The organism is Acutalibacter caecimuris (assembly GCF_034335085.1).
Taxonomy (GTDB): Bacteria; Bacillota; Clostridia; order Oscillospirales; family Acutalibacteraceae; genus Acutalibacter; species Acutalibacter caecimuris.
Genome location: NZ_JAWXXJ010000004.1, coordinates 57672 through 173014 on the forward strand (window position 1 = coordinate 57672; position 115343 = coordinate 173014).

A 115343-nucleotide genomic window follows, 5' to 3' on the forward strand; every position below is an offset into this window, starting at 1 on the left:
TGCCCTTCTGGGCGACGTAGTGGGCCTTCTGGCCCTCCTGCGTTTCGACGCTTTGGCTTTGCTTACGGCCGGCGATTGAGGCTGGCTGGTACCTCCGGCGGCACAAGGGGCGCTGCCCCTTGCGGATCCCTGCCAAAGGGGCATAGCCCCTTTGGAAACCCCACTACCGCACCGGCGGCGATCGCTAGCGGCGTTTTGGGCACGGGAGGGGACTTTAGCGCTGGACTACTGACTATTTGTTTTGCGGAATCCCCTCTAAGGGGCACAGCCCCTTTGGGAACCCCATCGTCGCACTGGCAGCGATCGCTAGCGGCGTCTTGGGCACGGGAGGGGACTTTAGCGCTGGACTACTGACTATTTGTTTTGCGGGGCAGGCAACACCCGGCCGGTTGGGTGTCCACAGGTTTCCGGCAACCGGCCCATATGTTCAACAGACGCGAACCGCCCGGGCGCCCCCCGGCCCAGGGCACAAAAAAGTTACAGGAGGCATTCACCATGAAAAACAGTTTAAAGCAGCTATTCAGGCGGCCGGGCAGGGCCCTGCTGTTCTTCCTGCTGATGACCGCAGCTACCATGCTGATGGTATTCGGCGCGGCCATGTACATACAAAATGAGTTGCGGGTCCAGGCGCTGGAGGGCATCTACACCACAGTAGGTACCGTCAACCAGGAGAGGGAGGACTTTGAGAGTATGTACCCCACCGAAGAGGACTACGGCGAAGGGGGCATCATCCGTCCGGAGGAGCTGTTGTTTGAGGGGGCGGACTATATCCTCCCCCCGGAGAGCCGCCCCTATATGCTGGCCTACCTGGAGGACGCCTGGGTGAGTACCGGCACCAACTGGAACGCAGGTATAAACGAGAACAGCCACCTGCTGGAGATCAAGATACTGGGCCCCGGCGACCAGGCACAGACGATGGACCCCTATACCGGCCAGGTCGCCTACAAGACCGACACCACGCGGGCCCAGATCACAAAGGTAATTGTCAGCAGCGGCGTAACAGAGCAGGAGGAGTTCGCAGGCACGGCCGATTCCTGGGGCTCAACCATTTTCTCCAACCGGGAGCTGGAGGAGGGCCAGGAAATTTACGTTACCAATGAGTGGCCGGAGGCCGACCCGCTGGAAACCGGCAAGACCTATGTGGGGTGCCTTCAGTATGTCAATTCCTTTTATACCGTTGAGGTGACAGCGGAAGGGGAGGAAACCGCCCACCCCATTCCCCTCTTCATCCCCTCCCGCAGCCCCGGCTGCACCCTGGTAGACCGTCAGGGCAAGCCGCTTAGCACCAGCCTGAATAACGTCCACAACGCTTACCAGGAGGTCACGCCGGGCTTTTACGATGAGGACGGCCCCATTACCGGCTGGATGGAGCTGACCAAGGAGCAGGAAATGTATCAAAAGATGTTCCCCGTGCTGCCGGTCAGCGACCCGGACCTGCTCACCTTCCACCGGCTGAACATCGCCAAGATCCGGGGGCGGATGATCACCGACGAGGAATTTGAGAGCGGGGCGCGGGTATGCCTGGTGTCCAAGGATTTTGCCCAAAAGAACCTGTTGTACGAAGGCGACAAGATCACCCTGCCCTTGGTGGCCTCTATGTACGGCTACGAGCCCAATTCCGGGTGGGGGGAGAAGAATTACACCTTCCCTGCTGAAATCTGCCGGTTGATGGACAGGGACGGCCGGGCCCTCACCCCCTTCTGGGAGGCCGAATATGAAATCGTGGGCATCTTCGAGCCCCGCTACCGCACCCAGGATCTGCCCTTTGGCAATATGTTTATCATCCCCCAGAAGTCTATTGAGGGCAGCGACGAGAACGCCATTATCTACAACGGGGCCATGCACAGCCAAAGCACCTCGTTTATGATCCCCAACGGCTCCATAGAAACGTTCGACGCGGCCCTGCGCGCCGCTGTCCCCCAGGTAGAGCGGCTGGATATCCAGTATAACGACATGGGCTACGCCCGGGCCGTGGAGAGCCTCAACGACGCCAAGCAGACCGCTATGCTGCTGTTCGCGGTGGGGATGCTGGCAGCAGTAGCCATTATCGCCCTGCTGCTGTACTTCTTCATAGTGGTGGAGAAAAAGCGCACCGCCGTAGAGCGCAGCCTGGGCATGACCCGGAGCCAGTGCCGTGTTTCACTGATGGCCGGCGTTATGGTGTTGACTTTGGCGGCTACCCTGCTGGGCGGCGTAGGGGCCGGTGTCCTGCTGGAAAAGGTGGACGCCTACACCCAGGCCCAGGCCATTGCCGAAACCGCCGCTATTGAGGAAAGTTCTGTGGTCAACTGGAGCCTGGGGGGCATCTATAACTTCAGCGCCAAGTACAGCCCCTGGGCCATGTGGGACGTGCAGGGCAACCAAACCGCCCTGAACAGCATCGTCCCGCCCAACTGGATCTACGCTGCCGCCCCTTTGGCCCTCAGCGTTTTTGTCCTCCTGCTGGGCCTTATCCTTATCAACCGCAGCCTGAAAATTGAGCCCCTGTTGCTGCTGAACGCCAAGTGACGTTCCTGTAAAGCGCCCGCCCCGGGGCAACGGCCCCCAAAGCCGCGGCCGTGGGCCCAGTACAAAAACTCCTGTAACGAATACCTGCCCGACATACCCAAGCCCCACCCCCATACAGAGAAAGCCTCCGGCCAAACCCATGGTGTTAGCGGGGCGCTGGGAAACTTCCCCGGCCCCCTTGCCCGCCGGAGGCAGCCTTAACCCAAGAGAGGAGCCTTCCCCATGCATCCCATCAGTGAGAAGATTGCCCAGACAGGCATTGTGCCGGTGATCCGGCTGGACAACCCCAGGCGGGACGCCCCGCCGCTGGCCCGGGCACTGTGCGACGGCGGCGTGCCTGTCGCCGAAGTCACTTTCCGGGCGGAAGGGGCCGGCGAGGCCATCCGGCTAATGAAAGAAACCTGTCCGGCGCTGCTGGCCGGTGCCGGCACCGTCACCAACACCCGGCAGATCGACCTGGCCCTGGCTGCCGGGGCAGCGTTTATTGTGTCCCCCGGCCTGGACCCGGAGTTGGTGCAATACTGCCAGCAAAAAGGTGTGCCCATTTACCCCGGCTGCACCACCGCCAGCGAGTACCACACCGCCCTTAAGCTGGGGCTGGAGGTCATCAAGTTCTTCCCCGCCCAGCAGTCCGGGGGGTTGGAAAAAATCAAGGCCCTAGCCGCCCCCTTCCCCCAGTTCAAGGTGATGCCCACCGGGGGTATCTCCCTGCAAAACCTGGCCGAATACCTGGCCTGCCCGGTGATTGCCGCCTGCGGGGGCAGCTATATGGTCACCCCCGCCCTGCTGGACGGCGGGCGCTGGGAGGAGATCACCGCCCTCTGCCGGCAGTCCAGGGAGATCGCCACCACCGCACGCCAGGGGCGCCAGGCCCCGGAAAGGACCCCCTTATGAAACCCTTCATGAACCGCGACTTCCTGCTCTCCACCCCCACGGCCAGGGAGCTATATCACCAGACGGCAGAGCCCCTGCCTATCGTAGACTACCACTGCCACATCGACCCGCGGGAGATCGCCGAGGACAGGCCCTTCCGCAGCATCACCCAGGTATGGCTGGGGGGCGACCACTACAAGTGGCGGGTGATGCGCGCCGCCGGCGTGCCGGAACCCTATGTAACCGGCAATGCACCGGACCGGGAGAAATTCCGGGCCTTTGCCTACACCATGCCCCAGCTTATAGGCAACCCCATCTACCACTGGAGCCACCTGGAACTCCAGCGGGCCTTTGGCATCACCGAGGTACTGGGCCCCGACACCGCCGACCGGATCTACACCCAAGCCAACCAGGCCCTTCGGAAGATGTCCCCCCGCACCATGCTGGAGAAGTTCAAGGTAACAGCCCTGTGCACCACCGACGGCCCTGCCGATGACCTGCGCTGGCACCGGCAGATCGCCCGTGAGGCAACCATGGCCACCCGGGTGCTGCCCGCTTTCCGCCCTGACCAGGCCATCAACCTGGAAAAGCCCGGCTTTGCCGGGTACATCACCCAGCGGCTGGCCAAGGCGGTGGGCCGGCCCCTTTCCTCTGCCGGGGATGTGGCGGCGGCCCTTAGCGAGCGCATAGATTACTTTGCCGCCAACGGCTGCGTGTGCGCCGACCACGGCTTGGACCGCTGTATGTACGCCCCGCCGGACAGCGCTGCGGCCAACGCCGCTTTTTTAGCCGCGATGGAGGGCCGCCGGCCAGAACCCGCCCAGGCCGACGCCTACCGCACCCTGCTCACCCTGGCCTGCGCCAAGCACTATGTGGAGTTGGGCTGGGCCATGCAGATCCACTTTGGCTGCCAGCGCAACGTGAACAAGCCGCTGTTGGCCGCCCAAGGCCCGGATATGGGCGGCGACGCCATCGCTAGCCCTTCGGGGGTGGAGTACCTGGCCCCGCTGCTAAACGCCATGCTGGAACACGCCGGCCTGCCCAAGCTGATCCTTTACTCCCTGAACCCCAACGACAACGCCACCGTGGCCTCTACCATCGGCTGTTTCCAGGACGGCACCCCCGGCAAGCTGCAAATGGGCAGCGCCTGGTGGTTTAACGACAGCCGCCCCGGTATGCGCGCCCATCTTACCGACCTGGCCGCCGGAGGCGTGCTGGGGCAGTTTGTGGGTATGCTTACCGACTCCCGCTCCTTCCTCAGCTACCCCCGCCACGAGTACTTCCGCCGGGTCCTCTGCGAACTGCTGGGCGAATGGGTGGAGTCCGGCCAGTACCCCTACAATGCCCCCCAACTCCACCGCCTTACCGCCGGCCTCAGCTACTGGAACACCGTGCGCTTTTTTGGGCTGGAACCGTAAGGCAGGCTGTTTCCCAGGGGGCCCCTTTCCCCCGGACCAATCGGACGGGCAAAAAGAAAAAGGCAGCATTCCCGGCTTTCGGGGGCTGCCTTTTTTGTTTGAACCGCCGGAGGGGCGGCACATGGCCGGCCTTGGCAAAGCGGGCTTTCACCTTACGGTGCCGCCTCCACGCAGCGTTCGGCGCAGCGGATGCCGTCTACTGCGGCGGACACAATGCCGCCGGCGTAGCCCGCGCCCTCGCCACAGGGGTAGAGGCCCCGGATGCCAAGGGCCTGTAGGCTGTCCTGGTTCCGGAGGACGCGGACAGGGGAGGAACTGCGGGTTTCCGGGGCGGTCAGCACCCCGTCCGGCAGGTCAAACCCCTTCAGGCGGCGGCCCAGTTGGGGCAGGGCCTGCCGGAGGGCCTCTACCACAAAGGCGGGCAGGCAGGGGGCCAGGTCCCCTGCCGTTACCCCCGGCCGGTAAGTGGGGGTTACACCCCCAAACCCCCGGCTGGGCCGGCCCTCCAAAAGGTCGGCAATGCGTTGGGCCGGGGCCCGGTAATCCCCGCCCCCCAGGGCAAAGGCGGCGCGCTCTATCCGCCGCTGGAACGCCACCCCGGCCAGTGGGCCGCTGCCGCCAAAGTCCTCTGGCCCTACCCCTACCAGCAGGGCCGCGTTGCTGTTCTGCCCGTCCCTGGCAAAGGGGCTCATGCCGTTGGTGACAATGCCCCCCAACTCCGAGGCCGCGCCTGTAACGGTGCCGCCCGGGCACATACAGAAGGTGTACACACCCCGGCCCGCCGGGGTACGGCAATTCAGCTTGTAATCAGCCGCGCCCAAGGCCGGGTGCCCGGCAAAGCTGCCGTACTGGGCCTGGTCAATAAGCAAAGCCGGATGCTCCACCCGCACCCCCACCGAAAAAGGCTTAGGCTCCATCGCTGCGCCCAGCCCCTCCAGCAGGGCAAACACGTCCCGGGCACTGTGGCCCACGGCCAGAATCAACCGGTTGCAGGGGATATGCTCCACACCGGCCGGGGTGGCCACCTCTGCCTCTTCCAATGCGCCGTCACGCACTTGCAGCCCTGCCAACCGGGCGGAAAACCGCACCTCCCCGCCCATGGCAAGAATGCTTTCCCGGATGTTCCGCACCACGCCGGGCAGGCGGTCGGTGCCAATATGAGGCTTGGCGTCGGTGAGGATTTCCGGGGGAGCGCCGGCAGCGGCCAGTTCCTCCAGCACCTTGCGGATGCGCCCGTCCCCAGTGCCGGTGGTCAGCTTGCCGTCGGAGAAAGCCCCGGCCCCGCCCTCGCCAAACTGCACATTGCTCTCAGGATCCAGGGCCCCGCCGGCCCAAAAGGCCTCCACCGAGCGCTGGCGGGCCTCCACTGGCAAGCCACGCTCCAGAATAATGGGGCGCTGGCCGCACTGGGCCAAAATCAGCCCCGCAAACATACCCGCCGGGCCAAATCCCACCACCACCGGCCGCCGGCCGGGCGCCGGCCCCTGGGGCAGCCGGTAGCGGTAGGGCCGGGCGGGCTGCACATCGCCCCCACGCAGGCGGGCCAGCAGGCGGTTCTCCCCTGCCACCTGGGCCTCTACCGAGCAGACAACGTGCACATCCGCCTTTTTCCGGGCATCCACCGATTTTTTGACCAGGCATAGGCCCTGCAATTCTTGGGGGCGCACCCGCAGCTTTTGAGCCGCTGCCCGCCGCAAGTCCTCCCCGGTAAAGCCCAAAGGCAGGTGCAGGTTATTGACACGTAGCACCGCAAGCCCTCCCTTCCCGTTTATGGTTTTTGCCGGCGCTGGCCTGCCCGGCCACAAGCCCTGTGGCCCAGGCCCAATGCAGGTTGTAACCGCCGCAATCCCCGTCCAGATCCAGCAGTTCGCCGGTCAAAAACAGCCCCCGCTGCCGGCGGGAAGCCATGGTAGACAGGTCTACCTCCCCCAGGGGCACGCCCCCGGCGGTGCACTGGGCCTGCTGCCAGCCCAAAGGGCCCTCCACCGGCAGGGAAAATGCCTTTACCCTGCCGGCCGCCCGGCCAAAAACCTCCAACGAAAGGCTTTGCAGGGGCTGGCCGGGGCCTAAGCCTAAGGATTTGGCCAGTTCCTGCCCTACCCGCAGGTTCAACAGGCCGGCAAACAGCTCATTGGCCGGGCGATGGGGGAACTGGGCCCGCAAATCTACCAGATATGCGGCCAATTCCTCTTCCGCAAAGGCCTCGGCCAAGTCCAGGCGCAGGCGCAGCCGGCCGGGGGGCAGGCCCCGCAGCCGGGCCGAAAGGTTCATGACGCAGATGCCCGACACCGAGCCGTCGCCGAAGATGACCTCGCCGCTTTCCGCGTACAGCAGGCGGGGGCCCTGGCACAGGGCGGCCCGCGCCTTGCAGCGCATACCCTTCATGGGCCGGGTGAGGCCGGCAGGGACCCGCAGCCCTACCAGCGACGGGGAAAGCTTGGTTACGCTGTGGCCCAACTGCCGGGCCAGCCGGTACCCGCCCCCGGCCCCCGGCGGTACGCTTCCCCCGCAGGCCAGCACCACCCGGCGGGCCTCTACCTGCCCGGCACCGGCTATGGAAAGGGCAAAGCCCCGGCCGGTTTTTTCTACCGCCTCTACCGGGGTGGCGCAGCGGAGGGTTACGCCGACCTGTTCACAGGCGGCCAAAAGAGCCTTGACAACAGCCGCAGCCTGTAGGCTGTGGGGGTATACGCGCCCATCCCCATCCGCCCGAATAAGCAAGCCCAGAGAGGCAAAAACGGCCTGTATCCGCCGGGCAGGCCACTCCGCCAAAAAAGGGGCGGCCAGAGCCGTATCGCCATGGTATTTTTCCGGGGAAATGTGCAGGTTGCTTAGGTTGCAGCGGCCGTTGCCCGTGGCCAGCAGCTTACGGCCGGGCTTGTCCCCGGCCTCGGCCAGGAGGACGTGGGCTCCGGCTCCGGCGGCGGCCAGCGCGGCCATAAGGCCCGACGCCCCGGCCCCTACCACGGCCACATCGTAGGGGGCCATTAGAGCACCAACCCCAGCAACCCGTAGGAAACCAGGCACATGATGACATCTGCCACCAGGGTGCCCAGGGCTACGGAGAGCATGGCCGCCTTGAAGTCCATCTTCATGAGGGCGGCGGCCAGGGAGCCGGTCCAGGCGCCGGTGCCAGGTAGTGGTATTGCCACAAAAATTAGCAGGCCAATCGTTTTGTATTGGTTGATTTTGCCAAATTTGCTGCGGCCTTTTTCCTCCATGCGGTCTACCAGCTTTACGAAACGGGTGTTGCGCATCCAGTCAAAGATTTTGTTGATGAACAGCAGGATGAACGGCGTGGGCAGCAGCGTGCCCACCAGGCAGATAAAAAACGCCGGTAACATCTCCAGCCCCAGCAATTTGGCGGCCAAAATGCCCCCACGCAACTCAATTACCGGCATAAGTGACAATAAAAACACCGTTAACTCTCCCGGAATTGTCTGACTGAACAATTCTACCAGCATTTCAACGACCCGCTCCATATCGTTCCTCCCTGTGGTTTTTTCCCTATTATACCCCCCTCCCGCACTTTTTGTCAACCTTTGGGGGTGGCGGCTCGCTTTTGTGGGCTCTGCCCACACCCGCCAGGGCTTTGCCCCGGACCTTCCCTAAACTTTTTCTGCCCTGCGGGCTGCTTGCATAAACCTTGCTTTTTCCTGTATGTTTTTGCTTTTTTCCTCTTTTTCTTTTGTTTTTGGGGCGGTTATAGAGGGGTAATCGGGGGATATCAGCCGGTTCTTAAGGGGATTTGAGGGGGATATCGGGCGGTTCTTTGAGAAAAGTGTATTTTTATGCATTTTGGCAGAGATTTTGCATTATGATTTAATTTATTTCATTATTTTTCTTATTATTCTATTACTATTTTCTTGCTACTTCTTATTGATTTATTTTTGTGTTTTACTCTACTGATTATTATTATGATTTATTTGAGAAGATTTTCATAGCCTTCTATTTTTTTGTCCAGGCGGGAGAGGGCTTCTTGGATTTGGCGGCTTTGGGCCAGCAGGGAGGCGCGCTGGCTGCGCAGGAGTTCCAGGCGGGCGGCAACCGTGTCATCGCCCGCCTGGAAAAGGCGCACGTAGTCCACGATGGCATCTACCGTAAGGCCGGCGTTGCGCATACATTTGGCCAGCTCAACCCAGGCGATGTCTTCGGGCTGGTAGTCCCGGTGGCCGGAGGGGGCGCGGGTGACGTGGGGGATCATGCCCACCCGCTCGTAATAGCGAAGGGTATCTTGGGTGATGCCGTATTTTTCACTGACTTCCTTGATGGTCATGGGGTTCACTCCTGCCTATTGAATTGGCCCCTTGGGCGGGGCCGGAGGCTATGCTTTCATTATACTATTTTGAGTGGGCTCCAGGTCAAGCATTATTTCAGCAGAGTTTTTAGGGACGCCCTATGGAGGGCGAGGGATCCAGCGGCTTTCCGGTTGACAAGAAATCTTCAAAATCACAAAACAAAAACAAAAATAAAATAATAAAAAATCATTTACCTGCCGGTCTTAGCCAGCGCCCGCCGTAAGCGCGCATAAAAGTTTTGTCCACTTTTTCAAAAGTGGTGGGGATTCCCAAGGGGCAACGCCCCTTGGGCCGCCGGAGGCAAACCGCCGGAGGCAAGCCGGGGGAGGCAAAAAGGAAGTTGCATTTAGAGGGGGGATGTGGTATACTAAATTTATCTATTTTTAGCGAAAGGTCGTGTAGAAATGGCAGCTTTGACCCACGAGGCAGTGGTGGTGCTGGACTTTGGGGGGCAGTACGCCCAACTGATCGCCCGGCGGGTACGGGACCTGAAGGTATACTGTGAGATAAAGCCCTACTGGACGGACCCGCAGGCGCTGCGGGGGTACAAGGGGATCATCTTTACGGGGGGGCCGGGGTCGGTTTACGCCCCGGACGCGCCCCTATGCGGGCCGGAGATTTTTGCGCTGGGGGTGCCGGTGCTGGGCATTTGCTACGGGGCGCAGGTGATGGCCCATGTGCTGGGGGGGCAAGTGGCCCCTACCGGCGCGCCGGAGTTCGGCAAGACCGCCACGGAGTTTGCGGCGGGTTCCCGGCTGTTTGCGGGGGTGCCGGCCAGCGTGACCTGGATGAGCCACAACGACGCGGTGAGCCGGCTGCCCCAGGGGTTTGCGCCCAGCGCCCACAGCGCCCACTGCCCCATTGCGGCCATGGAGGACGGGGACCGGGGGCTGTACGCGGTGCAGTTCCACCCGGAGGTGGCCCACACGGAGCAGGGCAACCAGATGCTGCACAACTTCCTGTACCCCATATGCGGGTGTAAGGGGGACTGGGAGATGGGGTCTTTTGCCCAGGACGAGGTGGCCAGGCTGCGGGAGAGCATCGGCGGCAAAAAGGTGCTTTGCGGGCTTTCCGGCGGGGTGGATTCCTCGGTGGCGGCCATGCTGGTACATAAGGCCGTTGGGAAGAATTTGACCTGCATTTTTGTGGACCACGGGCTGTTGCGCAAGGACGAGGGCGATTTGGTTGAGCGGGTGTTCAAGCAGGAATTTGACATGAACATTATACGGGTGAACGCCGGGCCGCGGTTTTTCGGCAAGTTGCAGGGCGTTACCGACCCGGAGCGCAAGCGGAAGATCATCGGCGAGGAATTTATACGGGTGTTTGAGGAAGAGGCCAGGAAGATCGGCCAATGCGACCTGCTGTGCCAGGGGACCATTTACCCGGATGTGGTGGAGAGCGGCAGCGGCCAGGCGGCGGTGATTAAATCGCACCACAATGTAGGCGGGCTGCCAGCGGACATGGGCTTTACGGGCCTGGTGGAGCCCCTGCGGGACCTGTTTAAGGACGAGGTGCGCCGGGTGGGGATGGAACTGGGCATACCCGAAGCGCTGGTGTGGCGGCAGCCTTTCCCGGGGCCGGGGCTGGCGGTACGGTTGATTGGCGAGGTGACGCCGGAGCGGGCGGCGCTGTTGCAGGAGGCGGACGCGATCTTCCGGGAGGAAGTGGCCCGGGCCGGGCTGGAGCGGGAGATTGGCCAATACTTTGCCGTGCTGACCGGCACCCGCAGCGTAGGCGTGATGGGCGACGGCCGCAGCTATGGGGAAACCGTGGCCCTGCGGGCGGTGAACACCACGGACTTTATGACCGCCGACTGGGCCCAGCTACCCTATGAACTGCTGGGGCGGGTTTCCAACCGGATTGTTAATGAGGTGCCGGGGGTGACGCGGGTGGTGTATGATATTACCAGTAAGCCGCCGGCGACGATTGAGTGGGAGTGATTTCATTAGACTAAAATCTCCCGGAAATGCTAGGGTTTTAGCCTACTGATAGCCCTTGTGGCAACGATTTGGCAACATTTTTCATTATCCAAAGAGTAAAGAGCTAACTGATTTGTGGTCAGTTAGCTCTTTTGCTTTTACCGTTTCGGGTGTTTCTTTCTGAACTCCTTTACGAATTCATCGGAAATACTTTTGGGAATCGTCTTTATCCAGTGCCGTGTGGTATCAAACTCAGGGTATCTATAGCGCCACCTGTCATATTCATCTTTTGTAATTTCCCCGGCCTTCAGCTTTGTGGCCTGCTCTGCCCAGGCTTTGAGCATACTGTGGATATTTTTAGCAAAAATTCCTTGCGTCGGGTCAATATGGAAAGAAAAATCCCCCTCCTGCTCCTCGATTGTCAGTCCATAGCGGTCCTCCAACGTAAACAGCGTGTGCATTAGGCCGATGTAGCTGTCAATATCGGGCACAGATATAGCCTGCGGGGATACGTCCAAAATATATGCAAGGGACTCGGTCATGTCCTCCTTTGGAACTCTTGTTTCTGATTCGTACTGGGATATCCGCACATCGGCTGAATTTTCCGGAAAGCCTACGGCCTGCCCCAGGTATTTCATCGTCATTCCACGTCTGTTTCGGAAGAAACGGATTCTTTCACCGGTTGCCATATTTTTCGCTCCAATCTTTATCGTTGGGATAATGCAAGTATAGCATACTAGTTTAAGCTAGTCAAGACAAAAAAGTTTAGAATTTTTCAATTATCCTCTTGACATCCGCTAAACTTAAAAGTATAATATAGGCTATATAAGCCAATTTGCTTAGACAAGTGAATGACCGTCTGGATGCGCGAAACCGTCACGACCTCCCATCTGGGAGCGAGCGCCCCACAAAGGACAGCACAGCGCCCACAGAAATGTGAGGAGTGCCTGCTGGAACGTGTCCAGGTCAAACGGCGGCAATAACACTATAAAGGAGAAGTGATATTTTGGAGAATAGCTTTATGCGTGTGGACGATGTGGCAAAAGAACTGGGTGTGTCCAAGTCTTATGCCTATAAGATTGTACAACGGCTCAACGCCGAACTGCGAGAGCAAGGTTACCTGACAATTTCTGGTCGGGTCAACCGCAAGTATTTCATGGAAAAGCTCTGCTATGGCGGGGCGGAAAGGAGCGGCGATGGCGGTCTATAAAGAGAACAAAACCAATACCTGGCGGGTGATCTACCGCTACACTGACTGGAACGGTGAGCGCAAGCAGACTCAAAAGCGTGGCTTTAAGACAAAGCGGGAGGCTCAGGCTTGGGAACGGGAGCAACTTAACAAGACCTCTTCTGACCTCGACATGACGTTCAAGAGCTTTGTAGAAAATTACACTGCTGATATGCAGACCCGGCTAAAGGCAAACACCTGGGCCACTAAGGAGCATATTATCCGTACCAAGCTGATTCCCTACTTTGGCAAGCTGAAGATGTGTAATATCACCGCCCAGCAGATTATCACTTGGCAAAATGAAATGCTAAATCACAAGGATGAAGATGGTAAGTCCTACTCGCCAGTATATCTCAAGACGGTACACAATCAGCTTAGCGCCATCTTTAACCATGCTGTGCGGTACTATAATCTGCGAGAGAACCCTTGTCAAAAGGCTGGCAGCATGGGAAAGAAGAAAAACCGGGAGATGCTGTTCTGGACGAAAGAGGAGTATTTGAAATTTGCAGAGGCCATGATGGATAAGCCTATGTCCTTCTATGCCTTTGAAATGCTCTACTGGTGTGGTATTCGAGAGGGTGAACTGCTGGTGCTAACTCCTCCTGACTTTGATTTTGAAAAGCATACCGTTACCATCAGTAAATCCTATCAACGGCTGAATGGACACGACCTTATTACCACGCCTAAGACCGAAAAAAGCAATCGGATGATTGTTATGCCGGACTTCTTGGTTGATGAAATCAAGGAGTATCTTAGCTTGCTGTACGATGTCGGTGAGGATGATAGGATGTTCCCGGTCACTAAAAGCTATCTGTACCGGGAAATGGAGCGTGGCTGCAAAGAAACCGGCGTAAAACGGATTAGGGTGCATGATATCCGTCACCCGTATGTCAAGCCCACGACAAAAAAATTACAACTTTTTTTGAGGATTTCCGGGCAGCCGCATAGCTGCCCGTAGTTGCTTAATACGGTATTCATGGCTCACGCCTCCTTTCCTGGTTCGCTTATTCCTAAGAAATCCTGTGTCACATATTCAATCTCGATCCGGTCTCCCGGAAAGATATAGACCTTACTGATAAGCCTGTCAATCAGGGCTTGCGTCAGTGTGTCGGCGCTGCCTACTTCCTGAACGATCTCACGCTGTTTCAGCTTTGCTTCATAATCGCTCTGTATCTGCCTGGTCTGTGCGGTAATGGCGGCATGGACATTCCTTGCTTGCACCAGTTCCGCATCATATACCGCCTTGCGCTCCTGATAGGTTTCCAGGTCAATCTCTCCAAGTGCATACTGTTCATAAAGCTGCCGTTTGCTGTCCTGAATAGAGCGCAGCTTTTCTTCGTGCTCGGCCTGCTGGACCGTCTGCAAATTCAGCTTATCCTTGCTGCTGTCAATCCCCAGCGCCGGACACATCTGTGCCCGGATTGTTTCAAGGACCGCCTGCTCCAGATCAGCCATTTTCACTCGCACCCCATGGCAGGGGAGGGTTTCTGCCACTTCGGAGTGACGGCAGTAAAACCACGTTCCATTTCTAAGTGACATAGCATGGTCGCAGCATCCGCAGAATACTTTCCCGCGGAGAAGGTAGTCGCGCCGTTTTTTATTCGGAAGGGAGAAACGCCTGATCGAAGCGTTGGCTTTCTCAAACAGCTCCATGCTTACGATTGCCGGGTGGTGGTCCGGTATTTTGAACCATTCGCTTTCATCCTTTAGCTTCATGCGGCGGCTGCCGATTTCCTGTACCTTACGCTTGCCGATCACATAGGTGCCGATATACCGCTGGTCCTCCAGCATCCGCAGGACCGCCCCGCTGCTCCAGACGCCGTGTGTCCTGGACACATTATAATGGTCTTTCCCTTTATCCCTCCGGTATTCCCCAGGTGTAGGGATATTCATGGCATACAGTTTCCGCGTGATCTCGGCAGCCGTATTGCCGTCAGCCGCCCATTCAAATATCTGCCGTACAATCCCTGCAACGTCCTCGTCCGGCTCCATGCGCCCGTCCGCGCTCTTGCGGTAGCCATAGGGACAGATAACGCTCTGGTACTCGCCCCGGCGCATCTTTGCATATTTGGCGCTTTTCGTTTTCATGGACATATCCCGGCTGTAACATTCGCTGATAAGATACTTAAAGGCAACGTCAATCCCTCCGGTATCTCCTTTGAAATTGGCGGTGTCAAAATCGTCACTGACGGAGATAAACCGGGTATGGTAGAGCGGAAATACCCGCTCTATGAAATAGCCGGTCTCAATGCTGTTGCGCCCAAACCGGGAGAGGTCTTTTACGATGATACAGTCGATCTTCCCGGCCTGGACCATCGTCAAAAGCTCCTGTACCGCAGGGCGCTCAAAATTCGTACCCGTATGGCCGTTATCAACAAATTCCAGGACCTCGCCGTCATCCCATTCCGGCAGCGACATAGCCTTTTCCCGGAGGATCAGCTTTTGGTTGGGAATACTCAAACTCTCGGTCTTAAAGTCCTCCACGGACAGGCGGATATAAAGGGCGATTACATATTTTTTGTGCATGGTTCCACCGCCTTTCCCTGGAATTCACTCTTGAAACGGAAAGTTACATGGATATTCCGCTCATGGTCGATTTCGATCCGCTCAATCAGCCGGTCAATCAGTTCTGCCGTAAGCGCGTGGTCCTGCGCCAGTGACTTTGCATCCTTTTCCATTGACCGGTAGCGCACAAGCCGGCTGTCCAGGGCGTCCATATCCTTTTCCAGCGCCTCAATCTCGCCGGACAGTGTGCCGATGGATTCCTCATAAGCTGTTTTCAGTTCAAAGTATTCCTCATTTGTTAAGATACCCTGGACGAAGTTCTCATACAGGCCGCGGATTAGCCGGCGTTTCTTTTCGGTTTCCTGCCGCCTGGCCGACATCTGGGTTTTCAGCCTGTCTTTGTCCTTTTTCTGTTTTGCCTCCAGCTGAAAGAGGGGGAGGGACATTCCCAGGGCAACAGACAGCTCTTTTTCCAGAATAGCTGTGACCGTGGCGATAAGCTCCGTTCCCCGGTAAATTCCTCGGTATCAGGCTTAAATAGTCCCATGACCGCACCGGCCAGCTCCACATCTTCGCCGCCCTCCGGGTTTTCGCCGACTTTCACGCCGTCCACACGCCCGCGCAGCAGGTCATTGGGAACCGCCCCGCCCTCATTTACAAGAATCTGCACCAGCGCCGCCTCCTGGCCGGCATACTCAAAGATAACCGGGTATTCGGTATCAGGGAGGATATAAGCGCTGTTTGTGGTGCGTTCCTTTACATAGTAGCTGCCAAAAGGCAGGTCGGAGGCAAAGGAAGCGCCATAGCCGCCCGCCTCATTTGCGGAAACGGAAACCACCTCCAAAAGCCCGCCTGCCGGGATCACGCTGCCGTCAAGGGCCGTCAGGTCTGCGGAAGCATACAGCCCGAAAGAAATATCTTTGTATTCCTCATTCATGCCGAGTCCGAACAGCCCGTCCGTTTCCAGCGCTTTGAGCAGGCTTACATCCACCTTCTGGCGCTCGTCATAGAGGCCGGCCGCGGCCTGCGTCACTTCCACGGTTTCCCCCGCATAAGTAAGCTCCGCGTATTCCGGCTGGGTGTTTAAGACCATCCCCTCCGGCGCCTGGCGTTCCTCCAGACGGTAGCGGCCCAGGTACAAAAGCCCGCTCTGTGCCGTTCCATCTTCCCCGGTGGTAAGGGTCTCCACGACGGCATCCTTTGCCGCCCTGAGCGTACCATCGCCGGTATAAATATCTTCATCCGCGATCACGTCATAGACTGCGCCCGGAAGCCCCATGACCTCATGGTACGGTTAGGGGAATCCTGTGCTGCCGTATTGCTGTCTCCGTGGCCGGCAGATATACTCAATATTTTCTTTAATGATCTCGCGGTAGGCGTCTGTCAGCTCTATCCGATCCATCCTATCCGGGCGGCCTGCCGCCTCCGGCTCTGCCGGATAGATTGATTGATGGGTCCTTGATATATCCGTTTTTGATTTTTTAGTCCTTAGTGGATTAGTATTTAATTGTGCGGGATTTTCCTGTCCAGGTTCGGCCTGTTCAGGTTTTGCCTGTCCTGGATTTACCTGTCTTGGATTTTCCCGTTTAGGTGAGTACTCCTGTTTTTCAGCATTTACAGGCTTTTCATGGATCGTATACTCAATGTCTCCGAGCTGTCCGTTCCCATAGCGGAGGCGCTGCCTGGTGAGATACCCGTGCCGCTCCAGCTCTTTCAGGGCGGTAGTGATCGAATCCACGCCGTCCTTACAGATATGGGCGAGCCCCTTTGTGGTATAATCCCAATCTTCCGGCAGCGACAGCATGAGCGAGAGGAGCCCCTTTGCCTTTAAGGACAGTTCCGTATTGCGCAGATGGTGGTTGCACATGATTGTGAAGTCCTTTGTTTTTTCTACCCGGAATACAGCCATTTCAAAGCCTCCTTTCTCCGGTTATCCTGTTACAAGACGCGGTCCCTGCGGTCATAATGGAGATGCCCGTCTGAGACCTTCGCATGGTTTTTCAGTTTGACTTCGCCCCGCTCCTGGCTGTCTAAAAATTTCTGATAGCCGGCATCCGTAAGGAACAGGCGAATCCTATCGCCCTTATCGCCGACAGGAGAATTATAAGACAGCACGTTGAAGATGATCATGTGCCGTACATCTGGGGCAAAGCGTTCCAGGGCCATGATGTCATGCCCTTTCAATTTTTCCGCGCCGGATCGCTGCCTGGCCTCCGCAATCTTTTCCCCAATCGTCCGGGGCGGGTAGGGCAGGAGGTAATTCTTCTGAATATCCCGCACGATGTCCATGCACTCGTCATCCGTCAGGACGCGCAGCTTTGCCATCAGACTTTCCGCTGCCTTCCGCTGTTCAGGGTCCTTTGTGTACCGGGCAGCCATGTGGAGCTCGTTCAGGACTTTGTATTGATAGTCGCCCTCAACCTGAAACAGTAGCCGTTTTTCCATTTCGTTTAATTCCATGTGGATCTCCTTTCTCTTGAAAATGGGTATAAAAAAAGGGCGCCCACCTATAAAAGTGAAACGCCCACGGCAACCAGCGGTCAGGCAATACACCGGACCGCTGGCACTATTAAATTTTGTCGTTAATGAAACAGCCTCCTTTTTTCGATATTTTTCTCGCCATGTTTCAACTTGGAAAAGGAATTGAATAAATGACGGCAAACGCTCAAACCCCTTGAAAATAAAGGCTTTTTCCGTTTGTCGTTATTATACCGTAACGGCATTCCCACGCCAGTATTTTTCATTCATTTTAAAGGTGTTTTTCGTTACTTTCGCTACTTATTAGACCCAAATTTGAAATATTTTTATGATTTTTCTTTCAAATTAAGTTAAAATATTGCCAAATACTCTTTTGTCGTCAGCTTTATGTAAGCGAGTAAGCTTTTGCTAAAATCATGAAATCGTTTTTCTCCAAGTTTAGCATTTTGTAACATACAAAAGAGGGTTATACAATCGTTAATTTGTACAACCCTCCGTCCTTTACCTTTTGTTGTTGCCGATATTGCCAGACATTTCAACCTCAATTTCATTATTCTCAATAGCCAATTCAATCTCTGTTCTTATTGGTTCGTAAATAGGAATATCTTGATTAATTGCCTCAAAACTAACCGCAAGAGTATATTTTGCTTTAAATAGACCACCCCAACCCTTGTGCCCTATAACCGCAATACAAAAAGCATCACTCAATTGATTGGATTTTATTATACACCAATCCTTTTGCAAGGTACTATTTTTACGGGAATATTTATCAGCCATCCCACGATTCGTAGCTTCTCCAATTACCCAATTGAAATCTCCATCATCTTCAATGACCGAACCAGTTTCAAAAATGCGCCGTGCAAATACTTCTGCTTTCTCTCCAATTCTGCTGCACTGCCAATTTAACCATGTCGATAAATAACCCTTTATATATCGGCGTGTACGTCTAGGATTTGCCGCATAAGAAAGTGTTACTTCAACTAAAATATCATAATCCTCACCGACTCTGGATAGTTCTTCTGGTATCGGAATACGAAAAATATGTGCATCATCGTCCCCTAACTCTAAAAGGGATGGCGTTATCAAAGTTACTCGATAATCATCATTATGAGTGGCTCGATCAACATCTGGAATACCATATCCTATTTGGCGTAAGGTAGAAATGCATTCCTCTTTGCTAAGTTCACTGATTTGCTTAGGCCATCGTGCTGATTGTGCGATAAGAGCCCTATATAGCAATGCAGGAGAGTCGGGCAAAATTTTTTCAATTTGTGATGCAATATAAGTAACCTTTGGCACTGCAAAGGACGTACCAATATCATCAGATGAAAAAGCCGGACCTTCTGGTGATTTCCGAATTAATTCAGGACACACCTCTGGTGGTGTTGTAAGTTGTGGTGGAATGCTCCCTTTATTATACACATGTGTACCACCATATTCTACCACTTCTGGTTTTAAAACGTCCCAAATACCTGGCCCAGAACGAGAAAAGGAGGACGCTTCCATCTTCTTTCCTAATGCAATAAGATCATCAGTTTCAAAATCAGTTGCTGACACGGAACCAACCGTAAGTGCTTGTAAACTTTGGGCAGGATTAGATATTCTACATAATTCTCTATCCAAGTACATTGGATAAGGATAACCTGCTTGCCAATAAGCGGATATTATATCCGGTGAAATATTTCCTGCTGCTTGAATAAACAAAACATCATTTTCATAAGATTCGCTATCAATTGTAGCGGCCCAAGAAGTCATATGTTTCATTTCACAAGATTTATTGCTACCTATAGAATGATTAAATATTTTTGATGGAACAGTATTTTCATTATGATATTTTTGAACTGCCATTGATATTGTCTTAGGCGGATATACACTTTCAGGCATACTATTATTTTCATCTAAGACTCGCATATTGCGAATCCAACAAGGTAAATAGTAAGTGCCTTCTGTTGGAATTGCTTGAGGATATAAAACTGCACCAGCTACTCTTGTTCCATGTCCGCCTCCGCTGACTTCATCATTCGTACTTACATTTTCAGGAATAACACATATTGATTCATTATTAACAATGGCAGGAGCTAAGTATTTATGTGCTTCTTGTATTCCACTATCCAATACACATATAACAGGCGCGGATGTAGCAGGAGATTCAATATGCAGATTTTCTGTAAAATCCTCATAGTCAGCACAACTTTCTCCCATATTTATTTCTTCGCTTTCTGAAACTTCAAAAATGTATGCAAAATTCAAGACTAAATCATATAAGCATTTACCAGAGATTTTTAAACGTGCTGAAAAACTATCTGGCAAATTCGACACACCCTGAGAACCATCAGCAAGTTCTATAATTTCTCCATAATAATCAGTGATAAAATTTTCTAAAACTTCTTCGCGCTCCATTTTAAGTTCATCCCATGCCATATAAGCATCATTAAACTTTTTTATCCAGCGTTGTTCACGAATTGCATAGTGTTCATCAGTTTCATCTTCCTCACGGGCAGGACGTTTAGGAAGCTCAGTATTGCCACAACAACTAATGCCAACATCAATTGTATAAATATTATCTGGCAAAATGGTAGACCACTTTTCAAAAAGTTCTGGTGATAATACTCTTTTTAATCTATCGTTATCTTCGCAAAGAGCATAAATTTTAGCTGGTGAATTACATTTTGCCGTTATATTTGCAATAAAAGCATCAACTTTTTTATTTAGAATAGAGAAATCTACATCGTCGCTCGCAACAATAATAAAACCATCTTCTATTTCACATACAATTTCAAAACCTAAACCACGTAAAAAATCTATATTTGTAGATGGGTCAATTTCTAATAAGATAGGAACTCCCATTTCTATTTCGGGTAGTTCTCTGTCTATACGGTCTAAGCGACGTTCTTTCCAAAAACGAGATAATTCGGTTGAACGACGTTTCATGTAACCACCATGTACAATACGATTTTCCTTATTCTGCAATGTTTTATCCGAAGTAGGAGCTCTACCGCGTAATTTGGGTTTCCCAGAAAATAAAAGTGGTAGCGGAAGATGATCAAACATATTATTTTCAGCCATTCATAACCCTCCCTAGTATGCTCTAAAATTTAGAGCTTTCTTCAATTGCTTTAGTAAAATGATCTTTATCCACTTTTTTACATCCAGCTAAAACACCAATTTTAGCAGCTCGCTGTGCTGTTAAAACGATATTAGCAGCAGAATATCCTTCTAGTTGCTCTGAAATGCTCGTCAAATCTACTTTTGGAGAAACTGGTATGGCAGATAGTGTCATTTCCAATAATCGTTTTCGTTCTTCGCTACCCGGAATAGGCATTTCAATAACGTCGTCAAAACGCCGAAAAAGCGCTTCATCAAGCGATACTTTTAGATTTGTTGTAGCTAAAACCAAACCTGGGGCATCATATTCGTCAAGCAAAGTCAAAAGCATATTAACAATTCGTGGTACTTCTCCAACATCTTGTGTTGTGACGCGAGACTTTGCTATAAAATCACATTCATCAAGCAGCAAAACAACGGGTTCATTTTTGCAATACTCAAATATCACTCTTAAGTTTGAAGCCGATTCTCCAAAATATGATGAAAGCAATGAATCAAAACGAACTTTCAACAATGGCAATCCCAAATTCCAAGCAATTCTCTCTGCGCTTAATGTTTTTCCACATCCTGGCGGTCCATAAAGAAGAATTTTTTTCTTTGGTACAAGATTATATTTTTTTAGCCTTTCACGGGCAACATACTCTTGCTCAATTGATAATAACCTATCTTCAACATTTTCAGGTAAAACCATATGGTGTTTCAAGTGCTCTCTTGATATATAGGAAACCAATTGCGAATTTGTTCGTTTACTTTTGGGTAAAGAAGATAAACCGCTTTCTGTTTTCTTACTATCGAATAATGTGTATTTGGGTTTTTCAGTAACAGAGATTTTCTCTAAAGCATCTGCAAGTACATTATGTCCTAGTTTTCGTTCTTCTTGTATGATTGTATTGGCAATTTTCTTTAAAGATATTATGTCCTCTGTAAAGATAGCCTTAAATAATCTTTTAAATAACTCTGCTTTCATTATAAATACCTTCCTCCCAGCGGGTTTTCACTGATTTTCTATTTGGCAACTTATAAAAATCACTGATTATTACATACTCTATACTTTTGCTGCTTAGAAGAAGTTTTCTCAATGGGATGTAAATAGGTTCTTGATGAATTTACGTAATTTAGAAACAATGTACCTAATAGCAATCTGTCGCCGCGTGATATTCTGTTCCATTCATACCCCTTAAAAAGATCTTTTAGCAAAAAAACCTCATTATTATTTAAATTCAGTGTTTCACTTATGGCTTGTTCCAAAAGGTCATTTACAGTTTTCATTTTATCCTCCTTGTTGTCAACAACAGAATAAACAACATTGTTTATAGTATAGCAGATTTTCATCAATATTCAAGAGGCTAAATACATAAATCATCTGTATGTCCGTAAAAAGGGCACCCACCTGTAAAAGTGAAACCCTCAAGGCAACCAGCGGTCAGGCAATACACCGGACCGCTGGCGTTATTAAATTTTGTCGTTAATGAAACAGCCTCCTTTTTTCGATATTTTTCTCGTCAGATTTCAACTTGGAAAAGGAATTGAATAAATGACGGCAAACGCTCAAACCCCTTGAAAATCAAGGCTTTTTCCGTTTGTCGTTATTATACCGTAACGGCATAGTGCCGTATCTCTGCTGATTGACATGGGTTTCTCTGCAACCGCTATTGCCGATAGAGTTGGGCATGAAAGCATTGATATTACCTATAGTTATGCTCATCTGTTCCCCTCAAAGCAAACGGAGATGGCCGAGACACTGAATATGGAAAGAGGTGTTTGATTATATCCGCTAAGAACATGGACAGCCAGGGCCGCTGGCGTAATAAGACAGTCGCTTTCCGGGTATCGCCGGAGGAAGATGCACAGCTAGAGCGCTTTGTACGGCTCTCTGGCCTCACTAAGCAGGATTATATCACTAGGCGGCTCTTATGCCAGGACGTGGTCGTACAAGGCAATCCAAGGGTCTACAAGGCCCTGCGCGACCAGCTTGCCGCTGTATTGAACGAACTAGGGCGCATTGCCAATAGCAGCACCGTGGACACTGATCTGCTGGACACCATCAACATGATAGCCGCCATTATGGGCGGCATGAAGGAGGAATCGAATGAGCAATGAAAAAGAAAAGACTGTCTGTAATCCGCTTGTTGGCGCAAGTGGTAGACAGTCAATCCAATCAACTGAGGTTAGTATACCTCATTCCCGGCAAAATTGCAATAGCAAAATTCTTGAAACTAAGTCCATGGCTGAGATTTACGATACCGTGTACCTTAGCAAGCCTCCGCTGATTGATGGACTGCTCTCCCCCGGCACCTATCTATTTGCCGGAGCGCCCAAACTTGGTAAAAGCTTTCTCATGGCTCAGATGGCTTATCATATCAGCATGGGGTTGGATATGTGGGGCTTTTCAGTACGGCAGGCACAGTGCTGTATCTGGCCCTAGAGGGCGATTACCACCGCCTGCAGGAACGGTTATATCGAATGTTCAGGACAGACAGTACGGATAATCTGCACTTTGCAATAAAGGCCGCTGACATCGAAAACGGGCTGGACGAGCAGCTAGAGAGCTTTATGCGTCAGCACCCGGACACTAGCTTAATCATCATTGATACGCTCCAAAAGATTCGGGAAGTCGGCGGCGAGAAATATAGCTACGCCAACGACTATGAAATCATTGCTCGGATGAAAGAATTTGCTGACAAACATTCTATCTGCCTCCTGCTGGTACATCACACCCGCAAACAAACTGCTGATGATAAGTTTGATATGATTTCTGGCACTACCGGTTTACTAGGTGCTGCTGATGGAGCGTTCCTCTTGCAAAAGAAAAAACGCACCAGTAATGCGGCTACTCTAGAGGTATCAGGCCGCGATCAGCCTGACCAAAAGCTGTATATCAGCCGCACCCCGGAAACGCTGCAATGGGAGTTAGAAGATATTGAAACTGATATGTGGCAGGAGCCACCTGACCCGCTGCTTAATTTGGTACAAAGGCTTGTTACTACCGGCAATCCTATATGGAGCGGAACCGCCACGGAGCTTGCCGTAGCGCTCCAGCTTGATATCACCCCAATTGCGCTGGCTATGAGGCTCAACGTCCGGGCCGGAAAACTGATGAACGATTACCACATTCACTACCAGAACACTCGCACTCATGCAGGCAGGGTTATCACACTCACACTAATTTAGCAGCTTGCGTGACGACTGTGACAACCGTGACGACCTTATTATGACCGGGGTGGTCTTATACAGGTCGTCACGCAGACCGGAAAGGAGAATGCTATGAAGATTAAAATTGACGAGGTTAGAATCAACTCGGGGCGGCGTGAAGCCAGGGTTGACAATGTGCAGGAACTGGCTAAAAGCATTGCGGAGATCGGCTTGCTCAACCCCGTTACAGTTACTGCTGACAACATTTTGATTGCTGGCCGCCACCGGCTAGAGGCGGCTAGATTACTGGGCTGGACAGAGATTGAATGTACCGTATGCGAAGTTGATGGCCTGTTGGCAGAGTTGGCAGAAATCGACGAGAACATGGTGCGGACTAACCTGTCCCCCATCGAATTTGGGGACTTACTGCTAAAGCGCAAGCAGATTTACGAAACGCTTCACCCGGAAACCCGCCAGGGTATGCGCAACGGTCAGACTTCTAAAAACGACAATTTGTCGGTTTTAGAAACCAGGTCATTTACCCAAGACACCGCGGACAAGTTAGGCGTTAGTCCGCGAACCGTTGAGCGGCAAGTCCAGATAGCAAAAAATCTCACGCCAGAGACTAAGGAAATTCTCCAGTCCTCCGGTAAGAAAATCACAAAAAGAGATGCGCTCAATCTTTCCCGCTTAGAGCCGGAGCAACAGGAGAAAGCAGCTCAGGAAATGAGCGATATGGAGAAATGCCTGAACAAGTATCGTAAGCCTCCCGCGCCATACTCCATTGGCGGCAAGCACTTTGACAGCATGGAGGAATCCATCGCTGACCTCAAGAATCCTAACAAGGACGCAAGCTACACGGCAGGGACACTGCTTGCCGCTATGGACGGATTTATAGACCATTTCCACTGGAACTTTTCTTGGTACTCGAGCCCAGAGTGCACCGTGGCTTTTCCATTGATCAATCAGGAACAGTTTGACTACATCAGCGAAAGGTTCGAAGATGTCTGTGGAGAGATTCATGAGATGCTGCAAGTGCTGGAAACGGCTATATCAGAGAAGTAGGTTAGCCCTTGCCCTTCAGCAGGGTTGTAGGGGGATGCAATCCCCCTGCCCCTCGGAGGAGCCTGTGGGCTCTGACGAGCCCACGGCACTTTGCAGCCCAGCACATGAATGTGCGGGATGAAAGTGTCATAGTGGGTTATTACACTTCCGCAGGAAGTGCCAGCGCCCGCCGTAAGCCTGCGGGAAACATTTGGAAGGAGGTATGCCTATGGCAAGAGGGGACGGGATTGACCGTACCAATGTTAGGAATATGCGGCTGACCGCCGCCAAAATTATGAACACGCAAAGGCACAATGAACGTGAAAAGGATTCGTATGTGAATCAGGATATTGTACCTGAAATGAGCCAGTACAACGTGCATTTCAAGCGTCCATCTGGCAGTTATGCAGAGATGTTTGAACAGCTTGAAAGGGACAAAATCATCTCCACCAGAGGGCTGAAAGAGGATGCTTTCACCTTCGGAGAGTTGATTTTTGATGTGAACTCAGCTTACTTTTACAATCATGGCGGCTATGAATTTGCAAAACAATTTTATCACGATGCGTATAAAAGTGCAATAGAAATTGTGGGCGGAGAGCAATATATTTTGTCTGCGGTTATGCACGCTGACGAACGGAATCGGGCTATGTCAGAAAGTCTGGGCGAGGATATATACCACTATCACCTGCACGTTGTATACGTCCCCGTGGTAGAAAAGCAGGTACTTTGGACTAAGCGGTGCAAGGATAAATCGCTGGTGGGGACGGTCAAGGAAACTATTATGCAGGTCAGTATGAGTAAAAAATGGGTATCTAAGCCAGCGGTTGACGAAATGTCCGGCAAGCCGATAGTGGGCAAAAATGGTAAGCCTGTGCTAAAGAAATCGTATAGCATTTTGCAGGATGATTTCTTCCAGACTATGCAGAGAGCAGGGTATACAGACTTGCAAAGAGGTGAGCGGGGCAGTTCTGAGGAGCATTTGACAGTCACACAATTCAAAGTCAAGCAGGAAAATGAACGGCTGCGGCAGGCCCAGGAATTGTCCTCTGCCCATCTAGCTGCGGCAGAGGAGTATCGTAGGCGCAAGGCTGACATGGAACAAAAGGCGCAGTCGGCACAGCGAAAATTGGATGAAATCGCGCCACAGGTTGACGATTTTGAGTTGTGGGCGCAGCAGTTTTCCGGCGAGTTGGACACAGTTTTGCCGGAGGTTAAAGGGCTGGAACCGGCAAAATCATACCGGGAAAAGAAGGCTAAACCGCTTTTGGCAAAGGTGATTGACGTGCTGAAGGCGCTATATCGAGAATTCCTGGCATTGAAGAACCGGTATTTCGCTTTGGAGAAACAGTATCATCGGGTTGTGGATGAGAAAAATCATTTGAGTAATGCTCTGACAAGAGCCAAAGCAGAAACCCACGTTTTTCATTAAAGATGCTGATGATTTTCAGCGGATAAAGCGGGCTTTGGGGCCAGAAAATGTTGAAGAGGCATTACAAATTGATAGACAAAATCAAACCCAAATCTATAATCAGGAAAGGTGATCGCGACATGGAACAATCTATCTTTGAAAAATTCGGTGGTACATATTTGCACCTTGGTAACTGCCTTCTACCAAATCTAATGCCTGATGAAAGCGAAAACCCATCAATAGGATTGTGGGCTCGGAGGCATTTGCAGTACCTAAAGGAGTACCGCCCTGTCCTTTACAACAGTTCGGTGCTAAGTGGTAGGTTGAACAGTTACTTAGCAGATATTGAACAGCAGGCTAAGGAGCGGCTGGAAGTTATCGTCCAGCCGGCAGTAATCACTCAAGGTATTACGGAAGAATTAAAAGCTGCTGACCCTTTATCTTGGGTGGGAAAGATGAACAATATCAGATGTGCGGCAGAGGAAATTGTAACCGCTGAAATCATATGTGGATAAGAAATACCCGGGTACTCTGGTCTTTGTTGGCCATGTATCCGGGGGATTTTACATTTTTACTTGACATAGTAGAGTATTGCGTGATATCATATAGTCAAATAGTAGACTTTCCAATATCAGATTATTAAAGAAAAGGAGGCGTTATATGAACCGTGAAGAAGCTCGGGCGTATGTCAATCAATACTGTCATTTGCGGGATGTGCAATATGCAGCTTATGAACTATACGCAAGAAAGCACTGTTTGACATCAAAGGAATTATTTGTACTGGATATTATTTGGTTTGCCCCGGACGGATGTTTGCAGTCTGAAATTTGCGAACGGCTATCTGCCACAAAACAGACCGTCAGCGCCATTATCAAAAAATTCTGGAAAATGGGTTATCTGTCCCTGACCGAGTCGGAAACTGACCGGCGCAATAAAATCGTCCGCTTTACCGAGGCTGGCATGAAGTACACCAGGAAAATCATTCCCCCTGCCGCCAGCGCGGAGGTAGATGCTATGGCGGAATTGAGCGGCGAGGATATTGCTGAGCTGGTACGGATCACCACGCTTTTTTCCAACCAAATGCTAAAAAAATTCAACGAAATCAAGGAGGCTGATGATGGAATTTTACCAAGTAATTGATAGCAGGCGCAGTATTCGCCAATTTGAGGATAAGGAAATCCCAAAAGAGGTATTGGAGCGGATTTTGGATGCCGGACTGAAAGCGCCATCCTCCAACCATCAGCGGCGGTGGGAGCTGGTGACGCTGACGGACAAAACCATCATTCACGACCTTGCTCAAATCGTCCGCCCCTATCCCTGCCGCATCACGGAACCCAAAACGCCCCAGCAGGAGATGTTTAAGATTGCCTATCCCCGCCAGCGCACCATGATTGAGGAATGTGCGTGTGTCATCCTGCCATTTTTCAAGCAGAAATATCCAATGACCGAGGACAAGAACGGTTATGGCCTGATGGACTACGGCGCAACGTGGGCACTGGTGGAAAATATGCTCCTTGCCGCAACTGCGGAGGGGCTGGGGTCTGTGGTGCATATCCCCGTCAAGAAAGAACCGGAGCAAATCAAGGAATTTATGAAAATCCCGGATGGCTGGTATCTTCCCACGCTGGTCATTCTCGGATACGCAAGCCCCAACGCCGAAGTGCCGTCCCAAGTAAAAGCAACTGTGGAGAACAAAGTCCACTGGAATAAGTGGTAAGCGTAAAAAGGGAAAAGACATGGATTTTAACGAAGTTACCAACAAGAGAAGAACCAGCCGGGAGTGGACGGACAGAGAAGTTGATTTTGAATTCATCAAGCGTATTATCGAGGCCGGTATGAAAGCACCCTCCTGGGACCACTATCGCAACTGGCAGTTTATTGTTCTCCACACAAAAGAAGAAAAAGAGAACGCCTTCCGCTATGCAAAGTTTATCGCTGACAGGTTCGATTTGAGCAGATACGAGGGCAAGAAACTGAATTTGGCGCAGGAGATGTACGCCTACGCCATGCCCCGGCAGTATACCATGCTGGTGGATTGTCCCTATGTGATTGTTCCTCTGTTCAAATGCTCCAAACTCAACGCTGAATGGGTCAGCAAGCTGAACCCTCTCACTACCGCGTGGTGTGTGGCCGAAAATATCATGCTAGCCGTTGTCAACGAGGGCCTGGGCTACTCTCTGCGTATTCCGCTCAACAAGGAACACAACATTGTGTTGGAAAAGCTGGGTGTTCCGGCTGGCTGGATGACCCCTTGCTTTATCGGCATTGGCTACCCGAAAGAGGACGAACGGATTTTGGAGCAGTACGACACCAAACCTGACAAGCATATTCACCTGGGAGCGTGGTAAGCATGGACACCCCAATCATCCAAGAAATCGAGGTCAAAAGTGTTCTTTCCAAGTCCAATCTCCCCGTGTGCGAGTATTCGGTCAATCCCTATGTGGGATGCTCCCACGCCTGCCAATACTGCTATGCCAGCTTTATGAAACGCTTTACCAACCACCCGGAACCCTGGGGGGATTTTCTGGATGTAAAATACTGGCCGATAATTAAGAACCCCCAAAAGTATACTGGCAAGGAATTGTTCATCGGCTCTGTGACTGACCCGTACAATTCCCAGGAGGAAATCTATGGGCGGACACGGGCCTTGTTGACCCAACTGCAAGGGAGCGGCGCAAAAATCAGTATCGCCACCAAGTCCGATTTGATTTTGCGTGACCTGGAATTGATAAAAAGTTTTCCTAACGCCCGTGTGTCCTGGTCTATTAACACGCTGGATGAAACTTTCCGTGAGGATATGGACAAGGCCGTTTCCATCCAGCGGCAGCTGGCGGCGATGGAGGCATTTCACAAGGCGGGTGTGCGGACTACCTGTTTCATTTCTCCGATTTTTCCCGGAATTACGGATGCAAAGGCAATCATCCAACGGGCGAGGACACAGCGCAATTTGATTTGGCTGGAAAATCTCAACCTCCGGGGTGGGTATAAAACCGTTATCATGGACTATATTCAAAGAAAGCACCCTGACCTGTTGCCGTTGTATCAGGAAATCTATACAAAAAACGACCGTCGCTATTGGGAACTGCTGGATGGAGAATTGAAAGCCTGGGCCGCCGAAATTGGCCTGGATTATGTGACCAATGACGACAGCATGAGCCGCCCCTTTGAGGCCCCGCCCATCATTGTGAATTTCTTTTATCATAGCGAGATCAAAAAGTCTGCCAGAAAGGACGGTGAACGCCATGCCAGAACTACCGGAGGTTGAAACAATCAGGCGGGTGCTGAAACCGCAAATAAAAGGCTTGACAATTACAGAGGTGACTGTGAACCGCCTGGAAGTGATCGGGCATCCCGCAGAGGAGGAATTTTGCCAAGTCCTCATGGGGCAGACGATCTGCGCCATGACCCGCAGAGGGAAATTTTTAAGTGTACTGCTGGACAGCGGCGACTATTTTACGCTGCATCTGCGAATGACCGGCTGCCTCCTGCTCACCCCCGCCGACTGCCCGGCGGAAAAGCATACTCACATCGTTTTCCATTTGAGCAGCGGCGATGAACTGCGGTTTTCCGATACCCGCCGTTTTGGGCGGTTTTGGCTATTTCGCAAGGGAGAGTGCGATACATACAGCGGCATGGATAAGCTGGGGCTGGAACCCTTTGACGCTGGCCTGACCGCCGACTATCTGCAACAGCATTTTGGAAAGAGGAAAAAAGCGGTCAAGGAATGTCTGTTAGACCAAAGCGTGATTGCTGGCATCGGCAATATCTATTCCGATGAAATTCTATTTGCCGAAAAAATCCATCCGGCCCGTCCTGCCAATAGTCTTTCCAAAACGGAGTGGGAACGTCTTGCCGCCGTTGTCTCGGAACGGCTGGCCTACTTCATCGAAAAGAACGCTCTCACCCCGGAGGAATATCTGGAAAGCAAGGGACAGGACTACCGCAATACGCCGTTCCTCCAGGTCTACGGACGTGGCGGGGAACCTTGCCCTAACTGCGGAGCCGCACTTTGCCGCATGACCATTGGAGGCAGGAGTAGCGTGTTTTGTGCTACTTGTCAACAATAAAAATAGGACCTTGCAAAACAAGGACATGAGGCGTATAATATAATCAAATGGTTATCGTTGATGTGCTAGCACTCACTGCTAGCCAAATGATAGCAAAAAGTCAAATACCATATAGGATATGGATAATTGGCAACAAACAGAATCAAATAGAGTTAAATCTTCAATAACAAAAGAGTTTAGAATTAACTTCTGTTTGGCGAGTGGGAATAGGTAGGAAAATCCCGGAAAGCCGCGAGAGTGCTGGCTTTTTGGATTTGATTTATAGGGATGGCGTGTGGTCGTCAACGGTAGGGGCTTGGCAATTACCATTGATTTTGCCTTTCCCCTTGGCAAAATTGCTTTCACAAGGAGGTGTTGCGAGATGATGTACCTATTGCCTTTTTCCGCAGATGTTTTTGCTCCGTGCAAGGCCTAATTAGGACGATATTTGCGCGGAGCGTTTTCCCCATTTTAACGGGCGTTTATCGTCCACATGAGGCTTTGCATTCCATGTAACTACAACCATGATTGTATAAGGAGCAAAGCCATGAAAAATTTAATCGTTTTAAAAGAATTACGCAGCTTTTTACTTTTATGGGGTTCGCAGACTGTTTCCGAATTGGGCACCGCTATGAGCAGCTACGCGCTCATCATCTAGATTTATGGGCAGAAGGGGACGGCGTCCAGCATAACGCTTTTAACAATCTGCGCTTTTTTGCCGACTATTTTCTTCCGCTTTATAGCAGGGGCTTTGGCAGACCGCTGGAATAAAAAGCGCATCATGCTGTGCACTGATTTGATAGCGGCTTTCGGGACGGCCGCTGTCCTTGTGCTGTTTTCCTTTTCAGCCCTTATGGTATGGCATTTATATGTTATCAATATTTTGCTTAGTTTTATGAATGCCTTTCAAAATCCGGTTTCTTTTGTTGCCACCAGTTTGTTAGTGCCGAAAAAATATTATACCAGGGTTGGCGGGCTACAGAGTTTTTCCGGTTCGGCTATTTCCATTCTGGCTCCCGCATTGGGTAGCTGCCTGTTAGCCTTTGGCGGCATGACGGTGGTTCTGGTGTGTGACCTGGTAAGTTTTTCCGTCGCGTTTTTTATCCTGCTGTTCTTTATAAAGATTCCGGAAATAGAACAGCCGGAGGGGAAAACCCATGAGCCGTTTTTAAAAAGCTGCTTGGAAGGCATACATTTCTTGTGGGCGCACCCGGCCCTGGTACGGATTACGCTTTTCATTGCCTGTATCAATTTTCTTGCCAAACTGGGCAATGACGGGATGCTTGCCCCCTTTGTTTTGGGTAGGACCCGGAACAATCAGCAAGCGCTGGGTATGGTGCAAAGCGCCGTGTCATTGGGCTTGCTTGCGGGAAGTGTCATGGTTACGATGCTGAAACCCGCGAAGGACAAGCCAAAGGTCGTTTTTGTAACCACCGCTTTCGTTTTTCTAGGCAACATCGTACAAAGCCTATCCTTTTTGCCATGGGTTTGGTGTATGGCCGCCTTTGCATCTTATATACCGGCGGTCATCATGAACGCCAATTTAACAGCCATTTTGCGCGAACACATCCCCCTTGAGATGCAGGGGCGTGTCTTTTCCGCAAAGGATTCTTTGCAAAGCTGCACCATCCCATTGGGATTATTGGTAGGCGGCCTATTGGCAGACCATGTTTTGGAACCGTTTATGGCGGCGGATTCGCCTATGCAAACGATACTTTCCCATTTTTTTGGTTCGGGAAACGGGGCGGGAATAGCCGTTATGTTCTTTAGCGTAGGAATCCTTGGAATTGCCATAAGCCTTTCCCGTTTGAGAAAGCCGGTTTACAAAAGCCTCAATCGAAAAGATCCAAATCCATAAGTGGGTGGGGGGCTTTTATCCCTTTGACGAAACGGTGCCGGCGTATGGTGGCAGGCTAGCCGTCGAATGGCAAACGGCAACGCGTGGGCGTACATGGCAAAGGCCCGAAATGGGCACAAAAAGGGCCGGCAGGTTGCCATCAGGCTCTCCCGGCAACTATCATGAGACATACACCCATACGTATAAGGGGGCTGGGCAACGTGAAATTTGACAACGTATTTTTTATCAACGGGACCGCATACGCCGGGAAATCCACCATGGTAAAGCGGCTGGCCCAAAAGTACAACGGGATCGCCTGCGAAGAAAACTACCACGACGCCTTGGTACCCGGATTAGACAGCGGCCGGTTCCCTTGCCTGACCTACACAAGGGACCTCCCGGATTGGCACGATTTTGTCAGGCGCACGCCGGACGAATACGAGGCCTGGGTCAAGGGCGTGTCCAAAGAGTGCGAAGTTTTGGAACTCCAAATCCTGGAGAATATGGACACAGCAGGCAAGCCGGTTTTTGTGGACACCAATATTTCCCTTGAAACCCTCCACGAAATATCCGATTACAACCATGTGCTCATCATGCTGGCCGACCCGGACGTATCGGTGCGCCGCTTTTTTGAAAGGCCGGACAGGGAAAAGCAGTTTTTGTACCGGCTGCTTATGGAGGAACCCGACCCGGAACGCGCGCTGGAAAACTTCCGCCAGTGCCTGAAACGGGTCAACGCCCCTGCCGTGTACCACCGCTTTCTGCACGCCGGTTTCCGCGTTATTCTCAGAGATGAGCGCAGAAGCGTGGAGGACACCCTGGCTTTAGCCGGGCAGGCATTCGGGCTGTAAGCGTACAGAAATCTGGCAAGGGTGTTACAAAAGCAGGCCGCTTACCCCACAGCGGGGCAAGCGGCCTGCTTTTCTACCGGATCACAAAAAAGGGGGCAGGGCCGGGGTTGGGGCCCTGCCTCTCTTTTTTATATGGCCCCACTCAGTCCAGGGGTTTCATGGTGGGGAACAGCAGGACGTCCCGGATGGACGGGGCGCCGGTGAGCAGCATCACCAGCCGGTCCACGCCCATGCCCATGCCGCCGGTGGGGGGCAGGCCGTAGGACAGGGCGGTGAGGAAATCCTCGTCCACGTCGCAGGCTTCGTCATCCCCCGCCGCTTTCTGGGCGGCTTGGGCCTCAAAGCGCTGGCGCTGGTCAATGGGGTCGTTGAGCTCGCTGAAGGCATTGGCATACTCGCCGCCACAGATGAACAGCTCGAACCGCTGGGTGTACGCCGGGTTCTCCGGATCCTTCTTGGCCAGGGGGGAGATATCCACCGGGTGGCCGGTGAGGAAGGTGGGCTGCACCAGCTTGGCCTCGCAGAATTCCTCAAAGAACAGGTTCAGTATCTCCCCCTTCTTGTGGCGCTGCTCGTACTGGATGTGGTGCTCGTCCGCCAAAGCCCTGGCCTGCTCCAGGGTTTCCACCTGGCTGAAGTCTACCCCGGCGTACTGTTTCACCGCCTCCAGCATACTGATGCGGGCAAAGGGCTTATCCAGGTCGATCTGCACCCCGTCCCGCTCTACCTGGCCGGTGCCCAGCACCTTGTGGGCCACAAAGCGGATCAGCCCCTCGGTCTGATCCATCATGCCGTGGATGTCCGTGTAAGCCTGGTAGAACTCCAGCATGGTAAACTCCGGGTTGTGGCGGGTGTCCATGCCCTCGTTGCGGAAGTTGCGGCCGATCTCATACACCCGCTCAAAGCCGCCTACAATCAGCCGCTTAAGGTGCAGCTCCAGGGCGATGCGCAGGTACATATCCATATCCAGGGTATTGTGGTGGGTGATAAAGGGCCTTGCCGCCGCGCCCCCGGCCTGGGTGTGCAGCACCGGGGTTTCCACCTCCAAAAAGCCCTGGCCGTCCAAAAACTCCCGGATGGCGCTGATGATCCTGGTGCGCTTGACAAACACCTCCCTCACTTCCGGGTTCATGATCAGGTCCAGGTACCGCTGGCGGTAGCGGGCGTCGGTATTGGTCAGGCCGTGGTACTTCTCCGGCAAGGGCAGCAGGGCCTTAGAGAGGATGGTAAGGGCCGTTACCTTTATGGAGATCTCCCCCCGCTGGGTACGGAACACCTCCCCCTCTACCCCCACAATGTCGCCGATGTCCAGGGCGGCCTGCATGGCCTTGTAGGGGCCCTCCCCCATTACGTCGATCTTGGCGTACAACTGGATGCGCCCTGAGGCGTCCCGCAAATCCATAAAGGACACCTTGCCCATGCCCCGGCGGCTCATAATGCGCCCGGCCACGGTTACGGCCTTGCCCTCCAGTTCCTCAAAATGGTCAATGATATGCTGGGCGTGGGCCTCCACGTCAAAGCGGGTGTGCCGGTAGGGGTCCGCCCCCTCCTGTTGCAGCTTATAAAGCTTTTCCCGGCGGATGCGCAAAATCTCGCTCAGGTCCATTTCCTCCTGCGGGGCCTGCCCGCGCTGTTTCTCCTGCATAGTAACTTCCTCCCTTTGATTGGCCTGCCCGCCTGAAAGCCGGACGGCGTTGTTTCCCCGGGCCCTTCCTGCCTGGCGGCTGCCGGGCTATCTGGAAATGGTGACAACGGTGTAGCGGGCCAGCCCGGCGGGGGTATCCACCTCTACGGCCTGCCCTACCTTGGCGCCGATGAGCGCCTTGCCCACCGCCGACTCGTCGGAGATCTTGCCCCCCCTGGGGTCCGCCTCGTTAGAGCCCACAATGCGGAAGGCCCGCTCGGACGCTACGCCGGTGGGGGAAACCACGGATACCTCTACCTTAGAGCCGATGTGCACCGTTTCGTTATTCAGGCGGCTCTCGTCAATAACCACCGCGCCCTTTAGCATCACTTCCACGTCCGCGATGCGGGCCTCTACCATAGCCTGGTCGTTTTTCGCCTCGTCGTATTCGCTGTTCTCCGACAGGTCGCCGAAGGACAGCGCCACTTTTATTTTCTCCGCAACCTCCCGGCGGCGGACGGTTTTCAAATAGTCCAGTTCTTTTTCCAGGGCAGCCAGGCCCTCCTGGGTTACAAAATACTGTTTCTCTGCCATAACATATCTTTCCTTTCCCGCGGCATACCGCGCAGGCCCGCGGAGAACCCTCCGGGCCAATACTCTTAATTATACTTTCCCTGGGGGAAAATGTCAAGGAATACCCGCAAAAAGGAGGCCGGGCGCGTTGCCCGGCCTCCTTGGCCTACTTATTCCTTCTCAAAGGCGTCTTTGCCCAGCCCGCACAGGGGGCATACCCAATCTTCGGGCACGTCCTCCCAGGGGGTGCCGGGGGCAATGCCGTTGTCCGGGTCGCCGGCGGCGGGGTCGTACACATAGCCGCAGGGGCATACATACTTGTCCATCTCTTGCACCTCGTTTCCCTTTATTTTTTGCCAAACAGCCCGCCGACCAGGTCCCCGGCCTTATCCAGGTTGATCTTGGCCTTTATCCCGTCGGCAATCTGTTTTAGCTGCTCTTCCGGCAGGTCCACGCCCAAAAGCTTTTCCAGGGTGGGGATGGGCTCCTTCAAAAAGCCCTCCCGCAGGGCCTGGTCGTCTTTCAGTTTCCCTACCAGTTCTTCAATCTTTGCTTTGATGTCCATAGCTGCCACGCACCTTACCGGAAGTACCTCTCCAGCAGGCCCTTGAAAGCCTTGCCGTGGCGGGCCTCGTCCCGGGCCATCTCATGCACGGTATCATGGATGGCGTCGTGGCCCTGCTCCTTGGCCAGCTTGGCCAGTTGCACCTTGCCGTCGGTGGCGCCGTTCTCGGCGTCTACCCGCATTTGCAGGTTCTTCTTGGTGCTGTCCGTCACCACCTCGCCCAGCAGCTCGGCGAACTTGGCAGCGTGCTCGGCCTCTTCCCAGGCGGCCTTCTCCCAGTACAGGCCGATCTCCGGGTAGCCCTCGCGATGGGCCACCCTGGCCATGGCCAGGTACATACCCACCTCGGTGCACTCGCCCTGGAAGTTGGCGCGCAGGCCGTCCAGGATCTCCTGGCTAACGCCCTGGGCCACGCCAACCACGTGCTCGGCAGCCCAGTTCATGCCGGCGCCCTGCTCGGTGAACTTGGAGCCGGGCACGCCGCACTGGGGGCATTTTTCGGGGGGCGTGTCGCCCTCGTGGACATAACCGCAAACAGGACAAACAAACTTCTTCATAGTAATCATTCCTCCATCTAAGAGAGATTTATTCAAAGCGCGCAACAGCACCGCGGCATTTGACCGTTCCTTTACCCCGGCGGGCCTGCCGCCGGTAGTAGTATACCCATTTTTTCCAAAGATTCCGGCGGCCGGGTTTACAGGGGCCTGGCCGCCACGATCTCCTCCCCGCACATCTGGCCGTTCTCCACAAACCCAAACCGGTGGTACAGGGTCCGGGCCGCGGTGTTTTCCGGCTCGTAGCTCAGCCATACCTGTTCCGCGGGGCCGCAGGGCAGGGTACGCAGGTAGGCAAGGCTGGCCTGCAAAGCCGCCTTCCCCAGCCCTTTGCCCTGGTGTTCCCGGTCGATCATAAACCGCCACAGGCAGTAGTTGCCCTGCGCGGCGGGCGGGTCGTCCGCGTCCCCCAGGGCGCCATAGCCGAACATCACAAAGCCCACGGGCTCCTCCCCTTCATACAGGGCAAAGGGCAGGGCCGTATGCCCGCCGCTTACCGCCACATAGGCCTCGGCCAGGCTGGCCACATTGGGGGCCACAAAGCCCCGCTGGTCCTCCCGGACGGCCATGGCCGTCACCGCGTCCACATTGTCAAAGTTGATCTTCCGCAGTTCCATCCTGCTCCTCCTTTGGGATGCAATCCGGGCACAGGCCTGTATACAGTACGCTGACCCCCTGCACCCGGCAGCCCGTTTCGCCGGACACCGCGTCCAACTGGGCTTGCCCTGGCAGGCCCCGGAACACATCCACCACCCGCCCGCACCCGGCGCAGACCAGGTGGGCGTGGGGGGTAAGCTCCCCGTCAAACCGCTCGTACCCGCCGATAACCCCCAAACTGGCCGCCTGCCCGGTTTCGCACAGGCGGTTTAGGTTGCGGTACACCGTGGCCAGGCTCAGGTCGGGGTACTGGGGCTTTAGGCTGTTAAATACCCCCTCGGCGGTGGGGTGCTGGGTGGTCCCCCGCAGGGCTGCCAAAATGGCGGCCCGCTTGCGGCTGAAATTTTCCCTTTTCCCTTGCAACTGCCTCGCCCCTTTCCCTGTGCTGCCTATTCTACCACATTTTTCCTGTTTTGTAAAGTAGGAATCGTTATTCTTTTTTATCCCCTTCCCTGCCGGCAAACACGCAGCGGTACTGGTCCGGGGTCTGGCGCAGTTCCCGGCGGAACACCCGGCCAAAGTAGCTATAGTCGTTAAAGCCCACCATCCCGGCAATTTCCTTGATGCTCCTGTCCGTTTCCCGCAGCAGGCGGCAGGCAATGGCCAGCCGCAGCTTTTTCAGGAAGTTCAAAATGGTGTCCCCGGTGTTCTTTTTGAACAGGTCGCAAAGGTAGTTCTCCGAAAGGTAGAACCGGGAGGCCAGGTGGGACAGGGACAAAGCCTGCCCGTAGTGCTCGCCCAAGTAGAACTGTATCTTTGCCACCACCGGGTGGCCGGCGTACCGGAACCCGCCCCGGAACGAGGCAACGGCCTCCCGCACCATCTCCCCCAGGTCCGTGCCGTCGGGCCGGGGCAGGCTGCACCCGGCGGGGTTGGGCAGCCCCGGCCCCCTGGCGGGCGCAATGCAGAACCAGGCCGGGTAGCGCTGGCCGGCAATGTCCAGCGAAAGGCCCTGCCAGTCCCTGGGCAGCCCGGCCCCTGCCTCGGCCATCAGCACAAAGCAGCTATGTTCGGGCCCCGGGCAGCCCGGCAGGCAAGAGGCCGCCTCCCGCATCACCGCCGGGTCCCCCAGGTCCACCGCCAAAGCCGTACGGCCCCGCTTGCCGTCCAGCCGCCCTTTCAGCCGCAGCACGGTTTCCACCACCTCGTCCACGGCCAGGGGTTTTAGGATGTACCCCACCGCCCCGTAGGCAATGGCCTTGCGGGCCACCTCAAAGTCGCTGAAAGCGCTGATGATCACAAACTCCACGTCCAGCCCCTTCTGCCCCCGCACCTGGGAGATCAGGTCCATGCCGCTCAGGTTGGGCATACGTATGTCCGTGCACACCGCGTCCGGGCGCTTTTCCTGTATTTCCCGCAAAGCCTGGCGGGCAGAGGAGCAGCGCCCGCAGATATGGAACCCGTAGTCCTCCCAGTTGATGATCTGCTCCAGCCCCTCCAGCACCCAGGGCTCGTCGTCCACTAAAATCATCTCGTACATACCGGTCCTCCTTTCCCTCCGTCAGCCGTCGTAATCCTGCGGGCCCTTCTCAAAGGGCAGTACCATGGGTTCTTGGGGGATCACCAGCTCCACCACGGTAAAAAAGCCTTTTTTCGAGCGGAACCGGATGTGGAAGTGGCTGCCAAAAGTCAGCTTCATCCGGTGGTAGATGTTGTGCAGCCCAATGCTGCTGCGCCCTCCCTGGGGCTCGCCCACGCCCCGGCACATCCGCTCCTTCAGGGCTGCCAATTCCCCTTCGTCCAGGCCGGCGCCGTTGTCCGCTATCCGCACCACCAGCCGGCCCTGCTCCCCCCTATAGGCCTGTATAGACACCCGGCAGTCCGTTTCTTTTTCCACAAAGGCATGGTTCACCGAGTTCTCCACAATGGGTTGCAGCACCATAGAGAGCATCTGGTGCTCCCGTATCTCCGGCTGGGCCGAAACCTGTAGCCGGTACCTGCCCCGGAACCGGATGCGGATCACCTCAAAGTAGCTTTTTATATGGGACAGTTCCTGGGCCAGCGTCACCATGGTGCCCGCGTACAGCGAGTACCGGAAGGTCAGCGCCAGGGAGGACACCAGGGCCTCCAGGCTGCTTTCCCCCCGGCTATGGGCCATGGAGCGCATACATTCCAGGGTGTTAAAAAGGAAGTGGGGGTTGATCTGGCTGCGGTAGCCCATCATCTCCGCCTGGTTCTGGGCGTGTATGGCCTGGTACATCCGCTTTTGGGCCTGCTGCTCCTGCATAAAGGCCTCCTGTAGCCGGGCCAGCATATGGTTTACCGAGCGGGCTATGGTCCTAAGCTCCTCAAGCCGGGGCTCCCGGATGTGCACATACTCCGTCATGGCGGCGCTGCTGTTGATGTTGATGTCGCTGGTGATTTGCTGCACGCTTTTGTTGATGGACCGCACCAGCAGCATCAGCAGCAGGGAGAGCAGGCAGATGACCCCCACCATCAGCAGCATCACCGGGTTCATGGAGCGGAACGCCCGGGAGAATATCTCCTTTTCCGGGATAAAATAGATGAAGGCCCAGTCCCGCTCCGGCAGGGAGATCCGGGTGGTCAGGTAGGTGTCCGCCCCCCGCCGTAGCGAGTTCTCGTTTTCCGGCACCTGGGCCAGCATCTCTTCCTCCGCCTCCCCCAGGGGGCGGGTAGAGGACACCACCTTGCCCTGGTACAGCAGCGCGGCGGCGTCCGGGCTCTCCCGGCTGGCGGCCGTCACCCGGCCGGCCACCTGGTCCATATCGCACAGCAGCGCGGCCAGCATCTGGCTGGAGCGGCCAAAGGCCCCGGCCCGCCGGGCGTCGTACACCGGCAGCACATAGAACACCTGCCGCTCCCCCGCCCCGTCCTCCAGCAAAAAGAAGGTGGCGCTGCCCAAGGGCGCCCCTTCCATCAGCCCCTGTTCCTCCACCATGGTGTGGATGTCCTTGACCTGGTTGGTGTTGGCGTACAGGTACCGGCCGTTGCGGGCGTAAAGAAAGATGTTGGTGCAACTGTGGGAAAGGGGGTAGATGTTCTCCAGGTAGTTTAGCGCCGCCGGGAAACTCTTAATCACCTCCACCGGCTCCTCCGAGAGCATATACGCCTGCACCGAGGTGGCGTACCCCACCAGCCGGGCCACGTTCTCGTACTCGTCAAAGGTCTGGGACAAGGTGTCCTGCATCCGGCCGCCCATGTCAGAAAACTCTTCCAGCACCTGGGTGCGGGCGTTCTCCCAGGCGTTGTAAAAGGCCTGGCTTACCGTAAAGCCCATGCCCAAAAGCGCCACTGTCACACACAAAATCAGCCGCCCGCGCAGGGAGTACCAGCTTCTCCTGGCCCATTTTTGCATACCGCCCACACCTTTCGTGTTTTTTACCGGCCCCCATCCCCCGGCCCGCCTGTTATGGGAGTAATCTTACTATAAAATGCGCAAAAAAGATAGCCAAAACATGGCAAATATGGTCACATTCTGAACATCGTCCGATAGAATCCGAAGATTATTTCTGTATTGTGAACAAAATACGTGCTATCATAATTCCACAAACCGGGGATCCCTTGCAAAAAATCCACAAAGGAAGGTGACGCAACAATGGATATTCCCAATCGGGCCCAAAAGCCCGGCGGCGGTTTCCAGCAAGCAATGAAGCGGCTGGGGGCCGAGATCTGGAAAAACCGTGCCTTTTATACCCTGCTGCTACCGGGGGTGGTGTGGTACTTCCTGTTTGCCTATATGCCTATGGGCGGCCTCTCCCTGGCGTTTAAAAACTACAAGGCCAACCTGGGCATCTGGGGCAGCCCCTGGGTAGGGTTTACCAACTACGAGTATGTGTTCCGGGACGCGGCTTTCTGGCGGGCCCTGTGGCGCACGGTGTACATAAACCTGGGGCGTATGGTGTTCCAGTTCCCGGCGCCCATCATCCTGGCGCTGCTGCTCAACGAGTTCCGGCTTAAACGCTACAAGAAGGTGCTGCAAACCGTTTATACCTTCCCCCATTTCCTCTCCTGGGTCATTGTGGCCAGCATTGCCACCAATGTGCTGTCCCTAGACGGTATGCTCAACCAGGTGATCATGCTCTTCGGCGGCGAGCCCGTCAGTTTCCTGGGCAGCCCCAGCAGCTTTATCCCCATCCTGTATATCTCTGATATCTGGAAGTACGCCGGCTACGGCTCCATCATCTACCTGGCGGCCATCTCCGGCATAGACATGGACCAGTACGAGGCGGCGGACATTGACGGCGCCACCCGGCTGCAAAAGCTGTTCCACATCACCATACCCAACATCCTGCCCACCATCATTGTCATGTTCATTATGAGCACCGGGCAGATCATGTCCCTGGGCTTTGACCAGATCTTCAACCTGAGCAACGCCGCGGTCAAGCAGTCGGTAGAGGTGCTGGATATGTACATCTACCGCATCACCTTCCAGTCCTCAGCGGACTTCTCGTTCTCCACGGCGGTCAGCCTGTTCCGGTCCATCCTGAATATGCTGTTCCTGGTGCTGGCAGACCGGGGCTCCAAGCTGATGGGCGGCAACGGCCTGTTCGGTTAAAGGAGGGAGGATAACTATGGAAAACCCGCAGAAACTGCATAAAATAAAAAAGTTCGACGTTGTGGACGTGGTTTTGTTCCTGCTGCTTACGGTGTGGGGCTTGGCCATCCTGATCCCCTTCATCAATGTCATCGCGGTTTCCCTTTCCGGCTATAAAGAGTACCTGGAAACCCCGCTGATGCTCTTCCCCAAGCACCCAGAGTTCAAATCCTACGCCGACCTGATCGAGGACGGGCGTATCTGGATCGGCTACCGCACCACGCTTATCATCATTGCCATCGGCGTGCCCCTTAGCCTGTTCCTCACCACCTCCATGGGCTATGCCCTCAGCCGCCACCATTACCCTGGCAAAAAGGCCATCCTCATGCTGGTGCTGTTCACCATGATCTTCCACGGCGGCATTGTGCCCCTGTACCTGGTGATGAAGGACCTGCACCTGACCAACACCATCTGGTCGGTGATCCTGGCCTCTGGCATGAACACCTTTTACATGATCCTGATGTACAACTACTTCCAAAGCCTGCCCGACTCCCTGATGGAATCCGCCCGGCTGGACGGCGCGGGGGAGTGGACCATCCTGTTCCGCATTGTGCTGCCCCTGTCCCTGCCCATTATTGCCACGGTGGTGCTGTTCTATTCGGTGGACAAGTGGAACGAGTGGTTCAACCCCATGGTCTTTATCCGCAAGGGCAGCATACAGCCCCTGCAACTGGTGCTGCGCTCCATGATCCTGGACTCCCAGTTGCAAGACGAGCTCAGCGCCCAGGTGGCCATTGAGGAGCGCCCCTTCACCAACGGCATCAAGATGGCGGCGGTCATTGTTTCCATGCTGCCCATCATGTGCGTCTACCCCTTCCTGCAAAAGCACTTTGCCAAGGGCGTCATGGTCGGCGCCATCAAAACCTGATGCGCCCCCGCCAAAAAAGTTTAAAGTAATAACAACCAAGAGCAAGAAAACAAAAGAAGAAAACAAAAAATAAGAACACCCCCTGCCGGTCGAGCCGCCGGCCCCGCCCCACCACGGCGCCCAATAACGGCATAAAAGTCTTTGAAGATTCTTCGCCTTCATCTCCGATGAAGGCGGCCGCCGGAGGCGCACCGCAAGCAGGGTATTTGCCCAGCCGGCCACTTCGCCGGGGTTTCCCGGCGTGGCAGATACATCACAAGAATGAAAGGAAGGAAAACGAATGAAAACCAGCAAGAAAGTTTTAGCCCTGTTGCTGTGCCTGGCCCTGGTGCTGTCCCTGGCAGCCTGCGGCGGTGGCAACGAGAGCAGCACCGGCTCCTCCCAGGCCAGCAGTTCTTCCGCTGCCTCCTCCAGTTCCGACGCCGGGGACAGCGAGGCGTCTACCCCCGACGAAACCGCCGCCGGCGGCGAAGAGGGCGACTGGTTCGCCGGCCGTGACTTCAGCGAAAAGATGACCATCAACCTGGCCACCGTGCAGTTGGACGACGCCAAAAACTACAACGACTGCGACGAGTTCGTCAAGTGGTGGTCCGAAAAGTTCAACATCGAATGGGACCTGACCTCCCTGACTTTTGAAAACTGGGCCGAGCGCCTGCGCATCTGGATCAACTCCGACGATATGCCGGAGATGGCCGTCTGGAACTACGTCCACGGCGAGGCCGTGAACTACGCCGACCAGGGCCTGGTGAAGATGCTGCCCGACGACTGGAAAGAGAAATACCCCAGCCTGGCCAAAGCCCAGATGGACAGCGGCATGGCCGAGTTTACCGAGGAGCAGTTCGGCGGCACCGCCTACCTGTTCCGGCCCATCTACTCCAACAACCGCCCTGCCGATAAGGTAGCCACCCACACCTCCGCCTATGTGCGCAAGGACTGGGCCAAGGCTGCCGGCGTAGAGGTCAGCGAAACCATGAAGGTTTCCGAGCTGCTGGACGCCGCCGCCAAAATCAAAGAGGCCAACCCCGGCAATGTGGACAACTTCTACCCCATCCGCGTACGTACCGGCGGCCTGATGGCCCTGATGGACTTCCAGTACACCTACGCCGGCACCTCCGACAACCTGCCCTTCTATAAGGGCGAGGACGGCCAGTACCACTGGGGCGCCGCCGACCAGGAAACCCTGGAGGCCCTGAAGGTCATGCAGAAGGCCTACAAAGACGGCCTCATCGACCCCGAATTCTACACCATCCAGTCCCCGGACGACTACGGTATGTTCATGAGCTCCGGCACCTCCGCCATCTGCATCGGCGAGGGCATGGTCGGCACCATGACCGACTTTGACTCCCACCTGCAAACCGACCAGCAGACCAACTTCATGGACGCTGTCCAGGTGGTGGTACCCCTGGGCGAGGACGGCAATTACCACGCCAAAAACCGCACCAACTACTGGGGCGCCAACATCTTCTCCCCCCATATCGACGACGCCAAGCTGGACCGCATTTTGCAAATGATGGACTACTCTTGCACCGACTACGGCCAGTTGCAGGTTCGCTGCGGCCTGGAGGGCACCGACTGGCAATATGAGGGCGAAGAGATCGTTTCCCTGCTGGGCGAGGAAGAGGTGCTCAACGACAAGTACGCCATCCACCCCGTTTACGGCAATCTGATGGTGCTCAGCGACGACTTCCAGTTCCTGAACCCCTCCTTCAAGGCTGAGTTGCGGGAGATCGGCAAAAACGTCCATGTGCTCCACGAGAAGGTTTCCTCTGAGGAGAGTTTCCCCAGCGAGATCGACTGGACCGTGCAGCTCCACGACTCCCAGGCCCTGAACCTGGCCTCCATGACCTACGCCGACGAGTACGCCGCCATCCTGGTGAAGGACGGCGACCTGGAGGCCAACTGGCAGGCTTGGGTCAATGAAAAAATGCCCCTTATCCAGCCCGTGCTTGACGAACTGAACGCCAAGGCGTAAAATAAAAGCCATACACGGCAGGCTCTGCGGCAAAAGCCGGACCCACGGGGGTTCGGCTTTTGTCAAAATATACACCCTATACACCCATCTTACACCCTTAGGAAAGGAAGGTACCCCTATGTGCACATTGGAGATCCGCCCCGTTAAAGAAGGCATCTGGAACTTTGTGGAGGTGCAGGCCATGGGCAACAACCCCCAGCAGCGCCACGAGATCGACGCCTACCTGATCTGCGGCCAAAACCGCGCCATCATGTTCGACACCCTGCAAAGCGTGCGGGGCCTGTATGAAAAAGTCCGGGAGCTCACCAGCCTGCCCATTGACGTTGTCATCTCCCACGGCCACGGCGACCACTACGGCGCCGCCACCGGGGAGTTCCTCTCCGCCGGCTGCCCGGTGTACCTAAACCACGGGGACTGGCCCCTGCTCACCCAGCCCGACGGCCAGCCCTTCCCCGCCGGGCATTTTCAAGAGCTGGAGGACGGCCAGGTGTTTGACCTGGGCGGCCGGGTGCTCACCGCCATGCTGATGCCCGGCCACACCCCCGCCGGGGACGTGCTGCTGGACCAGGCGGAGGGCCTGGTCTTTACCGGCGACGCCATCGGCTCCGGCCACTTCTGGATGCAGCTTCCCACCAGCGTCACCATCGAAGAGCTGCTGCCCGCTGTGGAAAAACTGGCGGCCCAGATCAAGGCATGGGGCAAGGACGTGCTGATCCTGGCCGGCCACCGCTACCAGTCCCCGGTACCCCTGACCTTTGGCTATGTGGAGGACGTGCTCCACCTGCTGCGGGGCCTGCTGGACGGCACGCTGCAAGGGGAAACCATGTCCATGGACCTCCATGGCCGGCATATCGACTGTTGCACCATTGCCCACGGCGGTATGCTGGGGATGCTCTATGACCCCCAGAAAATCCACCGCGCCTAAGCCCCCACCCACCACCATAAAAAGGAGGACCCCCCTATGAAGATCGCGGAAATCATCGCAAAGCTGGAAGCCTTCCACGCCCCCCTGCCCCAGCGGGAGCACCCCACCGTAGACCGGGTGCTTTTCGGCGACCCGGACAAGGCCTGCACCGGCGTCGCCGTCACCTGCTGGGCCTCCGCCGCCGTTATCCGGCAGGCCGCCCAGCAGGGCTGCAATTTCATCATCGCCCACGAGCCCCTTTTCTTCGACCACCTGGACAACCCGGATTGGCTGGCGGAGAACCGGGTCTACCAGAAGAAAAAAGCCCTGCTGGAGGAAACCGGCATGGTCGTCTACCGGGACCACGACCATGTGCACAACGACGACCCCGACCGGATCTTCACCGGCGTGGTCAAGGCCCTTGGCTGGGCCGGTTACCAGGAGGGCCATGACTTTATGGCCGGGGTGCGGTTCGTGCTGCCTGCGGCCATGCCCGCCCGGGAGGTCGCCCGCCACGTTTCCCGCACCATGGGCGTCCACGGTATGCGTATGTGGGGCGACCCGGATACCCCTGTCCAGACCGTGGGCTTTTCCGCCCACTTCCTGGCCGGCCCCGGGGACAAGGCCGCCATCAACCAGATCGACCAAAGCGGGGTAGACATGGTCATCCCCGGCGAGGTCATCGACTGGACCATCGGCGAGTACATCATGGACGCGGAAACCCTGGGCTTTGGCAAGGTGCTCTTAAACCTGGGCCACTTTAACTGGGAGGAGCCCGGCATGGAGGACATGGCCCGCTGGCTACCCGATGTAATCGGCCCCGGCGTGCCCGTGCAGTTCATCAAGTCCGGCGACCGCTTTACCTTCTTGGAATTCTAACCCCTGCCCCATACAGCCCCCTGCCGGGAGGCGGCCGCACCCCTGCGGCCGCCTCCCGGTTTTTTGCCCTTTCCTGCAAGCACAGCCCTGCCTTTTTGCAAAAAACCGTGCTTTTTCCCGCTAAAAGGTTGACCCTCCCCCCACTTTTATGGTATAATATGGCTGCCGGATGGCCCGCGCTGCGGGTTATCTTTTTTACAGGCAAATCCTACTCTGGGAGGCATGGTTATGAACAGAGCGCTTTGGCAGTTAGCCGCCGCCGGCTTGCGGCGCAGGAGGAAAAGCACCCTGCTGTTGTTCGCGGTGCTGATGCTCTCCTTTGCCTTCTCGGCGCTCTCCCTGTCCGTCACCGAGAGCATGGCCCGCACCAGCGAAGACGCCTGCCTGGACACCTACGGCCGGTGGCAGGCGGCCATTGCCAACGCCAGCAGCCTGGATGAGGAGTTTTTGCACAGCCAGCCCTGGCTGGGGGAACTGGGCGTCACCAAATGCCTGGGCCTTGTGGACGGCGACGCGGGCATCGGCACGGCAGACGATGCCTTCACCGCCCTGGGCCGCATCCGGCTACAGGCCGGCCGTATGCCCCAGGCCGAGGACGAGGTGGCCATCGAGGCCGGCCTGCTCCACCGGCTGGGCTATGACTTCACCCTGCTGGACCAGGTGGTCACCCTGCCGGTCACGGTCTATACCCGCAACAAACAGCCCCTGCGGGTGGATATCGACTTTAAGCTGGTAGGCGTCATCCACGGCTATACCCAGGTGTGGACGGTGAACCACCGCTCCTATTCCAACGATATGCCCCTGCTGAACCGGGCCCTCCTCTCCCCCGAAGGCGGCGCCCGCCTGCGCGCCCAGGCCGCCGGCCTTACAGAGGGCGCCGACCCCTCCACCCGGCTGGCCGCCCACAAGCCCCGGCTCACCTACACGGTGCGGCACCTGTTCTTTACCTTCAACGCCCCCCTCGAGGAGGTCATGCAGGCCGTCACCGGGCATTTCCGCGGCGTCCACGGCCTTATGCGCAACTCCATGCAACTGAACACCGGCGCTTACGGCGAGAGCATGGACAACCAGTTCACCTCCAATGAGGACGGCCAGGACAGCGCCACGGCCCTGCTCTACACCGGCCTCATCTTCGCCTCGGTGCTGCTGGCCGTGCTGTGCATCTACGCGGTACAAATGCAAAAGCAGGTGCGCCAGTTCGCCCTGTTCCGCAGCATCGGCATCACCCGCGGCCAGTTGCGCCGCATGATGCTCTTCGAAACCCTGCTGCTCTGCGTGCCCGCCGCCCTGCTGGGGGCAGGGGCCGGGGCGCTGGGTACCTGGGCCACCTTCAGCCTGCTGGCCCGTTTCGGCTCCACGCCGGTCACCACCGTCATCCCCTGGGCGCTGCTGGGGCCGCTGGCCCTGGTGTGGCTGCTGGGGGTGCTCCTCACCCGGCTGGCCATCCTGCAAATCGCCCTGCGGGAGCCCCTCACCGGCCGGGTGGCCTCCGGGGGCAAAAAGGCCCGCCGCTACCGCCGCTTGCGCACCCTGATGGCCGGCGGCCTGTCCGGGCTGCTGTGCGGCACGCTGGTCTTTGCCACGGTAGAGAGCCTCCCCCCCTGGCAGCAGTTGGGGGTGGCGGGGGCCTCCCCCTCCTACCTGGTCTATGCGGAAACCGCCCCCATCACCCAAAGCCGCCTGGACGCCTGGCTTTCCCTGCCCGGCCTTACCGGCGTCCGGGCCCTTACCCAGTTGGAGGGCCTCCTCACCTACCCCGGCGCCCCGGATTCCCCCGCCTTCCAGTCCGCCCTTGCCTGTATCCGCAAGGGTGATGCTGTCACCGGCTCCCCCAACCGGGGCCAGGTGGACGGCCAGGACGCCCTGGGCGTGCGGATTTTCGTCCTGCCCGACGGCCATTGGGACGATTTCCTCCCCCTCACCGGCTCCGGCCTGGACCTGGAGGCTTTCCGGCGGGGGGAGCAGGTGGCCCTCTCCTTCCCCCAGGAGCCTGACGGCAGCTACTACATGGACTGCATCGTCCACAAAAAAACCGTAGAGCGCAACCGCCGGGGGGAGTCGATCATGCAATCCTACTACGCCCACCGGGACGTTTCCGACCTCCGCCTAACCCCCGGCGGCCGGCTCACGCTCCAGTTCGCGGAGGAGATCTACCGGCCGGAACTGGGGGCCATTGTGCCCGTGCCCACCGGCACGGACGCCACCGCCCTGTACCTGGACCGGTCCATTTACGTCCTCTGGTGCTCCGAGGCCTTTGCCCACACCCTGCTGGGCAGCTCCCCCGGCCTTACCTATGCCGAGGTATTCGCCGGCCACACCGCGGAAACCCTCTCCACCGGCCAGGTGCTCAAAGAGATGGTCCAGCGGCAGGGTTTCGGTTTTGTCGACCGGCGGGAGGCCTTCTCCGCCGGGGTCCAGGCCCCCCTGCAAAGCCTGATCCTCCAGCTCTCCAGCGGCGGCTGCATTGCCCTTTTGCTCCTGCTGGTGCTCAACAACGCCCTGGCCATGGAGGCCCAGCGGCAAAAGCGCGACTACGGCGTCCTCCAGGCGCTGGGGATGTCCCGGCGGCAGCTATGGCGCCGGCTGCTGGGCAAAGCCCTGGGCCGGGGCCTGCTGGGGGCCGCGCTGGGCTGGCTGGTCTGGGCAGGCTATGCCGCCGCCCGGGCAGCCCGGCTGTACTACGGCCAGCTTACCGCCCCGCTGGCCCTGCGGCACACCCCCGCCTCCGCCCTGCAAGAGGTCCTTTGGCGGTACCTGGGGGCCGGGGCGGGGGCCGGCACGGCCCTGCTGCTCACCCTGCTGGTGGCGGCCCTGGTCACCGGGGCCTCCCTCTACGCCAGCCGGGCCCTGTTCCAGGGGGACCTGATGAAAAAACTGCGGGGCGGGGAATAACCCCTCCCCCTGCCCACAAACCGCCCCCGCCCGCCTCCGGGAGGGGCCGCGGCCAGGAAAGGAGCCTGTCTATGGAAGAGAAAAAGATCATCCTGCGCGCCGAGGAGATTACCAAAACCTACCACACCTCCTCCGGCGAGGTGCACGCCCTCAACGGCGTCAGCCTGGCACTGGAGGAGGGCCGGTTCTACGCCATTATCGGGCGCAGCGGCTCAGGCAAATCCACCCTGCTGCACATCCTCAGCGGCCTGGACCGCCCCACCACCGGCCGGGTCCTGATAGACGGCACGGACATTTCCAGCTACTCCGACGAACAGATGGCCATCTTCCGCCGCCGGCACATGGGGTTCGTGTTCCAGCAGTTCAACCTGCTGGACGACTACACGGTGCTCCAAAACATCGCCATGCCCATGAAACTGGACGGCCGCAAGCCAGACCCCGGTTTCCTCAGCCAGGTCACCGGCCTGCTGGGCATCACCGCCAAGCTGGACAAATACCCCTCCGAGCTCTCCGGCGGCGAGCAGCAGCGGGCGGCCATAGCCCGGTCCGTGCTGGCCAAGCCCCACCTGATCTTCGCCGACGAGCCCACCGGCAACCTGGATAAGCGCTCCGGCGAGGACACCCTCGCCCTGCTCAAAGACTGCGCCCGCCAGTTCGGCCAGACCCTGGTGGTGGTCACCCATGACCTGGAAATCGCCCGCAAAGCCGGCTGCACCATCCAAATCGACGACGGCCGCATCGCCTCCCCCGCCTGACCCCTCCCCCAAAAAGCGCCCCTGTCCCCCCCCCGGACAGGGGCTTTTGCAAAAAAGCCTTTCTTTTGCGGCCAGTTTGTACTATAATAGGTACCAGCAACCGGTCAAGGGACAAGAAAGGAAGTTTATCATGAATCAGCAGCCTAATCTATTGGACAGCGTCCAGCGCCTGCACTTTGTAGGCATTGGCGGATCGGGGATGTGCCCCATGGCCGAGATCCTCCTGCGCCGCGGCTACCAGATCACCGGCTCCGACCAGAACGAGTCCGACACGCTGGAGCGGGTAAAAAGCTGGGGGATCCCTGTCTATCTGGGCCACCGGGCCGAAAACATACAGGGCGCCCAGGCCGTGGTGTACACCGCCGCCTGCAAGCCCGACAACCCCGAACTGGCCGCGGCACGGGCAGCCGGCGTCCCCACGCTGGAGCGCTCCGTCATGCTGGGGATGCTCACCCGCCGCTACCCCCAACTGGTGGCGGTTTCCGGCACCCACGGCAAAACCACCACCACCGCCATGCTGGCCCAAATCCTTTACCAGGCCGGCCAAGACCCCAGCGCCATCATCGGCGGCAAGCTGCCCCTGGTGGACAGCAACTGCCTGGTAGGCCAAAGCGGCACCATGGTCTGCGAGGCCTGCGAGTACGTGGACACCTTCCTCCAGCTCGCCCCCGCCATCTCCCTGATCCTCAATATCGAGCCGGACCATCTGGACTACTTCGGCACCCTGGAGAACATCGTCCGGTCTTTCCGCCAGTTCGCCACCCAAACCACCCGGCGGCTCATTGTCAACGGCGCCGACCCCCAGGCCATGGAGGCCGCGGCCGGCCAGGCCGGCAAAGAGCTCCTCACCTTCGGCCCGGACAGCCGTTTCGACTACTACCCCACCGGCCTCAGCGAAGAGCCCACCGCCTGCGAGGCCTTCACCCTCATGTTCCGGGGCCAGCCCCTGGGCCGGGTGCAACTGGCCGTGCCCGGCCGGCACAATATGCTCAACGCCCTGGCCGCCGCCGCCGCGGCCCACTCCTTGGGGGTAGCCCCCGGGGATATCTGCGCCGCTTTGGGGCAGTTCACCGGGGTGCACCGCCGTTTCGAGGTCCTGGGCAAGTTCCGGGGCGTCACCGTGGCCGATGACTTCGCCCACCACCCCACCGAGCTCACCGCGGTGCTCAGTTCCGCCATGCGTATGGGGTACCGGGAAGTCTGGGCGGTGTTCCAGCCCCACACCTTCTCCCGCACCTACACGTTTTTAGAGGACTTCGCCCGGGCCCTGTCCATCCCCCAGCATCTGGTGATGACCGAGATCCTGGCCGTGCGGGAGGAAAACACCTGGAATATCCACACCAGCGACCTGGCCGCTAAAGTGCCCGGTAGCCGGTGGTTCGGCAGTTTCCAGGAGATCGCCGCTTATGTCATGGCCCACGCCCAGCCCGGCGACCTGATCCTCACCCTGGGCGGCGGCGACATCTACCAGTGCGCCAACCTGATCGTAAAACAGTATCAGGCCGAATAACCCCCCACCCAAAAAGCGCCGGGTACCCCCCGGCGCTTTTTTCCTTGCCTTTTGGCCCCTGTTTGGCCTCTGGCAGCTTAGGGGCGTTGCCCCTAAGAACCCCACCACCTTTGAAAAGGTGGACGAAACTTTTACCATTTGTTCGCCGGAACCTCGCTCTTAAACTCTTTGCTTTGGACACTTCCCCGCCCTACTGCTCCTCCGGCCCCACGCTTATGTCATGGCCCACGCCCAGCCCGGCGGCCTGCCCTTCACCCTGGGCGGCGGCGATATCTACCAGTGCGCCAACCTGATCGTAGAACAGTATCAGGCCGAATAGCCCCACACCCAAAAAGCGCCGGGGGGTACCCGGCGCTTTTTTACCTGCCTATCGCATTGGCCTATCCTATAGGAGGGCAACCCTACTCCACCCCCCTACTGCTCCTCCGGCCCCAGGCTGACGATCACCGTCACCGTGGTGCCGTAGTCCAAGGCGTCGCCGGGCTGCCGGTCCTTGTAGCCGATCACATAGCCCATCTCCACCTCGCTGTTGGCCACTTCCTCCTTGGCGGGCACAAAGCCCAGTTCCGTCAGCTTGGCCTGCAACTCCGCAAAGCTGACCCCGGCGTAGTCCGGCAGGGTGCGGGTCACGCTGCCCTTGCTCACCGTCACGCTTACCGTGCCGCCGGGGCGTATCTTCTCCCCCGCCTCCGGCACCTGGCTGATGATGATCCCCTCCGCCGCCGTGTCGTCATACACCTGGCTGGAAACCTTCAGCACAAAGTCCAATTCACCGCTTTCCACCCGTTTTTGCCAGTGGTCATAGCCCTGCCCCACCATGGGGGGCACCTCCACCGGCTCCTCGGCGCTGTTGTCGAATATCTGCCCCAAATCCCCAAAGGACATCCCCTGGTCCCCCAGCCAGCGGGAGGCCAGTATCCCCAGCACCACCAGCGCAATGGCGCAAGAGGCAATCAGCCACACAAAGGGGGGCGGCGTGTACCTGCGCCGGGGCAGGTCGCGGGAAACCGGCGGCAGCCGCCGGATCGCGTCGGTTTCCTCCACCACTTCCTCCACCACCGGCGTCGAGGTCAGCTCCGCCCGGAAGATCTCAAAACTTCCCGTGCGCAGCGATTGCTTGATCTGCAACGCGTTGGCAATGGCCGTCACGGCAAAGGGCGGCACCGCCTTTAATATGTCTTTCGAGATCATCAGCCGCTGGTCGTGCAGCCGTTCCGTGGCCGCATCCGGCAGCCGCCCCGTCAGCGAGAACAGCATACACGCCGCCAGGGCGTACACATCGCAGCCCTCGCCGCACACAGCCTTGGCGCTGTACTGCTCCACCGCCGCGCAGCCTGGGTGCAGGTCCAACTCCAGCAGCCCCCCCGCCCGGTGCACCGCGTTAATGTGGAACCCCGTAATCAGCAGGTTGCCGTCCCGGTTCACCCGCAGCGTCTCCGGCGATATGGCCAGATGGGACACCCCCAGCGAGTTGATCAGGCTCAGCGCCGTAATGGCCGGCGAAAACAGCCGGCTGGTTTCGTTCCAGGTCAGGCGCCCCCCGGCGTCCTCCACGTACCGCCGCAAAGAGATGGCGTCGCCCTCCTCATACACCGTGTAGGCCGTGCCGTTCTCCTCCACAATGTCCAGCACCGACTCAACCACCGTCACCTCCCGCAGGCGGCTCACGTTCTTGGAAAGCTCCAAAAAATCCTCCATGTACTGCTGATAGGTGCGGCTGTGCTCCCGCAGCGGGACAACCAGCCCGTTGTCCTCCCGCCGGGCAATGGCCCTGGGGAAAAACTCCCGCAACTCCACGGGTTTCTGGGTGGCCGTGTCCAGCGCGCAGTAGGTAACGCCCTCCCCGTTGGCAGCCTTCACCCGGCCTACCAGGTAGCGGGAGGCAAGCTCTGTCTGGTATTTCAGCAGCCCACTGGGCTGGGCACGGGTGTTGTCCCATCCGCACATCGGGCACCGGCCCCCGTTCTCCTCCGGGTGGCAGGCAGAAAAGCAGTTCATACAGAGTTTGCTAGCCATTTTGTTACCTCTCAGCATCCCAGACCCTCCGGCCCAGGTTTCTCCTTCTATTCTAGCATATCCGGCTAAAAAAAACAAGTTCCCCTTTTAAGTTCTTGGGGTTTCGCTCCAAAACCCACCTACGCTCCCTTTCTTGGGGTTTCACCCCAAACCCCGCCTGCGCTCCCTTTCTTGGGGTTTCACCCCAAACCCCACCAGGGACTAAGGCCGTCCCTGGACCCGGCCAAACGGCCCCCCTCCCCGCCTCCTCTCCTCCCCCCTCTCTAACCCCCCAACAAAACCATAAAAATCACAAATTATTTTGCAGATTAAAAAAACAAATCAAAAAAATGAAATAAATAAAAATTGAATAAAAAAGTAATTAAAGAAAAAATATTTTCCCTGATTGTCCCAACCTCCCCAGTCCATATCCCTCTCCCAGCCGGGCCGCATAAAGTTTAGGGCCGCCCTTTTTAAAGGGCGGTGGGTCCAGGGCAAAGCCCTGGCGGGTCTGGGCAGAGCCCAGCGGGTCTGGGCGGAGCCCAGCGGGTCTGGGCGGAGCCCAGCGGGTCTGGGCAGAGCCCAGCGGGTCTGGGCGGAGCCCAGCGGGTCTGGGCAGAGCCCAGCGGGTCTGGGCGGAGCCCAGCGGGTCTGGGCAGAGCCCAGCGGGTGTGGGCAGCGCCCACAAAGGTTTCGTCAGCGGGCGAGCAGGTCCAGGGTTACAGCGGGGAAGAGGCCCTCCAAGGCGAGCAAGATGTCCTGGCGTTTTTCCAGCACCAGGGGCATCTGGCTGGCGGGCACCTGCAAGCGGGCCACCCCCTGGGGCACGCGCACCCGGAAGTCCGAAAAGCCCAGGGCAAACAGGCACTCTTCGGCCCGCTCTATCTTCTTCAGCAGCGCCTGGCTCAGCGGCTCTCCGGCGGGCACCCTGGTAGCCAGGCAGGCGTAGGCGGGCTTATCCCAGGTAAACAGCCCCGCTTTCCGAGAGCGCTCCCGCACCTGGCTTTTTGTAATCCCGCACTCCCGCAGGGGCGAGCGGACCGCCAGTTCCCCCAAAGCCCGCATACCGGGCCTGTCCCCGGCGTCGTCCGAGGCATTGGTGCCGTCCACCAGCACCTCAAACCCGTCCCGCCGGGCCTGCTCCCCCAGCGCGCCGAACAGCGCCTTTTTACAGTGATAACACCGGTCCGGCGGGTTCTCTCCCACCGGGCGGCAGGCCAGAATATCCACCTCCACTACCCGCAGGGGCGCCCCCAGTTCCCGGCAAAGCCTCTGGGCGTCCCGCAGTTCAAACGCCGGCTGAAAGGCTGTTTTCACATAATACGCCCCCACCCTGGCACCGCAGCCCACCGCCGCGTGCAGCAGGTATGCCGAGTCCACCCCGCCCGAAAACCCCAGCGCCACCGCCGGGTTCTCCCTAAAAAAATCCTGTAATGTCATTCAACCGCCCCTCTCCGCTTTTCCTCCCATTATAGGCCCTCCCGCCCCCATAGTCAAGGCCGCCTGCCCGTCCGGGCGTGTCCTTCTGGCCTCTGGCAGTTTAGGGGCTTTGATTCCCGGCTGCCGCCTCGGTCGGCGACGGGCAATCGCCACCAGCGATTGTCACCCCCTAAGAACCCTAGCACCTTGCCTTCGGCGATTTAGGGGCGTTGCCCCTAAAAACCCCACCACCTTTGAAAAGGTGGACGAAACTTCTACTATTTGTTCGCCGGAGCCTCGCTTTTAGTCGTTTCATTTTGGCCACATCCTGTCCGCTCCCCTTTTGCAACGAGGTTTTGGCCTCCGGCGGTTAAGAGTTGGCGTAGCCAACTCTGGGGCGTTGATTTCCGGCTGCCTCCTCGGTCGGCGACGGGCAATCGCCACCAGCGATTGCCGCCCCCTAAAAACCCCACCACCTTTGAAAAGGTGGACGAAACTTTTACCATCTGTCCGCCGAATCCTCTCTTTTAATCGTTTCATTTTGGACGCCCCCTGCCCACCCCACCAACCAGCTCCCCTTTTCTCTGCTTATGCCCAACCCCCTACCCTTCCAACCACTCCCCCTAAGCCCCCCTCCTTTTCTCCGCCGATGTCCAACCTTCATCCCCACCCCGCTACTCCCCTAAGCTACTCTGCCCTACCCGCCTTCCCCAGTCTGCCATACCCGGCTCTCCTCCCCATCGCTGCCTGGGCCGTCCGCCCCCACTCCCAAACAGCACCTCAATTTAGTCCTGTTCCCCAACCAGCCCTCCTTTTCTCCGCCGGTGTCCAACCTTCATCCCCTTCCCCAGGTACCACCCTCACCCTTCTTTCCCACCGCGCCACCCACCCCAAAAACACCCAATCCCCCTCCGCCCCCGCTAACCCCCTCTTAAGACCGCCGGAACATCCCCCCAAGACCCGCCCAACAACCGCCCGATACCCTGCCAACAACCCGCCAATAGTTGCCGCTAACCGCCCCCTAAAAACCCGTTTTTTTCCGGCCAATACCCATCTTTCTCCTGCCGCCACCCCTTGCGGATTCCTCCGTTCCATGGTATAATAAGTTTTTAAAGGACACTTTCCTACTTTATAGCAAGGTGGCATACACAGTGAACATGAAACGTTGGCAGATCAACACATTTGACCGGGCCCACGCCCTAAAAATGGCGGCCCAATGCGGGATTTCGCCGCTTTTGTCCGCCGTCCTCTGCGGCCGCGGCCATGACACCCCCGAAAAGATCCGGGCATTTTTGCAGGCCCCCCCTTTAGACAGCCCCTTTCGCATGAAAGGCATGGCCCAAGCCGTGGCCCGGCTCCAGCAGGCGCTGGAAAACCACGAGAAAATCGCTATTTACGGCGATTATGACGCGGATGGCATCACCGCCACCGCCATCCTGTACAGCTATCTGCGGGACAAAGGCGCCCGGGTTTCCTTCTACATCCCCCAGCGGGACAGCGAGGGTTACGGCCTGAACACCGCCGCCATCGACACCCTCTACCGGGAGGGCACGGACCTGATCATCACCGTAGACAACGGCATTGCCGCGGTTGAGGAGATCGCCTACGCCAAAAGCCTGAAGATGGATGTGGTCGTCACGGACCACCACCAGCCCCAGCAGCGGCTGCCCCAGGCCACTGCCCTGGTAGACCCCCACCAGCCCGGCGACGAAAGCCCCTTTAAGGCCCTTTGCGGCGCAGGGGTGGCCCTCAAGCTGGTCTACGCCGCAGAGGGCCTGGATCCCGCCTCGATCGGCCCCTATCTGGACCTGGCCGCCGTAGGCACCGTGGGCGATTCCGTAGACCTTACCGGCGAAAACCGGTTTATCGTCCAAGCCGGCCTGGCGTCCATCAACCAGGGCCAGCGCCCCGGCCTGGACGCCATTGTGGCCGCCAAACCCAATGAACAGGCCGATGCTGTCAAGCTGGCCTTTACAGTGGTACCCTGCATCAACGCCACCGGGCGCATGGGCTCGCCGGAGCGGGCCGTGCGGCTGCTGACCTATCAGGAGAAGGACAGCGCCGAAACCCTGGCCCAGGAGTTGAAGGATGACAACACCCGCCGCAAGCAGGTAGAGGCGGACATCTACCACAGCGCCGCGGCTAAGGTGGAGGCAGACCCGGCCCTGCGCTATGCCCGGGTCATTTTGGTGGAGGGGCAGGGCTGGCATCTGGGGGTGGTGGGCATTGTAGCCTCCAAGCTTACCGAGCGGTTCGGCAAGCCCTGCCTGGTGCTTTCCGCCCAGGAGGATGGGTGCTACCGGGGCAGCGGCCGCAGTGTTGAGGGTTTTGACCTGTTCCAGGCCGTCGATGCCTGTGGGGACCTGCTGGTCCGGTACGGCGGGCACCCCATGGCCGCCGGCCTCACGGTAGCCGCCGGGAACTTGCCGGAACTGCGCCGGCGGATCAACGCCTACGCCCAAAAGGCCTGCCCGGATATGCCGGTGTTCACCCTGCGGCTGGACTGCCAGCTAAAGCCCGCCGCGGTCACCGCCCAAACCGTAGAGGAACTGGCCCCCCTGGAGCCCTGTGGCACCGGCAACCCCCAGCCCCAGTTCGGGATTATGGGGGCCACCCTACAGCGGGTACAGGGTATGGGCAGCGGGGCCCACTGCCGTCTGCACTGCCAGAAAGAGGGTTTTGCCTTTTCCTGCACCTACTTCCGTATGCGGCCCATCGACTTCCCCTTTGAGCCCGGCACCGTCATTGACCTGGCGGTAAACCTGCAACTTAACGACTACCCCCGGGGAAACGGGTTCGACTTTCTGGTGCGGGATGTAAAGCGCAGCGATATGGATACGGAGCGCTGCATTGCCGCCCAATGGCTGTACGAAAAACACCGCCGGCGCGAGCCCCTGACCCCCGGCGAGGCCCAGGCCCTCACCCCGGACCGGGCCCAGTTTTTGGCGCTGTACCGGCTGCTGGCCCGGCCTGGGCTGTCCGGGGATCCCCAAGCGCTGCTGGCCCGGCTGGAGGGCACGGGCCTGGATCTGGGGAAACTGCTGACCGCCCTGGACGTACTGGAAGAGCGGGGCCTTATCGTCCGGGAGCGGGGATGTTGGCAGCTCATCCCCCAAAAGGAAAAAGCGGACCTTTACGCCTCGCCCTGCCTGCCCAAAGCAGCCGGGCCAGACACGGCCGGCTGACTGCCGGCCTGGCCGTTCCATTTTCACCCATCACAAGGAGGGTCATCCTATGCCAAAAGTCAGGCAAATCAGCACCTACGAGGAGCTGCAGAAAATCATCGCCGAAAGCGAGAAGGAATTTGACCGCACCCTCATCGGCCAGGCCTTTCTGCTGGCAGACCGGATGCACCGGGACCAGTTCCGCCGTTCCGGCGAGCCCTATATCATCCATCCCCTGTCCGTGGCGGCCATCCTGGTGGATCTGGGCATGGACAGCCAGTCTGTGGCGGCAGGGCTGCTGCATGACGTGGTGGAGGATACCTCCTGCACCCTGGACGAGATCGTACAGGCCTTTGGCCAGGATGTGGCCCTGCTCATTGACGGCGTGACCAAACTGGACAAGATCCCCTTCTCCTCTCGGGAGGAGGAACAGGCCGAGAACCTGCGTAAAATGCTGATGGCAATGGCCCAGGATATCCGGGTCATCATCATCAAGTTTGCCGACCGGATGCACAACCTCTCTACCCTTGAGTTCATGTCCCCCCAAAGCCAGCGGGATAAGGCCAGGGAATGCCTGGAGGTATACGCGCCCATTGCCCACCGCTTAGGTATGCGCACCGTAAAGGAAACCATGGAGGACGTGTCCCTGAAGTACCTGGATCCGGCAGCCTATGAGGAGATCAACGACTACCTGACCACCCGCAGCACCACCCGCATCCAGTTTATACAGGATTTGAAAGCCCTGCTAAACAGCCGCGTCGCCACCGCTGTTTCCGACGTATACATTGAGGGCCGGGTGAAGAGCATTTACAGCATCTACCGCAAGATGTTTATACAGGGCAAGGATTTTGAGGAGATCTATGACGTGTTTGCCATGCGGGTGATTGTGGACACCATTGAGGACTGCTACAATGTGCTGGGCATTGTCCACGATATGTTCACCCCCCTGCCCAACCGGTTCAAAGACTACATCTCCACCCCCAAGCCCAATATGTACCAGTCCCTGCACACCACCGTGATCACCAAAGCCGGGGTCCCCTTTGAGGTACAGATACGCACCTGGGAGATGCACCAGACCGCCGAATACGGCATTGCCGCCCACTGGAAGTATAAGATCGGCATGAGCGCCAAGCAGGCCGATAACCGCTCTTTGGACGAGCGGCTGTCCTGGATCAGGCAGATGCTGGAAAACCAGGCGGATACCGAGGACATCACCGACCTGGTGCACTCCATTAAATCCGACCTGATCCCGGAGGAAGTGTTTGTGTTCACCCCCAAAGGCGATGTGGTAAACCTGCCCCAGGGCTCCAGCGTCATTGACTTTGCCTATGCCATCCACAGCGCGGTGGGCAACCGGATGGTCGGGGCCAAGGTGGACAAAAAGATCGTACCCCTGGACTACAAGGTCAAGACCGGGGAGATTATTGAGGTGCTCACCAGCAAGGAAACCAGGGGCCCCAACCGGGACTGGCTGACGCTGGTGCGCACCAGCGAAGCCCGTAGCAAAATACGGGCCTGGTTTAAAAAGGAGCGCCGGGAAGAGAACATTGCCGAGGGCCGCTCGGAACTGGAAAAGGAACTGCGCCGCTCCAACATCCCCGTTACCCCGGAGTTAATGGCTTTTATGGTGGATAGCATCGGCCGCCGGCACAACTGCTCTACGGTGGAGGATCTGTACGCCGCCATCGGCTATGGCGGGGTGCAACTGTGGAAGATCATGCCCCGGGTACGGGAGGAGTACCAGCGGATGGTAAAGGCCGCGGCTCCGCCCCTCTCCAACCAGGATATCCCGCCCCTGGTACAAAATACCCCGGCCCCCTCCCGCAAGATCAGCGGTGGGGTGCTGGTAGACGGCATGGACAACTGCCTGGTCAAGCTTTCCCGCTGCTGCAACCCCCTGCCCGGGGACGATATCATCGGCTTTATTACCCGGGGCTTTGGGGTGTCCATCCACAAGCGGAGCTGCCGCAACGTGCCCCGGGACCTGACGGACTGCCCGGAGCCGGAGCGTTGGGTCAGCGCCCACTGGGAAGGGGATGTAAAGGATGACTTTAAATCCACCCTGCACATTGTGGCCGTGGACCGGAGCGGGCTGCTGTTTGACGTTACCCAGCAGCTCAGCAACATGAACGTCTTCATCCACTCCCTGAACTGCCGACCGGAAAAGTCCGGCCCCAACGCGGTGATCTCCACAACGGTGTCTATCAACGGCCTGCCCCAACTGCAAAATATCATTGACCGGCTCTCCCGGATAAAGGGGGTTTTGTCCATTGACCGCACCTAATCCTAGAGTCTGTTTTAAAACCGGAGAAATGTCGGATTTTTCGTCAAACAACCTTGATTATCTCTGAAAAGCCTTGAAATACAGGCACTTTCGCGGATATGAACAAGGAATTTACTACCGATTTACTACTTTTGCGGAAAGAGCCTTGATATGCGCAGCACCGCGAGAGCCAGACGCCCGGAGAGGGCAGCACACAGATAGCCCCTATACCATGACAATTTCATACACCGACCATGACGGCGTTTCTTCACTCCCCACGCTGGGAGAAAAGGGACGCCGCTTTTTTATGCCCTTTGTTACGCAGTAGGGGCATAAGGAGCCTTGCGCCATGCGGCTTTTCGGGCGCGGTTTTGGAGGGACAGGGTGTTTATACCTGACCCCTCAAAATCGCGCTTCTACTGCGTAACAAATCTACCGCAAAGGAGTATCACACTATGGCAGTTTTCCGCGTGGAGCGCAACCGTGGCTACACCGTCATGTCAAACCACCATCTGCGCAATAAAGAGCTGTCCCTAAAGGCAAAGGGGCTGCTGTCACAAATGCTTTCACTTCCCGAAGATTGGGACTATACCCTTGCTGGCCTGTCCCTTATCAACAAGGAGAAGATCGACGCTATCCGCGAAGCGGTGCGGGAGCTGGAACGCGCTGGGTATATCGTGCGGTCAAGGGAGCGTGACGCGAAAGGCCGCTTGCGCGGCGCGGAGTATGTGATCTACGAGCAGCCGCAGCCGCCTACATCGGATTTACCTACATTGGAAAATCCAACATTGGATAATCCAGCGCAGGAAAAGCCTACGTTGGAGAAACCTACGCAGGAAAATCCAAAGCAATTAAATAAAGATATATCAAGAGCTGACTTACCAAAAAAAGAAAAATCAATTACGGATTTATCAAGTACCGATTCCATTCCTATCCTTTCCCCTGACCTCTTACCTTGCGGGGACGCTGCGGCTGCGCCGCCGGAACGGAAGCGAAAGGAAGCGGCAACACAGAGCGCGGTTGAGATTTACCGGGAGATCATCATGGACAATATCAGCTATGACGTTCTCATAACCGACAGCCACGTTGACCGGGACAGGCTGGACGAGCTGGTGGACATTATGCTGGAAACCGTCTGCACCGCGAGGGCGACAGTACAAATCGCCGGGGACGACTACCCCGCCGAGCTGGTAAAGGCAAAGTTTATGAAGCTGGACAGCGAACATATCCGCTTTGTGCTGGACTGTATGCAGGAGAACACCACGAAAATCCGCAACATGAAGCAGTACCTACGGACGGTGCTTTTCAACGCCCCGTCCACCATCAACAACTACTACACTTCCCTTGTCGCCCACGATATGGCGACGGGGCAAATCTGAAAGGAGCGCACAGCATGAAACAGGGAGCCTTGATTTTCGACGAGCGAACCGACCGCTACGACATTCGCTTTGGGCTGGGGGACTACTACGGTGGGCTGCATTGCGGCGACACGCTGGAAGTGTTCACAGGCCACAAGTGGAAGCCCACCCGCATTGAGTACGGCGCAAACTGGTATCTTGTGGGAATCCGCGCCGAGGATTTGAGCGGTCTGCGGGTACGGATTTGACGAACGGCACCCAACGGGGCAACCGTGAAAGCGGCTGCCCTCTTTTTCTGTCCGGCGTTCCACCCTGACAGGGAAGCGGGACGCTGGAACACTAAACATCAAAAAATCTGAACGTCATAAGGAGGAATTACATGACAAATAAAAAGCACATTCGCAGAGGGCTTGCGGGGCTGCTTGCAGTCGTAATGCTCTTTTCCCTTGTCCCCGCCGCGTTTGCGGCGCAGGAGAACGGCTACCATGACCCCGCCGAGCATTGGCTGACCGCCAACAACCGCACGAACGAGCTGGACGCTAACGCCGTTGTCACGCGGGAAACCGGGACGTGCCATGAGTGCGGCAAGGCCACCAGCTTTGAGGTTTTCCGTACTCCCGAATACACCCGCGACGGACAATCCGCGCTGCTGCGCAACGTCAGGTATTCGGACGGTACCATGCTTGACGGTGAAAACAAGGGCAACGTAAACGACGGTACCCCCGGCGTTGATTCGTTTTACACTGGCTTCCACTGGACAAAGGCCGTCTGTGAAAACTGCGGCACCATCAACAGCAACATGGACGCGGGCGATTATGGCTATGCCCGTAATGTTTACTGGCTGTACGATTGCGCCGCCGAGTTTATGGAGGACTTGGAGGAAAGCACAAGCTACGAGTACGCCGACGACGCCCACCACACAAAGACCGTCACGGGTGGTAGCTACTGCTGCTTCTGCTATGGCACCCACCACACCGAGAAAAGCAGCTTGGAGCGTCACGACCTGGCGCGGGAGATCGTGCCGGAGCTGGCCCACCAGCGGTTTACCGTCAAAGACGCTTGTACCCTTTGCGGCTATGAAAAGAAATCCTATACGGCGGCAAAATCCGTTATCGCGGACTACTACGGTGAGGTAGACGGCAAGCCCCACACTCTGACCGCCACCGACCTTTCCGAAGCGGGCGTTACCACGCAAATCCGCTATGGCAACAGCGCGGAGAGCTGCACCCTTTCTTCCGCGCCCAACTACACCGAAGCGGGACAGCACACCGTTTACTATGAGATCACCTACACCTACAAAAACACCAGCATGACCGAAAACGGCGTGGCCTATGTCTGGCTGCATGAGGGAAGCAGCGGGAAAACCTGTCCCTGCGGCTGCGGCGACCCGGATTGCGGCTGCGCCGATCAGAACTGCGGAGGGAGCTGCTGCAAGGACAATTCCTGCGGGGACAACCACCGCTTTGTGCAACTGGACAGCGTTAATGCTTCCTGCCTGACGCTGGGCTATGACCGCTATCTCTGTACCGAGTGCGGGAAAATCGAAAAGCGGGACTATGTGAACGCTTTAGGCCATAGCTGGCAGGGCGTTGTTGTCCGGGACGCCACCTGTGAGGACAGCGGCAAGCTCTTTGAAATCTGCGCCCGCTGCGGCGAGGTAAAGGCCACCGACACCCCCAAAGGCGAACACAGCTATAAGACCTATTCCGTCGCGGCTACCTGTACTTCCCCCGGCTATACCGTCAGGGAGTGTACCGTTTGCGGCGACCGTCAGATCACCGACGTGACTTCCGCGCTGCCCCATGACTACAAGGCCGCTGTGACCCCTGCAAGCTGTGAAACAGGCGGCTCTACGCTCCATCTCTGCGCGGGCTGCGGCAGCTCCTTTGTGACGGGCTACACCGACGCGCTGGGGCATAGCTGGGACAAAGGCACCGCTGTTACCGACGCCACCTGCGGCGGCGAGGGCGTGACGGAATACCATTGCGCCCGCTGCGGCTATACCCAGCTTTTTAAGCTGCTTGCCGAGCTGCTTAATGTCAAAGCAGATAAGCCCGTCAATACAATCCGCAGAACTACGGCGGCAGAAAGGAGTTGAGGACACTTGAAAGGCCCATTGAAGCCCCGCGATAAAGTCACGCAGAAAATGACCCGCGACGGGGCTATCGAAGTCAACGAAACCCAGCAGACGGCCCAGCGTATCAGCCAGCGGGAGCAGGACGCGGATTTTCAGAAAACGCCGGAGCAGCAGGCCAACAAGGTACATTTCGTTGAAAAGGACAATTCCGGCGTGGAGGGTGCGCACAAATCCGAGGAAACAGCGGAAAAGGCCTTGAAATACGGGGCGCGGAAAGTCAGGGAGGGCTACCACAGCCACAAGCTCAAACCCTACCGGGCAGCGGCGAAAGCGGAACGGGCGGCAGAAAAGGCCAACGTCAACTACCTGTACCAAAAGGCGTTGCAGGATAACCCGCAGATCGCCGCGTCCAACCCCGCTTTTCCGCATGGAAGAACACCCACGGGCGCAACGTCAAGCGGGGCGAAAAGGGTATCAAAATCCTTGCGCCGTCCCCCTATAAAATCAGGCGGGAAATGGAGAAGATAGACCCGCAAACCCAGCAGCCCGTTATCGGCAAGGACGGGAAGCCCGTCACCGAGGAAAGGGAAATCACCATTCCCGCCTACAAGGTGATATCTGTCTTTGATGTGTCGCAGACCGAGGGGCGGGAGCTGCCCGACATTGTGGTGGACGAGCTGATGGGGGACGTTGACCGCTACAAGGACTTTTTCGCCGCGCTGGAAAAGACCTCGCCCGTCCCCATCGGCTTTGAGAACATCGAGGGAAGTTCACACGGCTATTACCATCTGGAAGAAAAGCGGATTGCCATTCAAGAGGGTATGAGCGAATTGCAGACCCTTAAAACCGTTATCCATGAAATCGCCCACGCCAAGCTGCACGACATTGATTTGAACGCACCAAAAGAGGATTTAGCCGACAGGCCAGACCGCCGCACACGGGAGGTACAGGCTGAAAGTGTGGCCTACACCGTCTGCCAGCACTACGGGCTTGACACGTCCGATTACTCCTTTGGCTATGTCGCCGGGTGGAGCAGCGGGCGGGAGCTTGCGGAGCTGAAAAGCTCTCTGGAAACCATACGCCGCGCCGCCGCCGAGATCATAGACAGCATTGACGCGAATATCGCGGAGCTGCAACAGGCGCGGGAGCAGACCGCCCAGCAGGAGCAGCCGCAGCCCGGTTTTGAGCAATGGAGCGAACCAGCCGCCCCGGACAATGGGCCGGATAATCCGGGGGAGCCGTCCGACGATGTTGCCGCATATCTGCCGGAGCAGGATAAACCGTCGCAGGAAGCGGCCCCCGGCCTTGCCGCCGAGCCAACCGTTACAGTCATTTGGAGCGAGAGCGCGGAGCTGCAAGAGGGCGAAACTATGCCCCTTTCCCGCGCAAATACCCTGTTCGCTTCTCTGGACGAAGCGCAGCTTGCAAGCCCCGGCTATGACAAGACCAAGTTTGCCATTGATAGCAGCTTGTAGGCCACGACGCGCAGAATACATAATGATACTCCTGTATAGCCACAGTCCGAGCGTTCAAAGCGTCGCAGGCAATGGGTACAGCTCCGGCAGACCGTCGGAGGGGTGAAACTCCCGTGAGGTTGCCGCTAACAGCCGTCCGATGATAGCCCCTTTTTTCGATTCCAACCTTTTAACAGTTTTGAAAGGGGATTATCTATGTGTAATACCGATGTTCCCATTTAGGAAAAGTACACGCTTACCATTGAAGAAGCGTCAAAATATTTTCATATCGGGGAAAACAAGCTGCGCAAGCTGGCAGAGGAAACCCCCGCCGCTGGCTGGGTGATTATGAACGGCAACCGTATTCAGATCAAGCGGAAGCAGTTTGAAAAAATCATCGACACGCTGGACGTTATTTAAGAAAAAGAACGTGCAAAAGGGCCTTGAATATGCTATAATAGATGTAGCATATCAAGGCTCTTTCCGTCTTTGGAAAGGAGCAGCGCATTATGTCAGAGAAAAGACGGGACAGCAAAAACCGCATTTTGCGTTCAGGAGAGAGCCAGAGGAAAGACGGGCGATATGCTTACAAATACGTTGATACCTTTGGAAAACCGCAATTCGTCTACGCATGGAAGTTAGTGCCTACGGACAAGACCCCTGCCGGAAAATGGGAGGACATATCCCTGCGGGAAAAGAAAAAGGAAATCCAGAAAGACCTTGACGACGGGATAGACCCTATCGGCAAAAAAATGACCGTCTGCCAGCTCTACGCGAAACAGAACCGCCACAGGGGGAATGTGCGGCACAACACCGTAAAGAGCCGCGAACGGCTGATGAAGCTATTGGAGAGCGACCCGCTGGGCGCGTGTCCGATTGAGAGCGTGAAAATGTCCGACGCGAAAGAATGGGCCTTACGCATGAGAGATCGGGGCATAGCCTACCGCACAATCAGCAACGACAAGCGTTCTCTGAAAGCAGCCTTTTATACGGCGATACAGGACGATTGCATACGCAAGAATCCGTTTGACTTCCAGCTTAATACCGTTCTGGAAGATACGACGGTGCCAAAGGTACCTCTCACGCCAGCGCAGGAAGAAAGCCTACTGGCCTTTGTGGAGAGCGATAGCGTCTATGAGAAATACTACGACGAGATCGTGATACTGCTGGGGACAGGGCTGCGGATTTCCGAGCTTTGCGGGCTGACCGACGCCGACCTTGACTTTGAGGGCAGGACAATCACAGTAGACCACCAGCTTTTAAGGAGCAAGGAAACGGGCTACTACATTGAGAAGCCCAAAACGGAAAGCGGTGTCCGGCAAATCCCCATGAGCGAGAAAGTCTGTGAAGCGTTAAAGCGTGTGCTTGCCAACCGCAAGAGCGCAAAGGACATTATCGTGGACGGTTACAGCGGTTTCCTGTTTCTCAACAGGGACGGCAACCCGAAAGTGGCATGGAACTATGACCGTATGTTTCAGCAGCTTGTGAAGAAGTACAACAAGTGCCACGAAGAAACCTTGCCAAAGGTAATGATGCCGCACACGCTCCGGCACACGTTCTGCACCAACTTAGCCAATGCGGGCATGAACCCGAAAGCGTTGCAGTACATCATGGGACACTCCAATATCACCATGACGCTGAACTACTACGCACACGCAACCTACGCTTCCGCAAGGGCTGAAATGGAACGGCTGGCAGCATAGGCAGGACGAGATTTTACTACTTTCGTACTACCTTTGAGAGCGAAAACCTAAAAACTTTCGAGAGTATTTGTGAGCTTCCCACGATAGCCAAAATGCCGCGAACCCTTGAAAAATCAAGACTTGGCGGCATTTAAGAACTTATAAAGAGATAGTCAAAAATACTGTTGGATTTTTGTCCAAAAACGAGGGCTTTCAAGGAAAAAACCGCAAGAAAGGCTTGCCGCCTTTCAAGGATTTTTGACGCAGAAAGCACCGTTGTGTGGCAAAATAGACGGCGTTTCGGAGTTATAAAACAGGCTCTAGGCCCCTATAACTTTATTCCATACCTTGCCCTGCTCTGGGCGTGAAAAGGAGAACCCTTATGCTGCTGCGTCTTTCCGGGCACAGCTTTCGCTACGAGTGCGAAAACCTGTGCCGCCTGTTCTTCCCCTACAGCCCTGTCCGGGTACCGGAAACCCCGGAGGCACCTGCAGAAGGTGAACCCTGGGCCGAGGTTCTTGTGCACCCCGAAGGCGGGGGCTGGCTGTGCACCGTGCGGGTCAGCAACGGCAGCCCGGCCTTGGAGCGGCAAAGCCCTATGCCCCAACTGCTGGAGTACCCGGTGACAGACCTGCTGTATCAGGTTTTGGCGGAGGTATCCGGGCTGCGGCCTGCCTGGGGGATGTTGACCGGGGTACACCCGGTAAAGCTTTTGCGCCAACATATGGCCCAGCAAGGGCCGGAGGAGGGGTTTCGGTCGTTCCGGGAGAAGTGGCACGTAAGCCCTGCCCGGGCAGAACTGGCCGGGCGTGTACTGGCCGCCCAGGGGGAATCCGTAGAAATGTTGGGCCCCAGGGACTTCAGCCTATACGTAGGCATTCCTTTCTGCCCCACCCGCTGCGCCTACTGCTCCTTTATCTCCCAGGATATGGCCAACGCCGCCAAGCTGGTAGAGCCCTATCTGGAACACCTGCACCTGGAACTGGAGCGGGTGGCCGGCATTACCGCCGGGCTGGGGATGCGGCCGGTTTCGGTCTATATCGGCGGGGGGACACCCACCACCCTGGACGCCGGGCAGCTAAGCGCCCTGTGCGGGAAGATCACCGGGCTGTTCGACCTCTCCCGCTGTACGGAATTTACGGTAGAGGCAGGCAGGCCCGATACCATCACCGCCGAAAAGTTGGCCGCACTGAAACAGCACGGCGTCAGCCGGGTCAGTGTGAACCCCCAGGCCATGTCCGATCAGGTACTGGAAAACATCGGCCGCAGGCATACGGTGGCGGAAACAGAACGGGCCTTTTCTCTGGCCCGCGCCGCCGGGTTCCGGGACATTAACGCCGACCTGATCGTGGGCCTGCCCGGTGACGGCCTGGCAGGGTTTACCTACAGCCTGGAACGGGTGCTGGCACTGGGCGCCACCAATGTTACGGTGCACAGCCTGGCCCTGAAACGCAGTTCCTCCCTGGTAACGGAGGACGGGGATCTCAGTTCCCACAAACAGGCCGGGGAGGCCGCCGCTATGGTGGACCACTCCATTGCCCGGCTGACCCAGGCAGGCTTTGTGCCCTACTACCTGTACCGCCAAACCCGCATGGCCGGCAACCTGGAGAATACCGGCTGGGCCTTGCCCCATAGTGTTTGCCGGTACAATGTATATACAATGGATGAAAGCGGCATGGTGATCGCCTGCGGGGCCGGGGGCGTCACCAAGCTGAAAAGCCCCTGGTCGGAGGACCTGACCCGGGTGTTCAACTTCAAGTACCCCTTTGAGTATATCTCCCGCCACCGGGAAATTTTAGAGAGAAAGGACGGTATGGGAGCCGCGCTTGCCGCGCTCCTAAACGATCATGAGTAATTTTGCCAGCGGCTATATCAAGTACATCAACCATCTGGAGCAGATCAACGACGCGGCCATTGCCAACCCCGCCCGGATGATCGGCGAGGTGGAGGGCTCTTACCGGGAACACCTGCGGAATATCGCCCGCAATATTACCGAGCGCCGGGTGCCGGTGCGCATTGTGATGCTTTCGGGCCCCAGCAGCAGCGGCAAGACCACCACGGCCCACCTGCTGCGGGACTATCTGGGGGACTTCGGCGTGCGGGCTGTCATTATCTCCCTGGATGACTTCTACCTGGGCCGGGATCTGGCCCCCCGCCTGCCGGACGGCTCGCCGGACTACGAAACCGTTTCTGCGCTGGACGTGGCCCGCATTCAGGAAACCCTAAAGCTGGTGGCCAGCACCGGGCAGTTCTCGGTGCCCCGGTACAGCTTTGCCCTGGGCCGGCCAGACGGCCCGGATCAAACCTACGCCCTGGCCCCCGGCGATGTGGCCATTGTAGAGGGTATCCACGGGCTGAACCCGGTGTTTACCAAAGATTTGCCGGAGGAAGTCTGCGTCAAGCTGTACGTCAGCGTCAAGCAGCAGATCAAGGACGTCAACGGCGAGGTCATCTCCCCCTGGGACCTGCGGCTGGTGCGGCGCATTGTGCGGGATATCCAGTTCCGGGACTCTACCGCAGAGAACACCCTGGCCATGTGGCCCCAGGTGGTGGCCGGGGAAAACCGCTATATCCGCCCCTACCGCATGAATGCCGACTATACGGTAAACTCCATCCACATCTATGAGCCCTGCGTACTGCGCACCGTGGCCATCCCTCTGCTGCGGGCCATTGCCATGGACAGCCTGCACTACAGCAAGGCCAGGGACCTGGAATCCCGCCTGATGCGCTTTGAGCCCGTGGACAAAGGCCTGGTGCCCGGCAATTCCATGCTGCGTGAGTTCTTGGGCTAAGCGCCGGCAAACCCATGGGGGCACCCCTCTATTCCCTCTCCTCCGTAATAAACTTTTAATTTTTTCGAAAGGGAAATGCGCTTTACTTTCCCGGCCAGGCTTGGTATAATAAGAGCATCCGGAGGGGCAGCGCTCCCCCATACCACACTAAAGGAGGACAATATCATGGGCATTTTTGATGACGTGGTCATAAACGCTAAATCCGCAGCAGAGGCTGTAGGCCGCAAAGCCGGCCAACTGGTGGATGTTTCCAAGCTGCGCATTGGCGCGGCGGAGGTGAACGCTGAGATCACCAAGCGCTACGAAATACTGGGCCAGTATGTTTACGACAACTGCCGCCAGGCCCTGGCCATTGACCCGGAGGCCGTGGGCAAGATGACTGAGATCGACGAGTTGAAGGCCCAGGCTACAGCGATTGCCAAAGAGCTGAATGACAAGACCAACAAGCTGGCCTGCCCCGTATGCGGCAAGCTCTGCAACAATGTGGACGCTTTCTGTAGCGGCTGCGGCGCCAAACTGGTGGTAGAGCCCCAGCCGGAGGAGCAGCCCGCCCAGGAGGCCCCCCAGGACGAGGACCCCGATGATGCGCCGTTCTAAGGCAGCACACAGCAGGGCCGGAAGAGGGAATCTCTTCCGGCCCTGTTTTTTGTACAACTTAAATGTACCGGCTGCCAGGCCCCGCTATGCTCCGGCCCCGGCCAGGGCGCGGCTTACGTCCTCCAAAATATCCTCCACATTTTCCAGGCCGACCGAGAACCGGATCATGCCGCCGTCAATGCCAGCGGCGGCCAACTGCTGGTCTGTAAGCTGCCGGTGGGTTTCGCTGGCCGGGTGCAGCACGCAGGTGCGGATATCCGCCACGTGCACCTCATTGCTGGCCAGGGTAAGCCCGTCCATAAACTTCGCGGCAGCAGGCCTGCCCCCTTTGATGATGAAGGAGATCACCCCGCTACACCCTTGCAGGTACTTTTGGGCCAGCGCATAGTCCGGGCTGGATTCTAAACCGGGGTAGATGACGCTCTCTACAGCGGGATGGCCCTCCAGGAACTTCGCCACCGTAAGGGCGTTCTCGCAGTACTGTTTCATGCGCACGGGCAGGGTTTCCAGGCCCAGGTTCAGCAAAAAGGCCGAGTGGGCCGCCGGGTACACGCCAAAATCCCGCATAAGCTGCATACGGGCCTTGATGATATAGGCCAGGTTCCCATACTGTTTGGTATAGGAGATGCCGTGGTAGGACTCATCCGGCTCCGTCAACTCCGGGAACTTGCCGTTCGACCAGTCAAACTTGCCGCTGTCCACAATCACCCCGCCCACCTGCACGGCGTGGCCGTCCATGTACTTGGTGGTGGAGTGTATGACAATATCCGCGCCGAATTGGAAGGGCTTGCAAAGCACCGGGGTGGCAAAGGTGTTGTCCACAATCAGGGGGACGCCCATCTCGTGGGCAATATTGGCAAAGCGCTCAATATCCAGCACCTTCAGGGCCGGGTTGGCAATGGTTTCCCCAAAGACCAGCTTGGTGTTCGGCTTAAACGCCGCCTTGATCTCCTCGTCGCTGCTGTTGCTGTCTACATAAATGCACTCGATACCCAGCTTTTTCAGGGTAAAGCTAAACAGGTTGATCGTCCCCCCATAGATGGTGGGCAGGCTGACGATGCTGTCCCCGGCCGAACAGATATTGAGGATAGACAGCAGGCTGGCCGCCTGGCCGGAGGTGGTGCACATGGCCCCTACACCCCCCTCCAGATCCGCAATCTTCTCCTCTACCGCCATAACGGTGGGGTTGCCAAACCGGGAGTAGCACAACCCACGGGTGGGGTCGTCAAAAATAGCGGCTACCTCTTGGGCAGAGTCATACACATAGGTGGTGCTTTGTACAATAGGCAGCACCCGCGGCTGGCCGTTGCCGGGCTTATAGCCGGCGTGCAGGCATTTGGTTTCGTCTCTCATAGGTTCTCCTTTTGTATACGTATTGTGGTCTGTGGGGCGGCTTACTCTGACACGTGGCCGGAGCTGACGCCTGCAACGGCGGCGCCCAATGGCAGCCATTCCATTGCTTTCAGGATATACTCGTCCCAGAACTTCCAGTCATGGACGCCCGGACCCTCTACCCAGGTCACATCGTAACCCAAAGATTGCAGCTTATCCTTAAACACCCGGTTGGGGGCGATCAGCCCATCCTCTGTGCCGCAAGCCAGGTAGAAACGGGGGGCGTCCGCCCGGCCGGCCACCCGCTCCGCCAGGGCGGTGTAGTCGTTTTCGCCCCCCAGCACCTTGTCCAGGTCGCCGAACACAGATTCATAATAGCCCCGGTTGGTCATCAGGTTGTCGGTATATGCGGCGTTCAGCCGGGCGCTGTCCAAAATCAGCGCCGCGGAGAGCCCCACCACACGGCCAAAGGTTTCCGGGTGCTGTAAGCCGTTTACAATGGCCCCAAAGCCGCCCATAGAGAGCCCGCCGATGAAGGTGTCCTCCCGCTTACGGGACAGGGGGAAACTGCGCCGGGTAAACTCTACCAGGTCCTTCGCGATAAAGGACCCGTACAGGGCGCTGGTTTTGCGGTTGTCCACGTAAAAGCTGTTGTCGCCGCTGGGCATCACCACGGCCAGATCCCGGTCCTGGGCCCAGGCCTGTAGCCGGGTACCGCTGACCCAATCGGTATAGTTGCCAAAAATGCCGTGGAGCAGGTACAGGGTCTTAAAGGGCTTTTCCTCCGGCTGGGATTGGCCGGGGAATACCATCTTGTCTGTGGGCAGCACCACCTGGATAGGCACGGTGCGCATCAGGGATTTGGAGAAGAAATTACATTGGATGATTGCCATAGGGGGCCTCCTTTTCTGTTTCTGCCGGTGGGCGGCAGGGGCATTATTCCTCGCCCTTAAGCTGCCGCAGGGATTCCTGTATATGGGCGGACTTTGCCCGCAACTTGTCGCCGTTGGCCCGCACGCCCTCAATTACGTTGGCCGGTGCCTTGCTCATAAAGCTGTCGTTTTTCAGCTTGGCCTCTACCCTGCCCAACTGCTCCAGCAGGGCATTCAGTTCTTTGTCCAGCCGCTTGATCTCCGCGTCTTTGTCGATCAGATCCTCCAGCGGCAGATAGGACCTGGCCCCGTTTGTCACCATCGTTACGGCGCCCGGCGGGGCCTGGATGGAATCTGCCGTTTCCACCTCATCGCAGAAAGCCAGTTTCCGAATGGCCTCTTTCTCTGCTATATAGGCGGCCGGGCTGCCGGTTTCAATATACAGGTGGGCCTTGCGGGAGGGCGGCACGTTCATCTCCCCCCGGCGGGTGCGTATAGCGGTGATCAGTTCCATCACCCGCTCCATCTCCGCGCTCTCCTTGGGGAATTCCAGCGCCTCGTCATATACCGGCCAGGGGGCGGTGATCAGCGCCGGGCCCTCGTGGGGCAGGGTCTGCCAAATCTCCTCGGTGATGAAAGGCATAAAGGGGTGCAGCAGTTTCATGGCGCCGCCCATCACCCACACCAGTACCTGGCGGGCAACCTGGGCCGCCTCGTCCCCCTGGTTCAGCCGCAGCTTGCACAGCTCAATATACCAGTCGCAGAAGTCGCTCCAGATGAAGTCATACACCTTGGAAACCGCCACGCCCAACTCGAACTTATCCAGGTTTTCCGTAACCTCCCTGGCTACCCGGTTGAACCTGTCTATAATCCAGCGGTCCTCCAGGTTCAGGCTGGCAGGCAGGCAGCAGGGAACCTCTTTGCCCTCCAGGTTCATCAGGATAAAGCGGGTGGCGTTCCAGATCTTGTTGGCGAAGTTCCGGCTGGCAGCCACCTTTTCGTCCGAGTAACGGGTATCGTTGCCGGGGCTGGTGCCGGTGATGATGGTCAGGCGCAGGGCGTCGGCGCCATATTTGTCGATAACTTCCACCGGGTCAATACCGTTCCCCAGGGACTTGGACATCTTCCGCCCCTGGGCGTCCCGCACCAGGCCGTGGAACAGCACGGTGCCAAAGGGGGGCTCCCCCATCTGCTCAATGCCGGAGAAGATCATCCGGGCCACCCAGAAGAAAATGATGTCATAGGCGGTTACCAGGGTGTTGGTGGGGTAGAAGTAGGACAGGTCCTCGGTCTTATCCGGCCAGCCCAGGGTAGAGAAGGGCCACAGCGCCGAGGAGAACCAGGTGTCCAGGGTGTCCTCATCCTGGTGCAGGGGTTTGCCGCACCGGGGGCACACGGCCAATTCCTCTTCGCTGACAAAGGTTTCCCCGCAATCATCGCAGTACCAGGCCGGAATCCGGTGTCCCCACCAGATCTGCCGGGAAATGCACCAGTCCTTGATGTTCTCCATCCAGTTATAATAGACCTTTTCCATGCGCTCAGGGATGATCTTCACCTTCTTCTCCCGTACGGCCGCAATGGCGGGCTTGGCCATGGAATCCATCTTTACAAACCACTGGGTAGACACCCTGGGCTCTACTGTGGTGTGGCAGCGGTGGCAGGTACCTACATTGTGGTGGATAGGCTCCACCTTCAGCAGGTAGCCCCCCTCCTCCAGGTCTTTGACAATCTGCTTGCGGGCCTCCTGGACGGGCAGGCCCTGGTATTTGCCGCCGTTTTCGTTGATGACGCCGTTCTCGTCCATCACCGTGAGGATCGGCAGCCCGTGGCGCTGGCCGACCGCCAGGTCGTTGGGGTCGTGGGCAGGGGTGATCTTCACCACGCCGGTACCAAAGTCCATCTCCACATACTCGTCGGCCACAATGGGTATCTCCTTGCCCACCAGGGGCAAAATCACATTTTTGCCCACCAGATGCTTATAGCGCCCATCCTCCGGGTGGACAGCCACCGCGGTATCGCCCAGCATGGTTTCCGGGCGGGTGGTTGCCAGTTGGATGTCGCCCGACCCGTCCGCCAGGGGGTAGCGCAGGTGCCAGAAGGAACCGTCCTTCTCCTCAAACTCCACCTCCGCGTCAGAAAGGGCGGTCTTACAGTGGGGGCACCAGTTGATCATCCGCTCCCCCCGGTAGATCAGCCCCTTTTCATACAGCTTGACGAACACATGGCGCACGGCCCGGCTGCATCCCTCATCCAGGGTAAAGCGCTGGCGCTCCCAGTCGGCGGAGGAGCCCAACAGTTTTAGCTGCTCGGTGATACGGCCGCCGTACTTCTCGTTCCACTGCCAGGCCCGCTCCATATACTTCTCCCGGCCCATGCTTTCTTTCGAGAGGCCCTCCTTGGCCAGGGCCTCCACAATCTTCACTTCCGTAGCCAGTGCTGCGTGATCCGTACCCGGCAGCCACAGGGCGCTGTAGCCCTGCATCCTCTTCCAGCGGATCAGCACGTCCTGGGTGGTCATGGTCATGGCATGGCCCACATGAAGCTGGTCGGTAACATTGGGTGGGGGCATCATAATGGTATACGGGGTTTTGGCCGGGTCCACCTCCGCGTGGAAATAGCCGCCCTGGCGCCAAAAGTCGTAAATGCCCTGTTCCACCTCCTGGGGCTCATAGGCTTTGGTAAATATGTCCTTCATTGGGTTCATCCTTTCTGTTTACGTTCACGGGCGCAACGGCTTATTGGCCCACATAGTCCGCATAGGCCGAGAACACCGACGCCGCCTCGCTGCGCTTGGTACTGTTCAGGGGGTTAAAGTTCCCCTTCTCGTCGCCCCGCAGCAGCCCGGCCTCCTGGCAGGCGTATACCTTCTCTTTGGCCCAACCGCTGATCTTGCTGTCATCCTTAAAGGTAATGCCATTGCCGCCGTAATGCAGCCCCAGGGCCTGGTACAGCACCACGCACATCTCCTGCCGTGAAATTCTGTCGTTAGGCCGGAATACCAGCTTGCCGTTCTGCATCTCGCCCCGCATCAGCCCGGATTCCTTCGCCCAGGCAGCCGCCTTATGGTACCAGGCTTTGGTCCCTACATCGTCAAAGCTTTTTTTGCCGGCGTAATCTTCCAGGTCAACCTTGTAAATATTGGCCATGACCACTGCGAACTCTGCCCGGCTCATGGACGTATTGGGGTTGAATTTACCCCCGTCCCCCTGGAAATAGCCCAGTTCAGACACCCGTTCTACCAGGCTATAGTACCAGGCGTCCCTGGGCACATCGGTATAGCGGGTAGGCGGCCAGTCATGGCCCAGGTACTGGTAGTCCGTGGCCATCTTTTTGGGGTATTTGGCGCCGGCCAGGGTCAGGCCTACATCCGCAAAGGGGTCTGCTTCCCGGTGGGCCTGCTGGTCTTTAAACATAATCCCCCCTGCGCGGGAGTCTGTGCCTACCAAAAAGTAGTCATAGTCAGCCTGGGTACCACCGTCGTCCCAGGTAAGGTCCAGGTTGTACCAGCAGCCGTCATCCATTTTTACGTTGTTCCACATATGGCCGGTAAGGTAGCCGGAGGCGTCCGTGTAGGTGCTGCTTACCAACACACAGGGGATGTCCAGTTCATCCAGCACCATCTTCATGGCCTTGGAGTAGCCGTCGCATACGGGCTCAAAGGCGTCCCCGCCGATCAACGCGCTGTACGCGCAGTGGCTCATGGTTTCGGCAATGGAGTTAGCCGGGCTGTGCTCGTACTCGCACTGGGCAGCGATAATATCATGGACAGCCTTTACCTGGCTGTAGGTATCCGGCTGCTGCCGGGCCTCTTGGGCGATCTCTTTGGCGGCAGCCAGCATCCGGGTGCGGTAGGTCCGTTCATTGTAGTTGTAAACGCTGGGGAACTGGTAATACACCGTCTGGATGGTGCCATCGCCCACGCCGGTATAAACGTCCGTATAGGTCTTTAGGGTAAAGCCGCTGTACATCTGCCCGTCCAGCCAAAGCATATCGGGGCGGTCATAACTCAGGGCGACAATGGCCACCTGCAAGTCGTTTTGCAGGGTGTTATAGGTGGCCAGGGAGGTACCGGTGGGCTGGAAATTCCCCCCGGAAAGCCGGCCTTGCAGCTTGATGCCGATCATGCTGCGGATGTCCACCTCTACCTTCCGGCCGGCCGACGCCTCGATCTGCTCCAGCGTAACGGCCTGCAGGGCGTTGTAGCACTCCTTCTGCCGGGTGGTAAGCCGGCCGTACATGGAGCCGGAAATAGAGGCGTTGGCCGGGCTGCTGAAAGCCACCGGGCCCAGCTCGCCCAAACCGTCGCCCAACCGGGCCTCCAGGACAGCGACTTCGCCTTCTGTGCCCGTTTCCTCCGGGGCCTGCGGGGTTTCAGACGATACCGGGCCCGCAGTAGCCGGCGCCTCTTGGACAGGGGCAGCGCCGGCCGGGACCACGACCAGGACGGCAGTGAGCATCACGGCCAATAGGGCCGCGGTGATTTTTTGACAGAATTTGGGCAAGCAAGACATGAGATTCCCTCCTCAGGATTTTATATATCTTATATTATCTCTCAAAACAAGGCTTATGTCAAGTACAGCCGGTATGGAAAGGACCCCTTTGTAAGGTTTTCTTGTACCCAGGCAGGCGCGGCACGATGCCGGCAGAATGGTAAACCCGGAAGGGCCTGTAGGGCTCCCGGCAGTGCCGCTCCGGGGCACACCCACTATATATCCCCCTAATTGTGAATTTCTCATGAATAATCTTTTGATTTTCCCAAAGGGGCTTGCAAAATCTTTCATTCTATGCTAAAATGTAACCGTTTTGTAATCATTCTTTTTGCAGCACCACCTTATCCTAAAGAAATCACGAGGTACCTTTATGTATACGCATCATCTCCCTGCCCGTTCCCCCCGCCGTGCCCTATGCCTGCTGCTATCCGTTCTGGCCTTTTGCGCCTGCCTGCCTTTGGGTGGGCTGCCTGCCAAAGCTGCCGGTACCCCCACCAATCTGGGGCTTGCCCAGCACGGCATCAACGCCTATAACGAAGGCTGGCAATATTCTTACGGCGGCAAGGGCGAAACCGTAAACGGTGTGCGGGTTTCCGACTGTGCGGGGCTAATCTACGCCTATTTCTCCGACCTGGGCGTGGGCGGCTGCATGGGCGGGGCCACGGCCCAGGCCACCCGCAACTGCATCCTCACCGGTACCATGGAGGAGGGCCTGCCCCGTATCCACGGGTTGGCGCTGACCATCCTGGAGCCCGGCGCTACCGATGATTACAGCCATATTGGCATCTACATAGGCGGCGAGGAGTCCTGCGAAAACTCGGACTACGGCACCAACATGGTGCGGGGCTCCATCTACCGCCGCAGTTGGACCACCTGGCATCTTTTTGACAACGGTGTGCTCTACCCCCGCAACGGCTGGTACGAGTTCGATGGCGGTATGGTCCATTACACCAACTATGAGTATGACGTGAACACCACCATTGACGGCTACGCCATTGGCGCGGACGGCTTTGCCCAACTGAGCGACGGTTCCCGCGCCCCGGTGGACAGTTCCATGGTTTCTACCCAATATGTTTCCGCCGAGGAAGTACGGGCCTGGCTGGTGACAAACGGCTGGAGCGGCAGCAATGACTTTGCCTACAACGCGAAAGCCGCCGCCACCGTCAACCTGCGGGAAGAGCCGAACACCAGCTCCCGCATCGTCACAACCCTCTCTAAAGGTACCCGCCTGCACATCGACGGCCCTGCCGTAGAAGGTGAAACGGTGCTGGTAGATAGCTGGATCGGCGACCAGGACCACATTGGCGACGAGGATTACGGCTGGGGCTGCGGGCAGCTCTTCACCCGCTGGTACCCGGTGACCACCATCCATGGGCAGACCGGCTACATTTCCGAGGCCTATATCGAGTTGTCCGTTACCGCGCCTGCCTTCTCCTGTGACGGCGAGAGCGTTGTCATCCAGGCCGGCGGCTCCTCCGAGAACATTTACTACACCACAGACGGCACCGACCCCACTGAGGAAAGCAACCTGTATGTTTCCCCCGTTTACCAGCTAAGCTGCACCTATAAGGCCGCCGTTATCCTGGACGGCGTGGTTGGGCCGGTATCTACCATCACCGTAATGGGCAATGGGGCCATTTTTACCGACTTTACCTACGATAAATGGTTTGCCCCCCACGTAGACGAGGCCGTGACAAAAGGCTATTTCAACGGTACAGGCAACAACACCTTTGACCCCAACGGCAAGGTCACACGGGCCCAGTTTGTAACCGTGCTGGCCAATTTCTCCGGCGAAAAGATGGACAGCTATGACTTTGAGGGCGGCGTGCCCGTTTTCTCCGACGTGACCAACCCCAATAACTACTATTACCGCCCGGTAGCCTGGGCCCTGGAAAAAGGTATTATTTCCAAGGCGGACAAGTTTAACCCCAACCAGATAATCCCCCGGGAGCAGCTTTGTGTGATGTTGGAAAACTACGCCAAATATAAGGGCATTGACCTGAGCACCACCGCAATGGGCGACCAGTTTGCGGATGACGGCAGGATCAGCAGTTGGGCTAAAAACGCTGTCTACCATATGCGCAGCCTGGGCGTTGTCAACGGTGTGGGCGAGAACTTCTTTGATCCCAAGGGTTCCAGTACCCGGGGCGCCTCCTGCACCATGATCGTCAATTTCTATAAGTACGTTATCGCCCCCAATGATACCAGTGGCGGGAACCTCCCCGCCGGTAAAGAATAAAGAAGGTTCTCCAAATTCTTCCAACCGCCTCCTGTCCCCCCCGGCCACGCGCCCGTAGCCTGGCCGGGGGATTTTTATATCCAAACACGCCCCCCCAAACCCAGTTTCCACACAAAGGTCTATCCAATCCATTTCCCCATAATCACGCCCAATCAAAACCCACATAAAAGTTTCGTCCACCTTTTCAAAGGTGGCGGGGGTGTGGGGGCAGCGCCCCCACGGCCTTAGCTCCCCTCCACACGACCTCCAAAAAACAAAAAAGCAAAACAGGCCCCGCCCAGGTAACTTACCCAGGCGGGGCCTGCTAACTATCTTTCTTTACTCTCCTATATACTTCCAATCATACTGCAAGGTACCCACCGCGTATAGGCCGTCTATTTGCAGCGTCTGCCAGGTAGAAAGCACGGTTTGCCCGTCTACGGCCAGCGCGCCGGTATCCTGTGGCAGGGCGGCCAGCGCGGCATGGTCTAAGCTGTCGGCCACCAGCAGCGGTTCTGCTTGAAGGGCCAACTCCCCACAGCCAATCCCCTCACCATACAGGGCCAGGGAATCGACCGCTGCCCGGCAAAGGCCGTCACGGGGGTCAATATAGCTGTGGCGCAGTTCCCCATCTTCAAAGGTGTAGCAGCGCTGGCTGTCCAGGCTGTTCAGCGGGAAGGTGCGCAGGCTTACCGCATTGACCCGCTGCTGGCCGAATGAGGCCTGGGCCGCCACAATGCCTTGCCGGCCATCCCAATCATACAGGTTGAATACCTGCTGGCCAATGTCCCCGCCCAAACAGCGGGTCACACCGTCATAGCTGGAAAGCATCCCTGCATCCAGCCCCTGGGACGCCAAAGACTCCGCCATGTAATCCGCCATAAAGGCCGTGCGCAGCCAGCCAAAGTCCAGGAATACATCCCTACCCTCGTCCCTGGCATAGCGCAGGTACTCTTCCGATACATACAATTTCACCCGGTTGCCGTCCAGCAAATCCAGCCGGATATGGGCAGGGTCAGCGGCATAATCCGCCAACTCCCGGCAAAAGGCCGCCATCTCCGGGCTTTGAAAAGGATCCAAGTCCCTTGTTTCCCCGTCATCCTGGCAGAAGAACAAATCCCCATATACCGAGTATAACGGCCCCAGGTACACGGCCCGGCTGTCATACTCCTCCACCAGGGCCAGGGCCCGGTACAGCACCGGGTCTATCTCCACTTCCTCGTTGGGGTGGGCATTGATGTAACAAAGGTTATGCTCCACCAAAGGGTCGTCCTCATCGGCCACTGTTTCGGCAGTGGTGAACAGCCGGTAGGCCCGCACAGCCAGTTGGTTATAAGCGGCCCGTACAGCCCGCAGGTGGCCGGTGTTGGCAAAGCCGTCCCCGGTAAGCAGGTAGTCAAAGGCAAACTCGCTGCCACAACTGCGGACGTCGCCTGTATTGGCCTCTATCCGTACCCAGCCGGGCTCGGTACTCAGCCACTGGTACACCCCATAGCCCAATGCGCCAACCCCCACCGTCAAGCAAACCAGAAAGGCAACGAACCGCAGGCCCAGGTGTTTCCCGCTTTCCTCCACCTTTTCCACTGGCCGCATACCAATCGGGCGGCGTTCTTTTACATTCCGCCCCATCAGAATACCGCGGCGACCAGCAGTAGTAGCAGCAACAGGCCAACCAGCGCGCCAAAAATGATAAAGCCAATGATAGCGCCCTTCTTGCAGGCCTTATAGTTGCGGATATAGTTATTCTTTTTGAATAAAACCGCACCGATCAAACCCAAAACCGGCAGCAGGACAGACAGTAGCAGGTACAGGATATTGCCCGTGTCATGCACCGGCGCATTCAAAATCGCGCTGGTGTCAATGCTCTCCTCCTGATGCTCCTCCGTGGCGCCGGGTTCACGGATGGTAATGCTTTTCAGCGGTACGCCCCGCTCCCGGATGGCCTGGTACTCCTCTATCTCCTTTTTGTTGCCATACACAAAGTGGTTGTGGCCAATGTCCGTCAGTTCCGGCTTGTCGGTGCTGTAATCGTGGATAGAGGGGTCATAGGTAAACAGCACCTTGTTTTTCTCCAACCGGGGGTCCGGGATGGGTATGGCGGAAATCAGCGAACGGGTGTAAGGGTGCATGGGGAAGTCGAACAGTTCCTCTGCCTCGGCTACCTCCACAATATCCCCCTTATAAATAACGCCGATGCGGTCCGAGATAAACCGCACAATGGACAGGTCGTGGGCAATGAACAGGTAGGTCACGTCCCGCTCCTGCTGGAACTTCTTCAGCAGGTTCAGCACCTGGGCACGGATAGACACATCCAAAGCGGAGATGGGCTCGTCAGCCACCACCAGTTCCGGCTCCATAACCATCGCCCGGGCCAGGCCAATACGCTGGCGCTGGCCGCCGGAGAATTCATGGGGGTAGCGGGTCAGGTGCTCCGGCAGCAGGCCCACTTCGTCGATCATGTTCCTAACCTTCTCCACCCGGTCGGCCTCGTTCTCAAACAGGTGGAAATTGTACAGGCCCTCCGATACAATATAGTCCACGGTAGCCCGCTCGTTCAGGGATGCCGCCGGGTCCTGGAACACCATCTGCACATTGCGGATAACCTCCCGGTCCAGGGAGCGGGGTATCTTGCCGGAAATGCGTACGCCCTTATATTGGATCTCCCCGGCAGCACAGGGGTTTACCCGGATGACCGCCCGGCCAATGGTGGTTTTACCCGAGCCGGACTCGCCCACCAGGGAGAATGTTTCCCCCTTGTAGATGTCAAAGGAGGCGTTCTTAACCGCCCTTACCGCGTTGTCGCCTTTGCCAAAGGTAATGTCCACATTGCGGATGGACAGCAGCACCTCCCGGCCGGTCTTTGGGTCAATGGGCCCATGCGCCGGCAAACGGCGCACCTTTGCGCCACTCTCAACAGTTGTGGTTGCCATATGCTGTCCCTCCTATATATTGAAAGCCCGCATGAGCTTTTCGTGAATGTCCTGAATCATCTCCGGCTTTTCCATCTTGGGGGCGCGGGGATCCAGCAGCCAGGTCTTGGCAAAATGGGTTTCCGTCACCGGGAACATAGGCGGCTCCATCAGGGTGTCCAGTTTCAGGCAATAGGGGTTCCGGGGGGCAAAGGGGTCGCCCACAATCTGGTTATACAGCGAGGGCGGCGTACCGGTGATGGAGTACAGCTTGGTGTTCCGCTGGGCCAACTGGGGCAGGCTGGAAAGCAGCGCCCAGGTGTAGGGGTGCCGGGGGTCGTAAAAGACCTCTTCCACCCCGCCCAGTTCCACAATCTGCCCGGCATACAGCACGGCCACCCGGTCAGCCACATTGGCCACCACACCCAGGTCATGGGTAATGAACACAATGGTATAGCCAAACTCCTTTTGCAGGTCCTTCAGCAGCCGGATGATCTGGGCCTGGATGGTCACGTCCAGGGCCGTGGTGGGCTCGTCGCAAATCAGGATCTTCGGCTGGCAGCTTAGGGCAATGGCAATTACAATACGCTGGCGCATACCGCCGGAGTACTGGAAGGGGTAATCGTCAAACCGGGCCTCCGCGTTGGGGATGCCCACCTTGTGCATCAGTTGGATCGCACGGGCGCGGGCCTCGGCCTCCGAGCAGCCCTGGTGCTTGATGATAATGGAGGAGATCTGCTTGCCAATGGTGATGATGGGGTTCAGGGACGTCATGGGGTCCTGGAACACCGTGGCAATGCGCCGGCCCCGGATCTGCCCCCAGTCCCCGGCAAACTTCACGTTGGCCAGGTTCAGGGTACAGGTGCCGTGCAGGGTGTCCGCAGTTTCATCCAGGTAGCGCACCCGGAACACCACCTTGTCAAAGATCTGGTCGCTCATGGGGTCTATCCCCATCTCCATGGCCTTTTTCAGCTCTTTCAGCAGCCGCTGGATCAGCCGCACCCGCTTATGGAAGGGGTAGCGCCCCACCGAAAGGTAGATCTCCTTGGCCAAGATCTCGTTGCGCTTTTTGGCTTGGGCGCTGATCTCCGGAGCGATCTCCTTGTCATACTGGGCTTTCAGGGCAGCCATCTCGCTGTTATAGGCCGCGTTATACTGGCTGTCGTTTTTCACGGCAGCGGAGTTGGCCTTTACCTTGCCTTCAAACTCCGCCTTTACCCGCCTGATCTCCGTATCCAGCCCCTTGATCTCCCGGCCCAACTCTCGGATGCGCGCCTTCTCGGTCTTGCTGTCCAGGGTCTGCCGCAGGTTAAAGGTTTCCGCCCGCTTAAACTCCAGGTCATGGACCTGGGCCTCATGGGTCTTCCGCTCCTGGTCGCTTACAGACATCTTCAGCCGGCGCTGGCTCTCCAGTTCCTTCATCTTCTTAAAGGTTTCCGCCCCGGGCTCCAGGCGGGCGTACTCGTCCAGCTTTTTCTGCACATTGGCAATGGTGTTCCGGGCTGTCCCCCGCAGCTTTACATGGGTATCGGCCAGTTCCTCATCGTTAAAGAGGATGCTGCCCTTATCAATAAAGCCGTTAGAGTCCAGCATACCCGCAAAGGTCTTGGTGAACACGGACTTGCCCGAACCCGACTCGCCCACAATGGCGATGGTTTCGTTCTCGTAAATATCCAGGGATATCCCCCGGATCGCGGTAAGGATGCGCCCGCGTACCCGGAACTTCACTTCCAGGTCCTTTACGGAAAGCAGCACCTTTTCATCCTTTTTGTCCTTTACAGCCTGATTCATGTTTTCCATACAGCGCCCCCCTTACATATGTGTCCTGGGGTCGGACGCATCGCCCAGGTTCTGGCCAACCACATACAGCACCACGGCAATGATAGAGGCCACCACCACCGGGCTCCAGAACTCAAACCGCCAGCCCACGGTCAGCATGGCAGGCTCCGCCTCGTAAATCAGCTTGCCCAGGGACATTTCCGAAAGGCCAATGCCGATATAGGAGAGGAACACCTCGTAGGAGATATAAGAGGGTATCTCCGTGGCCGCCAGGGTCATGATAACCGAAGTCATAAAGGGCAAAATGTTCTTCACCGCAATGCGGGTGATGGGCGTGCCCAAGCACCGGGAAGCCAAGTTGTACTCCCGGTCCCGGATGATAATGACCTGGGTGCGGATGGCATAGGCAATGCCCAGCCAGCCCGTAATGGTCAGGGCAAACACCATGGTCCAAAAGCTGGCGGACATAATCAGCACCAGCACGGAGATCAGCAGGATATAGGGCACATTGGCCACAATATTGTAGAACTCCATCATAAACACATCTACTTTTTTGGAAAAACCCCATACCGCCCCCAGCAGCACGCCGATGCTCATATTGATCAGCGCGCAGGTCAGCGCCAGGGAGATGGAGATCTTCGAACCCACCCACACCGTGTCAAAGGTCGGTTCGCCAGAGGCGCCCGCGCCCAGAATCCAGTGCAGGTTGTACCCAAACTTTTCCATAGCCGCCAAGGGCATCAGGTGCTTGGAACTGCCGTCCGTCAGGTTGGCGTACCGGTCATAGGTAATAAAGGACGGATACACGTAGGCAAACAGCAAAATCACGGCCAGCAGGCCCAGCACCACCAGGTTGATCCTCTTCCTGAAGAACACCCGCATAACCGAGTGCCAGTAAGAGTACCGGGGGGCGGTGATCTTTTCGCTCTCCACATCGCTGTGGGACACAAAGGTAAACAGTTCTTCCTCCGAGACCCCCAACCCGCTCAAATTTACTTTTTCCTGATTCATCAACAATACCTCCCTTTAGCGGCTGTCCGAAGTAAACGAGATCCGCGGGTCCACCAAAGACATAAGGATGTCGCCCAAGATGATGGACACCACTGACAAAATGGCGTAGAAGAGGGTCACGCCCACAATCACCGCATTGTCATATGCGTTGATGGCCTGGGTCAGCAGGTTGCCGGTGCCGGGCACCACGTACACGCGCTCGGTGATAATGGCGCCAGTCATGGCTCCCAGCACCGCGCCGGGTATGCCGTGGAAGATGGGGATCGCGGCGTTTTTCGCAATGTGCTTAAAGAATATCTCGTTTTCCGAAAGGCCCCCCGAACGGGCAAACTTCACATAGTCCGAGTTCATCTGGTCCACCATATAGCGGCGCAGCCACTTCATCAGGTTGGCCACCGAGGGCAGCGCCAGGGACACAATGGGCAGCAGGTACATCAGCTTGCCGTTGGAGTTCATGTCAAAGGTAGTCGGCAGGCCGATAGAACCGCCAATGGCCTTAAACAGGAAGATATACGCCAAAGAGGGCACCGCCATAATAAACACGATATAGAAGGTGCCAAGCTTGTCCACCAGGCCTTCTTTGTGCCTGGCCATAAAGATGCCCAACGGCACGCCCAGCAGGTAGGCCAGGCCCGTTGCCAGTATGCCGATAATAAAGGAGTAGCCCATTTTGGACATACCGCCCTTTTTGGTGATGACATTGGTATAGTCGTCTGCAAAGCGCTCCATCAGCACCGGGTTTTCCGCCCGCGAGCCGGGCATATAGGTGGCCGTATGCAGGTCGTCGGCGCTCTCCTCCCGCAGGCCGGTGGGGAACACCGTAGGCCGTAAGATATACGAGCCCTGGGTAGTGGTCATGGTTTCCAGCACGTCCCGGCCCTGGTTTACCGAGTAGGAGGTTCCCAGGGTGATGGTCAGCAGGTTCTGGTGCAAAAAGGGGAACTGGTCGTTAAAATAGACCAGGTACTTGTGCTTGGTACCGTTGCCCATAACAGCCGGCGCAAAGGTGTCCCCTCCGTAAACCGGGTCATGGGTGGTAAAGGTCAGGCCCCTGGGCCCAATGTCCGCCTCACTGTCCACCGCGTGGACCGTATCGATCGTGATGATGCTGGAGAAGTACTTCAGCAGGCGGTTGATCAGCGGGGTATCCTTGGCGGCAAACAACTGGGGCGCGCCGCCGCTGGCCAGCTTTTTGCGGCTGACCACCGCGTTGAGCCGGGTAACGGTATAGCCTTGGCTCTCGTAATAGTCTGTAAACTGTTTCACATACTTGGCGGTGATCTCACTGTCATTCTCCGGTTTGCGGCCAATGGAAATGGCCTCTTCCTTCGTTGCCTCGTCGATCTCCCCGTTCTTAAGCAGTTGGTTCACATATTGGGCATAGGGCACATAGGTCAGGTAGCCAAACTCCTGCCACTTGCGGTAAGAGTAGGCAACCTTCGCGTTGTTCTGCTGCTTGGTGTAGGTGGTATCAGCCGCAAAAATAAGCTGGTTGTCCAGCAAAGAGTAGATCAGCACCATAACAATGGCCACCACCACAACAATAGAGCACAGGCCATGCAAAAGCCGTTTGAGTAAATATTTTGTCATAATGTTATCATCTACTTTTTCATAGTATCATCGTACCATCTTCACTTCATTTGGCCCTGCGTTCACAGTTGAAAACGCGGCGGGCACTCTTTCGGCCCTGTTGCCGCGCCCGCTGTTAGCGTTTGCATCTGTGAATACAGGTTCCGATATCGATATATAGAGATATGGGGGATGAGGCATAAAGCCCCATCGCCCATTCTCCAGTAAGTGGGGGCGGGGAGGATCCCTCCGCGCCGAACCGCTATGCTCGGCCGGGTGCACCCGGCGTCTTTTCCAGCCAGGCAGGCAGCCGGCCAAAGGGCCGCCCTGTCTGCCAAGGCTTGATTCATGAAACGGGACGTTTCATGAAAACCAATTCCCACTGGGAATTGCATCTCCCGCAGCCAGCCGGCCGGGGCAAGCGTACGTTCTTATAAACTGCCAGGGATTAGTACACGCCAATGCACTTGGTCATGTAGCCGTTGTAGTCAGGCAGGAAGGTGTCGATATAGGAGCAGGGGTCCATAAAGTCAGGGGACCAACCGGAGAGGTCATACAGGTCGTAGTTGGACTCATAGCCGCGCTCGGTGTAGTAGCCGGCATAGTACCACTCGTCGCTGTTTACGCACTCCACCAGGTTCACAATAACCTTGCCGCCCAGTGCCTTCTCCACGCTCTGCTTGTAGGTGTTGGCCTTGTTGGTGTAGATGGTGTTGCTGCTCAGGAAGGGCAGGTCAACCTGGATGGGATTGCTCTCGTCCACGGTAACGCCGGCGCCGGCCAGTTCTTCTATAGCAATGGCCAGTTCCTCCTGGGCGTTAGCCTCGCTGTACCAGCCGTCAAACCCGTCGCCGGTGCCGCGGCCGTTCTCGGCGCTCTCGTCCAGCTTGTAAACGGTGATCTTCACACCGTCCGCATCCAACTGGGCCTGCATGATCTCGCCGTAATCTGTGCCGGCGGGGAAGGTCACTTCTTCGCCGTTGATCTCCACGGTGGTGTCAGCGGTCAGGCTCACAAAGGTGGCGGGGGTGTAGCTGTTCCGCAGGCTCAGGGTAGCCAGCTCTTCGCCTACGGCCTGGGCGTTCCAGGTGTTACGGTCCACAGACATGGCCAGCGCCCGGCGGAAGTGTGTGTTGTTCAAGGCGATATGGGTACGGGTAGCCTCCTCCTCGGTCTGGGTGGAGAGCACCTCAGTCTCATTGCGCACATTGTTCCAGGTAGCACGGTTCACGTTCATAAAGTTCATGTAGGAAGTGCTGCCGTTGGAGGTCACATAAGAGAAGTCGTCAAACACGCTCTTGCCTTCCGTGCCCCAGCCGGGCGCCTTGTCGGCAGCCATCTCGGTCTTGGCGGTTTCCACGGTAGAGGCGTTGATGCCCTGCTGGTCAATGGTGCCGGCCAGAAGGTCGTTGTAACCCTTGGTTACGTCGCTGTTGTCGTTGTACAGGCGCTGCATGGACTTGATGGTCACATTGGCCGCATCCCAGTAGGTGGGGTTGGCCTTGTAGGTGATGGAGTTGTTCTCCACCGCGCTGGTGATCAGGAAGGGCCCGCAGTAAGCAATGTGGTCGGGGTCCAGGCCGTACTGGTAGGTTTCGGCCTCGGTGTCATACTCGTCGCCGAACTTGCCGCCCTGAGAGGTGTAGTAGCTGCGGCTCAGGGGCAGGGAGATACCATAGTGCAGCATGGAGGTGAAGTAAGGGATCTTCTTCTCCAGGTGGTAAACCAGGGTGTGGTCGTCCACGGCCTCAATGCCCACCTTGGAGAAGTCGGTGTCCTCGCCGGTCAGGTAGGGCTGGATGTTCTCCAGCACGCCGATGAACAGCTCGCTCAGGCCGGAACCGGAGTCGCACACGTGCTGCAAGCCGGCTACCCAGTCGTCCGCAATCACGTCGGCAACCTCACGGCCCTGAGAGTCCACCCACTTCACACCCTTGCGGATGTGGAAGGTCCAGGTCAGGCCGTCCTCAGAAACCTCCCAGCTCTCTGCCAAGGCGGGTACTTCCCGGTTCTCGCCGTCAAAGAACAGCAGGCTGTCCATGGTACCCAGCACCGGCACGGTGTCGGCGGCGCGGCTGGTGTTCATCATGTCCCAAGTGGAGGGCATGGAGGTAAAGGAAACGTTGTAGCTGTCCTTCAGGGTATAGCCCTTGCCGGTCAGGTACTCTTTGGCGGCGGCGGCATACTCGCCGGTGCCCTTTTTCTCCAGCAGTAGTTTCTTCAAGGCCTCCCGGTCCTCGCTCTTGATGATCTGCTCGGTGACAATGGCGTACTGGTAGCGCTCGTTGTCAGAGCCCCACCCGTTGGTGGTGGTAGAGCCGGGGGCGATACGGCCGAAAGCGTACTGGCCGCCGTTGGAGGTGGTGGGCTGCATCACGCCGCTGGCCAGCAGTTTGGCCTCGCCCAAAGCTTCCAGGGCGTAGCGCTTGTTGATGTCGTCTACCTCCTGGGTAGCCGCCTGGTACAGCTCATAGAACTCGCCCAGGTTAAAGTCGTAGAAATACTCGGAAATCGCGTCATAATCGTCGTTCTCGTTGTCAAACTCCTGGGGGGCAGTCCAGGCGCCGGTAGTGCCCTCTTCGGGCTCGCTGGCGTCCTCGCCCTCTTCAGAGCTGGTGTCCTCAGAGGACACGGAGGAATCGCTGCTGCTGCTCTCGCTGGAACTGGGAGCGCTGCTGCCGGAATCGCTGCCGCAGGCCGCAAAAGCGGAAACCAGCATCAGCATGGCCAGCAGCATAGCGAGAGAGCGCTTCACTGTCTTGTTCATGTTGATTCGTCCTTTCTCAAAGAAAATATGTTGAGCAACAGGCCCTTTGCCCGCCGCTTGCAACCAAAAATAAAAGAAACCAGACGCGGCCGTCTGCACCCTTCCGGGCCCGGCTCGCATTTTTTAAGGCCCATTCCTGCATTAATTCACAGCCTGTTCAAAACCGAATTGGTACACTGGCAGAAAATCCACTAAATGTTGTATTTAATTATACCGCGCATCGCCCGCCACTGTCAAGTTTTTTCTGAGGAAAAAGGCCGATTTGAGAGATAAAACCGCAAATGTCAAAGCCGCCGCCGCAATTTTGTGCATTATCCCAGCCATGAAAGTTTTAATTCTCAATCCTGCATTACCGTCCTAAATTCCTTCATATTTCCCGCTGCCGCCGCCGGCCGCCCACCTATCATTCCGTCCGGGAATTTTGTGTCCCGGTATCACATCGCCAGTATACCCCTATTATATTGGTATATACCCGTCCCGCCCCGCGCTTTCTTTCCCGTCAGGGATTGTATTTACCGCCGGTTCGTAGTATAATGTTTCCATATCCCCTTATCAGAAAGGATGTTTCCCCATTATGGATAAGCCTGCGCTGGACCTTGCCTGGGGTGGGGCCGGTATCCCCATCGCGGCCTTTGCCCCCGGCGGTCGCACAGACCTCTATCAAAACGCCCTGGCCCAGGCCCTCACCGGCGGCAGCCTGCTGGCCGCGTTGCCCGCGGACGAGGCCCAGGCCCTTTGCCGCGCCCTGGACGGCCACCCCCAGCCCCCGCTTTTCCTCCATCTGGGCGGCCAGGTGTTCTCTACGGCCGTATTCCCCCAGGGCGGGCTGGCTGTGTGCCTGCTCAACCCTGTCACCGAGTACTATATGCGCAACCAGGCCGCCCTAGACGAAGCCCTCATGGCCAGCCGGGCCAAAACCAACTTCCTCTCCGAGATGTCCCACGACATCCGCACCCCCATGGGGGCCATTGTGGGGCTGACGGAAATCGCCCTGGGCCAGCCCGGCGCCCCTGCAAAAGTGCATGAGTGCCTGGAGAAGATCAAAGTCGCCTCCGGCCACATGATGTCCCTTTTAAACGAGGTGCTGGATATGTCCCGCATTGAAAGCGGCCGCGTACAGATCCAGCCCGAGCGCGCCAGCGTCGCCGACCTGCTCCACGAGATCCTGGTGGTTGCCATGCCCCAGGCCGATGCCGGCGGACTGGCCTTTTCCCTGGAAATGGGCCAGGTCGCCCAGGAGGAACTGCTGCTGGACCCGGTGCGCCTCAAGCAGGTCTGCCTGAACCTGCTCTCCAACGCCATCAAATACACCCCCCGGGGCGGGCAGGTCTGGTTCCACTTCGCGGTACTGCCCGCCGCCGGGCCGGACAGCGTTTCCATGGAACTGGTGGTGCGGGACAACGGCATCGGCATGAGCCGGGAATTCCTCACCAAACTGTTCTCCCCCTTTGAGCGGGAGGAGCGGTCCGTGGTCAACAAGATACAGGGCACCGGGCTGGGCATGGCCATCACCAAAAGCCTGATTGAACTGATGGGCGGGGTGGTCTGCGTAGAAAGCGAGCCTGACAAGGGCAGTTGCTTTACCGTGCGCATCCCCTTCCCCACTGCCCCCGGCGCGGCCGTGGCTTTCCCGGCGTTATCCGGCAAGCGGGTCCTCCTGCTGGAAAGCGACCCCCACCAGGCGGAACTGGCCCTTTCCATGCTCCGTTCCCTGGGTATGCAGGCCGACCTGGCCGCCGATGCCAACGAGGCGGTATTCCACGTAAACAGCGCCGCCCTGGACGGCGGCGGCTACTACGCCCTGCTTACCGCGGAAAAGCTGGACGGTTGCGAAATCACCCTGCTGCTGCCGGAGTTGCGCCAACTGCTGGGCCCGGAACTGCCCATCCTGCTGCTGGCCGCCAGCGACTGGAGCCAGGTCGAGTATATGTTCACCCGCTCAGGGGTAGATGGCTACATCCCCCTGCCCCTTTTCAAAAGCCGCCTGGCCGCCGGGCTGCTGCGCCCGGCCCAGGAGGAAACCGCCGGCCAACCCGGCCCGGCGGCAATCCTCAGCCTGGACGGCCGCCGCCTGCTGCTGGCCGAGGACAACGAGTTGAACCGGGAGATCGCCCAGGAGCTGATCGGCGGGGCGGGCGCCCGCATAGACTGCGCCGAAAACGGCCGGCAGGCCGTAGACCTGTTCGCCGCCTCTGCCCCCGGCCTGTATGACGCCATTTTAATGGATATCCAAATGCCCATTATGAACGGCCTGGACGCCACCCGGGCCATCCGCGCCCTGCCCCGGCCGGACGCGGCCCAGGTGCCCATTATCGCCATGACCGCCAACGCCTTTGTGGAGGACATCAAAAACTCCCTGGATGCCGGCATGGATGCCCACATCTCCAAGCCCCTGGATATGGACAAAGTGTTCTCCACCATCCGGGGCCTGCTGGACGGGAGGCAGCCATGAAGGAGTATCAGGAAAAATACATTGCCAACCTGCGGCAGGTATTCCGGCTGAACGCGCCCCCTCAGGCTATCCCCCAGGATGCCGCCGCCTACGCGGCCGACCGGGGCCGGCGGGTGGCGGAGATCCGCCGCCTCTCCGCAGAGAACACCCAGTTGCTGCGCCAAGAGCTGTTCCCCCTGCTGGACGATATCGCCAGCGCCGGGGAGGAGGACATCCGCAGCCTGGAGGGCTTTGCCGCCGCCCTGTGCGAGGGCGCCGCCTACCTGGACCTGGTGCTGTGCTACACCCTGCATATGGCCCTGATCACCTACGCCCGGCGGCAGGGCCTGCGGGATATGCTGATACGGGAGCTGTACCAGGGGGCCATGGCCCTGTTCTATATGCAGGATATCCTTACCTCCTCCCAGCAGACCCCCTACCAGTGGAAACTGGCCGCGCTGTTCGGCGAGGCCGCCGCCTATATACGCCAGTATGACAGTATCGACGATATGGACGTCCGGGGCTACATCCACCGGGCCATGGGGAACCTGGCCCTGGCCTACCCGGCCCCCAACTACCAGGAAGGCCAGCGGAAAATGGCGGCCATCCGGTGCTCGCTGCAAATCCTCACCGACCCGGCCATACAGGCCAAATCCCCCGGCCTGCCCTGGGACCTGTACATCTACAAATCCCACCAGGAGCGCACCACGGGCATGGGCCTGCTGCGGGCCGGGGAGTCCGACCCCCAGATCCTGCGGGAGGTGATGGAGAGCGCGGAATTTGTGCTGGACCGGCAGACCGAAATGGTAAAAAAGCATGGCGGCGCCCCTGCCCTGCGCTGGGCCTATGCCTACGAGGCCGCCCAGTACCACTGCGGCGTGCAGCCCCTGCACTACCTGCTGGGCTGGATGGAGCAGGCCTATATGGAGCGGGACGAGGGGGACTACTCCCACGAGGGGGTCTACCGCAATATGTTCCTGCCCGCCCTGTACGCCGCTTATCTGGAGGATGACGGCGAACTGCAGGCCAAAAAGCGGGCCGTTATGGAGCTGATGTACCGCCGTATGGCCCGGTATGTGCGCCGTATGCCGGATAACCGGCTAAGCGAATCCACCCAAAAGAACCTGCTGGCCTGCCTGCAATCCTTCATCGAGTACCCCGGCGGCATCCTGGAAAAGGACTTCATCCTTAAGCTGGTGGCCTGCCATAACCCGGACAGCTACGCATCCTCCCGCATGGCGGCGGATGTGGCCATGCTGATGGTAGACCGGGCGGTGGATGCCTGCCCTCAGGTGTTCGTGGGCTCCCTGGGCCTTAGCCGGGCCGGGGACGTGCCCGCCCACCGGGAGGCCCTGCGCACCTTTGCCTACGAGGGCTGCCTGCTGCACAATGTGGGCGTCCTGCCCTTTAACAACCTGACCCGGCACATCGGCCGCAGTTGGCTGGCAGAAGAAAACGAGATCTACCAGTGCCACGTATTCGCCGGCCGGCTGATGCTGGACCGCAGCCCCTCCACCCGCCCCTACGCCTGGGCCGCGCTGGGGCACCACCGCTTTTACAACGGGCAGGGGGGTTACCCCGCCGCTTACCGCCGGGAGGAGGATCCCCAGCCGGTGCTTACCGACCTGATCAGCGCGGCGGTGCACCTGGTGCGCCTGCTGGACGGCCGGGTCTTTTTGACCTCCACCTCCCTGGGGCTCGCCGGGGCCCTGGCCCGTATCCGCGCCGAGGCGGGCGTCCGCATCGCCCCCTGCTGGGCACAGGTCCTGGCCGGGCTGGAGCCCGCCTTGCAGGCGTACCTGCAAACCGGCCAGGTGCGGGCCTATGAAGAGGCCTTTGCCCTGCTGCGGGGGGAAAGCCCCTCCGGCCTGTAACCCCCCCACGCCGCCCCCTTATCACCTTGAAAGGATGACCTTCTATGCCCCCACCCCCCTCTGTCCTGGACCTCTCCTTCCTGATGGGCGAAACCCTGCTGGAAAACGGCGCGGAGATCTCCCGCGTCCAGGAAACCATGGAGCGTGTCGCCCAGGCTTATCATATTGATTCCTTCAGCGTTTACGTGCTCACCAACGCCATTTTCGCCACCGGCGTGGAAAACGGCGTCCAGCGCTCCACCCGGCTGCAACACATCCCCTCCACCGCCACCCACTTGGGGCGCATCTCGGCGGTCAACCAGCTTTCACGGGAGATCGCCGGAGGCCTGCGCCCGCCGGAAGAGGCCCTGGCCCGGCTCACGGAAATCCGCGCCCTGCCCTATTCCCCCCTGCCTTTGGCCGTGCTCTGCTGCGCGGTAGGCAGCGCGTCTTTCAGCTACCTGTTCGGCGGCAGTTGGGTAGACGCCGCCGTGGCCTTTTTTTGCGGCATCGCCCTCGAACTGTTCCTCAGCTTTGCCGCCCGGCGGAACATGACCAAGTTCCTCACCAACCTTTCCGCCAGCGCGCTGGTCACTTTGTGCGGCGGGGCTATGTTTTTGCTGGGCCTGGGGGATAATATGGATAAGATCATCATCGGCTCCATCATCCGCCTGGTGCCCGGCGTGGCCCTCACCAACTCCATCCGGGACTTCTTCCACGGCGACTACCTCAGCGGGGCCATCCGTATGCTGGACGCCTTCCTGATAGGCGGCTGCATCGCCGTGGGCGTAGGCTTTGTGATGCGCCTGCTCTCCGTGCTGACAGGGGGTGCCCTGCTATGACCCTTCCCCTGCTGCTGGGCGGCTTGGTCCAAACCGCCGTAGCCTTTGTGGCTACCGTTGCCTTTTCCGTCATCTTCCACACCCCCCGCCGGGAGCTGCTCTGTACCGGCCTTACCGGCGCGGCCGGCTGGCTGGTGTATCTGGCCGCCACCGGTCTGGGCTGCGGGGTGGTGGCCGCCTCCTTTTTGGCCACGCTGACCCTGGCCTGGCTTTCCCGGGTGTTTTCCTTTGCCCGCAAGGCCCCTGTCACCGTGTTCCTCATCTGCGGCATTTTCCCCCTGGTGCCCGGGGCGGGCATCTACTATACCGGCTATAACTTCTTTATGGGCCTGGACGCCCTCGCCCTGGACAAGGGCCTGGAAACCATCAAGATCGCCGTCGCCATTGCCCTGGGCATCGGCATCGTCCTCTCCCTCCCCCCAGGGCTCTTCACCCGCCCCCGCCGGGGCCGCTGAAAGCCCACCAAAACCCCTACGCTGAAAGGAGGCCGGCCATGCCCCGCAAAACCATAGAAATTTCACCCAATGACGCTGGCCAGCGGCTGGACAGGTTCCTGGCAAAGGCTTACCCCAACCTGCCCAACGCGGTGCTGCATAAGTGCATACGCACCAAAGACGTCCGCCTCAACGGCAGCCGCTGCCTGCCCGAATCCCGGCTCCGGTCCGGCGATGTCCTCAGCCTCTACTGGCAGGAGGAATACTTCCGCCAGGTGCCAAAGGCCTACGATTTCCTCAAAGCCCCGGCCCGCCTGTCCATCGTCTACGAGGACGGCAACCTGATGCTCCTGGACAAGCCCCCTGGCCTGATCGTCCACCCCGGGGACGAGTACCATTTCGACTCCCTCATCGCCCGCATCCAGCACTACCTCTATGATAAGGGCGAGTACCGGCCCGATGCGGCGCACAGCTTTGCCCCGGCCCTGGTAAACCGCATCGACCGCAACACCGGGGGCATTGTCATGGCCGCCAAAAACGCCGAAACCCTGCGCATCCTCAACCAAAAGGTCAAGGGCCGCGAGCTGCGCAAGCTGTACCTGTGCGTGGTCTGCGGCCAAATGGGCCAAAAGCAGGGCCTGCTTACCGGCTACCTCACCAAAAACGAGGCGCAAAACCGGGTCTACTTCAGCAAGTCCCCTGCCCCCGGGGCCAAAAGCGTGCGCACCGGCTACCAGGTGCTGGAGGAGCGGGGCGGCTGCTCCCTACTACAGGTAGAGCTGTTCACCGGCCGCACCCACCAGATACGGGCCCATATGGCCGCCATCGGCCACCCCCTGGCCGGGGACGGCAAATACGGCCGCAACGCCCAAAACCGCCGTTTGGGGTTCCCCTACCAGGCGCTGTACTCCCACCGGCTGGAGTTCCGGTTCACCACCCCGGCCGGGGCGCTGGACTACCTAAACGGCCGGTGTTTCCAGGCCGGGGACGTATGGTTTTTACAGCATTTCCGGCAGCTTGGGCCGGAGGAAGGAGGCCGCTAGGATGTTCCGTGTAGAGTTGACCCATTCCCTGCCCGCAGGCGCCCACGCCCTGCGCCGGGAGGTCTTTATGGAAGAGCAGGGCTTTGTGGAGGAGTTTGACCAAACCGACCGCACCGCCTGGCACCTGGCCCTGTACCAGGGGGAAGAGGCGGTGGCCTGCTGCCGCATTTTCCCCGATACGCCGGGGGTCTGGCACGTGGGCCGGGTGGCGGTGCGCAAAAGCAGCCGGGGCCAAGGGCTGGGGGCCGCCGTCATGCAGGCGGCAGAAGAGGCCGCGGCCGGCATGGGGGCCGCCTCCCTGGTCCTTTCGGCCCAGGTACAGGCCGCGGGTTTCTATGAAAAGCTGGGCTACACCCGGCAGGGCAGCGTCTATCTGGACGAGCACTGCCCCCATGTGCACATGGAAAAACAGCTTGTCCAATCCGAGAAAAACCAAAGGAATGAAACCATATGCGAGTGATCCATCTCATCGGCGGCGGCGATACCGGCGGCGCCAAGACCCATGTGCTGCACCTGCTCAAGGAGTTGAACAACTCCATTGACGCCCGGCTGATCTGTTTCCGCAAGGGTGATTTTTCCGAGGATGCCGCCAAAATGGGGGTCCCCATCCATGTCATCGATTCCGGCAACCCCCTGGTAGGGCTCAAAGAGCTGAAAAAGCTGACCGCCGGCCAGCACATCGATATCATCCACTGCCACGGGGCGCGGGGCAACCTGATGGGCAACCTTTTAAAGCACACGGTAGATGCCCCGGTGGTCACCACCGTGCACAGCGACTACCGGCTGGACTACCTGGGCCGGCCGGTCGCCCGGCTCAGCTACGGCACCACCAACCTGGTGGCCTTGCGGCGGATGAACTACTACATCGGCGTGTCGGACAACATTACCGAGCTGCTCATCCAGCGCAATTTCCCCGCCGGCCGCATTGAGAACATCCGCAACGGCATCGACTTCTCCACCCCCATCACCTGCGTGCCCCGGGAGGAATTCCTCCGCTCCATCGGCATGGACCCCCAGCCCGGCGACGTGGTGGCGGGCATCGTAGCCAGGCTCTCCCCGGTTAAGGACATCCCCACCCTCCTGCGCGCCATGAAGATCGCCTGTGGCCGGCAGCCCAACCTGAAACTGGCCATTGCCGGCGACGGGGAGGACCTGGAAAAGCTCCGGCAGCTTACCGCCCAGTTGGGCCTGACGGACCGGGTCTGCTTTGCCGGCTGGCAAAAGGATATAAACTCCTTTTTCAACGCCGTTGATATCGCCCTGCTCACCTCCCTTTCCGAGGGTTTCCCCTATGTGCTCACAGAGGGGGCCCGGATGCACAAGGCCACCATCTCCACCAATGTGGGGGGTATCCCGGCGCTGATCAAGGACGGGGAAACCGGCATCCTCTTCGAGCCACGGGACGAGCAGGCCCTGGCCCGCCACCTGGTCGAGCTGGCCCAGGACCCCCAGCGCCGCCAGGAACTGGGCGACCGCCTCTACCAGCAGGCCCGGCAGGAGTACTCCATCGAGAGCATGGTCCAGCGGCAGATGGAGATCTACCAGCGCATCCTGGAGCGGGAAGCCCGCAAAAAGGCCCATCCCGGCCGGGACGGGGTGGTGGTCTGCGGGGCCTACGGCCACGGCAACGCCGGGGATGACGCCATCCTCAAGTCCATCATCCGGTCCGTCCAGGGGCTGGACCCCTACGTGCCCATCACCGTGCTAGCCAAAAACACCCAAAGCATCAAGCAGCGCTACCGGGTAAACGCGGTGTACACCTTTAACCTGCCGAAAATTATGCGCCAGATGCACCGCTCCCGGCTGTACATCAACGGGGGGGGCACGTTGATCCAAAACGCCACCAGCCACCGCAGCCTGTGGTATTACCTGCTCACCCTGTGGCTGGCCAAGCGCCTGGGCAATCGGGTGGATATGTACGGCTGCGGCATCGGCCCGGTACGGGGCGGGCGCAACCAGGCGCTGGTGCGCCGGGTGCTGAACAGTTCGGTGGATATGATCACCCTCCGGGAGCCGGACTCGGTCAAAGAGCTGTCCGCCTACGGTGTCACCCGCCCAACCGTCCGCCTGAGCAGCGACCCCGCCCTGGTGCTCCCCTCCGAGGACGGGCCCCAGGTAGAAAAGTTCCTGCGCACCCAGGGGGTAGACCCCAACGGCCGGTATATCTGCTTTTTGCTGCGCAGTTGGCCGGGCTTTACCGAAAAGGCCCCCATCATCGCCCGCTGTGCAGAAAAAGCCCGGGCCCAACTGGGCCTCGAGCCCCTTTTCCTCCCCATCAACAGCCTGCAAGACCAGGCCGCTGCCCAGCGGGTGGCCGCCCACATGAAAAAGCCCGGCGTGCTCCTTTCCGGCGCCGCCCCCGAGCTGCTCATCGGCGTGCTGGCCCGCATGGAGGTCGCCGTTTCCATGCGCCTGCACGGGCTGATCTTCTCCTCCCTCAGCGGCGCCCCCCTGGTGGGCGTCAGCTATGACCCCAAAATCGGCTCCTTCCTGCGCTATCTGGGCTACGGCCAGTGGGTCGAGCTCTCCGACCTCACCGAAAGCTGGCTGGATGCCGCCATCGCCTCTGCCGCCGCCCAGGCCCCCGCCCGCCCCGCCCTCCGCGCCCAAACCCAGCGCCTCATCTCCGTCGAGCGCGAAAACCTCCGCGCCGTAGAAGAACTGCTGAGCCGGGCCCCCTGAGCGCCCCCCGCCCCTTTAGAGTCCCTGCCCCTTTGGGCCTCCGGCGGCTCAAGGGGCGCCGCCCCTTGAGAATCCCCGCCACTTTTGAAAAAGTGGACAAAACTTTTTTGTGGCCCTTGGGAACGCCCCCTCTCCCTCACCCATCCTTTTCCACATAGGCCGGGTACTACATTTACTTTTTCTTCCTTTTTCGATCGCCCCCACCAAGCGCCAAATAAAAAAACAAGTCCTACCGTTTCCCCTCTTAGGGGTACGCCATCCCTGTTTCCCCGCCCGTGCAAAGGGGCCCACTTGGCCGGGCCCCCTGAGCGCCACTTTGGGCCTCCGGCGGCTCAAGGGGCGCCGCCCCTTGAGAATCCCCGCCACTTTTGAAAAAGTGGACAAAACTTTTTTGCGGGCCTTGGGAGCGTCCCCTCTCCCCCACCCATCCTTTTCCACATAGGCCGGGTGCTACATTTACTTTTTCTTCTTTTTTCGATCGCCCCCACCAAGCGCCAAATAAAAAAACAAATCCTACCGTTCCCCCCTCAGGGGTGCGTCATCCCTGTTTCCCCGCCCGTGCAAAGGGGCCCCACTCGGCCGGGTCCAGGGGCGGCCTAAGGGGCAGCGCCCCTTAGGCCGCCGGAGGCCACTGGAGGCCACCAAAGGCCGCCGGGGCCCCAAACCAACCCAGGAAAGGAGTACAAGCCATATGGAAAACGTATTGCAAGCAGTCAAAAAGAACATAGCCGCCGTGCTGGTAGGGCAAGAGGAGGTAACAGACCTGCTGCTCACCGCGCTGCTGGCGGGGGGCCATGTGCTCATCGAGGACGTGCCCGGCATGGGCAAAACGGTACTGGCCCGGGCCCTCAGCAAGTCGGTATCGGCCCAATTTGGGCGGGTGCAGTTCACCCCGGACCTGCTGCCCTCCGACGTAACGGGCCTGAACTTCTATGACCAGCAAAAAGGGCAGTTCACCTTCAGCCCCGGGCCGGTATTCTGCAACATCCTCCTGGCCGATGAGATCAACCGCGCCACCCCCCGCACCCAGTCCAGCCTTTTGGAGTGCATGGCAGAGGGCCAGGTCACGGTAGACGGCGTGACCCGCCGCTTGCCGCCGCCCTTCTTTGTGCTGGCCACCCAAAACCCGGTAGAAACCCTGGGCACCTACCCCCTGCCCGAAGCCCAACTGGACCGTTTCCTTATGCGCATCGCCATGACGCCCCCCTCCCAGGAGCAGGAGGTCGCCATCCTGGAGCGTTTCCAAAACGCCGAGCCCCTGGAGGACCTCTCCCCCGTATGCACCCAAGAGGACGTGGTAGCCCTCCAGCAGCAGGCCCGGCAGATCCACGTACATAAAACCATGCTGGGCTATATCGCCTCCCTGTCCCAGGCGTCCCGGGCCCATAAGGGTATCGAGCTGGGGGTCAGCCCCCGGGGCACCCTAGCCCTGCTGCGGGCCTGCCAGGCTTATGCCCTGGTGCAGGGCCGGGCCTTTGTCACCCCCGAGGACGTAAAGGCCGTGGCCCTGCCGGTCATTGCCCACCGCCTGTCCGTTACGGGCATGACGGGCACCCACCAGCAAAAGCAGGCGGCCGCCGGCCTGCTGGACTCCGTACCCGTGCCCACGGAGGACTGGGGCAAATGATACCTATCCTCCTCCTTTTCGCCGCGCTGCTGCTGCTCTTCCTCCTGCTGCGCCGGCTGTACGACCGTTTCTGGCAAAAGGGCCTGGGCTGCTCCATCCAGTTCACCCAGGACTATGCCGCCGAGGGGGAAACCTCCGTGCTGCGGGAGGTCATCACCAACCGCAAGCCGCTGCCCCTGCCGGTGCTGGAGATCAGTTTCCACATGGACCGCCGGCTCCAGTTTGGCGACGGCCAGAACGCCTCCCTCAGCGACCAGACCTACCGCCGGGACGTGTTCGCCGTAGCCGCCCACCAAAAGATCACCCGCCTTCTGGACTTCCGGTGCGCCGGGCGTGGCTATTTCCGCATCAACGAAACCGGCCTGACCGCCCAGGACCTGTCCCTGACCCGCCGGTACATCGGCCGCCTGCCCCAAAATACCGAGTTCTACGTGCTGCCCCGGCCGGTGCCCACCGCCCAAGTCCAAATCCCCTATGCCCGGCTGATGGGCGCGGTGCTCAGCCGCAAGCGCGTCTGCGATGACCCCTTCGCCTTTGCCGGCCTGCGGGAGTACGCCCGGGGCGACCCCATGAAGTACATCAACTGGAAGGCCACCGCCCGGGCCGGCCAGTTGCTGGTCAACCTCCACGAGTCCACCCTCTCCCAGCGGGTGCTGTTCCTCATCGACATGGAGGGCGGGGGGATGCAGGGCGGTTTCCTCAACGAGGCCGGGGTGCGCCTTGCCTGCTCCCTGGCCGGCCGGCTGCTGGCCGAGGGCGTAGAGCTGGGCCTTTACAGCAACGGCAACGACGTCCAGTCCGCGGAGCCCTGGCGGCTGGAAAGCGTGTCCGGGGCAGGCAGCCTGCTGTTTTTGCAGAAAAAGCTGGCCTGCCTGGAGGGCGGGCCGGGCCTCCCCCCGGTGTGCGCCTGCGCCCCCCGCCCCGCCGGGGAGGACGACTTGCTGGTGCTCATCTCCCGCAGCCTGCGGGACGACCTGGGCGAGGCCTTCGCGGCCTTTACCGGCAAGGGCCACGGCCTGCGGCTGATCCCCTGCGGCCTTGGCACCACAGAGGAAAACCGGAAGGCCCTGGCCTTCCACAAAAACGTAGACGTGCTGTTTATCGAGTTCTAACCCCCAAGAAAGGAGCCCCCTTATGGCCAAACGTTTCCCCCTCCCCTCTGTAGAGGCCCTCCTGCCCGTCCTGTTGCGGTGGCTGGCCTGGCTGCATTGCGGGCTGGCCGCCGGTATGCTCTTTGCCCTGGTCTACGGCCTGTTGCCCCTTATCATCTCCGTGCCCCTGTCCCCTGCCCAGGCATTCTGGCGGGGGGTGCTCTTCGCCGTCCCCTCGGCCCTGTGCTACCACGCCATCAAGCGCCAGCGGGCCCTGTGGCAATTCCTGCTCACCTCCCTGGTGCTGTGCGCCCTGTGCTGGCCCCTGGCCGGCCACCCCGGCGGCACGGTGTTCATGGGCCTTATGTGCCTGTTCCGCCTGCGGGCCCGCCTGGCCGAGGAAGACGAAGGCCCGGTCCAGTCCCTGTTCGACAGCCCCGCCCTGCCCATGCTGGGGCTGTTTGGGGCGGCCTGGCTTTGCAGCGCCATATTGGGCCTGCCGGCCCTGCAAAAGGTCAGCCTGTTGGGCGGGGTGCTGTACCTGCTGGCCTGCCTGTGCCATCACAGCCTGGCCCGTGTAGATGCCTACCTGCGCCTCAACCGCGGCATCAGCGGCCTGCCCACCCGGCGTATCTGGCGCATAGCGGGCTGGACGTCCCTTTCCGGGGTGCTGCTGGCCGGCCTGCTCCTGCTGCCCGTGGCCCTGGGCGATCCGGGCGCCACCCGCATCACCCTGCCCGAGCAGCGGCGGGATGCCGCCTACACCCCCTATACCCCGGCCGAGCAGCCGGCCGCCCCCCCTGCCGCCGGCATGGATATGGACCTGAGCAAGCTGGTGGACGGCCCCACCTGGCAGATCCCGGAGTGGTTCAGCTACCTGCTGTTCGGGCTGGCCGGCGCCATTGGGCTGGTTGCCCTGGCCGCAGCCGTCCGCGGGCTATTCCGCAACTTCCGCCGCAGCTATACCGACAGCCGCGACCTGATCCAGTCCCTGGACCGGTCCGACCGGGACCGGTCTGAGCCCCTGGCCGCGGAGCTGGCCCGCCCCCGCCTGTGGGACCGCAGCCACGCCGCCACTGTCCGCCGCCGCTACCGCCGGGCCATCTTGCGGGCCACCAAAGACCGCCCCGACCCCTGCCACACCCCCGCCCAGTTGGAGTCTGCCGCCGGCCTGCAAGACCCCGCCCTCCACGAGGCCTACGAGCAGGTGCGCTACGGGGGCTGAGGCGTGGGCTGAAACGGGGGCTGGGGCCCCCGCCGGTTTCCCCATTTTCTGTATTTCCCCCTTGACTTGGAGCGGGCTCCATGTGGTATAATGGGTAAAATCAGATCAGTTCGATCAGGAGGGTCATTTATGGCTGAAAAGTATTTGGGACAAGACATCAAAAAGCTGGGCTTTGGGCTCATGCGCCTGCCCATGCAGGGCGAAGAGATCGACATGGAGCAGGTCAAACAGATGGTGGACGCCTTTATGGAAAAGGGTTTCACCTACTTTGACACCGCCTATGTGTACATCGGCGGCAAGTCCGAAGTCGCCCTGAAAGAGGCGGTGGTAGACCGCTACCCACGGGACAGTTTCCAGTGCGCCACCAAGCTGCCCCTGTGGGACCTGAAAGAGCCCGCGGACATGGAAAGGGTATTCCAAGAGTCCCTGGACCGGGCCGGGCTCAGCTACTACGACTTCTACCTGCTCCACGCCCTGGGCAAAGAGAGCGCCCAAAAGGCCGAGGACCTGGGCGCCTGGGCGTTCATCAAGCAGCTAAAAGAGCAGGGCCGGGCCAAGCACATCGGCTTCTCCTTCCATGACTCCGCCGACGTGCTGGAGGACATCCTCTCCAAGCACCCGGAGGCCGAGTTCGTCCAGCTTCAAATCAACTATGCCGACTGGGACAGCGACGGCGTGCAGGCCCGCCTGTGCTACGAAACCGCCCGCCGCCACGGCAAGGCCGTCATTATTATGGAGCCGGTCAAGGGCGGCGCCCTGGCCACCATGACCCCGGAAGTCCAGGGCATTTTCAAGGCCGCCGACCCCAACGCCTCGGTAGCCTCCTGGGCGGTACGCTACGCCGCCAGCCTGGACGGCCTCATCACCGTGCTCTCCGGTATGAGCGATCTGGCCCAGATGCGGGACAACCTCAGTTATATGGCCGATTTCCAGCCCCTCAGCAGCCAGGAGCGCGCCGTGGTCGCCCAGGTGGTGGATGTGCTCAAGAACACCCCCACCATCCCCTGCACCGCCTGCAAGTACTGCGTAGACGGTTGCCCCCAGAAGATCAACATCCCCGGCGCCATCGCCGCCATGAACCAGCTCACCCTGTACGGCGACCTCTCCCGCGCCCAGGGCCACTACAAGCACGCCACCGCCGAGGGCGGCAAGGCCAGCGCCTGCATCCAGTGCGGGGCCTGCCAAAGCCATTGCCCCCAGCACCTGGAAATCATCAACCACCTGCAATCCATCGCCGGCAAGCTGGAGTAACCGGCCTAGCCCCGCCAGGCCCTACATACCCAAACAAAAAAGCCCCCGGTTCTCCGGGGGCTTTTCTCTTTGCCTAGGGCGGTTCAGGGCTTGCTTGAAAATAGAGGGAATGCCGAATTTTTGGTCAGAAGTGGTCAGATTCCAGGAAAAAACCGCAAGTCAACCTTGTCGGTTGACGAGGATTTTTGACGCAGAAGATGGCCACTTTCGATGTTCGCTTTGCGAAATCGAGCAAAAAGGCGGCGTTTTCGATTTTTCAAACAAGCCCTAGTCCTCGCCTGTCCAGTCCACGTCGTACTTGCGCTCCACGGCAAACTTCATCAGCTTGCCTTCCGGGGTAAAGTTCAGGTCATACGAGTACTCCAGGCCATACTTCAACCACATATTCTCGTCGCCGGTCCAGTCCGGGAAACGCTCCCCAGCCAGTTCCCTGGTCCATTCCGTCACCGGGGTGCCGTCAAAGGCAATGGCCCCCAGCACGTTTGGGTCCTCCTCCAACGCCATGCTAAACTCCAGCCGGGCGATCACCGCCTCGCCCATAGGCACAGCCTCCTCCTCCGTCACAAAGGAGATATGGGCAAACACCGAGTCGCTGATCCACACGCTCCCCCCGGAATAGTAGGCGTTTGCCTCCAGCATCTGGGTGGGGTCTACCACAATCTGCTCGTAATTCTCGTCGCTCACCGTAACCTCCAGCCCCTTGTCCAGCAGGGCCTGCAAGGTGGTTTCCCCTACGCGCACCTCTGTCCCGTCCAAAGAAACCGGGTATAGGGTTTCTTCCGCCTTGGGGGCCGCCTCCTGCCCGCAAGCGCCTAGGGCCAGCATGGCCAGCACCGCCAAAGTAAGTACCAGTATGTTCACCGCTTTTTTCATGTTCATCCTCCTGCTCTTTTCCTGTTCAACCGCCTAATTGCCACACTGTCAAATTGTCAAATTGCTAAATAGCCAAATTGCTCAGCCCATGGCCTCCAGCATCGCCCGGGCCTTGGGGCAGCGTTTCTGTATAAGTTCCTGGGCCGCCTTTAGCTGTTTGGTACTTTCCAGGTAGATCTTTGCCTCGGGCGATTTTGCCGCCGAGGTGGTGCCGTCCCGGTAGCCCACAATCAGCGATATGCCTATCCCCAGGTTGTGCCGCACCCGGGTGTCCCCCAAGTTATAGCCCACCCGGGCCGTTTCCTCTTTCACGCCCAGGCGCTGCATATCCGCCACCCGGAACACCTGGCAGCCCCCCCGAAAGTACAGCCAGTAGTCCGGCCCCACCGTAAGCCGGGCCGGGTATTTGTCCGAGGCCCCGTTTAAAAAATCCAAGGTGCCGCATTGGGGTGCCTGCCGGGCAAAGCCCGCCTGGTCGGGGGCGCCCAGTTTCTCAAAGGTGCCCTCATAGCTTTTGCGCACCTTTTTCATGCTGACGCTGCGGGTCTGCACCCAAAAACAAAGCCATACAAACGCCGCAATCCCCACGCCAATGGGCAGGTGCACCCGCAGCACATAGGGCCATGCATAGCCCACGCCAAAGCCCAGGGCCACCATGCCCGCCACACAAAGCGCCATCCACAGGGGCACCTTTTTCATCAGCCGCCGGTTAAACGCCCGAAACACCACCTCATAGCTGTCCATCTCCCGGTCCAGCCATTCCTTCAAACCGCTGTCCATCTTGCTTTCCCCTTTCCTTGTTGCTTACAGGCCGCCCCGGCCGGCGGCTTGCCTGCGCGGGTGTGTCCAAAGAAACCTCTTTGCCGAAATTGCCCCCCGGCGGCGCCTTGGCCCAGCCAACGCTTGGGTTCCTGATCCCCGTCTGCCACCCCGGCCGGCGGCGGACAACCGCCACTAAAAACCCCCGCCACCTTTGAAAAAGACGAGGGCCACCGGCTACTTGGCGCAGCCAAGTAGAGCGGCCGTTACGAGCCGGCCGAACCGGCCGGTGAGAAGGCGAAACTTCTACCCTTCCTCCGCCAGCGCCCTTCTTTTGACCGTTTCACACACCCTGTCCAAACCATCCAAAAACACCGTCTTTAGGCCCACAAACGGCTTGTTTCCCCCGTGCACAACGGCCTGCCCCCTATGGGCAGGCAAGCCCTAAACCTGCACCGTGCAAAAGTCGAACCCCTCCTCCATCTTGGCGGAGAGCCGCACCAAAAATCCGGCCAGCAGGTCGATGCACCCCTCCAGGTCCTTCCAGCAGCCCATCTCCACCGAGCTATGCATATACCGCAGCGGGATAGACACCAGCGCCATGGGGATGCCCAGCCCGGCCTTGTTCACGGTGTCCCCGTCGGTGCCGGTACGGCCCGTGGCAATCTCCCACTGCAAGGGGATGCCCAACTCCGCCGCTGCCGCCTGCAATAAAGCGTTCATCCGCTTGTTCACCACCGATGCCCTGCACAGCACCGGCCCGCCCCCCAGTTTCACTTCCCCGGTATCACCGGGGTCGGTGCCGGGGGCGTCGCTGGCCCAGGTCACATCCACCGCAATGGCGCAGGCAGGCTGCACCCGCGCGGCGGCGTAATAGGCCCCCCGGCCGCTGGTTTCTTCGCCCACGGTGGTGGCGGCGTAAATGCCCATGCCCGCCCCCATCTCCGCGGCCTTTTTGGCAGCCTCCAGCACCACAAAGGCGCCGGTACGGTCGTCCAGGGCCCGGCCGGAAAAACAGCCTCCCAGCATCTCCCTGGGGGCCGCGTCCGCGCAAACCGGGTCCCCCACCGCCACAGCCTTTTCGGCCTCCTCCCGGCAGCAAACCCCAATGTCCACCAGCAAGTCCCGGTCCTCCACCTTCTCCTTCTTCAGCAAGGCAGAGGATGTGGCAATCACCCCGTTCACCGGCTGGCCCTCATGCCACACCTGTACCGGCGAGCCAATGTACAGTTTCGGCCGCACGCCTCCCGCGGCGGTCAGGTGCAGCCGCCCGTCCCCGTCAATATGGGTCACCACAAAGCCAATCTCGTCGATGTGCCCGCACAGCAGGATCTTGTGCCCCGCCTGGGGGTTCACCACCGAGATGGCGTTCCCGCTGGGGTCCGTCAGTTGTGCCCCGGCAAAGCCCCGGCCAAAAGCCAGGGCTTTTGCCTGTATGGCCTCCTCGTACCCGCTCACCGAAGGCGTCGCCAGCAGTTCCTTTAAAAAAGCCCGATCCATCTAAATCCCTCGTTTCCAGTCCATTCAATTTCTTGCCTTTCCCCCCGATTATACACCTCTTCGCCCCAAAAAGCAAGCATTCCACGTCCCCCATCCAACCGCAAAAACGCGGGTGCCCAAAAAGCACCCGCGCGTCTATTCAAGTTTGCCCGCCCGACCGTATTGTGCAATTCATAACCTGCCTACAAAGAGAACAGGTGGGTGTCCTCCCGCATGGTTCATGCTCCCTTCGTCCAACCACAGTCACAGCCGGGCCGGGAGGTCTGCAATCCGCAGACGGAGGGGGACTCCCTTTTATACGAGTGTAGGGTTATATTTGCACAGTCCGCGAATCGGGCAGACCGCTTTGCGTCTTACCGTCCGGCCCCAGGCCGGCCGTTACTCAAAATACGCCTCATGGAACCGGGACTCAAAGATATCGGCCAGCTTATCCAGCAGGGCGTCGTCCTCCACTTCCTGCAACTGCTCCTCGCCGTCCTCTTCAATCACCTCAAAGATATAGTAGGTTTCGGCGTCCGTGGCCATGTCCTCCGGGTCCTGCTGCGTAGGCACCAGCGCCATAAAGTGCCCGTCGTCGTTCTCCAGCTCGTCAATGATCTCAAACTCATGGGCCTGCCCCTCGTCGTCAATCAGGGTGATCAGATCCGCTTCAAAACCGTTGTCCATAGCCGCGCTCCTTTCCCATGGGCCGCTGCTGTCTGGCCCCGTGGTACCTATTGTACCTAAAACCGGCCGGAAAGTCAATAGACCTGGCAACAATTTTTCATTTCCCTACCCCTTTATCCCACTGCCCCCTGCCGGGCGGCCCGCCCTGCCCCATTACTTTGCCCCGCCTTCCCCCCGCCAAACCAGGCAAAAAGTGGGTTTTGTACACTTTACCGCCCACATCTCCGCCCCGCGCCGCGCCAAATGGGAACCCGCACAAAAAATTTCCATATTTTTTCAAAAAACCTATTGACAAACCCCTCCCTCTATAGTATAATACAACCAGAACAGAAAAACAAACCAATTTCTGAGCAGTCTAAAAAGCCAAAACCGCTTATGCCGGAAGTAGCCAGCCACATAAACAGGCTTGGATGAAAACGGTGAGGAAACGAAAACCGAAAGTAACCAGCCACACAAAAATAGGCTTGGATGAAAACGGTGAGGAAACGAAAACCGAAAGTAACCAGCCACACAAAAATGCTTGGATGAAAACGGTGGAGAAACGAAAACCGAAAGTAACCAGCCACACAAAAATAGGCTTGGATGAAAACGGTGAGGAAACGAAAACCGAAAGTAACCAGCCACACAAAAAGGCTTGGATGAAAACGGTGGAGAAACGAAAACCGGAAGTAGCCAGCCACACAAAAATAGGCTTGGATGAAAACGGTGGAGAAACGAAAACCGGAAGTAGCCAGCCACACAAAAATAGGCTTGGATGAAAACGGTGGAGAAACGAAAACCGGAAGTAGCCAGCCACACAAACAGGCTTGGATGAAAACGGTGGGGAGGCAAAAGCCGGAAGTAGCCGGTGGCGGGCACAGCAAAGTACCATTACCATGGGCGCCAGCAAAACCTGTAAGCAAACATACACGCACAGGGAAACGTCCAAGGGGGTAGCGGCTCAACCACTTTAGGTGAAAATGGCGGGGCAGATAACCAGCCGCAAAGGCCCGTAATTGGGAAAAGGCTGCGGCAAATGGATAAGCGGGCTTTTAATCACAGACGGAAAGGCGGAGGAGTCCAATGGACAGTAGCATCGAACAGCAGCACGGCGGGCTCCGGCCCGCGCCATCAATATAGATAGTGCAAATATCCTGTATAGAAAGAAAGGTGGGTGCAAAGCTGAAAACCCTTTCAGGCTTGTGCAAACCAACCGGGTACGGGTTCGCATAACCACCGCTGATTATTGTAGCTTAGTAAAGCGTATTCCAGGTGGAAAGAAAACAACAGGCGGTCAGGTTCGCGACAAGGATGTACCGGAAAAGGAGTTTACGCCAATGGGCTGTAAATAGGTTCGCAAATATCAAACTATTGTAATAAATTCTTCGTTAAGAAAGCCTCCGGGGCAATGCTCGGAGGCTTTTTTCGCGCCCTTGACACAGGGCAGGGCTTGCTTGAACATAGAGGGAATGCCGTATTTTTGCCCAAAAAGGGCCATCTCAAGGAAAAACCGGGGCTTGCACGTAGCTCTTCGTCAAATCCTTCAGTTGGCAAGGATTTTTGACGCAGAAGGGGGCAAAAAAACGGCGTTTCCGGCTTTTCAAACAAGCCCTAAATAAAGGTTTCACAAGGCTTGCGGGGCCTGGCGGATTGTGCTACAATGAGTACAATGATAATGGATCATCTTGTATATTCTCCCAGGCCGCCCCGGCCAAAGCCCTGCCTAAAACTCCACGGCCATGCCGTCGTACGCCGTCAGGAACCCTTCCTTCCGGGCCCTTTCCTCCATCTCCCGGTACCCCACCAGGCCGTTATGGGAAAAGTGGTTCGCCACGTGCAGGGTATCCGGCCCCACCCGGCCCATCCCCCGCAGGGCCTCCCGCAGCAGAACGTCCCCGGTCAGGCCCATGTGGTTGCGGTTGTCCAACTCCAGCAGCCCGTTTGTGCAGTCGTAAGAAACCAGCCCAAAGCAGGCCGTTGCCTTTTCCAGGTATTCCCCCTTTTTTTATGGCCGGTGTCTCCGGCTCACACATTCACCCACTGTCCGGGCGTCCCCAGGGCCCGCATCACCGCGGCCCTGGTGTCGGCTATCCACAAAGTTTCCTCCTGGCGCACCGGTGCCTCCCCGGTGCGGTAAAACCGCGCCATCTCCCGTATAAACCCCTGGAAGTAGTCGCCCTTTGCCTCCACCACCCGGTTGCCGCCCTTTAGGGCCAGGTGCAGCATAAAGGGCGAGCCCTCCGCCAGCCCGTTGATGACCCCCAGCCTGCCGCTGGCAAACTCCATGGTCACGGTATACAGTTTCTGGCCGGGCATGGCCATCACCCGGCGGGCCGGCTCCTGCATCAGCATCACCACCGGCTCTAGTTGGTGGATGCTATACGTATCCGCCCCGGCCGGCCCCAGGGAAACCACCCCCTCCACCTGGCCGCGGTCTATCCCCCCGTACTCCGTGGCAAACCGCAGGGCCGAGGCCGACCAGCAGGGGGTGCCGTGCCGGTTGGCCAGCTCGAAAATCCGCCGGCCCACTTCCCCGTCCGGGGCAAAGGTCTTGTCAATAAAGGTGGGCTTGCCACAGCGCAGCGCCACCTGGCACAGGGCCTCGTGCAGTTCCGTGTTGTCCGGCGCCAGCACAGCCAGCACGTCGGCCTTCCCCACCAGTTCCTCCATGGTGGCGCAGGGTTCCACCCCGTTGTCCGCGCACCATTGGGCCGTGGTACGGCCGTTGGGGTTGTCCAGCACCGCGTACCCATAGGCCACCTCCATATCCCCGTCGGCCTCTTTCAGCCAGGCCGGGTAATGGTTGGCGTGCCATTCGTCCAAATAATAGTCAATAAACCCGATCTTCATTGCGGTCACTCCTTTTCCATGTCAGAATACGCACGGCGGCAGCCGCCCGCAACGGGCCGCCGAGAAAGGCTTGGCATATGCATACCAAAGAAGGCAAGTTCCACTTTGACCACGACTATCTGGCCGAGCCCCGGCCCTACGGGGGCGTTTACCTGTACCAAATCGGCGACTGGCAGTGCCAGCCCGGCCGCCAGGTAGGGGCCCATACCCAAATCTGCCACGAGATCTCCTGTATCGTTTCCGGCACCGGCACCTTTTTCTTTAACGGTCAGGCCTACCGGGTGCGGCCGGGGGACCTGTTCCTCTCCCCCCAGGGCAGCCAGCACAACATCCGCTCCAGCCGCCACGACCCCCTGCGCTACAACTACTGCGGGTTCATGCCCGACCCCGCCGCCGGCCGGGAATACGCCCAACTGGCCGATTTCTTCGCCCATGTCACCGAGCCCCTGGCCCAGGACCGGCACAGCAGCGTGCGCCAGGTGTTCTCCCTATTGTTCAACGAGATGATCATCAACGACGAGAGCAGCGGCCTGCTGCTGCAAAACCAACTGAGCCAACTGCTGCTGCTCACCCGCCGCTGCTACCGCAAGGATGCCGCCCTACAGGCAGGCAACCACCGCCAGCGCATGGTCTATGACGTGGTCAATTATATCGATAACAACATCTTCGGTATCCGCAAACTCACCGATGTCAGCCGGCAACTGGGCTACAGCTACTCCTATGTATCCCAGTCCTTCGCGGCGGTCATGGGCGCCAGCCTCAGCAGCTACTACCAGCGGCGGCGCTTTGAAAAGGCCGTGGAGCTCCTGGCCCAGGCCAACACCGTCACCCAGGTGGCCGAGGCCCTGGGGTTCGACTCGGTCCAGTCCTTCAGCCGTTTCTTCCGCAAAAGCTGCGGTATGCCCCCCTCCCGCTACCTGCCGGGCCAGGCAGATTCCTTGGGCCAGCCGGACCACCCAGGCCAACCGGGCCAGGCCGGTCCCCCCTCCCAGCCCCTTCCCTAGCCCCGCCTTTGCCCCCCGCCCCCATTTAATCACTTTTGCCGCCGATGCGCAACCACCTGCGCCCCCCACTGTAAAAAGTGCTAAATCCGCCGCGAAATATGCCATCCCCCCACCCCACCGCCGCACCCTCTCCCCCCTCCAAAAATACCCCCTTCCCTCCCCCCGCAGCCCAACCCCCAGCCCCCCAGGACACACCCGCCACCCCCAGCGGCGTAGCGCTGCCCGCGCCACCTCCCGGCTTTCAGTTCCCACTGCCTCCCTCCGGTGCCGGGCAATCACCCCCAGCGATTGCCGTCCCCCTAAAACCTTGGCGTCGCCACCTCACGGCCTTCGGTCCCCGCTGCCTCCCCTTCGGTGCCGGGCAATCACCCCCAGCGATTGCCGTCCCCCCCCAAAACCTTGGCATCGCCACCCCCGGCTTTCGGTTCCCGCTCCTCCCTCCCCCTTTGAAAAGGGCGATAGCCACCGGCTAAGGTAGAACAGCCGGTGAGATGCCGGAACTTTTGTGTGTCCCTTTTTTCGTGCACTATTACGTTTCAGGCGCCCTCTCATCACCCCCTCCCACAACCTCTGCCGCCCCCTCCCCCCAGCCCTGCCCCCGGCAAGACCCCCTCCCTATCCCCCTAAGACCGCCCCCCTACCGGCCCACTATCCCCCTGATACCTGCCCAATATCTGCCTGATAACCGGCAGGAAACACCCGTGTTTTTCCGCCCCCACCCGCCGGTATTGCAAGCACAAGCCGGTTTTCTTGCAAAAAACCGCCCAACCATTCCCCTCCCCTATTGACAGCCTCCCCCTTTTTTGCTATACTGTTCAAAGTACGGCCAAAATTTGACAGAGGAATGAGGAGGTCAGAAAATTGGAAATTTTCACAAAACTAAACCGGCTTTTGTTCCCCCAATCGGCAGAATATGAAAAACTGGGGGCCAAAAAAGCGCTGGCGCTGGGTTTCCAGCACGCCTTTGCCATGAGCTGCGCCACCATTTTGGTCCCCCTGCTCACCGGCCTGGACGTAGGCGTGGCCCTGTTCTGCGCCGGCTGCGGCACCATCATTTTCCACCTATGTACCGGTGGCCGGATGCCCACCTTTCTGGGCAGTTCCTTTGCCTTCATCTCCGCGCTATGCGGGGTAATCGGCAACACCGCCTTTGGCGCCACCAAAGATGAGCAGATTGCCGCGGCGATGGGGGGCATCATCGTTTCCGGCGTGTTCTACCTGCTGCTGGCCCTGGTGATCCGGCTTTTCGGCAAGGGGCTGATAGACAAGCTGTTCCCGCCGGTTGTCCGGGGCGTAGGCATCACCCTCATCGGCCTGAACCTGGCCTCCTCTGCCATCAACAACATCCAAACCCAATACGGCCCTGACGGCAACGCGTTGGCCCTGTTTAGCGAGGGCTACAATATGTCCACCTATGTATGGGCCTGGGTACTAGCTGCTGTGGTTTGCCTCACCGCCGTGGTACTCTCCAGTTGTGGCCGGGGTATGGTCAAGATGTCCTCCATCGTCATCGCCCTGGTGGGGGGCTACCTGCTGGCCCTGCTTGTCACCAAAACCGGCCTGGCCCCTGCGGCGCTGATGGATACCTCCATCATTGCCAGCTACGGCTGGCTACAGGCCCCACACTTTGTGCTGCCCACCTTCAACATCACCGCCATCGGCATGATCGCCCCCATTGCCATTGTAACCTGTGTAGAGCACGTGGGCGATGTATACGCCAACGGCGCGGTGGTCAACAAGAAGTTTACAGAAAAGCCCGGCCTGCACCGCACCCTTATGGGCGACGGCCTGGCCACGGTATTTGCCGGCCTGGTAGGCGGCCCGCCCAACACCACCTACAGCGAGAACACCGCTGTACTGGCCGCCACCGGCAACTATAACCCGGCCTCCCTACGCATCGCGGCGGTAATCGCCATTGCGGTCAGCTTTTTGGGCAAGGCCATTGGGGTCATCCAGTCCGTGCCCAACTGCGTGCTGGGCGGGGCCTGCATTGTGCTGTACGGCATGATCGCCTCGGTGGGCCTGCGCACCCTGGTAGAAAACCACGTGGACTTCACCAAAAACCGTAACCTGTGCATTGCCGCCGTTATGCTGGTGCTGGCCATCGGCGGGGCGGCCATTGGCAACGCCACCTTCAGCTTTTCCAACATCGGCCTTGGCATCATCGTGGGCATCATCCTCAACCTGGTGATCCCGGACATGGAGCCCGGCGACAAGGGCCTGGTGGCCCACTCTGTAGATAAAAGCGAGATCGTACCGGAGAAAAAAGCCCGGTAAACCCCACGGCAGCCCGTCCGGGGCCTCTCCCCGGCCCCTGCCACAAAACAAAAATCCCCCGGCCCGCCCCTGTAAGGCGGTGCTGGGGGATTTTTATACCCAAAAAGAGGCTCCAACTTGTTCAGCCGGGCCCCGGGGCCTCTGCCAAAGGCAACTGTACGGTGGCGGTAAACAGGTCGCCGTCTGTACGCACGAAGAAGTGGCCGCCGCAGGCCTCGGTAAAGCTTTTGGCAATAGACAGGCCCAGGCCGCTGCCCTCGGTGGTGCGGTTCTGGTCGCCACGGACAAAGCGGGCCGTTAAATCCTCGCCGTTCATGGTGATCTCCGACCGGGACACATTGCGTATGCTCACCTGGGCCACCCCGGACTGGCCGGAGAGGGTGACATACACCCTGGAGCCCTCCAGGGAGTACTGGATGCAGTTGCGGACAAGGTTCTGGAATACCCGGTACAGCCGCTGTCCATCCGCGTGTACGATCATGGACGCGTCGGGGATATCCACCCGCCACTGAAGCTGGGAGCGCTGGATGGCCTCATCCATCTCCGCAAAGGTCTGCTGCAACAGCCGGCCGATGTCCAAGTCCTCCAAATTCAGGCTGATATTGCCGGTGGCGGCCTTGCTCACCTCAAATACATCCTGCACAATGCCGCTGAGGCGCTGGGTCTTTTGCGAAAGGATATTCACATAGTCCCTGGCCGCGTCCGGCAGGCCGGGCTCCTTTTTCAGCAACTCCACATAACTGATCACCGAGGTCAAAGGCGTCTTAATGTCATGGGACACATTGGTGATCAGCTCAATCTTGGTGCGGTCGGCTTTGGTACCTTCCTCCACCGCTTTCTGCACGCCGGTACGGATCATATTTAGCTGCATGGCGCAGTCATACAGGTTGCTGGCCGGGGATACATGGTTCACGGCATTCAGGTCGCCGCCGTACATCTCGGTAATCTGGTCCATCAGCAGGTTCCACTCCTGCAAGTCCCGCTTAAGGGCCAAAATATACCACCACACCGTGCCAATCACCGCCACCCCCGCTGTCAGGGGGATGGTCAGGGCCAGCTTACTCTGCTGGTGCAGGCCGTGGTCATACAGCACATTCACCGCAATGCCATAGCCCACAAGCCCTAAAACCACCAGCACCATCACTATGGCAATGGTGGCATATACCCGCCGCACCGCCCGCTGCTGGAAGGTGGTCATGCTGTGGTAGCCGTTGACCCGCACCAAAATGGAGTGGATGATGTTGTGGCCAAAGAACCGGTGGTTCCGGCCAATATCCAGGCAGAGGAAGTAGATCGCCATAACCCCCACAACCGCCGTAAGGAAAATCCCTTTGGTACCGCCCCACATCAACAGGCTGAAACAAAGCCAGCCAAGCACCCAAAGAACCGCCAGTTTCGGTTCCATCCATATCCGCCCCAGGCCCCTGCCCACCATGTCCTCAAAGGCCCGCCGGTCCCGGCGGAAACTGAAGATCAGCACCACCTGCGTCAGCAAAATCGCCACCGCGCTGCCAATCTTCAAGCCATACTCGTACACCAGCCCCTCGCCCGGGTTAGGGGCCTCCATATACTCCCAGTTGCCACTGCTTTCGTTGTAGTACTCCCGCAGGCTGGGGGGCACTGTAGAGGCGAAATCCTGTACGCTGGTGGTGGCATATTCCAGAATCCCCGGGTTTACCAGCACCATCACCGCAAAAACCGCCGCCACACAGGCCGAACAGAGCACGGTCAGCAGGCATAGCCAAGAGAGCAGCCCTTTAAACGTGTTAGTGCTTTTCAAATTTATATCCAATCCCCCACACCACCTTTAAATATTCCGGCTCGCTGGGGTTGATCTCAATCTTCTCCCGTATGCGCCGGATGTGTACCATCACGGTATTTTCCGTCGAGTAGGCCGACTCGTTCCATATCTTGCTGTAAATCTCCTCCGCCGGGAAAATCCGGCCGGGGTTGCGCATCAGCAGTTCCACAATCTTGGTTTCCGTGGCAGTCAGCTTAATGGGCTCACCGTCGGCATACAGCACGTGCTCGTCCAGGTGGAACCGCAGCCGCCCGTTTACAATGGTGTTCTCCCCCTGGGAGTTGATGTCCCCCAGGCTGGTATACCGCCGCAATTGGGATTTTACCCGCGCCGCCAGTTCCTGGGGGTTAAAGGGCTTGGTAATATAGTCGTCCGCGCCCATAGACAGGCCCAGCACCTTGTCGCTGTTCTCGCTTTTGGCCGATAGCACAATAATGGGCAGGTTCTTT

The 115343-nt window shown here is 58.2% G+C and carries 94 protein-coding genes, 1 other RNA gene and 5 pseudogenes (2 of these 100 cut by a window edge); 55 read left to right on the forward strand and 45 right to left on the reverse strand.

Annotated elements, in window-relative coordinates; genetic code table 11:
* The 4 genes from U8U01_RS03660 to uxaC all read left to right on the forward strand — a co-directional run.
* Positions 1–79 carry the 3' end of a hypothetical protein gene (locus tag U8U01_RS03660; RefSeq protein WP_322170527.1) on the forward strand. Its footprint begins 1235 nt before the window's first position, so only the last 79 of its 1314 coding nucleotides appear in the window; its start codon lies off the left edge, out of view; it ends in the stop codon at positions 77–79.
* A gap of 416 nt (positions 80–495) precedes the next feature.
* The gene (locus U8U01_RS03665) at positions 496–2508 is read left to right on the forward strand and encodes an ABC transporter permease (protein WP_322170529.1); all 2013 of its coding nucleotides are present in this window, start codon (positions 496–498) and stop codon (positions 2506–2508) included.
* Between the two features lie 222 nt (positions 2509–2730).
* Positions 2731–3402: a bifunctional 4-hydroxy-2-oxoglutarate aldolase/2-dehydro-3-deoxy-phosphogluconate aldolase gene (locus U8U01_RS03670; RefSeq protein ID WP_322170532.1), complete on the forward strand. Its 672-nt coding sequence runs from the start codon at positions 2731–2733 to the stop codon at positions 3400–3402.
* A complete protein-coding gene (uxaC, locus tag U8U01_RS03675; protein ID WP_322170535.1) occupies positions 3399–4799 on the forward strand; it encodes a glucuronate isomerase in 1401 nt (466 codons plus the stop codon). Before U8U01_RS03670 ends, uxaC begins: the two co-directional genes overlap by 4 nt.
* Before the next feature lie 152 nt (positions 4800–4951).
* Here uxaC and U8U01_RS03680 read toward each other — a convergent pair whose 3' ends face one another.
* The 5 genes from U8U01_RS03680 to U8U01_RS03700 all read right to left on the reverse strand — a co-directional run bounded on the left by U8U01_RS03680 (position 4952) and on the right by U8U01_RS03700 (position 9075).
* Positions 4952–6547, reverse strand: a complete 1596-nt coding sequence (locus tag U8U01_RS03680; RefSeq protein WP_322170537.1) for an NAD(P)/FAD-dependent oxidoreductase — start codon at positions 6545–6547, stop codon at positions 4952–4954.
* Positions 6531–7787 (reverse strand): aminoacetone oxidase family FAD-binding enzyme, encoded by a 1257-nt coding sequence (locus tag U8U01_RS03685; protein ID WP_322170540.1) that lies wholly within the window; start codon positions 7785–7787, stop codon positions 6531–6533. Before U8U01_RS03685 ends, U8U01_RS03680 begins: the two co-directional genes overlap by 17 nt.
* Positions 7787–8281, reverse strand: a complete 495-nt coding sequence (locus tag U8U01_RS03690; protein ID WP_322170543.1) for a COG2426 family protein — start codon at positions 8279–8281, stop codon at positions 7787–7789. Before U8U01_RS03690 ends, U8U01_RS03685 begins: the two co-directional genes overlap by 1 nt.
* A gap of 126 nt (positions 8282–8407) precedes the next feature.
* Positions 8408–8596 (reverse strand): hypothetical protein, encoded by a 189-nt coding sequence (locus U8U01_RS03695; protein WP_322170546.1) that lies wholly within the window; start codon positions 8594–8596, stop codon positions 8408–8410.
* A 125-nt stretch (positions 8597–8721) separates the two neighbouring features.
* Positions 8722–9075, reverse strand: coding sequence for a MerR family transcriptional regulator (locus tag U8U01_RS03700; RefSeq protein WP_322170549.1), 354 nt, complete (start codon positions 9073–9075; stop codon positions 8722–8724).
* 435 nt (positions 9076–9510) lie between these two features.
* Here U8U01_RS03700 and guaA point away from each other — a divergent pair, with 435 nt between their 5' ends.
* The gene (guaA, locus tag U8U01_RS03705) at positions 9511–11037 is read left to right on the forward strand and encodes a glutamine-hydrolyzing GMP synthase (protein ID WP_322170799.1); all 1527 of its coding nucleotides are present in this window, start codon (positions 9511–9513) and stop codon (positions 11035–11037) included.
* A 137-nt stretch (positions 11038–11174) separates the two neighbouring features.
* Here the strand turns inward: guaA and U8U01_RS03710 are convergent, their stop codons facing one another.
* Positions 11175–11705: a helix-turn-helix domain-containing protein gene (locus tag U8U01_RS03710; RefSeq protein ID WP_322170552.1), complete on the reverse strand. Its 531-nt coding sequence runs from the start codon at positions 11703–11705 to the stop codon at positions 11175–11177.
* Between the two features lie 317 nt (positions 11706–12022).
* Between U8U01_RS03710 and U8U01_RS03715 the strand changes: the two genes are divergently transcribed.
* Both U8U01_RS03715 and U8U01_RS03720 read left to right on the forward strand, forming a co-directional pair.
* Positions 12023–12226, forward strand: a complete 204-nt coding sequence (locus tag U8U01_RS03715; RefSeq protein ID WP_255202708.1) for a helix-turn-helix domain-containing protein — start codon at positions 12023–12025, stop codon at positions 12224–12226.
* Positions 12213–13202, forward strand: a complete 990-nt coding sequence (locus tag U8U01_RS03720) for a site-specific integrase (protein ID WP_322170555.1) — start codon at positions 12213–12215, stop codon at positions 13200–13202. Before U8U01_RS03715 ends, U8U01_RS03720 begins: the two co-directional genes overlap by 14 nt.
* 23 nt (positions 13203–13225) lie before the next feature.
* On the opposite strand, the gene U8U01_RS03725 is transcribed toward U8U01_RS03720, so the two are convergent.
* From U8U01_RS03725 to U8U01_RS03760, 8 genes are all read right to left on the reverse strand, one after another.
* Complete coding sequence (locus tag U8U01_RS03725; RefSeq protein ID WP_322170557.1) at positions 13226–14770, reverse strand: recombinase family protein; 1545 nt, start codon at positions 14768–14770, stop codon at positions 13226–13228.
* The gene (locus U8U01_RS03730) at positions 14752–15129 is read right to left on the reverse strand and encodes a hypothetical protein (RefSeq protein WP_322170560.1); all 378 of its coding nucleotides are present in this window, start codon (positions 15127–15129) and stop codon (positions 14752–14754) included. Before U8U01_RS03730 ends, U8U01_RS03725 begins: the two co-directional genes overlap by 19 nt.
* A gap of 8 nt (positions 15130–15137) precedes the next feature.
* The gene (locus tag U8U01_RS03735) at positions 15138–16028 is read right to left on the reverse strand and encodes a SpaA isopeptide-forming pilin-related protein (RefSeq protein WP_367575596.1); all 891 of its coding nucleotides are present in this window, start codon (positions 16026–16028) and stop codon (positions 15138–15140) included.
* Positions 16029–16043: 15 nt separating this feature from the next.
* Entirely contained in the window at positions 16044–16658 is a 615-nt protein-coding gene (locus U8U01_RS03740; protein ID WP_322170563.1) for a helix-turn-helix domain-containing protein, read from the reverse strand.
* Positions 16659–16687: 29 nt separating this feature from the next.
* The gene (locus U8U01_RS03745) at positions 16688–17038 is read right to left on the reverse strand and encodes a DUF5720 family protein (RefSeq protein ID WP_437124383.1); all 351 of its coding nucleotides are present in this window, start codon (positions 17036–17038) and stop codon (positions 16688–16690) included.
* A 690-nt stretch (positions 17039–17728) separates the two neighbouring features.
* Positions 17729–20293 (reverse strand): S8 family serine peptidase, encoded by a 2565-nt coding sequence (locus tag U8U01_RS03750; protein WP_322170569.1) that lies wholly within the window; start codon positions 20291–20293, stop codon positions 17729–17731.
* Between the two features lie 22 nt (positions 20294–20315).
* Complete coding sequence (locus U8U01_RS03755) at positions 20316–21299, reverse strand: AAA family ATPase (protein ID WP_322170572.1); 984 nt, start codon at positions 21297–21299, stop codon at positions 20316–20318.
* A gap of 59 nt (positions 21300–21358) precedes the next feature.
* The gene (locus tag U8U01_RS03760; protein WP_120486504.1) at positions 21359–21601 is read right to left on the reverse strand and encodes a single-stranded DNA-binding protein; all 243 of its coding nucleotides are present in this window, start codon (positions 21599–21601) and stop codon (positions 21359–21361) included.
* A 331-nt stretch (positions 21602–21932) separates the two neighbouring features.
* Between U8U01_RS03760 and U8U01_RS03765 the strand changes: the two are divergent.
* From U8U01_RS03765 to U8U01_RS03825, 13 genes and pseudogenes are all read left to right on the forward strand, one after another.
* Positions 21933–22097 (forward strand): annotated as a pseudogene (locus tag U8U01_RS03765) (site-specific integrase); the annotation flags it as partial.
* Positions 22098–22099: 2 nt separating this feature from the next.
* Positions 22100–22432 (forward strand): plasmid mobilization protein, encoded by a 333-nt coding sequence (locus U8U01_RS03770; protein ID WP_322170802.1) that lies wholly within the window; start codon positions 22100–22102, stop codon positions 22430–22432.
* A 124-nt stretch (positions 22433–22556) separates the two neighbouring features.
* Positions 22557–23503 (forward strand): annotated as a pseudogene (locus U8U01_RS03775) (helicase RepA family protein).
* Between the two features lie 57 nt (positions 23504–23560).
* Entirely contained in the window at positions 23561–24529 is a 969-nt protein-coding gene (locus tag U8U01_RS03780; RefSeq protein ID WP_496196405.1) for a ParB/RepB/Spo0J family partition protein, read from the forward strand.
* A gap of 208 nt (positions 24530–24737) precedes the next feature.
* Positions 24738–25937, forward strand: a complete 1200-nt coding sequence (locus U8U01_RS03785; protein ID WP_322170581.1) for a plasmid recombination protein — start codon at positions 24738–24740, stop codon at positions 25935–25937.
* A 119-nt stretch (positions 25938–26056) separates the two neighbouring features.
* Positions 26057–26431 (forward strand): TnpV protein, encoded by a 375-nt coding sequence (locus U8U01_RS03790; protein ID WP_322170584.1) that lies wholly within the window; start codon positions 26057–26059, stop codon positions 26429–26431.
* Positions 26432–26576: 145 nt separating this feature from the next.
* On the forward strand, positions 26577–27056 hold the full coding sequence (locus tag U8U01_RS03795) for a MarR family winged helix-turn-helix transcriptional regulator (RefSeq protein ID WP_322170586.1): 480 nt from the start codon (positions 26577–26579) through the stop codon (positions 27054–27056).
* Complete coding sequence (locus U8U01_RS03800) at positions 27034–27633, forward strand: nitroreductase family protein (RefSeq protein WP_322170588.1); 600 nt, start codon at positions 27034–27036, stop codon at positions 27631–27633. Before U8U01_RS03795 ends, U8U01_RS03800 begins: the two co-directional genes overlap by 23 nt.
* Before the next feature lie 19 nt (positions 27634–27652).
* Positions 27653–28264 (forward strand): nitroreductase family protein, encoded by a 612-nt coding sequence (locus tag U8U01_RS03805; RefSeq protein ID WP_322170591.1) that lies wholly within the window; start codon positions 27653–27655, stop codon positions 28262–28264.
* 2 nt (positions 28265–28266) lie between these two features.
* Positions 28267–29181: a radical SAM mobile pair protein B gene (locus U8U01_RS03810; RefSeq protein ID WP_322170594.1), complete on the forward strand. Its 915-nt coding sequence runs from the start codon at positions 28267–28269 to the stop codon at positions 29179–29181.
* Positions 29159–29983, forward strand: a complete 825-nt coding sequence (gene mutM / locus U8U01_RS03815) for a bifunctional DNA-formamidopyrimidine glycosylase/DNA-(apurinic or apyrimidinic site) lyase (protein ID WP_322170597.1) — start codon at positions 29159–29161, stop codon at positions 29981–29983. The genes U8U01_RS03810 and mutM overlap by 23 nt, the downstream gene beginning before the upstream one ends.
* Positions 29984–30650: 667 nt before the next feature.
* On the forward strand, positions 30651–31820 hold the full coding sequence (locus U8U01_RS03820; RefSeq protein WP_322170804.1) for an MFS transporter: 1170 nt from the start codon (positions 30651–30653) through the stop codon (positions 31818–31820).
* Positions 31821–32020: 200 nt separating this feature from the next.
* Positions 32021–32650, forward strand: a complete 630-nt coding sequence (locus tag U8U01_RS03825) for a hypothetical protein (protein WP_322170600.1) — start codon at positions 32021–32023, stop codon at positions 32648–32650.
* 142 nt (positions 32651–32792) lie between these two features.
* Here U8U01_RS03825 and lysS read toward each other — a convergent pair whose 3' ends face one another.
* The 9 genes from lysS to U8U01_RS03870 form a co-directional block, all read right to left on the reverse strand.
* Positions 32793–34295, reverse strand: coding sequence for a lysine--tRNA ligase (lysS, locus tag U8U01_RS03830; protein ID WP_322170602.1), 1503 nt, complete (start codon positions 34293–34295; stop codon positions 32793–32795).
* Between the two features lie 87 nt (positions 34296–34382).
* Entirely contained in the window at positions 34383–34868 is a 486-nt protein-coding gene (greA, locus tag U8U01_RS03835) for a transcription elongation factor GreA (protein ID WP_322170605.1), read from the reverse strand.
* 149 nt (positions 34869–35017) lie between these two features.
* Positions 35018–35173, reverse strand: coding sequence for a rubredoxin (gene rd, locus U8U01_RS03840; protein ID WP_322170607.1), 156 nt, complete (start codon positions 35171–35173; stop codon positions 35018–35020).
* 20 nt (positions 35174–35193) lie between these two features.
* Positions 35194–35412 carry a hypothetical protein gene (locus U8U01_RS03845; RefSeq protein ID WP_322170610.1) on the reverse strand — a complete coding sequence of 73 codons (219 nt, stop codon included), beginning with the start codon at positions 35410–35412 and terminating at the stop codon, positions 35194–35196.
* A gap of 14 nt (positions 35413–35426) precedes the next feature.
* Positions 35427–35969, reverse strand: coding sequence for an NADH peroxidase (locus U8U01_RS03850; protein WP_322170613.1), 543 nt, complete (start codon positions 35967–35969; stop codon positions 35427–35429).
* A 137-nt stretch (positions 35970–36106) separates the two neighbouring features.
* Positions 36107–36583: a GNAT family N-acetyltransferase gene (locus U8U01_RS03855; RefSeq protein ID WP_322170616.1), complete on the reverse strand. Its 477-nt coding sequence runs from the start codon at positions 36581–36583 to the stop codon at positions 36107–36109.
* Complete coding sequence (locus U8U01_RS03860; protein ID WP_322170618.1) at positions 36558–36986, reverse strand: Fur family transcriptional regulator; 429 nt, start codon at positions 36984–36986, stop codon at positions 36558–36560. Before U8U01_RS03860 ends, U8U01_RS03855 begins: the two co-directional genes overlap by 26 nt.
* A gap of 67 nt (positions 36987–37053) precedes the next feature.
* The gene (locus tag U8U01_RS03865) at positions 37054–38103 is read right to left on the reverse strand and encodes a response regulator transcription factor (protein WP_322170620.1); all 1050 of its coding nucleotides are present in this window, start codon (positions 38101–38103) and stop codon (positions 37054–37056) included.
* Positions 38104–38124: 21 nt separating this feature from the next.
* A complete protein-coding gene (locus U8U01_RS03870; RefSeq protein ID WP_322170623.1) occupies positions 38125–39939 on the reverse strand; it encodes a cache domain-containing sensor histidine kinase in 1815 nt (604 codons plus the stop codon).
* Positions 39940–40179: 240 nt separating this feature from the next.
* On the opposite strand from U8U01_RS03870, the gene U8U01_RS03875 reads away from it, so the two are divergent.
* From U8U01_RS03875 to murC, 8 genes are all read left to right on the forward strand, one after another.
* Positions 40180–41139, forward strand: coding sequence for an ABC transporter permease (locus U8U01_RS03875; protein WP_322170625.1), 960 nt, complete (start codon positions 40180–40182; stop codon positions 41137–41139).
* Between the two features lie 16 nt (positions 41140–41155).
* Positions 41156–42046, forward strand: a complete 891-nt coding sequence (locus U8U01_RS03880) for a carbohydrate ABC transporter permease (RefSeq protein ID WP_322170627.1) — start codon at positions 41156–41158, stop codon at positions 42044–42046.
* Positions 42047–42326: 280 nt separating this feature from the next.
* On the forward strand, positions 42327–44018 hold the full coding sequence (locus tag U8U01_RS03885; protein ID WP_322170630.1) for a type 2 periplasmic-binding domain-containing protein: 1692 nt from the start codon (positions 42327–42329) through the stop codon (positions 44016–44018).
* Positions 44019–44136: 118 nt separating this feature from the next.
* On the forward strand, positions 44137–44943 hold the full coding sequence (locus U8U01_RS03890; protein WP_322170633.1) for an MBL fold metallo-hydrolase: 807 nt from the start codon (positions 44137–44139) through the stop codon (positions 44941–44943).
* A gap of 36 nt (positions 44944–44979) precedes the next feature.
* Positions 44980–45801 carry a Nif3-like dinuclear metal center hexameric protein gene (locus U8U01_RS03895; protein WP_322170636.1) on the forward strand — a complete coding sequence of 274 codons (822 nt, stop codon included), beginning with the start codon at positions 44980–44982 and terminating at the stop codon, positions 45799–45801.
* 228 nt (positions 45802–46029) lie between these two features.
* On the forward strand, positions 46030–48693 hold the full coding sequence (locus tag U8U01_RS03900; RefSeq protein WP_322170639.1) for an FtsX-like permease family protein: 2664 nt from the start codon (positions 46030–46032) through the stop codon (positions 48691–48693).
* A gap of 71 nt (positions 48694–48764) precedes the next feature.
* Entirely contained in the window at positions 48765–49448 is a 684-nt protein-coding gene (locus U8U01_RS03905; RefSeq protein WP_322170642.1) for an ABC transporter ATP-binding protein, read from the forward strand.
* Positions 49449–49578: 130 nt separating this feature from the next.
* Positions 49579–50958 carry a UDP-N-acetylmuramate--L-alanine ligase gene (gene murC / locus U8U01_RS03910; RefSeq protein ID WP_322170645.1) on the forward strand — a complete coding sequence of 460 codons (1380 nt, stop codon included), beginning with the start codon at positions 49579–49581 and terminating at the stop codon, positions 50956–50958.
* Positions 50959–51148: 190 nt separating this feature from the next.
* On the opposite strand, the gene U8U01_RS03915 is transcribed toward murC, so the two are convergent.
* From U8U01_RS03915 to larE, 3 genes are all read right to left on the reverse strand, one after another.
* Positions 51149–51283 carry a hypothetical protein gene (locus tag U8U01_RS03915; RefSeq protein WP_322170647.1) on the reverse strand — a complete coding sequence of 45 codons (135 nt, stop codon included), beginning with the start codon at positions 51281–51283 and terminating at the stop codon, positions 51149–51151.
* A gap of 89 nt (positions 51284–51372) precedes the next feature.
* A complete protein-coding gene (locus U8U01_RS03920) occupies positions 51373–52974 on the reverse strand; it encodes a PASTA domain-containing protein (protein ID WP_322170650.1) in 1602 nt (533 codons plus the stop codon).
* 675 nt (positions 52975–53649) lie between these two features.
* The gene (gene larE / locus U8U01_RS03925; RefSeq protein WP_322170653.1) at positions 53650–54393 is read right to left on the reverse strand and encodes an ATP-dependent sacrificial sulfur transferase LarE; all 744 of its coding nucleotides are present in this window, start codon (positions 54391–54393) and stop codon (positions 53650–53652) included.
* Positions 54394–55529: 1136 nt separating this feature from the next.
* On the opposite strand from larE, the gene recJ reads away from it, so the two are divergent.
* The 12 genes and pseudogenes from recJ to U8U01_RS03985 all read left to right on the forward strand — a co-directional run bounded on the left by recJ (position 55530) and on the right by U8U01_RS03985 (position 69759).
* Positions 55530–57557 carry a single-stranded-DNA-specific exonuclease RecJ gene (gene recJ, locus U8U01_RS03930; RefSeq protein WP_322170806.1) on the forward strand — a complete coding sequence of 676 codons (2028 nt, stop codon included), beginning with the start codon at positions 55530–55532 and terminating at the stop codon, positions 57555–57557.
* Positions 57558–57606: 49 nt separating this feature from the next.
* Entirely contained in the window at positions 57607–59820 is a 2214-nt protein-coding gene (locus U8U01_RS03935; RefSeq protein ID WP_322170656.1) for a RelA/SpoT family protein, read from the forward strand.
* 434 nt (positions 59821–60254) lie between these two features.
* Positions 60255–61178, forward strand: a complete 924-nt coding sequence (locus U8U01_RS03940) for a DUF6017 domain-containing protein (RefSeq protein WP_322170659.1) — start codon at positions 60255–60257, stop codon at positions 61176–61178.
* A 14-nt stretch (positions 61179–61192) separates the two neighbouring features.
* Positions 61193–61405, forward strand: coding sequence for a DUF5348 domain-containing protein (locus U8U01_RS03945; protein ID WP_322170661.1), 213 nt, complete (start codon positions 61193–61195; stop codon positions 61403–61405).
* 131 nt (positions 61406–61536) lie between these two features.
* Positions 61537–63255: a hypothetical protein gene (locus tag U8U01_RS03950; protein ID WP_322170663.1), complete on the forward strand. Its 1719-nt coding sequence runs from the start codon at positions 61537–61539 to the stop codon at positions 63253–63255.
* A 174-nt stretch (positions 63256–63429) separates the two neighbouring features.
* A pseudogene (locus U8U01_RS17620) lies at positions 63430–63651 on the forward strand (CHAP domain-containing protein); the annotation flags it as partial.
* Positions 63652–63653: 2 nt separating this feature from the next.
* Positions 63654–64706, forward strand: a pseudogene (locus U8U01_RS03960) (LPD25 domain-containing protein); the annotation flags it as partial.
* 240 nt (positions 64707–64946) lie between these two features.
* A pseudogene (locus tag U8U01_RS03965) lies at positions 64947–65108 on the forward strand (excisionase); the annotation flags it as partial.
* Positions 65109–65197: 89 nt separating this feature from the next.
* On the forward strand, positions 65198–66391 hold the full coding sequence (locus U8U01_RS03970) for a site-specific integrase (protein WP_322170666.1): 1194 nt from the start codon (positions 65198–65200) through the stop codon (positions 66389–66391).
* A gap of 361 nt (positions 66392–66752) precedes the next feature.
* Positions 66753–68225 carry a coproporphyrinogen dehydrogenase HemZ gene (gene hemZ, locus U8U01_RS03975; protein ID WP_322170668.1) on the forward strand — a complete coding sequence of 491 codons (1473 nt, stop codon included), beginning with the start codon at positions 66753–66755 and terminating at the stop codon, positions 68223–68225.
* On the forward strand, positions 68218–69162 hold the full coding sequence (locus U8U01_RS03980) for a uridine kinase family protein (RefSeq protein ID WP_322170671.1): 945 nt from the start codon (positions 68218–68220) through the stop codon (positions 69160–69162). Before hemZ ends, U8U01_RS03980 begins: the two co-directional genes overlap by 8 nt.
* Before the next feature lie 165 nt (positions 69163–69327).
* Positions 69328–69759: a hypothetical protein gene (locus U8U01_RS03985; RefSeq protein WP_322170674.1), complete on the forward strand. Its 432-nt coding sequence runs from the start codon at positions 69328–69330 to the stop codon at positions 69757–69759.
* An 84-nt stretch (positions 69760–69843) separates the two neighbouring features.
* Here U8U01_RS03985 and U8U01_RS03990 read toward each other — a convergent pair whose 3' ends face one another.
* Genes U8U01_RS03990 through U8U01_RS04005 form a run of 4 tightly spaced genes read right to left on the reverse strand, consistent with a single transcriptional unit; the run spans position 69844 to position 76474 of the window.
* Entirely contained in the window at positions 69844–71112 is a 1269-nt protein-coding gene (locus tag U8U01_RS03990; RefSeq protein ID WP_322170677.1) for an O-acetylhomoserine aminocarboxypropyltransferase/cysteine synthase family protein, read from the reverse strand.
* Between the two features lie 41 nt (positions 71113–71153).
* Positions 71154–71984, reverse strand: coding sequence for an alpha/beta hydrolase (locus U8U01_RS03995; protein WP_322170680.1), 831 nt, complete (start codon positions 71982–71984; stop codon positions 71154–71156).
* Positions 71985–72027: 43 nt separating this feature from the next.
* A complete protein-coding gene (locus U8U01_RS04000) occupies positions 72028–74658 on the reverse strand; it encodes a valine--tRNA ligase (protein ID WP_322170683.1) in 2631 nt (876 codons plus the stop codon).
* Positions 74659–74698: 40 nt separating this feature from the next.
* A complete protein-coding gene (locus U8U01_RS04005) occupies positions 74699–76474 on the reverse strand; it encodes an S-layer homology domain-containing protein (protein ID WP_322170686.1) in 1776 nt (591 codons plus the stop codon).
* Between the two features lie 349 nt (positions 76475–76823).
* Here U8U01_RS04005 and U8U01_RS04010 point away from each other — a divergent pair, with 349 nt between their 5' ends.
* Positions 76824–78692: an S-layer homology domain-containing protein gene (locus tag U8U01_RS04010; protein WP_322170688.1), complete on the forward strand. Its 1869-nt coding sequence runs from the start codon at positions 76824–76826 to the stop codon at positions 78690–78692.
* Between the two features lie 318 nt (positions 78693–79010).
* On the opposite strand, the gene U8U01_RS04015 is transcribed toward U8U01_RS04010, so the two are convergent.
* The 6 genes from U8U01_RS04015 to U8U01_RS04040 all read right to left on the reverse strand — a co-directional run bounded on the left by U8U01_RS04015 (position 79011) and on the right by U8U01_RS04040 (position 88706).
* Positions 79011–80264 (reverse strand): hypothetical protein, encoded by a 1254-nt coding sequence (locus U8U01_RS04015; protein ID WP_322170691.1) that lies wholly within the window; start codon positions 80262–80264, stop codon positions 79011–79013.
* A gap of 35 nt (positions 80265–80299) precedes the next feature.
* Positions 80300–81601, reverse strand: a complete 1302-nt coding sequence (locus U8U01_RS04020; RefSeq protein WP_322170694.1) for an ATP-binding cassette domain-containing protein — start codon at positions 81599–81601, stop codon at positions 80300–80302.
* Between the two features lie 12 nt (positions 81602–81613).
* Entirely contained in the window at positions 81614–83380 is a 1767-nt protein-coding gene (locus tag U8U01_RS04025; RefSeq protein ID WP_322170697.1) for an oligopeptide/dipeptide ABC transporter ATP-binding protein, read from the reverse strand.
* 12 nt (positions 83381–83392) lie between these two features.
* On the reverse strand, positions 83393–84370 hold the full coding sequence (locus tag U8U01_RS04030; protein ID WP_322170699.1) for an ABC transporter permease: 978 nt from the start codon (positions 84368–84370) through the stop codon (positions 83393–83395).
* Between the two features lie 15 nt (positions 84371–84385).
* Positions 84386–85960, reverse strand: coding sequence for an ABC transporter permease (locus U8U01_RS04035; protein WP_322170702.1), 1575 nt, complete (start codon positions 85958–85960; stop codon positions 84386–84388).
* 427 nt (positions 85961–86387) lie between these two features.
* Entirely contained in the window at positions 86388–88706 is a 2319-nt protein-coding gene (locus tag U8U01_RS04040; protein ID WP_322170704.1) for an ABC transporter substrate-binding protein, read from the reverse strand.
* 574 nt (positions 88707–89280) lie between these two features.
* Here U8U01_RS04040 and U8U01_RS04045 point away from each other — a divergent pair.
* The 11 genes from U8U01_RS04045 (at position 89281) to U8U01_RS04095 (ending at position 103185) form a co-directional block, all read left to right on the forward strand.
* Positions 89281–91158, forward strand: coding sequence for a hybrid sensor histidine kinase/response regulator (locus U8U01_RS04045; RefSeq protein ID WP_322170707.1), 1878 nt, complete (start codon positions 89281–89283; stop codon positions 91156–91158).
* Positions 91155–93011, forward strand: a complete 1857-nt coding sequence (locus tag U8U01_RS04050) for an HD-GYP domain-containing protein (protein ID WP_322170710.1) — start codon at positions 91155–91157, stop codon at positions 93009–93011. The genes U8U01_RS04045 and U8U01_RS04050 overlap by 4 nt, the downstream gene beginning before the upstream one ends.
* A 44-nt stretch (positions 93012–93055) precedes the next feature.
* Complete coding sequence (locus U8U01_RS04055; RefSeq protein WP_322170712.1) at positions 93056–93832, forward strand: threonine/serine exporter family protein; 777 nt, start codon at positions 93056–93058, stop codon at positions 93830–93832.
* On the forward strand, positions 93829–94287 hold the full coding sequence (locus U8U01_RS04060) for a threonine/serine exporter family protein (RefSeq protein ID WP_322170715.1): 459 nt from the start codon (positions 93829–93831) through the stop codon (positions 94285–94287). Before U8U01_RS04055 ends, U8U01_RS04060 begins: the two co-directional genes overlap by 4 nt.
* A gap of 38 nt (positions 94288–94325) precedes the next feature.
* Positions 94326–95309: an RluA family pseudouridine synthase gene (locus U8U01_RS04065; RefSeq protein WP_322170718.1), complete on the forward strand. Its 984-nt coding sequence runs from the start codon at positions 94326–94328 to the stop codon at positions 95307–95309.
* Between the two features lies 1 nt (position 95310).
* Positions 95311–95769 carry a GNAT family N-acetyltransferase gene (locus U8U01_RS04070; RefSeq protein WP_322170721.1) on the forward strand — a complete coding sequence of 153 codons (459 nt, stop codon included), beginning with the start codon at positions 95311–95313 and terminating at the stop codon, positions 95767–95769.
* Positions 95760–97991, forward strand: a complete 2232-nt coding sequence (gene csaB, locus U8U01_RS04075) for a polysaccharide pyruvyl transferase CsaB (RefSeq protein WP_322170724.1) — start codon at positions 95760–95762, stop codon at positions 97989–97991. Before U8U01_RS04070 ends, csaB begins: the two co-directional genes overlap by 10 nt.
* Positions 97992–98682: 691 nt before the next feature.
* Positions 98683–99618: an AAA family ATPase gene (locus tag U8U01_RS04080; RefSeq protein ID WP_322170727.1), complete on the forward strand. Its 936-nt coding sequence runs from the start codon at positions 98683–98685 to the stop codon at positions 99616–99618.
* Complete coding sequence (locus tag U8U01_RS04085) at positions 99615–100730, forward strand: DUF58 domain-containing protein (RefSeq protein WP_322170730.1); 1116 nt, start codon at positions 99615–99617, stop codon at positions 100728–100730. The genes U8U01_RS04080 and U8U01_RS04085 overlap by 4 nt, the downstream gene beginning before the upstream one ends.
* 22 nt (positions 100731–100752) lie before the next feature.
* Positions 100753–101934 (forward strand): hypothetical protein, encoded by a 1182-nt coding sequence (locus U8U01_RS04090; RefSeq protein WP_322170732.1) that lies wholly within the window; start codon positions 100753–100755, stop codon positions 101932–101934.
* A 129-nt stretch (positions 101935–102063) separates the two neighbouring features.
* The gene (locus U8U01_RS04095) at positions 102064–103185 is read left to right on the forward strand and encodes an aldo/keto reductase (RefSeq protein ID WP_322170734.1); all 1122 of its coding nucleotides are present in this window, start codon (positions 102064–102066) and stop codon (positions 103183–103185) included.
* Positions 103186–103452: 267 nt separating this feature from the next.
* Here U8U01_RS04095 and U8U01_RS04100 read toward each other — a convergent pair whose 3' ends face one another.
* From U8U01_RS04100 to U8U01_RS04120, 5 genes are all read right to left on the reverse strand, one after another.
* Positions 103453–104058, reverse strand: coding sequence for a hypothetical protein (locus tag U8U01_RS04100; RefSeq protein WP_322170737.1), 606 nt, complete (start codon positions 104056–104058; stop codon positions 103453–103455).
* Between the two features lie 81 nt (positions 104059–104139).
* A complete protein-coding gene (locus U8U01_RS04105; RefSeq protein WP_322170739.1) occupies positions 104140–104838 on the reverse strand; it encodes a hypothetical protein in 699 nt (232 codons plus the stop codon).
* 423 nt (positions 104839–105261) lie between these two features.
* Positions 105262–106317 carry a zinc-binding metallopeptidase family protein gene (locus U8U01_RS04110; RefSeq protein WP_322170742.1) on the reverse strand — a complete coding sequence of 352 codons (1056 nt, stop codon included), beginning with the start codon at positions 106315–106317 and terminating at the stop codon, positions 105262–105264.
* A 142-nt stretch (positions 106318–106459) separates the two neighbouring features.
* A non-coding RNA gene (gene ssrS, locus U8U01_RS04115) (6S RNA) lies at positions 106460–106663 on the reverse strand.
* Between the two features lie 32 nt (positions 106664–106695).
* Positions 106696–106983, reverse strand: a complete 288-nt coding sequence (locus tag U8U01_RS04120; protein ID WP_322170745.1) for a DUF1292 domain-containing protein — start codon at positions 106981–106983, stop codon at positions 106696–106698.
* A 410-nt stretch (positions 106984–107393) separates the two neighbouring features.
* Here U8U01_RS04120 and U8U01_RS04125 point away from each other — a divergent pair, with 410 nt between their 5' ends.
* On the forward strand, positions 107394–107741 hold the full coding sequence (locus U8U01_RS04125) for a hypothetical protein (RefSeq protein ID WP_322170749.1): 348 nt from the start codon (positions 107394–107396) through the stop codon (positions 107739–107741).
* A gap of 944 nt (positions 107742–108685) precedes the next feature.
* Here U8U01_RS04125 and U8U01_RS04130 read toward each other — a convergent pair.
* Both U8U01_RS04130 and U8U01_RS04135 read right to left on the reverse strand, forming a co-directional pair.
* Positions 108686–108889 (reverse strand): hypothetical protein, encoded by a 204-nt coding sequence (locus U8U01_RS04130; protein WP_322170751.1) that lies wholly within the window; start codon positions 108887–108889, stop codon positions 108686–108688.
* Between the two features lie 98 nt (positions 108890–108987).
* On the reverse strand, positions 108988–109812 hold the full coding sequence (locus tag U8U01_RS04135) for a Gfo/Idh/MocA family oxidoreductase (RefSeq protein WP_322170754.1): 825 nt from the start codon (positions 109810–109812) through the stop codon (positions 108988–108990).
* Positions 109813–109889: 77 nt separating this feature from the next.
* Between U8U01_RS04135 and U8U01_RS04140 the strand changes: the two genes are divergently transcribed.
* Both U8U01_RS04140 and U8U01_RS04145 read left to right on the forward strand, forming a co-directional pair.
* Positions 109890–110816, forward strand: coding sequence for an AraC family transcriptional regulator (locus U8U01_RS04140; protein ID WP_322170757.1), 927 nt, complete (start codon positions 109890–109892; stop codon positions 110814–110816).
* Between the two features lie 861 nt (positions 110817–111677).
* A complete protein-coding gene (locus U8U01_RS04145; RefSeq protein ID WP_322170759.1) occupies positions 111678–113093 on the forward strand; it encodes a uracil-xanthine permease family protein in 1416 nt (471 codons plus the stop codon).
* Between the two features lie 121 nt (positions 113094–113214).
* Here the strand turns inward: U8U01_RS04145 and U8U01_RS04150 are convergent, their stop codons facing one another.
* Both U8U01_RS04150 and U8U01_RS04155 read right to left on the reverse strand, forming a co-directional pair.
* The gene (locus U8U01_RS04150; protein WP_322170762.1) at positions 113215–114873 is read right to left on the reverse strand and encodes a sensor histidine kinase; all 1659 of its coding nucleotides are present in this window, start codon (positions 114871–114873) and stop codon (positions 113215–113217) included.
* On the reverse strand, positions 114860–115343 hold the 3' portion of the coding sequence (locus U8U01_RS04155) for a response regulator transcription factor (protein WP_322170765.1). It continues 221 nt past the right edge of the window; only the last 484 of its 705 coding nucleotides appear in the window; its start codon lies off the right edge, out of view — the gene reads right to left on this strand; the stop codon is at positions 114860–114862. Before U8U01_RS04155 ends, U8U01_RS04150 begins: the two co-directional genes overlap by 14 nt.

Bases quoted from the DNA above. Each gene is read 5' to 3' on its own strand.
- U8U01_RS03665 (WP_322170529.1), top strand. From the start codon at position 496: ATGAAAAACAGTTTAAAGCAGCTATTCAGGCGGCCGGGCAGGGCCCTG.
- U8U01_RS03670 (WP_322170532.1), top strand. From the start codon at position 2,731: ATGCATCCCATCAGTGAGAAGATTGCCCAGACAGGCATTGTGCCGGTG.
- uxaC (WP_322170535.1), top strand. From the start codon at position 3,399: ATGAAACCCTTCATGAACCGCGACTTCCTGCTCTCCACCCCCACGGCC.
- U8U01_RS03685 (WP_322170540.1), bottom strand. From the start codon at position 7,787: ATGGCCCCCTACGATGTGGCCGTGGTAGGGGCCGGGGCGTCGGGCCTT.
- U8U01_RS03690 (WP_322170543.1), bottom strand. From the start codon at position 8,281: ATGGAGCGGGTCGTTGAAATGCTGGTAGAATTGTTCAGTCAGACAATT.
- U8U01_RS03695 (WP_322170546.1), bottom strand. From the start codon at position 8,596: ATGCATAAAAATACACTTTTCTCAAAGAACCGCCCGATATCCCCCTCA.
- U8U01_RS03700 (WP_322170549.1), bottom strand. From the start codon at position 9,075: ATGACCATCAAGGAAGTCAGTGAAAAATACGGCATCACCCAAGATACC.
- U8U01_RS03710 (WP_322170552.1), bottom strand. From the start codon at position 11,705: ATGGCAACCGGTGAAAGAATCCGTTTCTTCCGAAACAGACGTGGAATG.
- U8U01_RS03720 (WP_322170555.1), top strand. From the start codon at position 12,213: ATGGCGGTCTATAAAGAGAACAAAACCAATACCTGGCGGGTGATCTAC.
- U8U01_RS03725 (WP_322170557.1), bottom strand. From the start codon at position 14,770: ATGCACAAAAAATATGTAATCGCCCTTTATATCCGCCTGTCCGTGGAG.
- U8U01_RS03730 (WP_322170560.1), bottom strand. From the start codon at position 15,129: ATGTCGGCCAGGCGGCAGGAAACCGAAAAGAAACGCCGGCTAATCCGC.
- U8U01_RS03735 (WP_367575596.1), bottom strand. From the start codon at position 16,028: ATGGGGCTTCCGGGCGCAGTCTATGACGTGATCGCGGATGAAGATATT.
- U8U01_RS03740 (WP_322170563.1), bottom strand. From the start codon at position 16,658: ATGGCTGTATTCCGGGTAGAAAAAACAAAGGACTTCACAATCATGTGC.
- U8U01_RS03745 (WP_437124383.1), bottom strand. From the start codon at position 17,038: ATGGACATCGTGCGGGATATTCAGAAGAATTACCTCCTGCCCTACCCG.
- U8U01_RS03750 (WP_322170569.1), bottom strand. From the start codon at position 20,293: ATGGCTGAAAATAATATGTTTGATCATCTTCCGCTACCACTTTTATTT.
- U8U01_RS03755 (WP_322170572.1), bottom strand. From the start codon at position 21,299: ATGAAAGCAGAGTTATTTAAAAGATTATTTAAGGCTATCTTTACAGAG.
- U8U01_RS03760 (WP_120486504.1), bottom strand. From the start codon at position 21,601: ATGAAAACTGTAAATGACCTTTTGGAACAAGCCATAAGTGAAACACTG.
- U8U01_RS03785 (WP_322170581.1), top strand. From the start codon at position 24,738: ATGGCAAGAGGGGACGGGATTGACCGTACCAATGTTAGGAATATGCGG.
- U8U01_RS03790 (WP_322170584.1), top strand. From the start codon at position 26,057: ATGGAACAATCTATCTTTGAAAAATTCGGTGGTACATATTTGCACCTT.
- U8U01_RS03795 (WP_322170586.1), top strand. From the start codon at position 26,577: ATGAACCGTGAAGAAGCTCGGGCGTATGTCAATCAATACTGTCATTTG.
- U8U01_RS03800 (WP_322170588.1), top strand. From the start codon at position 27,034: ATGGAATTTTACCAAGTAATTGATAGCAGGCGCAGTATTCGCCAATTT.
- U8U01_RS03805 (WP_322170591.1), top strand. From the start codon at position 27,653: ATGGATTTTAACGAAGTTACCAACAAGAGAAGAACCAGCCGGGAGTGG.
- U8U01_RS03810 (WP_322170594.1), top strand. From the start codon at position 28,267: ATGGACACCCCAATCATCCAAGAAATCGAGGTCAAAAGTGTTCTTTCC.
- mutM (WP_322170597.1), top strand. From the start codon at position 29,159: ATGCCAGAACTACCGGAGGTTGAAACAATCAGGCGGGTGCTGAAACCG.
- lysS (WP_322170602.1), bottom strand. From the start codon at position 34,295: ATGCAGGAGAAACAGCGCGGGCAGGCCCCGCAGGAGGAAATGGACCTG.
- greA (WP_322170605.1), bottom strand. From the start codon at position 34,868: ATGGCAGAGAAACAGTATTTTGTAACCCAGGAGGGCCTGGCTGCCCTG.
- rd (WP_322170607.1), bottom strand. From the start codon at position 35,173: ATGGACAAGTATGTATGCCCCTGCGGCTATGTGTACGACCCCGCCGCC.
- U8U01_RS03845 (WP_322170610.1), bottom strand. From the start codon at position 35,412: ATGGACATCAAAGCAAAGATTGAAGAACTGGTAGGGAAACTGAAAGAC.
- U8U01_RS03850 (WP_322170613.1), bottom strand. From the start codon at position 35,969: ATGAAGAAGTTTGTTTGTCCTGTTTGCGGTTATGTCCACGAGGGCGAC.
- U8U01_RS03855 (WP_322170616.1), bottom strand. From the start codon at position 36,583: ATGGAACTGCGGAAGATCAACTTTGACAATGTGGACGCGGTGACGGCC.
- U8U01_RS03865 (WP_322170620.1), bottom strand. From the start codon at position 38,103: ATGTACGAGATGATTTTAGTGGACGACGAGCCCTGGGTGCTGGAGGGG.
- U8U01_RS03870 (WP_322170623.1), bottom strand. From the start codon at position 39,939: ATGCAAAAATGGGCCAGGAGAAGCTGGTACTCCCTGCGCGGGCGGCTG.
- U8U01_RS03875 (WP_322170625.1), top strand. From the start codon at position 40,180: ATGGATATTCCCAATCGGGCCCAAAAGCCCGGCGGCGGTTTCCAGCAA.
- U8U01_RS03880 (WP_322170627.1), top strand. From the start codon at position 41,156: ATGGAAAACCCGCAGAAACTGCATAAAATAAAAAAGTTCGACGTTGTG.
- U8U01_RS03885 (WP_322170630.1), top strand. From the start codon at position 42,327: ATGAAAACCAGCAAGAAAGTTTTAGCCCTGTTGCTGTGCCTGGCCCTG.
- U8U01_RS03890 (WP_322170633.1), top strand. From the start codon at position 44,137: ATGTGCACATTGGAGATCCGCCCCGTTAAAGAAGGCATCTGGAACTTT.
- U8U01_RS03895 (WP_322170636.1), top strand. From the start codon at position 44,980: ATGAAGATCGCGGAAATCATCGCAAAGCTGGAAGCCTTCCACGCCCCC.
- U8U01_RS03900 (WP_322170639.1), top strand. From the start codon at position 46,030: ATGAACAGAGCGCTTTGGCAGTTAGCCGCCGCCGGCTTGCGGCGCAGG.
- U8U01_RS03905 (WP_322170642.1), top strand. From the start codon at position 48,765: ATGGAAGAGAAAAAGATCATCCTGCGCGCCGAGGAGATTACCAAAACC.
- murC (WP_322170645.1), top strand. From the start codon at position 49,579: ATGAATCAGCAGCCTAATCTATTGGACAGCGTCCAGCGCCTGCACTTT.
- U8U01_RS03920 (WP_322170650.1), bottom strand. From the start codon at position 52,974: ATGGCTAGCAAACTCTGTATGAACTGCTTTTCTGCCTGCCACCCGGAG.
- larE (WP_322170653.1), bottom strand. From the start codon at position 54,393: ATGACATTACAGGATTTTTTTAGGGAGAACCCGGCGGTGGCGCTGGGG.
- recJ (WP_322170806.1), top strand. From the start codon at position 55,530: ATGAAACGTTGGCAGATCAACACATTTGACCGGGCCCACGCCCTAAAA.
- U8U01_RS03935 (WP_322170656.1), top strand. From the start codon at position 57,607: ATGCCAAAAGTCAGGCAAATCAGCACCTACGAGGAGCTGCAGAAAATC.
- U8U01_RS03940 (WP_322170659.1), top strand. From the start codon at position 60,255: ATGGCAGTTTTCCGCGTGGAGCGCAACCGTGGCTACACCGTCATGTCA.
- U8U01_RS03945 (WP_322170661.1), top strand. From the start codon at position 61,193: ATGAAACAGGGAGCCTTGATTTTCGACGAGCGAACCGACCGCTACGAC.
- U8U01_RS03950 (WP_322170663.1), top strand. From the start codon at position 61,537: ATGACAAATAAAAAGCACATTCGCAGAGGGCTTGCGGGGCTGCTTGCA.
- U8U01_RS03970 (WP_322170666.1), top strand. From the start codon at position 65,198: ATGTCAGAGAAAAGACGGGACAGCAAAAACCGCATTTTGCGTTCAGGA.
- hemZ (WP_322170668.1), top strand. From the start codon at position 66,753: ATGCTGCTGCGTCTTTCCGGGCACAGCTTTCGCTACGAGTGCGAAAAC.
- U8U01_RS03980 (WP_322170671.1), top strand. From the start codon at position 68,218: ATGAGTAATTTTGCCAGCGGCTATATCAAGTACATCAACCATCTGGAG.
- U8U01_RS03985 (WP_322170674.1), top strand. From the start codon at position 69,328: ATGGGCATTTTTGATGACGTGGTCATAAACGCTAAATCCGCAGCAGAG.
- U8U01_RS03990 (WP_322170677.1), bottom strand. From the start codon at position 71,112: ATGAGAGACGAAACCAAATGCCTGCACGCCGGCTATAAGCCCGGCAAC.
- U8U01_RS03995 (WP_322170680.1), bottom strand. From the start codon at position 71,984: ATGGCAATCATCCAATGTAATTTCTTCTCCAAATCCCTGATGCGCACC.
- U8U01_RS04000 (WP_322170683.1), bottom strand. From the start codon at position 74,658: ATGAAGGACATATTTACCAAAGCCTATGAGCCCCAGGAGGTGGAACAG.
- U8U01_RS04005 (WP_322170686.1), bottom strand. From the start codon at position 76,474: ATGTCTTGCTTGCCCAAATTCTGTCAAAAAATCACCGCGGCCCTATTG.
- U8U01_RS04010 (WP_322170688.1), top strand. From the start codon at position 76,824: ATGTATACGCATCATCTCCCTGCCCGTTCCCCCCGCCGTGCCCTATGC.
- U8U01_RS04015 (WP_322170691.1), bottom strand. From the start codon at position 80,264: ATGCGGCCAGTGGAAAAGGTGGAGGAAAGCGGGAAACACCTGGGCCTG.
- U8U01_RS04020 (WP_322170694.1), bottom strand. From the start codon at position 81,601: ATGGCAACCACAACTGTTGAGAGTGGCGCAAAGGTGCGCCGTTTGCCG.
- U8U01_RS04025 (WP_322170697.1), bottom strand. From the start codon at position 83,380: ATGGAAAACATGAATCAGGCTGTAAAGGACAAAAAGGATGAAAAGGTG.
- U8U01_RS04030 (WP_322170699.1), bottom strand. From the start codon at position 84,370: ATGAATCAGGAAAAAGTAAATTTGAGCGGGTTGGGGGTCTCGGAGGAA.
- U8U01_RS04035 (WP_322170702.1), bottom strand. From the start codon at position 85,960: ATGACAAAATATTTACTCAAACGGCTTTTGCATGGCCTGTGCTCTATT.
- U8U01_RS04040 (WP_322170704.1), bottom strand. From the start codon at position 88,706: ATGAACAAGACAGTGAAGCGCTCTCTCGCTATGCTGCTGGCCATGCTG.
- U8U01_RS04045 (WP_322170707.1), top strand. From the start codon at position 89,281: ATGGATAAGCCTGCGCTGGACCTTGCCTGGGGTGGGGCCGGTATCCCC.
- U8U01_RS04050 (WP_322170710.1), top strand. From the start codon at position 91,155: ATGAAGGAGTATCAGGAAAAATACATTGCCAACCTGCGGCAGGTATTC.
- U8U01_RS04055 (WP_322170712.1), top strand. From the start codon at position 93,056: ATGCCCCCACCCCCCTCTGTCCTGGACCTCTCCTTCCTGATGGGCGAA.
- U8U01_RS04060 (WP_322170715.1), top strand. From the start codon at position 93,829: ATGACCCTTCCCCTGCTGCTGGGCGGCTTGGTCCAAACCGCCGTAGCC.
- U8U01_RS04065 (WP_322170718.1), top strand. From the start codon at position 94,326: ATGCCCCGCAAAACCATAGAAATTTCACCCAATGACGCTGGCCAGCGG.
- U8U01_RS04070 (WP_322170721.1), top strand. From the start codon at position 95,311: ATGTTCCGTGTAGAGTTGACCCATTCCCTGCCCGCAGGCGCCCACGCC.
- csaB (WP_322170724.1), top strand. From the start codon at position 95,760: ATGCGAGTGATCCATCTCATCGGCGGCGGCGATACCGGCGGCGCCAAG.
- U8U01_RS04080 (WP_322170727.1), top strand. From the start codon at position 98,683: ATGGAAAACGTATTGCAAGCAGTCAAAAAGAACATAGCCGCCGTGCTG.
- U8U01_RS04085 (WP_322170730.1), top strand. From the start codon at position 99,615: ATGATACCTATCCTCCTCCTTTTCGCCGCGCTGCTGCTGCTCTTCCTC.
- U8U01_RS04090 (WP_322170732.1), top strand. From the start codon at position 100,753: ATGGCCAAACGTTTCCCCCTCCCCTCTGTAGAGGCCCTCCTGCCCGTC.
- U8U01_RS04095 (WP_322170734.1), top strand. From the start codon at position 102,064: ATGGCTGAAAAGTATTTGGGACAAGACATCAAAAAGCTGGGCTTTGGG.
- U8U01_RS04100 (WP_322170737.1), bottom strand. From the start codon at position 104,058: ATGAAAAAAGCGGTGAACATACTGGTACTTACTTTGGCGGTGCTGGCC.
- U8U01_RS04105 (WP_322170739.1), bottom strand. From the start codon at position 104,838: ATGGACAGCGGTTTGAAGGAATGGCTGGACCGGGAGATGGACAGCTAT.
- U8U01_RS04110 (WP_322170742.1), bottom strand. From the start codon at position 106,317: ATGGATCGGGCTTTTTTAAAGGAACTGCTGGCGACGCCTTCGGTGAGC.
- U8U01_RS04120 (WP_322170745.1), bottom strand. From the start codon at position 106,983: ATGGACAACGGTTTTGAAGCGGATCTGATCACCCTGATTGACGACGAG.
- U8U01_RS04125 (WP_322170749.1), top strand. From the start codon at position 107,394: ATGAAAACGGTGAGGAAACGAAAACCGAAAGTAACCAGCCACACAAAA.
- U8U01_RS04135 (WP_322170754.1), bottom strand. From the start codon at position 109,812: ATGAAGATCGGGTTTATTGACTATTATTTGGACGAATGGCACGCCAAC.
- U8U01_RS04140 (WP_322170757.1), top strand. From the start codon at position 109,890: ATGCATACCAAAGAAGGCAAGTTCCACTTTGACCACGACTATCTGGCC.